The organism is Gaetbulibacter sp. M235 (assembly GCF_043876835.1).
Taxonomy (GTDB): Bacteria; Bacteroidota; Bacteroidia; order Flavobacteriales; family Flavobacteriaceae; genus Yeosuana.
Genome location: NZ_JBAWJZ010000006.1, coordinates 173,015 through 258,969 on the forward strand (window position 1 = coordinate 173,015; position 85,955 = coordinate 258,969).

Annotated in this window: 79 protein-coding genes, 3 tRNA genes and 1 other RNA gene (1 of these 83 cut by a window edge); 38 read left to right on the plus strand and 45 right to left on the minus strand. The window is 32.2% G+C overall.

Going from position 1 to position 85,955, the window contains the following annotated elements; translation table 11 throughout:
• From V8G69_RS11435 to rlmD, 5 genes are all read right to left on the minus strand, one after another.
• A protein-coding gene (locus V8G69_RS11435) for a type II toxin-antitoxin system HipA family toxin (RefSeq protein ID WP_394882072.1) crosses the window boundary here: on the minus strand, positions 1 to 725 show its 5' portion. 586 nt of this gene lie to the left of the window's left edge; the window shows 725 of its 1,311 coding nt (coding positions 1-725); it begins with the start codon at positions 723 to 725; the stop codon falls past the left edge of the window.
• The gene (locus V8G69_RS11440; protein ID WP_394882073.1) at positions 719 to 1,066 is read right to left on the minus strand and encodes a helix-turn-helix domain-containing protein; all 348 of its coding nucleotides are present in this window, start codon (positions 1,064 to 1,066) and stop codon (positions 719 to 721) included. The genes V8G69_RS11435 and V8G69_RS11440 overlap by 7 nt, the downstream gene beginning before the upstream one ends.
• A gap of 147 nt (positions 1,067 to 1,213) precedes the next feature.
• Positions 1,214 to 1,945: a DUF6048 family protein gene (locus tag V8G69_RS11445; RefSeq protein ID WP_394882074.1), complete on the minus strand. Its 732-nt coding sequence runs from the start codon at positions 1,943 to 1,945 to the stop codon at positions 1,214 to 1,216.
• Complete coding sequence (locus tag V8G69_RS11450; protein WP_394882075.1) at positions 1,911 to 2,426, minus strand: DUF6452 family protein; 516 nt, start codon at positions 2,424 to 2,426, stop codon at positions 1,911 to 1,913. Before V8G69_RS11450 ends, V8G69_RS11445 begins: the two co-directional genes overlap by 35 nt.
• Positions 2,427 to 2,446: 20 nt before the next feature.
• Positions 2,447 to 3,871 carry a 23S rRNA (uracil(1939)-C(5))-methyltransferase RlmD gene (gene rlmD / locus V8G69_RS11455; RefSeq protein ID WP_394882076.1) on the minus strand — a complete coding sequence of 475 codons (1,425 nt, stop codon included), beginning with the start codon at positions 3,869 to 3,871 and terminating at the stop codon, positions 2,447 to 2,449.
• 257 nt (positions 3,872 to 4,128) lie between these two features.
• On the opposite strand from rlmD, the gene rocD reads away from it, so the two are divergent.
• Positions 4,129 to 5,373 carry an ornithine--oxo-acid transaminase gene (rocD, locus tag V8G69_RS11460; RefSeq protein WP_394882078.1) on the plus strand — a complete coding sequence of 415 codons (1,245 nt, stop codon included), beginning with the start codon at positions 4,129 to 4,131 and terminating at the stop codon, positions 5,371 to 5,373.
• Between the two features lie 62 nt (positions 5,374 to 5,435).
• Here rocD and V8G69_RS11465 read toward each other — a convergent pair whose 3' ends face one another.
• The 4 genes from V8G69_RS11465 to V8G69_RS11480 are packed head-to-tail and all read right to left on the minus strand — an operon-like array spanning position 5,436 to position 6,750.
• Complete coding sequence (locus V8G69_RS11465) at positions 5,436 to 5,768, minus strand: CCC motif membrane protein (protein ID WP_394882079.1); 333 nt, start codon at positions 5,766 to 5,768, stop codon at positions 5,436 to 5,438.
• Positions 5,769 to 5,781: 13 nt separating this feature from the next.
• Positions 5,782 to 6,063 (minus strand): DUF2752 domain-containing protein, encoded by a 282-nt coding sequence (locus V8G69_RS11470; RefSeq protein ID WP_394882080.1) that lies wholly within the window; start codon positions 6,061 to 6,063, stop codon positions 5,782 to 5,784.
• A 14-nt stretch (positions 6,064 to 6,077) separates the two neighbouring features.
• Positions 6,078 to 6,485: a DUF2752 domain-containing protein gene (locus tag V8G69_RS11475; RefSeq protein ID WP_394882081.1), complete on the minus strand. Its 408-nt coding sequence runs from the start codon at positions 6,483 to 6,485 to the stop codon at positions 6,078 to 6,080.
• Complete coding sequence (locus V8G69_RS11480) at positions 6,475 to 6,750, minus strand: CD225/dispanin family protein (RefSeq protein WP_394882082.1); 276 nt, start codon at positions 6,748 to 6,750, stop codon at positions 6,475 to 6,477. The genes V8G69_RS11475 and V8G69_RS11480 overlap by 11 nt, the downstream gene beginning before the upstream one ends.
• 154 nt (positions 6,751 to 6,904) lie before the next feature.
• Here V8G69_RS11480 and V8G69_RS11485 point away from each other — a divergent pair, with 154 nt between their 5' ends.
• Positions 6,905 to 7,096, plus strand: coding sequence for a hypothetical protein (locus tag V8G69_RS11485; RefSeq protein ID WP_394882083.1), 192 nt, complete (start codon positions 6,905 to 6,907; stop codon positions 7,094 to 7,096).
• On the plus strand, positions 7,096 to 7,662 hold the full coding sequence (locus V8G69_RS11490; RefSeq protein WP_394882084.1) for a Smr/MutS family protein: 567 nt from the start codon (positions 7,096 to 7,098) through the stop codon (positions 7,660 to 7,662). Before V8G69_RS11485 ends, V8G69_RS11490 begins: the two co-directional genes overlap by 1 nt.
• Here V8G69_RS11490 and V8G69_RS11495 read toward each other — a convergent pair.
• On the minus strand, positions 7,659 to 8,570 hold the full coding sequence (locus tag V8G69_RS11495) for a hypothetical protein (protein WP_394882085.1): 912 nt from the start codon (positions 8,568 to 8,570) through the stop codon (positions 7,659 to 7,661). The genes V8G69_RS11490 and V8G69_RS11495 overlap by 4 nt on opposite strands.
• A 98-nt stretch (positions 8,571 to 8,668) precedes the next feature.
• Between V8G69_RS11495 and V8G69_RS11500 the strand changes: the two genes are divergently transcribed.
• Positions 8,669 to 9,820 (plus strand): cysteine desulfurase family protein, encoded by a 1,152-nt coding sequence (locus V8G69_RS11500; RefSeq protein WP_394882086.1) that lies wholly within the window; start codon positions 8,669 to 8,671, stop codon positions 9,818 to 9,820.
• Between the two features lie 26 nt (positions 9,821 to 9,846).
• Here the strand turns inward: V8G69_RS11500 and V8G69_RS11505 are convergent, their stop codons facing one another.
• The 5 genes from V8G69_RS11505 to V8G69_RS11525 all read right to left on the minus strand — a co-directional run bounded on the left by V8G69_RS11505 (position 9,847) and on the right by V8G69_RS11525 (position 18,932).
• Entirely contained in the window at positions 9,847 to 11,526 is a 1,680-nt protein-coding gene (locus V8G69_RS11505) for a tetratricopeptide repeat protein (RefSeq protein ID WP_394882087.1), read from the minus strand.
• A 108-nt stretch (positions 11,527 to 11,634) separates the two neighbouring features.
• Positions 11,635 to 13,536 (minus strand): beta-N-acetylhexosaminidase, encoded by a 1,902-nt coding sequence (locus V8G69_RS11510; protein ID WP_394882089.1) that lies wholly within the window; start codon positions 13,534 to 13,536, stop codon positions 11,635 to 11,637.
• A gap of 2 nt (positions 13,537 to 13,538) precedes the next feature.
• Positions 13,539 to 14,714: an endonuclease/exonuclease/phosphatase family protein gene (locus V8G69_RS11515; RefSeq protein WP_394882090.1), complete on the minus strand. Its 1,176-nt coding sequence runs from the start codon at positions 14,712 to 14,714 to the stop codon at positions 13,539 to 13,541.
• 57 nt (positions 14,715 to 14,771) lie between these two features.
• Positions 14,772 to 17,192, minus strand: a complete 2,421-nt coding sequence (locus tag V8G69_RS11520; RefSeq protein WP_394882163.1) for a carboxypeptidase-like regulatory domain-containing protein — start codon at positions 17,190 to 17,192, stop codon at positions 14,772 to 14,774.
• Positions 17,193 to 17,246: 54 nt separating this feature from the next.
• On the minus strand, positions 17,247 to 18,932 hold the full coding sequence (locus V8G69_RS11525; RefSeq protein WP_394882092.1) for a M23 family metallopeptidase: 1,686 nt from the start codon (positions 18,930 to 18,932) through the stop codon (positions 17,247 to 17,249).
• A 222-nt stretch (positions 18,933 to 19,154) separates the two neighbouring features.
• Here V8G69_RS11525 and V8G69_RS11530 point away from each other — a divergent pair, with 222 nt between their 5' ends.
• From V8G69_RS11530 to rny, 4 genes are all read left to right on the plus strand, one after another.
• Positions 19,155 to 19,445 (plus strand): hypothetical protein, encoded by a 291-nt coding sequence (locus tag V8G69_RS11530; protein ID WP_394882093.1) that lies wholly within the window; start codon positions 19,155 to 19,157, stop codon positions 19,443 to 19,445.
• Positions 19,446 to 19,459: 14 nt separating this feature from the next.
• Complete coding sequence (locus tag V8G69_RS11535) at positions 19,460 to 19,753, plus strand: cell division protein ZapA (protein WP_394882094.1); 294 nt, start codon at positions 19,460 to 19,462, stop codon at positions 19,751 to 19,753.
• 54 nt (positions 19,754 to 19,807) lie between these two features.
• A non-coding RNA gene (gene ssrS, locus V8G69_RS11540) (6S RNA) lies at positions 19,808 to 19,914 on the plus strand.
• Between the two features lie 55 nt (positions 19,915 to 19,969).
• On the plus strand, positions 19,970 to 21,544 hold the full coding sequence (gene rny / locus V8G69_RS11545; protein ID WP_394882095.1) for a ribonuclease Y: 1,575 nt from the start codon (positions 19,970 to 19,972) through the stop codon (positions 21,542 to 21,544).
• 30 nt (positions 21,545 to 21,574) lie between these two features.
• On the opposite strand, the gene V8G69_RS11550 is transcribed toward rny, so the two are convergent.
• From V8G69_RS11550 to V8G69_RS11560, 3 genes are all read right to left on the minus strand, one after another.
• Complete coding sequence (locus V8G69_RS11550; protein ID WP_394882096.1) at positions 21,575 to 22,705, minus strand: PAS domain-containing protein; 1,131 nt, start codon at positions 22,703 to 22,705, stop codon at positions 21,575 to 21,577.
• A gap of 106 nt (positions 22,706 to 22,811) precedes the next feature.
• The gene (xerD, locus tag V8G69_RS11555) at positions 22,812 to 23,708 is read right to left on the minus strand and encodes a site-specific tyrosine recombinase XerD (protein ID WP_394882097.1); all 897 of its coding nucleotides are present in this window, start codon (positions 23,706 to 23,708) and stop codon (positions 22,812 to 22,814) included.
• 66 nt (positions 23,709 to 23,774) lie between these two features.
• Positions 23,775 to 24,110, minus strand: coding sequence for a TM2 domain-containing protein (locus V8G69_RS11560; protein WP_394882098.1), 336 nt, complete (start codon positions 24,108 to 24,110; stop codon positions 23,775 to 23,777).
• A gap of 49 nt (positions 24,111 to 24,159) precedes the next feature.
• On the opposite strand from V8G69_RS11560, the gene V8G69_RS11565 reads away from it, so the two are divergent.
• The 5 genes from V8G69_RS11565 (at position 24,160) to aroQ (ending at position 27,941) form a co-directional block, all read left to right on the plus strand.
• Entirely contained in the window at positions 24,160 to 25,038 is an 879-nt protein-coding gene (locus V8G69_RS11565; protein WP_394882099.1) for a hypothetical protein, read from the plus strand.
• 435 nt (positions 25,039 to 25,473) lie between these two features.
• Positions 25,474 to 25,974, plus strand: coding sequence for an outer membrane beta-barrel protein (locus V8G69_RS11570; protein WP_394882100.1), 501 nt, complete (start codon positions 25,474 to 25,476; stop codon positions 25,972 to 25,974).
• Between the two features lie 388 nt (positions 25,975 to 26,362).
• Entirely contained in the window at positions 26,363 to 26,671 is a 309-nt protein-coding gene (locus V8G69_RS11575; protein ID WP_394882101.1) for a hypothetical protein, read from the plus strand.
• 176 nt (positions 26,672 to 26,847) lie between these two features.
• A complete protein-coding gene (locus tag V8G69_RS11580) occupies positions 26,848 to 27,447 on the plus strand; it encodes a porin family protein (RefSeq protein WP_394882102.1) in 600 nt (199 codons plus the stop codon).
• Between the two features lie 77 nt (positions 27,448 to 27,524).
• On the plus strand, positions 27,525 to 27,941 hold the full coding sequence (gene aroQ / locus V8G69_RS11585) for a type II 3-dehydroquinate dehydratase (RefSeq protein ID WP_394882104.1): 417 nt from the start codon (positions 27,525 to 27,527) through the stop codon (positions 27,939 to 27,941).
• A gap of 82 nt (positions 27,942 to 28,023) precedes the next feature.
• Here the strand turns inward: aroQ and lpdA are convergent, their stop codons facing one another.
• Positions 28,024 to 29,400, minus strand: coding sequence for a dihydrolipoyl dehydrogenase (gene lpdA / locus V8G69_RS11590; RefSeq protein ID WP_394882105.1), 1,377 nt, complete (start codon positions 29,398 to 29,400; stop codon positions 28,024 to 28,026).
• A 116-nt stretch (positions 29,401 to 29,516) separates the two neighbouring features.
• On the opposite strand from lpdA, the gene V8G69_RS11595 reads away from it, so the two are divergent.
• On the plus strand, positions 29,517 to 30,800 hold the full coding sequence (locus tag V8G69_RS11595; protein WP_394882106.1) for an NAD(P)/FAD-dependent oxidoreductase: 1,284 nt from the start codon (positions 29,517 to 29,519) through the stop codon (positions 30,798 to 30,800).
• Between the two features lie 95 nt (positions 30,801 to 30,895).
• A complete protein-coding gene (locus tag V8G69_RS11600; RefSeq protein WP_394882107.1) occupies positions 30,896 to 31,828 on the plus strand; it encodes a nuclear transport factor 2 family protein in 933 nt (310 codons plus the stop codon).
• A 56-nt stretch (positions 31,829 to 31,884) separates the two neighbouring features.
• Here the strand turns inward: V8G69_RS11600 and V8G69_RS11605 are convergent, their stop codons facing one another.
• Genes V8G69_RS11605 through msrB (V8G69_RS11615) form a run of 3 tightly spaced genes read right to left on the minus strand, consistent with a single transcriptional unit; the run spans position 31,885 to position 33,305 of the window.
• Positions 31,885 to 32,439: a DUF1572 family protein gene (locus tag V8G69_RS11605; RefSeq protein ID WP_394882108.1), complete on the minus strand. Its 555-nt coding sequence runs from the start codon at positions 32,437 to 32,439 to the stop codon at positions 31,885 to 31,887.
• Positions 32,429 to 32,830: a peptide-methionine (R)-S-oxide reductase MsrB gene (msrB, locus tag V8G69_RS11610; RefSeq protein WP_394882109.1), complete on the minus strand. Its 402-nt coding sequence runs from the start codon at positions 32,828 to 32,830 to the stop codon at positions 32,429 to 32,431. The genes V8G69_RS11605 and msrB (V8G69_RS11610) overlap by 11 nt, the downstream gene beginning before the upstream one ends.
• Entirely contained in the window at positions 32,823 to 33,305 is a 483-nt protein-coding gene (msrB, locus tag V8G69_RS11615; protein WP_394882110.1) for a peptide-methionine (R)-S-oxide reductase MsrB, read from the minus strand. Before msrB (V8G69_RS11615) ends, msrB (V8G69_RS11610) begins: the two co-directional genes overlap by 8 nt.
• Before the next feature lie 160 nt (positions 33,306 to 33,465).
• Between msrB (V8G69_RS11615) and V8G69_RS11620 the strand changes: the two genes are divergently transcribed.
• Together V8G69_RS11620 and V8G69_RS11625 are read left to right on the plus strand one after the other, a co-directional pair.
• Positions 33,466 to 34,287 (plus strand): M48 family metallopeptidase, encoded by an 822-nt coding sequence (locus V8G69_RS11620; protein WP_394882111.1) that lies wholly within the window; start codon positions 33,466 to 33,468, stop codon positions 34,285 to 34,287.
• 62 nt (positions 34,288 to 34,349) lie between these two features.
• Complete coding sequence (locus V8G69_RS11625; RefSeq protein ID WP_394882112.1) at positions 34,350 to 35,648, plus strand: MFS transporter; 1,299 nt, start codon at positions 34,350 to 34,352, stop codon at positions 35,646 to 35,648.
• A 45-nt stretch (positions 35,649 to 35,693) separates the two neighbouring features.
• Here V8G69_RS11625 and V8G69_RS11630 read toward each other — a convergent pair whose 3' ends face one another.
• The 5 genes from V8G69_RS11630 to V8G69_RS11650 all read right to left on the minus strand — a co-directional run bounded on the left by V8G69_RS11630 (position 35,694) and on the right by V8G69_RS11650 (position 41,404).
• Positions 35,694 to 36,428, minus strand: a complete 735-nt coding sequence (locus V8G69_RS11630) for a head GIN domain-containing protein (RefSeq protein ID WP_394882113.1) — start codon at positions 36,426 to 36,428, stop codon at positions 35,694 to 35,696.
• Positions 36,429 to 36,544: 116 nt separating this feature from the next.
• On the minus strand, positions 36,545 to 37,630 hold the full coding sequence (locus V8G69_RS11635) for a hypothetical protein (protein WP_394882114.1): 1,086 nt from the start codon (positions 37,628 to 37,630) through the stop codon (positions 36,545 to 36,547).
• Positions 37,608 to 38,171, minus strand: coding sequence for a hypothetical protein (locus V8G69_RS11640; RefSeq protein ID WP_394882116.1), 564 nt, complete (start codon positions 38,169 to 38,171; stop codon positions 37,608 to 37,610). Before V8G69_RS11640 ends, V8G69_RS11635 begins: the two co-directional genes overlap by 23 nt.
• A gap of 10 nt (positions 38,172 to 38,181) precedes the next feature.
• Positions 38,182 to 38,736, minus strand: coding sequence for an RNA polymerase sigma factor (locus V8G69_RS11645; RefSeq protein WP_394882117.1), 555 nt, complete (start codon positions 38,734 to 38,736; stop codon positions 38,182 to 38,184).
• 118 nt (positions 38,737 to 38,854) lie between these two features.
• Positions 38,855 to 41,404, minus strand: coding sequence for an ATP-dependent Clp protease ATP-binding subunit (locus tag V8G69_RS11650; protein ID WP_394882118.1), 2,550 nt, complete (start codon positions 41,402 to 41,404; stop codon positions 38,855 to 38,857).
• A gap of 262 nt (positions 41,405 to 41,666) precedes the next feature.
• On the opposite strand from V8G69_RS11650, the gene gyrA reads away from it, so the two are divergent.
• Together gyrA and V8G69_RS11660 are read left to right on the plus strand one after the other, a co-directional pair.
• Positions 41,667 to 44,231 carry a DNA gyrase subunit A gene (gene gyrA, locus V8G69_RS11655; protein ID WP_394882119.1) on the plus strand — a complete coding sequence of 855 codons (2,565 nt, stop codon included), beginning with the start codon at positions 41,667 to 41,669 and terminating at the stop codon, positions 44,229 to 44,231.
• 28 nt (positions 44,232 to 44,259) lie between these two features.
• Positions 44,260 to 45,516, plus strand: a complete 1,257-nt coding sequence (locus V8G69_RS11660) for a tetratricopeptide repeat protein (RefSeq protein WP_394882120.1) — start codon at positions 44,260 to 44,262, stop codon at positions 45,514 to 45,516.
• Between the two features lie 46 nt (positions 45,517 to 45,562).
• Here V8G69_RS11660 and V8G69_RS11665 read toward each other — a convergent pair whose 3' ends face one another.
• Together V8G69_RS11665 and V8G69_RS11670 are read right to left on the minus strand one after the other, a co-directional pair.
• Entirely contained in the window at positions 45,563 to 46,312 is a 750-nt protein-coding gene (locus tag V8G69_RS11665) for an NlpC/P60 family protein (protein ID WP_394882121.1), read from the minus strand.
• 10 nt (positions 46,313 to 46,322) lie between these two features.
• Positions 46,323 to 47,501 (minus strand): acetyl-CoA C-acyltransferase, encoded by a 1,179-nt coding sequence (locus tag V8G69_RS11670; protein ID WP_394882122.1) that lies wholly within the window; start codon positions 47,499 to 47,501, stop codon positions 46,323 to 46,325.
• Between the two features lie 126 nt (positions 47,502 to 47,627).
• Between V8G69_RS11670 and V8G69_RS11675 the strand changes: the two genes are divergently transcribed.
• The 19 genes from V8G69_RS11675 to V8G69_RS11765 all read left to right on the plus strand — a co-directional run bounded on the left by V8G69_RS11675 (position 47,628) and on the right by V8G69_RS11765 (position 70,634).
• Positions 47,628 to 49,676 (plus strand): HD family phosphohydrolase, encoded by a 2,049-nt coding sequence (locus tag V8G69_RS11675; RefSeq protein ID WP_394882123.1) that lies wholly within the window; start codon positions 47,628 to 47,630, stop codon positions 49,674 to 49,676.
• Between the two features lie 93 nt (positions 49,677 to 49,769).
• Positions 49,770 to 49,853: transfer RNA gene (locus V8G69_RS11680), tRNA-Ser, on the plus strand.
• Between the two features lie 21 nt (positions 49,854 to 49,874).
• Positions 49,875 to 49,949, plus strand: a tRNA-Pro gene (locus tag V8G69_RS11685).
• A gap of 15 nt (positions 49,950 to 49,964) precedes the next feature.
• A tRNA-Arg gene (locus tag V8G69_RS11690) sits at positions 49,965 to 50,038 on the plus strand.
• A gap of 332 nt (positions 50,039 to 50,370) precedes the next feature.
• The gene (nirB, locus tag V8G69_RS11695; RefSeq protein WP_394882124.1) at positions 50,371 to 52,887 is read left to right on the plus strand and encodes a nitrite reductase large subunit NirB; all 2,517 of its coding nucleotides are present in this window, start codon (positions 50,371 to 50,373) and stop codon (positions 52,885 to 52,887) included.
• A gap of 232 nt (positions 52,888 to 53,119) precedes the next feature.
• Entirely contained in the window at positions 53,120 to 53,497 is a 378-nt protein-coding gene (gene nirD / locus V8G69_RS11700) for a nitrite reductase small subunit NirD (RefSeq protein WP_394882125.1), read from the plus strand.
• A gap of 11 nt (positions 53,498 to 53,508) precedes the next feature.
• On the plus strand, positions 53,509 to 54,099 hold the full coding sequence (locus V8G69_RS11705) for a DUF4202 domain-containing protein (protein WP_394882126.1): 591 nt from the start codon (positions 53,509 to 53,511) through the stop codon (positions 54,097 to 54,099).
• A gap of 7 nt (positions 54,100 to 54,106) precedes the next feature.
• Complete coding sequence (locus V8G69_RS11710; protein ID WP_394882127.1) at positions 54,107 to 55,939, plus strand: ATP-binding protein; 1,833 nt, start codon at positions 54,107 to 54,109, stop codon at positions 55,937 to 55,939.
• A gap of 34 nt (positions 55,940 to 55,973) precedes the next feature.
• Positions 55,974 to 56,633: a response regulator gene (locus V8G69_RS11715; protein ID WP_394882128.1), complete on the plus strand. Its 660-nt coding sequence runs from the start codon at positions 55,974 to 55,976 to the stop codon at positions 56,631 to 56,633.
• Between the two features lie 36 nt (positions 56,634 to 56,669).
• A complete protein-coding gene (locus V8G69_RS11720) occupies positions 56,670 to 57,065 on the plus strand; it encodes a hypothetical protein (protein ID WP_394882129.1) in 396 nt (131 codons plus the stop codon).
• A gap of 186 nt (positions 57,066 to 57,251) precedes the next feature.
• Entirely contained in the window at positions 57,252 to 58,685 is a 1,434-nt protein-coding gene (locus tag V8G69_RS11725) for an MFS transporter (RefSeq protein ID WP_394882130.1), read from the plus strand.
• A gap of 113 nt (positions 58,686 to 58,798) precedes the next feature.
• On the plus strand, positions 58,799 to 62,323 hold the full coding sequence (locus V8G69_RS11730; protein WP_394882131.1) for a molybdopterin-dependent oxidoreductase: 3,525 nt from the start codon (positions 58,799 to 58,801) through the stop codon (positions 62,321 to 62,323).
• An 88-nt stretch (positions 62,324 to 62,411) separates the two neighbouring features.
• Positions 62,412 to 63,842, plus strand: a complete 1,431-nt coding sequence (locus V8G69_RS11735) for a rubredoxin (protein ID WP_394882132.1) — start codon at positions 62,412 to 62,414, stop codon at positions 63,840 to 63,842.
• Between the two features lie 239 nt (positions 63,843 to 64,081).
• On the plus strand, positions 64,082 to 64,834 hold the full coding sequence (locus V8G69_RS11740) for a Crp/Fnr family transcriptional regulator (RefSeq protein ID WP_394882133.1): 753 nt from the start codon (positions 64,082 to 64,084) through the stop codon (positions 64,832 to 64,834).
• Between the two features lie 275 nt (positions 64,835 to 65,109).
• Positions 65,110 to 66,486 carry a CmpA/NrtA family ABC transporter substrate-binding protein gene (locus tag V8G69_RS11745; protein WP_394882134.1) on the plus strand — a complete coding sequence of 459 codons (1,377 nt, stop codon included), beginning with the start codon at positions 65,110 to 65,112 and terminating at the stop codon, positions 66,484 to 66,486.
• Between the two features lie 26 nt (positions 66,487 to 66,512).
• Entirely contained in the window at positions 66,513 to 67,622 is a 1,110-nt protein-coding gene (locus V8G69_RS11750; protein WP_394882135.1) for an ABC transporter permease, read from the plus strand.
• A 20-nt stretch (positions 67,623 to 67,642) separates the two neighbouring features.
• Positions 67,643 to 68,488 (plus strand): ABC transporter ATP-binding protein, encoded by an 846-nt coding sequence (locus V8G69_RS11755; RefSeq protein ID WP_394882136.1) that lies wholly within the window; start codon positions 67,643 to 67,645, stop codon positions 68,486 to 68,488.
• A gap of 15 nt (positions 68,489 to 68,503) precedes the next feature.
• Complete coding sequence (locus V8G69_RS11760) at positions 68,504 to 69,337, plus strand: ABC transporter ATP-binding protein (protein ID WP_394882137.1); 834 nt, start codon at positions 68,504 to 68,506, stop codon at positions 69,335 to 69,337.
• A gap of 37 nt (positions 69,338 to 69,374) precedes the next feature.
• The gene (locus V8G69_RS11765; protein ID WP_394882139.1) at positions 69,375 to 70,634 is read left to right on the plus strand and encodes an alginate export family protein; all 1,260 of its coding nucleotides are present in this window, start codon (positions 69,375 to 69,377) and stop codon (positions 70,632 to 70,634) included.
• 1,182 nt (positions 70,635 to 71,816) lie between these two features.
• Here the strand turns inward: V8G69_RS11765 and V8G69_RS11770 are convergent.
• The 16 genes from V8G69_RS11770 to V8G69_RS11845 form a co-directional block, all read right to left on the minus strand.
• Positions 71,817 to 72,170: a transposase gene (locus tag V8G69_RS11770; RefSeq protein WP_394882140.1), complete on the minus strand. Its 354-nt coding sequence runs from the start codon at positions 72,168 to 72,170 to the stop codon at positions 71,817 to 71,819.
• A gap of 421 nt (positions 72,171 to 72,591) precedes the next feature.
• Complete coding sequence (locus V8G69_RS11775) at positions 72,592 to 74,550, minus strand: KUP/HAK/KT family potassium transporter (RefSeq protein ID WP_394882141.1); 1,959 nt, start codon at positions 74,548 to 74,550, stop codon at positions 72,592 to 72,594.
• A 9-nt stretch (positions 74,551 to 74,559) separates the two neighbouring features.
• A complete protein-coding gene (locus V8G69_RS11780; protein ID WP_394882142.1) occupies positions 74,560 to 74,898 on the minus strand; it encodes a hypothetical protein in 339 nt (112 codons plus the stop codon).
• A gap of 12 nt (positions 74,899 to 74,910) precedes the next feature.
• Complete coding sequence (locus V8G69_RS11785) at positions 74,911 to 75,060, minus strand: hypothetical protein (protein WP_394882143.1); 150 nt, start codon at positions 75,058 to 75,060, stop codon at positions 74,911 to 74,913.
• A gap of 299 nt (positions 75,061 to 75,359) precedes the next feature.
• Entirely contained in the window at positions 75,360 to 76,037 is a 678-nt protein-coding gene (locus V8G69_RS11790; RefSeq protein WP_394882144.1) for a response regulator, read from the minus strand.
• Positions 76,030 to 77,112: an ATP-binding protein gene (locus V8G69_RS11795; RefSeq protein ID WP_394882146.1), complete on the minus strand. Its 1,083-nt coding sequence runs from the start codon at positions 77,110 to 77,112 to the stop codon at positions 76,030 to 76,032. Before V8G69_RS11795 ends, V8G69_RS11790 begins: the two co-directional genes overlap by 8 nt.
• A 297-nt stretch (positions 77,113 to 77,409) precedes the next feature.
• Complete coding sequence (locus tag V8G69_RS11800; RefSeq protein ID WP_394882147.1) at positions 77,410 to 78,123, minus strand: hypothetical protein; 714 nt, start codon at positions 78,121 to 78,123, stop codon at positions 77,410 to 77,412.
• A 287-nt stretch (positions 78,124 to 78,410) separates the two neighbouring features.
• Positions 78,411 to 79,232, minus strand: a complete 822-nt coding sequence (locus V8G69_RS11805) for a hypothetical protein (protein ID WP_394882148.1) — start codon at positions 79,230 to 79,232, stop codon at positions 78,411 to 78,413.
• Between the two features lie 171 nt (positions 79,233 to 79,403).
• Positions 79,404 to 79,727, minus strand: coding sequence for a hypothetical protein (locus tag V8G69_RS11810; protein WP_394882150.1), 324 nt, complete (start codon positions 79,725 to 79,727; stop codon positions 79,404 to 79,406).
• A 188-nt stretch (positions 79,728 to 79,915) separates the two neighbouring features.
• Positions 79,916 to 80,587, minus strand: coding sequence for a serine protease (locus V8G69_RS11815; RefSeq protein ID WP_394882152.1), 672 nt, complete (start codon positions 80,585 to 80,587; stop codon positions 79,916 to 79,918).
• A gap of 159 nt (positions 80,588 to 80,746) precedes the next feature.
• Complete coding sequence (locus V8G69_RS11820; protein ID WP_394882153.1) at positions 80,747 to 82,192, minus strand: hypothetical protein; 1,446 nt, start codon at positions 82,190 to 82,192, stop codon at positions 80,747 to 80,749.
• Between the two features lie 166 nt (positions 82,193 to 82,358).
• Positions 82,359 to 82,859: an SMI1/KNR4 family protein gene (locus V8G69_RS11825; protein ID WP_394882154.1), complete on the minus strand. Its 501-nt coding sequence runs from the start codon at positions 82,857 to 82,859 to the stop codon at positions 82,359 to 82,361.
• A gap of 252 nt (positions 82,860 to 83,111) precedes the next feature.
• Positions 83,112 to 83,759, minus strand: a complete 648-nt coding sequence (locus V8G69_RS11830; RefSeq protein ID WP_394882155.1) for a porin family protein — start codon at positions 83,757 to 83,759, stop codon at positions 83,112 to 83,114.
• A gap of 176 nt (positions 83,760 to 83,935) precedes the next feature.
• Complete coding sequence (locus V8G69_RS11835; RefSeq protein WP_394882156.1) at positions 83,936 to 84,718, minus strand: nucleotidyltransferase; 783 nt, start codon at positions 84,716 to 84,718, stop codon at positions 83,936 to 83,938.
• On the minus strand, positions 84,711 to 85,232 hold the full coding sequence (locus V8G69_RS11840) for a hypothetical protein (RefSeq protein WP_394882157.1): 522 nt from the start codon (positions 85,230 to 85,232) through the stop codon (positions 84,711 to 84,713). Before V8G69_RS11840 ends, V8G69_RS11835 begins: the two co-directional genes overlap by 8 nt.
• Before the next feature lie 186 nt (positions 85,233 to 85,418).
• Positions 85,419 to 85,841 (minus strand): hypothetical protein, encoded by a 423-nt coding sequence (locus V8G69_RS11845; RefSeq protein ID WP_394882158.1) that lies wholly within the window; start codon positions 85,839 to 85,841, stop codon positions 85,419 to 85,421.
• Positions 85,842 to 85,955: the final 114 nt, after the last annotated feature.

Here is an 85,955-nt window from a genome sequence, read left to right on the forward strand (position 1 = left end):
ATAGCCATGTTGTAATAAGCCATTTCTATACGGCCATAACCTTGGCTCTCGCCAAATTGAGCATCACTGACTCCATCAAGTTTAATAAGCCAGTGCTCAAATCCTTTAGGAGCATTGGTTTGTCCTGAACGTACTTGTCCAGTTTTTTTATTATAAGCAATAATGGCTTTTGGGCGAGCTCCACCAGCAGAAGTTCCAATTTTAAGAATATCCATCATGGCTTGTTGTTCGTCCTCTATAATATTGGTTTCAAACTGTTCTCTTTGGTTTAACATTTTACGAGCAATATCGACAAGACTGTTTAGCTCTACTTCAAAAGTGCGTTTTGAAGGTTTTATTTGGGTGGGTTCAAATTCTAATGCGCCCATACCTCGTGTGCCAATAAAACAAAGTTGTTCTACTGGATTCATGCTGTTTTCTGAACGACCGTTTTGTGATAACCAACTATTTATCAATTGATTCCCATACTTGTCGGGCAAAACATCGGCTAATAAACCTGGTAATCCTTTAAAGGTGTCATAGCCATCTTTTTTTGTGCGTAATTCTGGGAATGAAAAAATTGAGGAGCCAGATTGAATAGGCATTTTAATGGGAGATAAATCAATACCTAAGGTTTTGAATTTCGGATCGTATTCAAAACTTGCATATCCTTTGGTTTCATCCCAAGATACTGCACCAACAATATGTCCCCATATTTTTATAAAAGCTGTTTTAGTACTTACCATGAGCTTTCATTTTTGTTTTCATTTGAATTGCTGCTTGCACGCTGACGCTTTTGTTTTTCCAGTTTAGCCAGTTGGATAGGGCTTAGTTGCGTTTCAATTTTGAATATATCCAGAATAGTTAACAGATTGAGTGCTCTTAATATTTGAATTAATGATGTAAGAGAAATAGCTTCTCCGTTTTCAATTTGACTTAACGTCCATCTATTAATACCTGCGTCTTCCGCAATTTTGGCCTGGGTTTTGTTTTGTTTTAGGCGTTCATGCTTTATATAGGCGCCAATAGATGAGATGATAGCATTATCACTCATTGAAATCCAATTTAAGTTGGTATTTTCCATCATTAAAATATATTTAAACAATTAATGCTTGTTTTTACTAGCGTAAATATACGAAAAATAATTAAATTTAAATATAAAATTGCTGTGTTAGTTGGTAAATACTATCAAAAAGTATAAGAATAATCAATAATATTGGTAAATACCAACAAATTAATTTTTATTCTTCTTGTATAATGGAATTAAATAAGAGATGGAATACCCATAACCAACGCCTATGCCACTGCTGTCGTAGGTTTTGTTAAACCCTGGAATGTAAATATTTTCAAAATTATCAGGAACCGTTTCACTCACTAAACCTTTAAGTTGCGCATTTAATCCTAAATACAGATTATTAAAGAGTTCGACTTTTATTCCTATGATAAGTTCAATCCAAAAAGCAGTTAAATCATTGAATTTTTGAGCCTCTGTAGACGAATATTGTTCACCCCAATATTGGCTGGTATTATAAACAGTAAAGTTATTAATCTGTTGACTAAAAGCAGATGCACCAACACGAAACCCAGAATAAACCATGTTATCCATATCAAGCCAGTTTTTATAAAGATTATAGTCAATACCGGCTTTTAAATAGGAGCCACTAGTGGTCACATCTAAATAATCATTCGTCGTAATTTTTTCTTCAATACCCAATTCTCCAGCAATATATAAGGCTTTTTTAATTCGGTAATCTGCATTGATTTCAAAACCTGTGTACTCGTCATCAGAGAAGGAACGAATAAGTTTTCCAATATCTCCACCAACACGAAGCCCATATTTCAGTTTTATTTTTAAGGAATCATTTACAGTTGAAATAATGCTGTCATTTTGTGCTTGTACTGGAATACAAAGCAGCAAAAACACACTAAGACTAATGAAATAACTTGAAATGCGCTGCTGTTTCATCTTCTACAGATTGATTATCGTTTAATGATTCTTTTGATTGTATCCAGTTGTCCGTATCGCTATTTATGGTAAGGGTTACGTTTTTAAATATCGTTTTATATCCGCAGGCCCTTGATACATATACTTGCTCTGTGACATAATTTATAGTAATAAAATCCTCGTTACCGCCAATAACATTATTTACATTGGTATATTCCTTATGAAGAGAATATTCAGTACTGTTTGAATTTGTTTTTAAAGGGATGGCAATTTCTGAAGTTGTTACAACATTATAATCGGTTAAAGGATTGTCGTTACCCACACCTTGCACTTTTAAGCCAACAACATTTTTTTTGTTTTCTTGGTTTGAAATGTCATAAAACTGAATAATTAAATTAGGTGTAGTTGCTGTACTTTCAGGACAAATATCGTCGGGTTCGCATCCCAAAGAAAGAATGGTTATAATCCCAAAAAGTATTGCCAATATTTTATAATGCTTCATTTACTTTTAAATATTCAATATTAGTTAGATAATTCTGACCGTTTTTCCAAAAGTACAACATTTTCAACATGAAATGTTTGTGGAAACATATCAACAGCCTGCACTTTAGTAACTTTATATATATCACTCATAAGCGCTAAATCTCTCGCTTGGGTAGCACTGTTACAGCTTACATACACTACTTTTTTAGGGGAAATGTTTAATATTTGCTCTACAACGTCCTTGTGCATACCATCACGCGGAGGATCTGTAATAATTACATCTGGCTGCCCGTGATATGCAATAAAACTATCATTAAAAACCTGTTTCATATCTCCTACAAAGAACTCAACGTTATTAATGTTATTTAATTGTGCGTTTTCTTTAGCAGCAACAATAGCATCTGGTACTGCTTCAACACCTATGACTTTTTTTGCTTGTTTTGCTACAAACTGTGCGATGGTACCGGTTCCTGTATATAAATCATAAACCAACTCTTTACCTGTTAATCCGGCAAAGTCTCTAGCAATTTTGTAAAGTTGATAAGCTTGACTTGAATTGGTTTGATAAAAAGATTTAGCATTTATTTTAAACTTTAAGCCTTCCATTTCCTCAAAAATATGATCACTTCCTTTGTATAAAATAACGTCTTGGTCATAAATGGTATCATTGGCTTTGCCATTAATCACATATTGTAATGATGTTATTTGAGGGAAGCTTTCAGCGATAAAATCTAAAAGTAACTCACGGTTCTTTTTATCTTCTTTAAAGAATTGAAACATTACCATAATATCACCAGTACTAGAAGTACGAATCATCATGGTGCGTAAAAATCCGGTTTGATTTCGTGTGCTAAAAAATTCCAAATGGTTTTCAATGGCAAATTTTTTGACACTGTTTCTAATATCGTTTGAAGGGTCTTCCTGTAAGTGACAGGCTTTTAAATCTAAAATTTTATCCCACATACCTGGAATATGAAATCCCAGTGCATTTTTATCTCCTAAATCTTGGTCAGATTGTACTTCTTCAAGAGTTAACCAGCGAGAGTCACTAAATGAAAACTCCATTTTATTTCTATAGAAATATTGTTTTTCTGAACCTAAAATAGGAGTGACTTCTGGCAATTCAATATGCCCGATTCGGGTTAAATTATTAACTACTTCATTTTGTTTGTAGTACAGTTGATGCTCATAAGCCATGTCCTGCCATTTGCAGCCACCACAAACACCAAAATGCTCACATACCGGTTGTGTTCTTTTTTCAGAACGTTTGTGGAAATTCACAGCTTTCCCTTCGTAATAAGCTTTACGCGCTTTAAAAGTTTGGACATCAACTATGTCTCCTGGTACAGCATTTGATAAAAAAATAACCTTTCCATCTGGTGCCTTAGCTATTGTTTTGCCTTTTGCTCCGGCATCAATAATTTCTATATTTGTAAAAATTTGTTTTTTGTTTTTTCTTGACATGCTGCAAAAGTAATTTCTTTTTAGATTTATGAACCAATCAAAATGTTATTTTTTAAGATTTATGTAGGTTTAATTTCATGAATTCAAGCATAAAAGCATATTTAATAAAAACTAAACACAACACTTTCTTTAACACTTAATATTTAGTAACTTGCAAGCCCTAGGGATGATTTCTCTCCCACGCTGCTTTTTCGGGTTCTTCGAAAGAATAAAGGTACAGAAGGAATGGTTATTTTTTCAATTTAATTTAAATTAAAATGGCTGTTTTAGACCAATTAACTTCGCAACAAGCGATTGAATTAGAAAATAAGTATGGTGCCCATAACTATCACCCATTACCTGTTGTATTAACTAGAGGAGAAGGTGTATATGTTTGGGATGTTGATGGAAAAAAGTATTATGATTTTTTATCGGCTTATTCCGCAGTAAACCAAGGGCATTGTCACCCAAAAATTGTTAACGCCTTAGTTAATCAATCCCAAAACTTAACACTTACATCCAGAGCATTTTATAACGATGTATTAGGAAAGTACGAAAAATATGCCTGTGAATATTTTGGTTTTGATAAACTATTACCTATGAATACTGGTGCAGAAGCAGTTGAAACTGCTTTAAAACTATGTAGAAAATGGGCTTATGAAGTAAAAGGGATTGATGAAAATGCAGCTGAAATCATTGTTTGTAAAAATAATTTCCATGGCAGGACGACAACCATCATTTCATTTTCAAATGATCCGGTGGCTCGTAAACATTTTGGGCCTTTCACAAACGGGTTTATTAAAATAGATTACAATAATTTAGAAGCTTTAGAAACAGCTTTAAAAAATAACCCAAATGTTGCAGGGTTTTTGGTAGAGCCTATACAAGGCGAAGCAGGTGTTTATGTTCCAGACGATGGCTATTTAGCTAAAGCCAAGAAATTATGTGAAGCTCATAATGTTTTATTTATTGCAGATGAAGTTCAAACAGGAATTGCACGTACAGGAAAATTATTGGCAGTAGATTACGAGAACGTAAAAGCCGATATCCTTATTTTGGGGAAGGCAATTAGTGGCGGTGTTTATCCGGTTTCAGCAGTTTTGGCTAACGATAATATTATGAATGTTATTAAGCCAGGAAATCACGGAAGCACGTTTGGAGGTAATCCATTAGCTGCTGCTGTTGCCATGGCTGCACTTGAAGTAATAAAAGACGAACAGTTGGCAGAAAACGCTTATAAGCTGGGGAATTTGTTCAGAAGCGAATTGCAGAAATATATTGATACCAGTAATATAGTAAAACTGGTAAGAGGAAAAGGGCTGCTTAATTCCATTCTAATCAATGATGACGAGGAAAGTGATACAGCTTGGAACATTTGTTTAGCTTTACGAGACAATGGTTTACTTGCTAAACCAACACATGGTAATATTATTCGTTTTGCGCCACCATTGGTTATGACCGAAGAACAGCTGTTAGATTGTGTTTCTATTATTATAAAAACATTAAAGCAGTTTGATAGTTAAAATAAATCAATAAAAAATGCGACTTTTTGAAGTCGCATTTTTTAATGGGTAGTGTATGATTATTAAGTTTGTTGCATTTCAAGAAGTTTTTCTCTTAATAAATTTTCATCTTGAAGCGTTTCCCATCCAAAAAAGGAAATTATCCAAACTATAAACAAAATAAATAAAATACTTAAAACAAGTCCGATAATCCCCATTATTTTACCAGCTTTAACATTACCATATCCATTATATTCATCTGGAGAGGCTTTATATAGTTTTGTCGGTTTTGATGATAATACTATGGCTATTACAGAGAATATTAATCCTGGCAGACCATAGCAACAACAGCCTACAATTGAAAGTATTCCCATAACTAGAATTAAAGTTGAGTTTGGTAATGTTTGTTTTTCCATCTTAATTTTGTTTTTAAATAAATTTTAAAATATAACTAACAATAATAATCATAATATTTAGAATAAATAATAACAATAAAATAGTATGACCATTTTTAAATTTAAACTTAATATGCAAAGCTAAAAATACTATCATTATTATGAGTGTAAATATTGCAGGGTACATATAAAAAGCACCTTTAAAATTGCCTTGAGCAATAAGACTGACAGAACGTTGCATTCCACAACCGGGACATTCAACCCCAAACAGAGTTTTGTTTAAACAAGGAAGCATATAGTCATCTATTCCTGACATTATATTATGTAAATTTAAGGAGCTAATATAGTAAAAGGATATATTTTAATGTTTCTTAAAATCCAAAAAGCAATAACAAGAATCAAAATTATATTGGTTGTTTTAGGATTATGTAATAAGTTTTTAAATGATTTTTTGTAATAATTATTTAATAAATAAGCTATTGCATCATAAACTAATACTAAAGCTAATAAAATAATTAAAAAATTATGATTTAAACCTTTTGAAATATTTCCATGAAGTAATTGATGAATAGCTCTTTGACTTCCACATCCAGGACAATATAATCCAGTAAAAGAATAAAAAGGACATTTAGGAAATAAACTATACTCACTCGGATTAAAATTAAAATAAAAAAAAGCAGAGCCAAAAGCGAGTACAGTAAATATTACAAATAATAATATTTTAGTTTTAGTAGCCACTACTAGCTAAGCTACCAAAAATTGCCAAGCCAAAGATTATTATGTAAATGATAATCCCAAGCAATCCTAATCCTACGGAAATTAATCCCCATGTTTTGGCTGTTTTGGATGCTTTTGTTGCTTCATCATAGTTTCCACTTGTATACAGACTATTAACTTTTGCTGCATAAACAATACTTACAATTCCTGTAGGTAAACAACAAAAAATGGTACTAATAATTGCTAGTGCTAAATAACTACTAGGTCTTGATGGTTTAGTTTCCATAAATAAAATTCAATTTTAAATGTTAAAAATATAAATATATATAAATAATTGATTTGTAAGAAATGTATTTTATTTATTATTTTTTATTCTTGAATATGTTTCAAAAATCTATTTTAATGATGTAATTTAGTTTTATCAAAAATCAACTTAAAACATGAAATATTTAAATTATATTTTGATTGTATTGGGCTCAATTGTAGCCATTTATGCTAAAAATGGAACAGAACAAAATGAATATATTTTGATAGGTGGCATTGTGGTTTTAATGATTGGTGTTTATAGAATTTCTAAAACCATTCCAAGCAGAAAAGATGATGATAACGATTTTATTAAAGAAGATGAATAATGGATTTTAAAGTTGGAGATTCTATTTTGGTTATTGATGAAGATCTATCAGGTGTTATTACCAAAATCAAGGGTGATACCATTACTATAGAAACCAAGGACGGTTTTTCACTCGATTTTAATTCCACGGAAATAGTAAAAAACAAATCAACAAAAGATTTTAGAAGTTCGTTATTTTCCCATTCAAGTTTGAATGAGGTTATTTCTGAAAAAGAAAAACCTGTTAGAAAAAACAAACCAGTTGCTAGAGTTAAAGACCGTTATGAGCCAACGATGGAAGTAGATTTGCATATTCATCAATTGGTTAATTCAACTAAAGGAATGACCAATCATGATATGTTGACTTTGCAATTAGATACTGCTAAACGACAATTGGATTTTGCTATTCAGAAACGAATTCAAAAAGTGGTTTTTATTCACGGAGTTGGTGAAGGTGTTTTAAAAATTGAGCTTGATTACCTTTTTGGAAGATATAATAATGTAAAATTTTATGATGCCAATTACCAGAAATATGGTTTAGGCGCTACAGAAGTTTACATTTACCAAAACGTACCACCAAATGATTAAAAAGTTGGTGTTTTAGTTTCAGAAGTTGATAAAGCACTGTTTTCTAATGTTCCAAAATCAAATACGTCCTGATATATATTTGGTAAAGAAATATTGTTAATTACCAATGTAACCACGTAAGTTTTATAAATGGTATGGACTCTGTAAGCAGTAGCTGGAAAGCTGTTTTTTGCATCTGGATTTAGATAATCAGCTCCTGCATCTGGATATGTTACATCATTTCCAGGGTTTTGGTCATGCGAAATAGTCTCTTCATCACGAGTCAATACGCCATCTCCATCATCATCATCATCTAAATAATCGGGTATTCCATCACCATCTGTGTCTTGTGCATCATCAATAATTTTATCGTTATTTGGATCAGGATTTTCATTTTTGGTAAGTATATTATCACCGTCGTCATCTGCGTCTTTATAGTTTGGAATGCCATCGCCATCAGTGTCATCATCTTCTAAATCCCCATTGCCATTAATATCCTCCAATGCTGAAGGAATACCATCATTATCGTCTTCGGTTAAAACTGTTGTAATTACAACATTTCCAGATGTACTTTCTAAATCATTTGTAATATCGATATCGGCTGGTGGTACATCGTTACAAAATAAATCAGAAGGCAATATGCTGTATGTTCTATAATTAAAAGTATTGCTTGTACCGTTAATGGTTCTTGTAATTGTTAAGGTATTATCATCTCCAACATTAAGTAAATCGGCAATAGTTAAAGCAGGAGATGTTATTTGAAGTGATAATGATTCAGCAGGATCCTCTTTTGTTTTAAAGAACACTAAGTTTCCACAGCTTTCAAACGTATCTTCAAAATCAAATTCAACAGTAATGATATCTCCGTCATTACAAGAAAAAGAGGTTAATAAACTTAATATAATTACTATAAAAAATGAGTTACGCATTGGATTTGGATTTTGACAAAAATAATGGAAATGTAATTTATAACGCAGCATATTGATAATAATTTTATTTCAAGTATTTTTGCCATTCAATTCAAGAGATGAAACAAATCTATTTAGATAACGCTGCAACTACTCAAATTCGTGATGAAGTTATAAATGCGATGACAGATGTTATGAAGCATCAATATGGCAATGCGTCTTCAACACACAGTTTTGGAAGGTCTTCAAAAGCACTTATTGAAAAATCAAGAAAAACAATAGCAAGTTATTTAAAAGTGTCTGCTGGCGAAATTTTATTTACTTCTGGAGGCACTGAAGCCGATAATTTGGTATTAAGAAGCGCTGTAAGAGACTTAAAAGTAACCCATGTTATTACTTCTAAAATTGAACATCATGCTGTTTTGCATACTATTGAACAGCTTGAGAAAGAATATAATATTTCAGTAAGTTTTGTAAATATTGATAACAAAGGTGAAATTGATTATGCTCATCTAGAACAATTGTTGCAAAATACAGCAAAGACTTTAGTTAGCTTGATGCATGTTAATAATGAAATTGGAAATATTTTAGATATTAAACGTGTGGCAAATTTGTGCAAAGCAAACAATACTCTATTTCATAGTGATACGGTACAATCTGTTGGTCATTTTGAATTAGACCTACAAGAAACCCCAGTTGACTTTTTAGCTGCCAGTGCCCATAAGTTTCATGGACCAAAAGGAGTAGGTTTTGTTTTTATTAGAAAAAACTCAGGTTTAAAACCTTTGATTTTTGGGGGCGAGCAGGAGCGGGGTTTTCGTGCTGGTACAGAAAGTGTTCATAATATTGTTGGGATAGAAGAAGCCTTAAAACTGGCATATTCCAATATTGATGCAGAACGGAAGTATATTCAAGAATTGAAACGACATTTTATAAAAAGATTAAAAACTGAAATACCAAATGTTAGTTTTAATGGGCATTCTGGCGATTTAGAAAAAAGCACTTATACATTAGTAAATGTATGTTTGCCTGTTTCAGCTGAAAAATCTGCCATGTTGTTATTTCAATTGGACTTAAAAGGCATTGCTTGTTCTAAAGGAAGTGCCTGCCAAAGTGGTAGCATCCAATCATCTCATGTGTTGGCTGAACTGTTAAGTGATGCTGATTTGCAAAAACCTTCAATTCGATTTTCCTTTAGTACGTATAATACCAAAGAAGAGATTGATTATGTAATTGGTGTTTTGGTCTCTCTTATTCAATCTAAAGAATAGAAGTTTTTATAAAACCCTTATTCTAATTATTTAAAAACCTCTCGATTTCCATACTGCGTAACTTCCATAAATTTTGACCTTGCTAACTCAAGCAGGTCTTTTTGATTTGTTAGTTTGTATAATTGCATAAGTTTCCAATTTGCAATGGCACTATTGGGATGTTTTTCAAGCATTTTATGATAACATTCCTCTGCTTTAACAAAATCATTATTTTTAATATAGGCTGCAGCCAGACTTAATAAAGTGGGCCTTGGATAGTAAGGAGGTTCTGAATAGCCTAAATCTTTTTCCATTTTAACTGCTTTAATAAGTGTTGCAATACCTTTGTCATATTCTTTTTTAGCAATTAAAATATTTCCTTTTAATTCAACAGAAGCTACTTTAAGGGTGTTTAAAGAATTAGGGTCTATTCTTTCTTTTTCATTTTCTAATTGAGAATTTCTCCAAAAAAGAGCATCCAATTTATCTAAATTTATGATAGCGGAATCAATATTGTTTTTTTCAAGGGAATGCATACCTGCAGAGAAATAAGAAAAGGCCGTTTTATAATCCATGGCCTCCTTGCCATATAATGAGTCTTTGTCTTCAATAGCTTCAAATTTAGATACAGCCTTTTCCCAAAAGCCAAACCTCATTTCCATTATGGCAGGCGTAATGATACCTTGATAAAAATAAGCACCACGATGCATATCGATTCTGTCTGCAACTGAAACCATATTTTCAAGGCGATGGGCATACTTAAGACCTTCGTTATAACGTCCATCTTGTGCACAGTTAGCTAGAAGATAATTAAGGTTATGGATATAATTCCAATTATCAATTTCAGTAATTTTTTGATTTGACATGTAAGTTGAATCTACCTTCATAGCTTTAATAAACTGATCATGCGCTTTTTTATAATCACCAATTTTATAGTAAATATGACCCGGCATATGAACAATATGACCTGATTCTGGGGCCAAAGAATCTAGGATGTTAGCGCTTTCAAGTGCTTCTTTTGGGCAGCAATTTTCCATTTGATGAATCCAATAATGATGCACTCCATGATTTTTAGGGTTTGTTTTTAGTAAATCTCTTAATAGATATTCACTGTAAATCATGCCCTCTTTCGGATTCATTTCTTCATCATAACCTTCCATATTGAAAAGTGCTAAAAATAGTTTAGCGTCTGTATCATCCGGGTATTTATGTACTATATTTTCTAATTGTTTAATATATCCTTTAGGGTTTTTAGTTTCCTCCATGTCTAAAATACCTTTTGAATACATAGCTTCAAATCCATTGGCCTTTTCCACTAGTTTTTTTAATTTATTGATGGCTAAATCTTTGTCTTTATCAAACTCTTCATTGTTTATAAAGTTTAAAGTGTGGAGAAGCCCCCAATAAGGCATGACGGCCGTTGAATCATTCTTTATGGCTTCTTTAAATGAGCGATAGGCTTCAAGATCCCAAAAGCAATGAAGCTGACTGACACCTTGATTAAAATATTTTTGAGTGATCTCAGAGCTCGTGTTAATTTTTAAGTTTGAAGAACCAATGCCGTTCATAAGCTGTGGTACTGGTAAATTATCCACAAAGTTTACGCCACTTCTGCAGGCCATTACATGATTTATTTCTTTTGAGTCTTTAGCCTGGGAATGATTATGTTGCGCATAACCCGAGTTAATAAAAAAGAAGGTAACACTAATGATTAGTAAATATTTCATATTAAAATGTTATTTAATTGGTTGGTTTAAATGTGAATCAATATACATTATAAATATCCGAATAATTTTTTAATAATTTGGAGAAGCTCATTTCACTTTGATTTTGTGCTATTTACCTGTTCTTTTTTCAAGTTCAGTTCGATGAACTTTTAATTCACGTCCAAGAGCTTTACCATTTTTAACTGTTTGGGTTATTAAACTAAGATCACCTTGTGGTATTTCAAAAGGTTCTGAGTATTTTAAACCAAATTTTGCAGGATATGTATTGTTTATGGTATAATATATTTCTGTATTTGGGACTGAATTTTTCAGTTCGCACATCAGTTTATCACCATCTTTATAAACTCTGATAACTGGGTCTAAAACAGCTCTAGAAATATTGATATTAGCCATATCAAATCTTTCAAATTGATTTTCAACTCTGCCAATAAAGCCATTCCAGTCTTTTCTTTCCTTTGGACTCCAAAATGTTTCAGAAAGCGCTAACGCTCTTGGATAGGTCATATAAAAAGCAAAAGGTATGCTAGGAACTTTCTCTGCCCATAAATTCCCTTGACCGCCTAAAATATATTTAGGATCAACATCTGTAGGAACTGGTTCAAAGCTATAACAGGTTTCCAAATTTAAGCTTGCATAAACTTTATTTTCAACACTATAATCTCCTTGAGTGTAATCTAAATAAGCGTATGTTGATGGTGACATTACGACTTGGTGTCCCATTTTTGCAGCTTCAATGCCACCTTTCATACCTCGCCAGCTCATAACAGCAGCACTTTCTGCAAGACCACCTTCTAGAATTTCGTCCCAGCCCATGAGTTTTTTCCCTTTACTGTTTATTATTTTTTCAACTCGTTTAACAAAATAACTTTGTAGCTCATGAGCATCTTTTATATTATTGTTTTTCATGAATTTTTGAACTAATGTGTCTTCTTCCCAATAACCTTTATAGCATTCATCACCACCCATGTGTATATAATCACCGGGAAATAATTCAGCTATTTCTGTAAATACTTTATCAACAAAATCATAAACTTTTTCATCAGTTGGGTTTAAAGTGTTTTCAATTAACATTTTAAATTTACCATTGCCATACCATTCTGAAAATTTAGCACCTGGACTTACAAATTTTGCTTCTTTTTTCGTTGAAAGTTCTGGGTAAGCAGCTAAAGCAGCCATACTATGACCTGGCATATCAATTTCTGGAACAATGGTTATATTTCTTTCAGAAGCATATTTCACCACATCTTTTATTTGCTCTTGGGTATAAAACCCACCATAAGTAGCTTCTTCGTTTGGTAGCGGATATGGTCTCTCTTTTCCAAAACTTCCATAGCGTTCTACTCTCCATGCTCCAACTTCTGTTAATTTTGGTAAGGATTTAATTTCAACGCGCCATCCTTCATCATCAGTAAGGTGCCAGTGAAATACATTAAGCTTAAATTGAGACATTTTATCGATGTACGCTTTAACTTCATCAACTGTAAAGAAATGTCGGCTAACATCTAGCATAAGACCTCTCCATTTAAATCGTGGATAGTCTACTATTTTACAACCTTTTATTTTTATGCTCTCTAAATTATTATTGGTATTAGATTCAAACTCAACAGGAAATAGTTGTCTTAATGTTTGAAATGCATTAAAAATTCCTTCAGATTGATTAGCTGATAATTTTATTAATGAAGAGTTTACTTCTAATTCATAGCCTTCTGTTCCTAATTCTGACTTGAAATTTTTAAATAATTCAACTAAAATCGTTTTGTTTGATTTTATATGGCTTTCATTCTCATTTAAGGAAATATGAATTCTTTTCCCTGCTAAAAGGTTTATAAAATTTTCAGTATATTTTTTTATCTGAGTTTCAGTTGTTTTAAGCGTTAAACTTACCTGATTGTTCAGTTCAAAAACATCACTAGAAGCATTATAACTTACAGGGACTGGTATAATATTATTTTGGGCTTCACATACTTGAAGTATTATAAGAAAGACTAATGTGATGAATTTTGTTTTCATTTTTAAATATTATTTGAGATTATAAGTTTTCTGTTGGCTATCATTTGATTGTTTGATATTAATTTAGCGAAATAAATACCATTTGCTAAGTTTTCAGTTTTCCAAATCAGTTTCGATTGCCCATTAATAATATCTTCTGAAAAAATAATTTTCCCTAAAGAGTTATAAATTTCAATTTTACAATTTTCTTGTGACGTTTTGAAAGAAAAAGTAGTTTCTGAATGAATAGGATTTGGATAGTTTACTAAATAAACTCGGTTTTTTTTAGAGATGTCATGTGTGCTTAAGTTTGAATCAATTACAAGCTTTAATGCAACTGGTCTGTGATCTGTAATATCTTGGTCATATTCTGTCCATCCGCCAGAGAGATAGTTATCTATTTTAATAGTTTGAATGTCAGAATTTGATAAATAGAACTCATTGAATAGTTCATTTGAAATTAAAATATGATCTAAATGAGAAGGCCATGAAGGATATGACCAATTTGAACTACTGCCTAATGCAATGTCATAATCTGTGAACAAATAGTTTAGGTTATCATCTATAATGCTTTGAAACACATTATTATAAATATTATCTGATAACTCATCATTTAAGTCGCCTAAAAGGATAACATTTTCATTTTGAAGATTATTGTCAATATAGCTCTTTAATAAATTAATGGCTTCATACCTTCTGTATTCTTCATCATCTGTATTAGTTAAATTTAAAATGCCATCGCCACAACATTTTAAATGATTGTTTATTATAGTTATATTTTGATTATGGTAGGTAATATCAATAATCATTGGAGCTCTTGGAAATACGTTCCAATAGTTTGATGTAGTATAAATTCTATAAATATTATTAATTTCAACAACATCGGGTTTATATAAGAAAGCTAATCCATCATAATATGTGGACTCTATATAACCATTATATTCAGCTAGATTAGTAGCCATTTGCTGAAAGGCAATTTGGTTATTTATTTCTTGTATGGCTATAAAATCAACATCTAATGCTTCTACTATTTTGCTAACATCGTCTAGTGTTTGTTGCCCATTTTTTGGAAATGTTTCAAGATTCCATGTCATAATCTCAAATGTATCATCAGTTCCAAACGATAAATCACCAATAATTTGAGCATTTATTAAAGAATAGGAAAGCAGAATACTTATATTTATAAATAGTTTCATCATCAAATTAAGTGATACTAAATATAAGTTTTTAAGAGGACATAAGCTTGCAAAATAAAGCTAAAACTTCATGGTAGTTCTAACATTAAAAACACGAGGTGTTAAGTAATTAGGTATGGCATATTGACGCTTGCTGTAAACATCTCTTACCCAAGTGTTGGTAATGGAGTTTTGTACATCAAACATGTTAAAGATTTCAAATCCAAAAGAGAGTTCTTTAAACGGTTTTTTCCAACCACTTTTAAATTGCTTTTTTTCATCAACAATAACAAACTGCAAGCCAAGATCGGCTCTTTTGTAAGCTGGTAATCTGTTTTGATATTCATAAGGATCAGCATAACTGGGAGAACCTCCAGGCACACCAGTATTGTAAACCAAATTCAAGTACATTTTCATACTTGGAATATTTGGCACATAATCTTGAAATAAGGCTGCAAACTTTAATCTTTGGTCGGTTGGCCTTGATATATATCCTTTGCCATCAATATTTTCTTCAGTCTTTAAATATCCAAAACTAAACCATGATTCTGTTCCAGGAACAAATTCGCCATTTAAGCGCATATCCAATCCGTAGGCGTAGGCCTTAGCATTATTATTTGCACTGTAACGAATACGGACGTTTTCTAAAGTATAAGGATTTACATCTGACAAACTCTTGTAATAAGCTTCAGAAGTTAATTTAAATGGCCTGTCCCACATTTTAAAGCTGTAATCATTTCCTAAAACTATATGAAATGATTGTTGAGCCTTTACTTCTGGTTGAATTGTTCCAGTTCTGTCTCGTAATTCTTTATAAAAAGGAGGTTGGTAATATAAGCCAGCAGCAATTCTAAATAACATATCACGTTCCCAGTATGGTTTAATAGCAAATTGTGCACGAGGACTAAACACAGTTTGGTTTGAAGAAGAAACGTCGTCACCATTTACCGACCAATTATGGACTCTTACACCTGCATTATACCAAACATCGCTTGTTCCAAGTGTAGAACGTTTGCTCCATTGTGCATAGGCTTGAATCCTGTTTATTTGTGCTTTATTGGTAGCTCTCACATTTTGATAAGCAACTAAAGGACCTTGATATGGTGTGTATGGTTGTTCATTAAAGTAATCAATACTTGGTGGATTTATAGAGAAACCAGCTGAATCTATAACTTCCCATTCTACCAAACGGTCACGAATATCTTCATGAGTATATTTTACAGACCATTCAATTTTATTGTCATTAATCTTGTAAGTTCCTTTGTGTTCAACATTTGTAATAAGTGCGTCTAAATCATTTCTTCCATGATTTAATTGTCCGCCAATGCCTTCACTAAATTCAACCTCACCCAAATTTTCATCTCCAATATTAGAATTTACTTGTCCTAAATTGTATTGTGCTAAAATATCAAAGTATTCTTCTTCGGTTGTGTGATATGTTGATGCTATAAGATGTAATGTTAAATCATCATTTGCAAAATAAGTTCCTTTAAAAGCACCGAATAAGGTTTGGTATTGGTCTTTTTCTTGTCCTTCATAATAAACAACCAATGCCAATGGATCGGAAAGTGTTCCAAAATTTGTTTGACGTGTTTGAGGCTGATAATTATACTTGTTTAAAGAGGCATTTCCTAAAAAGCTTAAATGAAACTTATCTGTGAATTTATAAGTCAAGAACGTTTGAATATCTGAAAATAACGGATCGTAATTGGTTTCAGTTTCTTTGGCTTTCACTAAAAGACTATTATCTCTGTAACGCATCCCGACAATCCCAGATAGTTTTGAATCTTTACTTACACCTTCAACAGAAACACTGCCTCCTAAAAGACTTAAATCAGCATTGACTTCAAACTGATACGGATTTTTATAAGTGATATCTAAAACAGACGATAGTTTATCACCATATTTAGCTTGAAATCCGCCAGCTGAAAAATCTACATTCTGAACTAAATCGGTATTAACAAAACTTAATCCTTCTTGTTGACCAGAGCGGATTAAAAAGGGGCGATAAACCTCAATATCATTAACATACACTAAGTTTTCATCAAAATTCCCACCTCTAACTGCGTATTGTGTGCTTAATTCATTGTTGTTACTAACACCGGGTAAGGTCATTAACAAATTTTCAACACCTGCATTGGCACCGGGAATTTTTCTAATGGTTTCAGGATTTAAAGTGATGACTCCTTCAATATCTTTTTGCCTTTTTCCAGATATAATTATGGTTGCAATTTGTTCAACAGATACATTCATAACAGGATTAAACTCAAAGGTTTCTCCATTTTTCAGATTAAAAGTACTTTCAATCTTTTTATAGGAAACATGGGTAAACTCAACTTTAGTATCTTGATTTGCTGGAATTTTTAGGAAGTAAAATCCGTTTTCGTTGGTTGTCGTTCCTGACGTTCCAGCTTTAATATTAACATTTGGAATTGGTGAATTATTGGTATCTAAAATAATTCCTTTTATAGTTGCTGTTTGAGAGTAACCCATAAAAACCATGAATACAAACAACAGATTTACAAATAAAGATTTTGTGTTCAAAAGCAAGAAATTTTATTTTCTGTAAAACATAGATTCAAAAGTAGAACTATTTCCAACATTATCGGTAACTATTACCTTTAAATTGTTTTTAGTATCTGTTACAGCACCATCATTAAAATCATAAGTTAATGTTTTGGTTTTATACTCATATTCCATTAAAATCCATTTTCCGTTTACTGTTGCTCTGTAGTTTGAGATTCCAGAAAGGTCATCATCAATTTTAATTTTTAAATATCTAAAATTACTTAGCCATTGCCCGTTTTGAAAATTAATTGGTGTAATGGTAGGTTTGTTATTATCGGTGGTTAAGGCGTAGGTTCCTAACGTTTTTGTAAATGTAGATAGTGTGTTACCATTTCTTTTGGTACTAGAGTACGATGGATATTTTTTGTAACCTAATAATTCAGCAATGTATAGTTTGTTTTTGTCTTCATCTGAATATTTGCTGACATCAAAACTTATGGTTATACTTTTTTGTAGTGGAATAATATCTTTATTAAGTATAAGCGTATCATTTTTTACCTGAAAATTAACGTATAAATCTTCGTAAAATGTGTTAGGATAAATATCTACCGAAACATTGCCTTCTTTTAAATTGGTGGTTTGGTTGGCATAAATGTAGTAAGGAGAAGTTTCTGGCTGAATTTTTTGAAAAGCATCACTTTTCTTGCCTGTTATGTTTACGGTAACCCAAGTATCATTGTTTTTATAATCGGTAATTCTTATTTTATAAACAGAATTGGTACTGTCTTCAATTTTTATATAGCCATCGTTTAGTACAGATTCAAATAAACTTAGAGGATTATTATCATTAAATAATTTTTGAACGCGTTGTTTTTTTGTTTTAAAAATTTCATAATCGATAAGTCTGTTGATGTGTTTTGATTCATCAAACGAAAACTCTTTAAAATTCATTTCAAAATTTTTATTGCCATTAAAAAAAGTCTGAACATTATAAACACCATTGTTGTTAGCAGCTAAATTTTGCCTATCGGTAGTTCCTATTGCAAAACCAATTTCACCGAAAGCCTCAATATTTTCTGCCATATAATCTCCATTTTGAAGAGGAATTAAACGAAGCTTTTGCTTTGCGTTTGAATTATTAACATACGAACTGTCTCCAATGGCATACGTATACAAATTGCTAACAATTGGTTTAACAGAATCTGCAATATCAATGCCGAAAAGCAAAGGATTTAACGCATGTTCTTCTTTGTCGCGTATTTCAAAATGAAGATGTGGCCCGCCAGAACCACCAGTATTTCCACTATAAGCTACAACGTCTTCTTTAGAAAATTGAAGCTCACCCGCTTTTGGAAATAATTCAATTTCATAGGATTCTTTTTCATACTGTTGTTTTTTTACATAAGCTTCAATCTCCGGATTGAAATGCTGTAAATGTCCGTAAACAGTTGTATATCCATTAGGATGAGTTATATACAGTGCTTTACCGTAACCAAAATGTGATATTTTTATTCTGCTTATAAAGCCGTCGGCAGCAGCTAAAACTTTTAAACCTTCACGCTGTTGAGTTTTAATATCTAAGCCAGAATGAAAATGGTTTGATCTTAATTCGGCAAAATTTCCTGCAAGAATTAAAGGTATTTCCAAAGGGTTACTAAAATAGTCTTGAGGATAGTTGTTTTGGGCAAAACAAATTGAACAAAAAAATAGAAGAGGGACAAGGGTTAATCTCATATAAATGTTTTTATACCAAGTGAGTTTTTTTGATTTATTCCAAAGTAATTTGGTATTGTTGCTAAAATATTAAATAGTATTGAATACCCAAAGAATAAAACAAAAATCAGGCCATTGTATTGATAATGAGTGCTTACTGTTCATTTGAAAATTTTATTAAAAAACAATTGTAATTTATAGCAATGTATGTTAACTTTGTGGAATACCTATTGAAATTTGTAAATGAGTAATATTGAAGATATTGTAGATTCTCTAGAAAATAAAATAAGTAAAATATTACACAAGCTAGAGGTTTTAAAACAAGCTAATTTAAAATTAAAAGATGAATTAGTGGTTTCAGAACAGAATCTTCAAAATCAAAAGTTGCATACTGCATCTTGGGAAGAAAAATATGAAGCTCTTAAAATTGCAAACTCAATATTAGGTAGTGACGAAAACAAAAGAGAAACTAAGCTTAAAATAAACGCATTAATTAGGGATATTGATCATTGTATTGCCCAATTAGCCGATTAGTGTAACATAAATCAATGTCTGAAAAGCTTAAAATAAAGCTGTCAATAGCTAACAGAGTATATCCTTTAACCATTGATGCAAGTCAAGAAGAGGGATTGCGTAAAGCGGCTAAAAACATTGAAGCCATGATTAAACAATTTGAGCAAAGTTATTCTGTTAGAGATAAACAAGATGTATTGGCCATGTGTGCCTTACAGTTTGCATCACAAGTTGAACAGAAAACGATAGATAAAGAAAATGTAAATGAGCATATTGAAGAGAAATTAAAAGCTCTTAATAGTTTATTACAATCTCATTTAATCTCTTAACGTTCTTTAAAATAAATAAAAGTTACTGCCTACATTGGTTATTTTTTTTGATAAACTCAACGTTAATTCTTTAAAAAGGGTGAGTTTAAGTTGTAAAAGCATGCTGCCTTGAGCAGATCCTTGATCAGCTTGTTAGCCCTAAACTTGTTTTTAAGGAGTTTATACAAAAATGTTAGACTGGTGTAGGCTTTTTTTATATTTAACTAATTAATTACAATGGAAAACTCAATTATAATAATTGCAGGAGGAATCTTAGTAGGCATACTATTAGGCTTTATTTTAGCAAAAGTATTAGAAAGGAATAATGCTTCAAAACTCATAAAAGGCGCTAAAAAAAGTGCTGCAGCAATTATTAAAGAAGCAAATAGTGAAGGTGAATCAATTAAAAAAGATAAGATTCTACAAGCTAAAGAAAAATTTATAGAGCTTAAATCAGAACACGAAAAAGTTATTTTATCTCGTGATAAAAAAATGGCTGAAGCTGAAAAACGTACCCGTGATAAAGAATCTCAGGTATCTTCAGAATTGGCCAAAAATAAAAAGCTTAATGAAGATTTAGAGGCAAAATTAAAAGACTACGATCATAGAGTTGATATTCTTGATAAGAAGAAAATTGAAATTGACAGACTGCATAAAAGCCAGGTTGAGCAATTGGAAGTTATTTCTAGTTTATCGGCTGAAGATGCTAAAGCACAATTAATAGAATCACTTAAAGGTGAAGCTAAAAATGATGCTATGGCTTTTGTTCAATCAGCAGTTGAAGAAGCCAAATTAACAGCACAACAAGAAGCTAAGAAAATAATCATTAATACTATTCAACGTATAGGTACTGAAGAAGCTATTGATAATTGCGTGTCTGTATTTAATATAGAATCAGACGATGTTAAGGGACGAATTATTGGTAGAGAAGGTAGAAACATTAGAGCTATTGAAGCTGCAACTGGTGTCGAAATTATTGTAGACGACACACCTGAAGCAATTATTTTATCTTGTTTTGATTCCGTTAGAAGAGAAATTGCTCGTTTGTCATTACATAAATTGGTTACAGACGGAAGAATCCATCCAGCCAGAATTGAAGAAATCGTTCAAAAAACCAAAAAACAAATTGACCAGGAAATCATTGAAGTTGGTAAGCGTACTGTAATTGATTTAGGTATTCATAATTTACATCCAGAATTAATTAAAATGGTTGGAAGAATGAAATACCGTTCTTCTTATGGTCAAAATTTATTGCAACATTCACGTGAAGTTGCTAAACTTTGTGGCGTTATGGCGGCAGAGCTAGGATTAAATCCTAAGCTTGCTAAAAGAGCTGGGTTATTGCATGATATTGGAAAAGTGCCAGATGCCGAAGCAGATATGGAAACTCCACATGCTATTTTAGGTATGCAGTGGGCTGAGAAATACGGAGAAATTCCAGAAGTATGTAATGCCATTGGTGCCCATCATGATGAAATAGAGATGAAGTTTTTGATGTCTCCAATTATTCAGGTTTGCGATGCCATTTCAGGTGCTCGTCCTGGTGCTCGTAGACAAGTATTGGATAGTTATATTCAACGTTTAAAAGATTTAGAAGATATTGCTTTTGGTTTTCAAGGTGTTAAAAAAGCATACGCTATTCAAGCGGGAAGAGAATTACGTGTGATAGTTGAAAGTGATAAAGTTGACGATCAAAAGGCGGCAGATTTATCATTTAGTATTTCACAAAAAGTTCAAACCGATATGACGTATCCGGGTCAGGTAAAAGTTACTGTAATTAGAGAAACTAGAGCAGTAAATATTGCTAAATAACAGTGAAATAAAATCAAAAAAAATCCAGTTTTAATAGACTGGATTTTTTTTGATAGGAAATTTAATAATAAATGTGGTACCAACATTTACCTTGCTTTCTAATTCTATTGTGCCATCAAAAGTTTCTATATGATTTTTTATAAGATACAGGCCTACACCTTCTGAATTTTCATTATAATGAAAGGTTCTATATAATTTAAAAACTTCCTTTCCGTATTTTTCCATATCAATCCCTAAACCATTATCCTGAACTGTTATTATAATTTTATCTTTTTCAATAGTAGAATTAAATATGATATATGGGTCTCTTTGCTGATGTTTGTATTTTATTGCATTTGATAATAAATTCTGAAAGACGCTTTCTAAATATGCTGGGTTAAAATCTATATAAATTGAAGGATCTACCTTATTTATAATTATTGCATTGGATTTATTTATTTCTACTTCTAAAAGAATTAAAGAGTTATTAATGTATTCATATACATTTAAAGTTTGCACCTCGTTAGACTTATTATTCTGAATGGATACTATTTCATTTAAATTATATATGGTTTTAGCTAAAGATTGTGAGACAGTTTTTAAATGGGTTATAAAATCTTCTTTTTCTTCATAAGATTCTGCCTCATCATAAAACTCTAATAAATTTTCAAAATTTGCAGAGTGAGACTTTAAATTATGTGTAACAATATGAGCAAAATTTTCAAGTTTATTATTCTTTTTAATTATTAATTTTAGTGACTTAATCTTTTCAAGTTCATTTTCTTTTTGTTGTGTAATGTCTAGATGAGTACCTATTATTCTTTTTGGTGTGCCTTGTTCATCTCTTTCAATTATTTTGCCTTTATCTAAAACCCATTTATAGGTGTTGTCCTTACATAATATTCGATGTTCATTTTCATAAAATGGAGTTAATCCATTTAGATGATCTTCAAAATCTTTAAAATATTTTTGCTTGTCATCTGGATGCACCCTATCGTTCCAGTCGTTAGGATTAGTTCCAAATTCATCTGTGCTAAAACCTATTATTTTTTTTGATTCGTCAGAATAAAAAACCCGATTTAAATTAGCATCAAAATCCCAAATACCTATGTTTGAATTTTTTAGAGCAAATTGCCATTTTAATTTATCAAAATCAATAGGTTCTTTAATAGCATTGTTCATTTAATTGAAGATTAGAGAGACTTATTACTTTAATTAGTAATGAAAATAATAATAAGTAAATATAATAAATAATCGATAAAATAAACAATAAATCAGATAAACACATTTATTTTCTTGGATGATATTTTTCTACAATTTTTGAGAGGTGACCTTTATCTAAGTGTACATAAATTTCGGTGGTTGTAATACTTTCATGGCCAAGCATCATTTGAATAGATCTCAAATCAGCATTATTTTGTAGTAAATGTGTAGCGAATGAATGCCGGAAAGTATGTGGTGATATGCTTTTTTTTAAACCAATTTTATCTGCTAACTGTTTAATGATAGTAAAAATCATGGCTCTTGTTAGTTGTTTTCCACGTCTGTTTAAAAAAAGGATATCTTCAAAATTGGGTTGAATTTTTATATGGGTCCTTATTTCCTTTACATAAATATGGATATACTTTTGGGTGGTTTTTAAAATAGGAACGAATCTTTGTTTATCACCTTTTCCAGTTACTTTAATAAAACCTTCATCGAAAAACAAATCTGATAATTTTAAGTTTGTTAACTCGCTAACGCGTAGGCCACAACCGTATAAAGTTTCTAATATAGCTCGGTTTCTTTCTCCTTCAGGAGTACTTAAATCAATGGCATTTATTAAATTATCAATTTCAAATTCACTTAAGGTATCAGGCAGTTTTCTGCCTATTTTGGGTGATTCAATCAATTCAAGAGGGTTGGATTCCCGATAGTCTTCAAAAACTAAAAAACTAAAAAAACTACGTAACCCAGAGATGATTCTTGATTGCGTTCTTTCATTAACAACTTTTGCTATTTCATAAATAAATTGCTGAATGGCTTCTGGAGTTATGTTTAATGGGGAAACACTTATGTTATTAGTTTCCAGATAATCAATAAGTTTTTTAACATCAAGAGCATAATTATCAATGGAGTTTTTTGATAAACCTCTTTCGATTTTTAGGTATAATTGATAATCTTTAAGTGCGTTTTGCCATTTCATATCAGTAAAAATAAGCATAAAAAAAACCACCAATTGGTGGTTTTAAATTTTTTTAAGGCTTAATTCTTAAAAATTACCTTGTATCATATTAACTAAATCTATTACCCACCAAACACCAAGTCCTCCTAATGTAAGTATGAAAATGATATTATATAGAGTAGGCTTGTGATAATACCATCTGTGTCCAGCTGCCCAACCTAAAAAGAACCAGAGTATAATTCCTACTGTTAAATCATTTCCAGGAGCAGAAGATGTGATTGGGGTATATTCGGTTTCATTATTTCCAGTTGTAATTTCTGTATTGGCATTAGTATTTGAAGTTCTTTTTACTGGAAAGGAGGCGTAGCTGGTTGAGAATGTTAAAACCACTACTAATAAAGAAAGTAATAATTTAATTTTCATGTGTAATTGGATTAAATTTGTTCATTGCCAAATTACAAAAAATATCAGGATGACAAAAAAATATATAGCCATTTCAATTTTATTAATTAGCTGTTGCTTTAGTTTTTCACAGGAAAATTATGGGTTTATAGGAGTTATTGCCATAAACGATTCTATTTCAAATTCGTATAAAATTGAATTAACCCAAAAGAGTGGAGTAGTTAAGGGATTTTCTGTAACTGACCTAGGTGGAGAACATGAAACACGTTCAAATATTTTTGGAGAATATGATAAAGATAAAAAAGAATTAAGCTTTAGGGAAACAGGCATTGTATATACAAAATCACCTGTGTCCCAGCAAGATTTTTGTTTTATTAATACTACCATAAAAGGATTTGTATTTGGAAAAACTAAAACCATTAAATCCAATTTTGTTGGATTATTTTCAGATAACACACAATGCATTAATGGAAAGCTTTTTATGAATTCAATTGAAAAAGTAGAAAACAGAATTGAAAAGGTTACTAAAAAGATTAATAATTCAAACAAGATACATGATAGTTTAAAGCAGAAAATAAATTTGACTAAAATGATGGATTCTTTGAATATGAACATTTTAAGAAAAAATCAAACCTTAAGCGTGTTTTCAAAATCTGCTACTTTAAAATTGATTGTTTATGATGGCGGAAAATTAGATGGAGACAAAATATCAATAACCTTAAATGATAAACCCTATTTGATGAATTATGAAGCTAAATCAGACAAAAAGATTTTGACTTTAAATTTAAATGGGCTTAAAACATCCATCAAAATTAAAGCACTTAACGAAGGTTCCATAGCTCCAAATACAATAGTGGTTGAACTTCAGGACGGTAACAATACTATTAAAGCATTATCTAATTTAAAAGCAGGAGAAACAACTCGAATAGATATTTTAAAAGAAAATTGAATAATTCTCATATAAATAATTAGATAAAAAATAATTGTTTGTCACCTCGAGCGCAGTCGAGAGGTTATCAAAGTTAATAAATTCATAATGAGGTCTCGACTGCGCTCGACCTGACATGGAAAAGTTAATTATGACAAATTGCGAACATTCAAAAAAAATGATTTTTAAAACCAAACATTTGTCATTTTTATTTCGATTTTGACTACTTTTTGTTTTTTCTTTTAAATCAGGTTTAAAATTTTCTAAAAAAGGAAGCAATTTGCTTCCTTTTTTACATTTTATAAAACATACTATTTGATGGTTGTAATAATTCTTGATAGTAAATGCGTATTATTAAAATTATGAAATTAATAGCGAATTCAAATATATTTGTGGATATCAAAAAAATATTGTTAATTTATTAATAATTTAATTGACTAACTAAACCTTAAAATTATGAAAAAATTATTACTTATTGCCATTGCAGTCTTTGGGTTATCAAGTGTAAATGCTCAAAGTAATTTTAATGCTGGAATTAATCTAGGACTTCCTGTAGGTGATGCAGGAGATGGATGGACCTTTAATGTGACGTTGGATCTTAGTTATCTTTGGGAAGTATCTGAAGGCTTTGATGCTGGTTTAGCAACAGGGTATTCTCATTCTTTTGGAGATTCCATTGACTTGGGGGAATTTGGTACTTTTGATGTAGATGATGTTGGATTTTTACCAATAGCTGCGGCTGGACGATTTAATGTATCCGATAAATTTATTCTTGGTGCTGATTTAGGTTATGCTATAGGTGTTAGTCCGAGTGATATGGAGAGTGGGTTTTATTATGCACCAAGAATTCAGTATGGTGTGAGTGAATCCATAGATATTGTTTTGGCTTATAGAGGTGTGAGTCTTGATGGAGGTTCTTTTGACGTATTAACACTAGGTGTAGAATTTGGATTATAATTTTTAATTTATATTATTAAAAGGGAAGACTAAGCTTCCCTTTTTTTTGTTAAATTCATTTAACGTTTTTGTAAAAAAAAACTTGTTTTATCAGAATTCTCGTATTATGTTTGACTAATAATTAATTGTCAATTAAACCAAATTTATTATAAAAAAAACATTTTTATTAGCTGCATTTGCAGTATTAGGATTATCTCAAGTAAATGCTCAAGAAGCATCAAATGGAGGACAGACTTCTAAAGGAAAATGGTTAATCGAAGCCAACACAGGTTTTACCGCTGGCGGAGAAGTTGGCTATGTTCAGCATACTGCTAATACAGGTTTTGGTCTGTATTCAATTGATGGAGAGACTGCTTGGTCCATTGGTACTGAAGGAGGTTATTTTGTAATGGATGACTTAGCCATTAAAGCTGGTTTGGGTTATTCAGATTTAGATTATACAACGGTCTTTTCTTATAAAGTAGGGGCTAAGTATTATGTGATAAGCAAAATACCTGTTCAAGTTGATTTGAACGGTGCAAGTATTAAAGATTCCAGCGAAAACCCGTTATGGTTAGGATTGCAAGGGGGTTATGCTATCTTTTTGGGTAATAACGTTAGTATTGAACCTGGATTACGTTATAGCTTATCTTTAAATCAAGATTTTTACGATAAAGGAATTTTTGAAGCACGTATTGGTTTTGCATTACATTTCTAAAAAAAGAAACAAAATGATTTTTAAAAACCGAAGTTTTAGCTTCGGTTTTTTTATGGTCATAATTTCATAATAAAAGTAGGAATATACTTAATTATGTATAAGATTTTTCTTATTTTTGTGTATCACTACAATAGTAATGTTAGTGAATTTAAAAATCAATTAAACTAAACTTTTTTATGAAAAAATTATTATTGGCTGCGTTTACAGCATTTGGATTATCATTAACAAATGCACAATCTAATTCTGGGGAATTTACATTGGCACCTCAAATAGGGGTTAATTTTTCTACTTACACAGCATCAGATGTAAGTTATGATGCAAGAACCTCTTTTTCTGGCGGTGTTATAGGTGAATATTATTTAAGTGACCGTTGGAGTTTACGTTCAGGTTTACTATATGACTCAATGGGTGCTAAAGACAGTTATGATAATGTTGATAAATTAAATTATCTAACTATTCCTTTAAATGCAAACTGGCATTTTGGTAGTAATAGAAATTGGTATTTGAATTTTGGACCAGCAATAGCTATCATATTAAGTGCAAAAAGCGATCTTTCTGGAGGTTCAACCATTGATGTTAAAGATTATATTTCAGCTACTGATATAGGTATAGCTTTAGGTATTGGGTATAAGTTTGATATTAATGATAGTTTTCAACTTTGTATAGACTATCAAGGATATGGTGGAATCATCAATATTGATAATAGTAATAACTTACCATACGATATTAGAAACTCAAGAAGCTCATTCAATATAGGTGGAGTTTTTAAGTTGTAAAACATAAATTGAAAAAGCATAAAAAAACCGAAGTTTTAGCTTCGGTTTTTTTATGCTTTTTTTAATACTTTTACGGTATGAAAAAATTAATCATCATTAACGGACCAAATTTAAATTTATTAGGTAAGCGTGAACCTGACATTTATGGCAGTCTTACTTTTACTGAATTTTTAAATAAAATTAAACCTAAATATCCCAATGTTCAATTAGATTATTATCAATCAAACATTGAAGGTGAACTAATTGATAAACTACAAGAAGTTGGGTTTAGTTATGATGGAATTATTTTAAATGCTGCAGCATATACACATACATCAATAGGAATAGGGGATGCTATAAAGGCTATAGAGACCCCGGTTATTGAAGTCCATATTTCAAACACTTTCAGTAGGGAAGAGTTTAGACACCAATCTTATATTTCCCCAAATGCAAAAGGGGTTATTCTTGGTTTTGGATTACAAAGTTATGAGTTAGCTATTCAGAGTTTTTTATAAAAAAGATATACATATTACAAATAAAAAAGACGATTCATTTTTTTGAACCGTCTTTTTTTTATTTTATAGAATATACTATTTTTTATAAATGTATCACTTCTCCATAAGCATCAGCTACAGCTTCCATTACAGCTTCACTCATTGTTGGATGTGGGTGTACTGTTTTTAAAACTTCATGACCAGTAGTTTCAAGTTTTCTACCTAAAACTGCTTCAGCAATCATATCGGTAACACCTGCACCAATCATATGGCAACCTAACCATTCACCATATTTAGCATCAAAAATAACTTTCACAAAGCCATCTTTATTTCCGCCAGCACTAGCTTTTCCAGACGCTGAAAATGGGAATTTTCCAATTTTTACTTCAATACCTTTGTCTTTAGCTTGTTTTTCTGTTAAACCTACGCTTGCAATTTCTGGAGAACAGTAAGTGCAACCAGGAATATTCCCATAATCTAAAGCTTCAACATGATGTCCGGCAATTTTTTCAACACATAAAATACCTTCAGCAGAAGCTACGTGAGCTAATGCTTGACCTGGAGTTACATCTCCTATAGCATAATAACCAGGAATGTTGGTTTCGTAGAATTTGTTGACTAATATTTTGTCTCTATCAACAGCAATACCAACATCTTCTAAACCAATATTTTCGATATTTGTTTTAATTCCAACGGCGCTTAAAATAATATCGGCTTCAAGAACTTCTTCACCTTTACTTGTTTTTACAGTTGCTTTTACACCAGCTCCTGATGTGTCAACTTTAGTAACTTCTGAAGATGTCATGATTTTAATACCTATCTTTTTGAAAGAACGTTCTAATTGTTTAGAAACATCTTCATCTTCAACTGGAACCACATTTGGTAAAAATTCCACTATTGTAACATCAGTTCCCATAGAGTTATAAAAATAGGCGAACTCTACACCAATAGCTCCTGAACCTACTACAATCATTTTCTTAGGTTGCTCTGGTAGTGTCATGGCTTCTCTGTATCCAATCACTTTTTTACCATCTTGAGGTAAATTTGGTAATTGTCTAGATCTTGCACCGGTGGCAACTATTATGTGATCTGCACTATATTCAGTTCCATTAACATCAATCTTTTTACCAGGTTTTAGTTTTCCAAATCCTTCAATAACATCAATTTTGTTCTTTTTCATTAAAAACTGAACGCCTTTACTCATGCCATCTGCAACACCACGACTACGTTTTACTACGGCTTCAAAGTCTTTATCATAATCTTTAACAGATAAGCCATAATCGCCAGCATGTTTCAAATATTCAAAAACTTGAGCAGATTTTAATAATGCTTTTGTTGGAATACAACCCCAATTTAAACAAACTCCACCAAGATTTTCTTTTTCAACAATTGCTGTTTTAAAACCTAATTGCGATGCTCTAATAGCCGTTACATAACCACCAGGACCACTTCCAAGAACAATAATATCGTATTTACTCATGAGAATTATTTAATCATTAAATCAAGGCACGAATTTACGAAACCTAATTTGAATAAAGAATTTAGAGCCTTATAAATTTGAATCTTTTGTTACCTTTACCATGCAAGAATTAGAATATGAACATACCTAGAACTAGTTTTCCCCGAATCGTTATAATTGGTGGTGGTTTTGCAGGAATTTCTTTGGCAAAAAAATTATCAAAGCAGGAAGTACAAGTTGTTTTACTTGACAAAAACAATTATCATACGTTTCAACCATTATTATATCAAGTTTCTACAGGAGGTTTAGAACCAGATTCTATAGCATACCCAATTAGAAAAATACTTAAAAATTTTCCTAATTTCCATTTTAGATTGGCAAATGTGAATGAGATAAAGACTTCAACAAGTGAAGTCATTACAGATATAGGAACCTTAAAATTTGATTATTTAGTAATTGCTTCAGGTTCTCAAACCAATTATTTTGGTAATTCTGAAATAGAAAAAAATAGTATGGCTATGAAAACCATACCTCAATCTCTTAATTTAAGAAGTTTAATTCTTGAAAATTTTGAAGATGCCTTATTGACATCTGATTTGAATGAAAGAAATGCTTTGATGAATTTTGTAATTGTTGGTGCTGGCCCGACAGGTGTTGAACTGGCAGGAGCATTGGCAGAAATTAAAAAAGGTATTTTACCTAAAGATTATCCTGATTTAGATACACGTTCAGTTCAAATTAATTTGATTCAGTCTAGTGATCGCATTCTTAAAGAAATGAGTGAAAATGCATCAAAAAAGGCTGAAGATTTTTTAGAAAAGTTAGGTGTGAATATCTGGAAAAATGTAAGAGTAACCAATTATGATGGTAAAACTGTTACTACAAATTCTGATTTAACTTTTGAAACAGCTACATTTATTTGGGCAGCTGGGGTTAAAGGGGCTACTATTAAAGGAATTGATGATTCTGATTATATTACCAAAGGGAATCGGATTTTGGTAAATGAATTTAATCAAGTTAAAGGCTTTAACAATATTTTTGCTGTTGGAGATGTAGCTTGTATGGAAAATGAAGAATTCCCTAGAGGCTTACCAATGATGGCACAACCGGCTATTCAACAAGGACATCAATTAGGTGACAATATATTAAGATTATTAGAAAATAAAGCTATGAAACCATTTTCTTATAAGGATAAAGGAGCCATGGCTACTATAGGAAGAAATAAAGCTGTGGTTGATTTAAAGCACTTTAAATTTCAAGGTGTTTTTGCGTGGTATGTTTGGATGTTTGTCCATTTATTTTTTTTAATTGGTTTTAGAAATAGAGTCATTGTATTTATTAACTGGGTATATAATTACATTCGTTTTGACAGAGAAGCAAGATTAATTATTAGACCTTTTAAAAAGAAATTGAAGGCTTAGATTTCATTCTATTTTTTAATTTATTACGTTATAACTTACTGGAAGTAAATTATTTTAATTATATTTAAAGATTAACCAACCAAAATTTAATTAAAATGAAAAACCATGTAATTATTTTCATGATGATGTTTTCTGTCGTCATGCATTCACAAACCAAAAAAAACGGAACAATTTACAATGAGCATCCTGCCATTGCAGTAGTAGAAGCTATGCAACAAGCTTTTATAAAAGGTGATACAACAGCATTGGCAAGTTATTTAACGGATGATTTTAAGGCTTTTAATGGAGCGAATAACAATCCTGATACCAAAGGAGCTACAAAACAAAATGTCATCAATCAATCTAAATGGTGGCATAAAAACATTGTCTACACAAGTATTGCCAGACAAAATGGTGCCTACCCAGATGTGTTAGAATATAAAGAAAGCGGAACTTGGGTTCAAACATGGGATTTTTTAAAAGGAGTTCATGATGAAAGTGGTGTAACCATCGATATGCCAATCCATAGACTATTTGTTGTTGATAAAGACAACAAAATAAAAACAATGATTACCTATGATGATGGATGGGTTTGGAGAGAATTTAGAGAAAACCGACAAGGCACAAGAACCAATGGAACTATTTATAATCATCATGATAATATTAATAAAGTGCTTAGAATGACAGCAGCTTTAGCTAATGGAGATGTAGACAAAGGTTTTAGTTATTTTACAGATGACGCTGTATTTACAAATTTAGATATGGCTGATGGAGAAAGCCATACTTTGGCTGAAGAAAAAGAAGGTTTTAAAAGTATGTTGAAAGATTGGACTATAGATAGAATAGATGTTAGAGGTTATCCTGACTATTTAGAGTATGAACTTGGTGGTGCAAAAGTTGTACAATCTTGGTGGACAGCTAGAATGACAAGAAAATCTGATGGTAAAAAAGTAAAAATACCATTAATGTTTATACATAATTTTAACGACGACGGCATGATAACTCGTGAAGCAGGATATTATACAACTGCAGCTATGATGGAAAAGTAAGTCGAAAAAAAAATCAATAAAAAACCTTCAAAAATTTAATTTGAAGGTTTTTTATTTTATAAATCATCAGTGAAATGTTTTCGCATTTTTTCTTTATCAAATTTTTCTTGATTGTATTTTGAAGAGTCTCCTTTAGGAATCGACAACGATTTCCATTCAGTTCCTTTTATAAGTTTTCCTAAAAACACGATTTGCCCAACATGGTAAGCATAATGACATAATTGCCTATTAATGGCTTCGGTAACAGTATGTCCTTCATTTCTAATGTAAATAATGGTGTTTAGGTTATCTGTTGTAAGTTGATTTAAAGTATTGAAAAGACAATCCCAGCCAGTATTCCAACTATCAATCAGTTCTTTTTTTGATGTATAAGAATCCACGAATTCAAAATCACGGTCTCTCCATGGTTTTTCACCATCTTCATTTAAAAAGTTAGTCCATCGACTCAGCATATTTCCAACCAAATGCTTGACAATGATTGAAATTGAGTTTGAATCTTGACTAAATTCTTTTTGTAATTCTTCAAAACGTAATTGCTCAAAAGTCTTATCACCCAAACTTTTGTAATATTTAAATTGCTTGAAAGCACTTTCAAGATAACTATTGTTCATCTTTTTTGAAATCTATACTAACTGAATTCACACAATAACGAGTACCTGTTTTTGTAGGACCATCATTAAAAACATGTCCTAAATGACTTCCACAATTTGAGCAAACAATTTCTGTTCTAATCATGCCATGAGATTTATCAAGGATATAATCTACAGTTCCTTTTATGGATTCATCAAAACTTGGCCATCCACAATGTGCATCAAACTTACTGTCACTTTCAAACAATTTTTGATGACAGGCTGCACATGCATAAGAACCATTTTCAAAATGAAGGTTATACTTCCCAGAATGAGGTCTTTCGGTGCCTCTATTTCTTAAAACCCAATATTGCTCGTCAGAAAGTTGTTTTTTCCATTCTTCCTCTTTTTTTTCAATGTTGTATTTATTCATTTTTAGGTATAAATTTTAGTGCAACTCCATTTATGCAATGTCTTAATCCTGTTGTGTTTTTTGGCCCATCATTAAACACGTGCCCTAAGTGTCCGCCACAAACGGCACAATGTTCTTCTATTCCATAATAATAATCAGAACCACTTGAAAAAGCAACATTGCCTTTTATTTCTTTTTCAAAACTAGGCCAACCTGAACCAGAATCGTATTTGTGTTCACTTAAAAATAAAGGGGTATTACAAGCAGCACAAACATAAGTTCCTTTTTCGTGGTTTTTGTTTAAAGGACTTGAGAAACGGTTTTCCGTACCTTGTTGTCTTAAAACATAATACTGTTCAGCGGTTAATTGTTTTTTCCATTCATCATCAGTTTTAGTAACACTATATTTTTTTATTTCTTCTTGTTTCTTTTTTTGAGCATTACTATTGCAACTAAAACTAATTATTAATAAAGTTAAAATTATAAACTTTTTCATTTTCTTTTACGTTATGATTATGTTTTCTTAATATGTCGAAATTAATTATCAAACATAACATCTATTTAAAAATGTAAATTTTGAAAAATAAAAATAAAATTGTGTAAAAAAATTATAATATCATTTTTGTATTTTTATAAAAAATTTAAAATCAACTCATATGAAATTGAAGATAGTAATAATCACATTAGTTGGAGCAATCATATTAATAGCGTGTGCTACTAATCCATTTACAGGAAAACAAACTATGGCGTTACCAGGAACAGAAAACAGTTCGTTGTTTCCTGCAGCATTTCAGCAATATGACCAATTTTTAAGTGACAATAAAGTTATAAAAGGAACTGCAGATGCAGCTATGGTAACAAGAGTTGGTCAAAAAATTGCAGTAGCGGCAGAAAGGTGGTTAAACGCTAACGGACATGTTGGTTATTTAAATGATTATAAATGGGAGTATAATTTAGTTGATGATAAAACCGTAAATGCTTGGTGTATGCCAGGAGGCAAAATTGTAGTTTATACTGGCATTTTGCCAATTGCGAAAGGTGAAGCTGGACTTGCTGCTATATTAGGTCATGAGGTTGCTCACGCATTAGCCAATCATGGACAACAACGTATGAGTGCAGGAATGCTTCAACAAATTGGTGCAGTAGGCTTAAATGTTGCATTAAAGGATAATAAAAATCTAGGTCTTTTTAATCAAGCTTATGGTATTGGTACTCAAGTAGGAGGCATGTTGCCATTTAGCAGAAGCCATGAAACAGAAGCCGATAGTATTGGGTTGACACTAATGGCAATTGCTGGTTATAATCCAGACGAAGCTGCCGAACTTTGGAAAAGAATGAGCGCTCAAAGTGGGGGACAAGCACCACCGGAATTATTAAGCACTCATCCTTCAAATGATTCAAGAATTGCAAATCTTACAGCATTGGCTCCTAAAGCTAGAGCGGAAGCTAAAAAGTTTGGGGTTACAAGCTTTAAATAATAATTCATTTAAAATATTTGTTTACTTTAGAAGCTGCTGAATAAAAGCAGCTTTTTTTTATTATGAGTAGATTAGAAAAGGGTAGTAAAAAACTCCTTAATGCTTGGGCATTTTACGATTGGGCTAACTCAGTTTATACTTTAACAATTGCATCATCAATTTTTCCGATTTTTTATTCAGCTCTTTTTTTAAGCGAAATAAAAGTTGTTAGTGCTTTTGGATTTAATTTTAAGAGTACAGCATTAATAACTTTTGTAACAGCTTTTACATTTTTGGTGGTAACTTTTACATCTCCAATTCTTTCAGGTATTGCAGACTATGTTGGTAATAAAAAGAATTTCATGAAATTTTTCTGTTATCTAGGAGGAGCAGGTTGTATTGGATTGTATTGGTTTGATTTAAATCATATTTACATTAGCATTTTATTTTATTTCATGGGATTAATAGGCTATTGGGGAAGTTTGGTTTTTTATAATTCTTACTTGCCAGATATAGCTTTTCCTGAACAGCAAGATAGTGTTAGTGCCAAAGGGTTTTCTTTAGGTTATATAGGAAGTGTTATTTTGCTTATTATCAATTTGGTAATGGTTATGAGTCAGGATGATGGAGAATCTAAAATGAAAATGATGCGGTATTCATTTATAACTGTTGGTATATGGTGGATATTATTTAGTCAATATTCCTTTTATTTTTTACCTAAAGGAACATCAGCAGGACATAAAGTAACCAAAGATGTTGTTTTTAATGGAATTAGAGAATTAAGACAAGTTTGGAAACAGCTAAAGAAAAACTTAAGATTGAAAAGGTTTTTATATGCTTTTTTTGTGTTCAGCATGGCAGTTCAAACCATCATGTTAGTAGCAGTATATTTTGGTGAAGAAGAAATTGCCTGGTCTAGTAATAGTGAAAAAACAACTGGTTTGATTATAAGTATTTTAGTTATACAATTGGTTGCTATTGTTGGAGCCGTTTTAACTTCAAGGGCATCAGAAAAATTTGGAAACATTAAAACATTGATTGCTGTAAATTTTGTTTGGATGTTTATGTGTTTCTACGCTTATTTTATGATTACACCTATACAGTTTTACATTGCAGCTTCTTTGGTTGGTTTAGTTATGGGAGGAATTCAATCATTGGCAAGATCAACGTATTCAAAATTTTTGCCAGAAACAGAAGATACTACATCTTATTTTAGTTTTTATGATGTTGCCGAAAAAATAGGAATCGTTATTGGAATGGTCATTTTTGCATTAATAGACCAAATCACCGGCACTATGCGAAATGGTATTCTATTTTTGGTTTTGTTTTTTTTAGGTGGCATTATTTTATTGTTCAGAGTACCAAAAGAACAAACAATTTAAAACAAAAGAGGCACTTAAAAAATGCCTCTTTTGTTTGGTTGTAGTTTATTGTTTTATACTTCCAGAACCTGAAACTTTTGTATCCTCTTTCTTAGGATTTCCTTTGTAAGTGATATCGCCAGAACCAGAAACTTTAGCTTTAAAATTTTCTGAACAAAACACTTTTGCATCTCCTGATCCAGTAATAGATACTTCTGTGTTTTTTGATATTAATTCAAAACCATGTATATCGCCAGAGCCCGATATTTCTGCGTTTAAATTATTGGTATTCCCATTTAATGTAATATCACCAGAACCTGTAATGGAATTTTTTATATAATTTGTGTCTGATTTTAATTTGATGTCCCCAGAACCTGTTAATTGGATTTCTAAATTATCAGAAGTTATCAAGTCTTCATTCCGCAAATCTCCAGAACCTGTTAAGGATATATTAGTAATATCTTTAAAAGGGATAGTTATTTTTATGCCCTTTTTCATGCTGGTTTTTAAGTTGACATTATTTTTTACTTTTACAATTAAGTTATTGTTTTTAACTTCTGTTATAATGTATTCTAACAGATTTTCTTCTCCTTCAATTTTAATGTTTCCTTCTGCACCACTTACAAGAATATAATCAAAAGGACCAGCACATTGTATGCCATCATAATCTGATGTGGTTCTTGTAACTGTAGTTATGTTGCCATTTCCTTTTATCGATTTGCCCCATTGGGCATAAGATGTTGTAACAAAAAGTATGGATGCTATTATGATTACTGTTTGTTTTTTGATTGACACTTTCATATGTGATACTTATTTGTTTTTAATTGTCATATGGTATCGCTTATATTCATTGGTGTTTGTTTGCAACAAACTTGTTTAAATGGCGATTTCATATAATTGAATTTATGGATTGATGATTAATTTTTATTAAAGGTTACATTTCCGTAATCAGAGTTAATTTTAACTAAGTTGGATGAACTACTATTGCCATAATAGCCTGAGTAATAATTATTACTTGTGGTAGTATTTTTTTTAGAAAATTCAAAACCATCCGTGCTTTTTAAAGAACTATATTCTGTACTGATATCGAATTTGAAATTATAATCTGGATGATACCCAATGGTAATACCTAAATAGTCAGACTGTATAGTTATGTTTCCTGCGTTGGCAGTCATTTGATTGATTTTAAGAGAACCGTAATCGCCTTTTATAGTTACGTTTTTATAAACTTCTCCCAAACGGGTGGTTAAATAATCACCATTACCATTAACATTATTAAGTTTCTTAATATTTATTGAACCATAGTCGCAGTTATAATTAACATCTTCAGCTACTTCAATAGTTGATGAAGTGTAATCTGCATTGATATCCAATTTTTTCGTTTTTGATACTGTGAAACCACTATAATCAGCATTAATTTTTCCACTATTTATGTATTCAAAATAACAGTCATTTGTATAATCGAATGATAACATATTGTTTTCTGCCATAAGCTCTTTGGTGGTTATTTTTCCATAATCACAGTTTATGGTAGCTTTTCCTTCAAGCTTATCCAGGTTTATGTTTCCATAATCATTGTTTAAGTCTACACTATTAGTAATTGGAAGTTTTACGATATAATTTATTTCCATATTTATGTTATTGTTTCCGCCCCAATTCCACCAAGATTTTTTGTCATTATTAAAAACTGTTTTTGCATCAACTAAGTTTGAACTAGCATTGAAATTAACATTAATATCATCTAACTTTTTTTGCACTTTTTCTTCATCATTCCCACTAACTTTTATGTTAACTTCAATGGTTATTTTGTTTCCACTATAGGTCATAATATTTAAATTTCCGTAGCTGTTATCAATTTTTAAAAGGGCATTGCTGCTTACAGTATATTCCTTTTTAATTGTTTTTTCTTTATTATATTTTCCCTTTGAAATGTCGCTGGCAAAAATAATAGCTGGTAATAAAAACAGTATTAAAGCTGTTTTATATAGTAATGGAGTTTTCATTGTTATTTTGTTTAAGTTGTTTAACATTTTCAATAGTTTCTAATACATTTTTTAAGATGTTTATTCTTGTTTGAAAGTTTGTAATCATTGCATAAATTACACGCTTATCATCGCCACTTTCGGTTAGGTCAATTTTAAGAGATTCATATTCTTTTTCAAGAATTTTCATTTGTTTTAATGCATCATTAATAAGTACTTCTGTTTCAGGAGTTCGTTCAATATTAAGCTTTGCTAATTCTTCTGAAATTGCAGAAGTAAAGAAGTTTTGAGTTTGTGTCATTTCTGGAGAAACACTTGCTAAATCTTTAATTTCTCCACTAGGTTTTAATAAAGTGATAATACTAAACCAGATTAGTAAAGAAGCTGCAATACTTAGGAAAGGTTTCCAAAAATTTGATTGGCTAGATGCTTTTTGAACAGTTTCAGAATTTTGATTTTTTAATTTTGATAAAAATCGTTCTTGATGCCCAAGACTTGGATTTTCAAAATCAAATTCTGAACGCAATTCTTCAAATAAATTATCAATATTATCTTTTTTCATACGTCTTTTTTTAAAATACTAATTCTAACTTTTGTCTTAAACTATCTTTAGCACGAGATATCATCGTTCTGCAATTAGCACTTGACAGATTTAAAATGTCGCAAATTTCTTCATAATCATATCCTTCAATAAGATGGAGTGTTAAACAGATTTGATAGTTTTCTTTTAGCGTTTTTATAGTTTCTAAAACCTGTTTAGCTTTTAAACTTGTTAATTCTGAGTTATCAAAACCTTCAGAGGGATCTTCAACTTTATAAAGCACATCATCAATAGGAACGTTATTGTATTTACTGTTTTTCTTGTAATGATAAATACTTTTATTAATTACAATTCGTTTTAACCAAGGACCAAATGTTTTGGCATCTTTAAGACTATCCAATTTTGTGAACGCCAACAAAAAGGAGTCCTGCATAATGTCTTCCGCCTCAAAACTATCTTTAACTATTCTTAAAGAGGTGTTGTACATAGTTTTGTAATACCTGTTGTAGACTTCCAATTGCGCCGATTGGTTGCCTGACATACATAATTCTATAAGATGTTCAATATTTAGCTTGGTTAGCGACATTAAATCAAATTGTTACTATAAAGATTATCAAAACATAAATTTGTTACACTTTTTTGAAAAAAAAATTCCCACATTAATTTTAATGTAGGAATTCAAAATATTTTGAGACTTTTAATTATTAAGATTCAGCGGGCTTTTCAGCTTTTTCAATTTTAATATTAAGCTCTTGAGAGGCTTCATCTAAATCAATAATTATATTATCACCATTTTGAACGTGTGAAGTTATAATCTCTTCAGCTAAAGCGTCTTCAATATATTTCTGAATAGCTCGTTTTAATGGTCTAGCACCATATTGTTTGTCAAAACCTTTATCGGCTATATAATCTTTAGCTTTTTTACTTAATTTTAAATTATAACCTAAATCTTTAATTCTTAAAAGAAGTTTTTCAAGTTCAATATCAATGATTTTGTTTATATCTTCTTTTTCTAGATTATTAAACATAACAACATCATCAATTCTGTTTAAAAACTCTGGAGCGAACGATTTTTTTAGTGCATTTTCAATAATGCCTTTAGTGTTTTCATCTTCTTGCGCTTTTTGAGATGCAGTTCCAAAACCAATACCTGTACCAAAATCTTTAAGTTTTCGAGCACCAATATTTGATGTCATAATGATAATAGTGTTTCTAAAATCAATTTTCCTTCCTAAACTATCGGTTAAATAACCATCGTCAAGTACTTGAAGCAACATGTTAAATACGTCTGGATGCGCTTTTTCAATTTCATCAAGTAGGATAACTGCATATGGTTTGCGTCTTACTTTTTCGGTAAGTTGACCACCTTCTTCATAACCCACATATCCTGGAGGTGCACCTACTAATCTTGAGATAGCGAATTTTTCCATGTATTCGCTCATATCAATTCTAACAAGAGCATCTTCACTATCAAAAAGTTCTCTTGATAATACTTTTGCTAATTGTGTTTTACCAACTCCTGTTTGTCCTAAAAATATAAAGGAGCCAATGGGTTTGTTTGGGTCTTTTAATCCAGCTCTGTTACGTTGAATTGCTTTTACAACCTTTGCAACGGCTTCATCCTGACCAATTACTTTTCCTTTGATAAGTTTTGGTAACTCTGCAAGTTTATTGATTTCTGTTTGAGCAATTCTATTTACAGGAATGCCAGTCATCATAGAAACCACATCTGCAACATTGTCTTCGGTTACAATTTCACGATGTTGCTTAGTGTCTTCTTCCCATTTATCTTGAGCAGTTTGAAGTTCTTTTTCAATGCGCTTTTCATCATCTCTTAACTTGGCCGCTTCTTCATACTTTTGCTTTTTAACAACTAAATTTTTAATTTCCTTAACTTCTTCCAGTTGTTTTTCTAACTCTAGAATTTGTTTTGGAACTTCAATATTAGTGATGTGCACACGAGAACCTGCTTCATCTAAAGCATCAATTGCTTTGTCTGGTAAAAAGCGTTCTGTCATATAGCGATTTGTTAATTTTACACATGCTTCAATAGCTTCTGGTGTATAATCAACATTATGGTGGTCTTCGTATTTTGCCTTAATGTTGTTAAGGATTTCAATAGTTTCTTCAACAGTAGTTGGCTCTACAATTACTTTTTGGAAACGACGCTCTAAAGCTCCATCTTTTTCAATGTATTGTCTGTACTCATCAAGGGTTGTAGCTCCTATACATTGAATTTCACCACGTGCTAAAGCTGGTTTAAACATGTTTGAAGCGTCTAAGCTTCCTGTTGCTCCACCAGCACCTACAATGGTATGAATTTCGTCAATGAATAATATAACATCATCATTTTTTTCAAGTTCATTCATAACAGCTTTCATGCGTTCTTCAAACTGCCCACGGTATTTTGTGCCAGCAACCAAACTTGCTAAATCTAAAGTAACTACACGCTTATTAAAAAGAATTCTGGATACTTTTCTTTTAATAATTCTGAGTGCTAACCCTTCAGCGATGGCAGATTTACCAACACCTGGTTCACCAATTAACAGCGGATTGTTCTTTTTACGTCTGCTTAAAATTTGTGATACTCGTTGAATTTCTTTTTCACGACCTACAACTGGGTCAAGTTTGCCTTCTTCAGCCAAAACTGTTAAATCTCTACCAAAATTATCTAAAACAGGAGTTTTAGATTTTTTATTGGTTTTGTTTGCAGGAGCATTAAAAAGATTATCTTTTGTTGTATCATCATCATGACTTGAATCGTCATCTTGAAATGATTCGGACTTGGGTTCTATATAGTTATTATCGTTAGTAATCATAAATTTAAATTGTTCTTTTACGTTGTCATAATCAACTTTTAGCTTATTTAAAAGCTTGGTAGTAGGGTCATTTTCATTTCTTAAAATACACAATAATAAATGAGCAGTATTTATTGATGTACTTTGAAATAATTTTGCTTCTAAAAATGTTGTTTTTAAAGCACGTTCTGCTTGTCTTGTTAGATGTAAATTCTTTTTTTGATTTGAAGTTACTGATGTACTTGGGTTGGCAGGACTTAATATTTCAACTTTTCTCCTTAAATGATTTAAATCTATTTCCAAGGCATTTAAAATATCAATAGCTTTCCCATTTCCATCACGTAAAAGACCAAGCATTAAGTGTTCAGTACCAATAAAATCATGGCCTAAGCGCAATGCTTCTTCCTTGCTATAAGCAATTACATCTTTTACTCTAGGTGAAAAATTATCGTCCATAATTAAGTTCCTTTCTGCATTAAAAGTAATAAAACAATTTAGTAAAGACAAAAACTATACCTTAAATTGTCTGTAAGTTGCTAATAGACAAAAAAAACTTTATAAAATCAAAATAAATGAGGGCATATTTATCAACGAAAATTATTATGTAAATTGTTAATAAAAAAACACTAAAAAACTAGCTTAAAAGTCCTGTCATTACTCACGAAATAATTATCTTAGCACGTTTGAAATATTCAAAAAAATAACTAATTAATTATATATGGCTGAAGGAGAAAAACTTATTCCAATTAACATAGAAGATGAAATGAAATCGGCTTACATTGATTATTCAATGTCAGTCATTGTGTCACGTGCTTTACCTGATGTAAGAGATGGTTTAAAGCCAGTTCATAGACGTGTTCTTTTTGGAATGTATGAATTAGGTGTTAGAGCTAATACAGCACACAAAAAATCAGCAAGAATAGTAGGTGAAGTTTTGGGTAAATACCATCCACATGGAGATACATCTGTTTATGATGCCATGGTTCGTATGGCTCAAGAATGGAGTTTAAGATATATGCTTGTTGATGGGCAAGGTAACTTTGGATCTGTAGATGGAGATAGTCCAGCGGCAATGCGTTATACAGAAGCGCGTATGCGTAAAATATCTGAAGACATGTTGGCCGATATTGACAAAGAAACTGTAGACCACCAATTAAATTTTGATGATACTTTAAATGAACCAACCGTTTTACCAACTCGTATTCCTGGACTTTTAGTAAATGGTGCATCAGGTATTGCTGTTGGTATGGCAACCAATATGCCTCCTCATAATCTATCAGAAGTGGTTGATGGTATTGTAGCTTATGTTGATAATAATGATATTGAAATAGACGAATTAATAAAGCATGTAAAAGCACCAGATTTTCCAACTGGTGGAACTATTTATGGTTACGATGGTGTAAAAGAAGCTTTTAAAACTGGTCGAGGACGTATTATTATGCGTGGTAAAGCCAATATTGAAGAAGTGAATGGTCGTGAATGTATTATTGTTACTGAAATACCTTATCAAGTCAATAAGGCAGATATGATTAAGAAAACTGCTGATTTGGTAAATGAGAAAAAACTTGACGGCATTGCAACCATACGTGATGAATCCGATAGAAACGGAATGCGAATTGTTTATGTGTTGAAACGTGATGCTATTCCAAACATCGTTTTAAACAAATTATACAAATTCACTCAACTACAATCTTCATTTAGTGTAAATAACATAGCACTAGTAAAAGGTCGTCCTCAATTATTGAATCTAAAAGACATGATTCATTATTTTGTTGAGCATAGACACGAGGTTGTTGTTAGAAGAACTACTTACGAATTAAGAAAAGCGCAAGAAAGAGCACATATTTTAGAAGGTTTAATCATAGCTTCAGATAATATAGATGAAGTTATTGCATTAATTAGAGCATCATCAAATGCTGATGAGGCTCGTGAAAAGTTAATGGCACGTTTTGAATTATCTGAAATTCAGGCAAAAGCCATTGTTGAAATGCGTTTGCGTCAACTTACAGGTTTAGAACAAGATAAACTAAGAAGTGAGTATGAAGAGTTAATGAAAACCATTGAAGACTTAAAAGATATTCTTGATAAAAAAGAACGTCGAATGGAAATCATTAAGCAAGAACTTATCGAAGTAAAAGCTAAATATGGTGACGAACGTCGTTCAATTATAGAATATTCCGGTGGTGATTTTAGTATCGAAGACATGATTCCTGATGAAAAAGTAGTGATTACTATTTCTCATGCAGGTTATATAAAACGCACTTCACTTTCTGAATATAAAACTCAAAATAGAGGTGGAGTTGGTCAAAAAGCGTCAACAACAAGAAATGAAGACTTTTTAGAGCATTTATTTGTAGGAACAAATCATCAATATATGTTGTTCTTTACTCAAAAGGGTAAATGTTTCTGGATGCGTGTTTATGAAATTCCAGAAGGAAGTAAAACCTCAAAGGGTAGAGCTATTCAAAATTTGATAAACATAGAGCAAGACGATACTGTTAAAGCGTTTATATGTACTCAAGATTTAAAAGACGAAGATTATATAAACAGCCATTATGTAATTATGGCAACTAAAAACGGTCAAGTTAAAAAGACTTTATTAGAACAATATTCAAGACCGAGAACTAATGGTATCAATGCTATTACCATTAAAGAAGATGATATTTTATTAGAAGCAAGATTAACTACGGGAGAAAGTCAAGTAATGCTAGCATTAAAATCTGGTAAAGCAGTCAGATTTGAAGAAGCAAAAACGAGACCAATGGGAAGAAGTGCTTCAGGAGTTAGAGGTATTACCCTAGCAAGCTCAACTGATGAAGTAATTGGAATGATTACTATTGAAAATCCACAAGAAGAATCTGTTTTAGTAGTTTCTGAAAACGGGTATGGGAAACGTACTTACATAGATGATCCAGAAGATGGTGAACCAGTTTATAGAATTACAAACCGTGGAGGAAAAGGAGTTAAAACTATATCAATAACTGATAAAACCGGAAATTTAGTTGCAATAAAAAGTGTGACAGACAATGATGATTTAATGATTATTAATAAATCTGGAATTGCAATTCGTATGTCAGTTAAAGATTTAAGATTGATGGGAAGAGCAACTCAAGGCGTAAAATTAATAAATCTTAGAAATGGCGATTCTATTGCTGCAGTTGCAAAAGTAATGCCCGACGATGAGGTAGAGGAAACAAGTGAAAACCCCGCTGAATCTATTGAAAACAGAGAAGAGTTGACAGATGGCACAACTCTTGATAATAACCCAGAAGATAACAATTAATACATTAACAAATTTAAAATTATTTAAAATGAAAAATCAAGTTATAATAGCTTTTGCATTTTTGATAAGCACATTTTCGTTTGCTCAGAAAAAAGAATTAAAGGCTGTTGAAAAAGCTATTAAAAGCAATAATTATTCTGAAGCAAAGGCTGGTTTAACTCAAGTAGAGTCAATGTTATCAGGTTTAGATGCTAAAACTAAATCTCAATATTATTTACTTAATGCGCAAGCACTTTATGCTAATGGTGCTGGTTCAAATGTTGATATTGATAAAGCTTTAGAAAGTTTATCAAATGTAACTGAAGGTTACCCAGAAGAAACAGCTCAATTAAAGCAAGATATGATAAATAATTTTCTAACAAAAGGAAATGCAGCTTATGAAAAAAATGAATTTGGAATAGCTTCAAATGACTTTGAACGTGCTTATAGAGTTTCTACTAAAGATACCGTTTATCTATATTATGCGGCCGCTACAGCTGTTAACCTTCAAGATTATGATAGAGCTTTAGGTTTATATAAAGAACTTAAAAATTTAGGCTATACAGGTATAGAACAACAATATTATGCTACTAGTGTTGAAACTCAAAAAGAAGAATTTTTTCAAAATAAATCAATGCGTGATTTATCTGTAAAGGCAAAAACTCACATTAAGCCAGAGGATCGTAAATCTGAATCTAAAAAAGCTGAGATTATAAAAAATATTGCTCTTATTTATGTTACTAAAGAGGATAACGATAATGCATTAACGGCTATGAAAGAAGCTAGAGCAGAAAGTCCAGATGATATTAATTTGTTACTTTCAGAAGCTAATGTTTACTATAAAATGGGAAATGTTGAAGAGTTTAAAAGCTTATTGCAACTAGCAACCACTAAAGACCCAAAGAATCCTGAATTACAATATAATTTAGGTGTAATTGCTTCAGAATCTGAACATCCAGAAGAAGCAATGGAATACTATAAAAAAGCGATTGAACTAGATCCAAAATACGTAAATGCTTATATAAATATGGCTGCTTTAATTTTAAACAAAGAGCAAGCGTTAATTGAGGAAATGAATGGATTAGGAACTTCAAAAAAGGATGATTTACGTTATGATGAGTTAAGAGAAATGCGTCAACAAATATATAAGGATGCCATACCTTACTTGACTGACGCTTTCAAAATAGATAATCAAAATGTTAGTGCTGCAAAAACATTAATGAATATTTATAGTGTTTTAGGAGAAACAGCCAAATACAATGAAATGAAAGAAAAAGTTGATGTACTTGAAGCTACAGGAAACTAATAAAATCATATTTAAATATAAAAAAAGCCGCGATTAGCGGCTTTTTTTATATCACTTTTTTAATAACCCTAAGTTTATGGGTATGCATTTTCAGATCAACATTATAGATCCCTGAATGGTCTAAACGATCAATTCTAACTTTTCCGTGAACATGAATAATGTAATTATCTTGCATGATAAGGCCAACATGAACAATTTGTCCTTCATTATTATCAAAAAAAGCCAAATCTCCAGGTTCACTTTCTTCAATAAAACTTAAAGCTTCACCTTGTGTTGCTTGTTGATGAGCATCACGTAAAAGATTATATCCATTAAGTTTATAAACCATTTGTGTAAATCCTGAACAGTCAATACCAAAAGGACTTTTGCCGCCCCAAAGATGAGGACAGTTTAAATATAAAAAGGCTGTTTGGATTATATTGCTTTTTGGGTTTTTCCCTTCAATAATATTACCATCGTGATAATGATTTAAAATTGATAATCCATTTAATGAAGAACCTAGTAATATTGGTTTCAATTGTTGATTTTCATCTTCAATAAATTCAACTAAATCAATTGCCAATTTTGGTGTTGAATTATTTAGCTCTTTATATTGATTTTCATCAATCTCTTTATATTGTTTGTTATCTATCCAGCCTTCATAAGAGTCAAATGCAAGCCTAATTTTACTCCACTTTTTTTGTCTTTCAAGAATTTTAAAAAAGTCACCATATAATAATTGAGAAACCAACTCACTTTTATCAGAGGATTCAAATCTTAAAGGAACAATGCTTAAATGACAAATTCCGTATTGCATTCAATAAAAATTAATTACGTTCAATAACTATTGCTGAGGCTCCACCACCACCATTACAAATAGCTGCCGCACCAATTTTACCATTGTTTTGTTCTAAAACGTTTAATAATGTTACTATAATTCTTGCACCAGAACAACCTAGCGGATGACCAAGTGATACAGCGCCACCGTTTACATTTACATTACTATCATTTAAACCCAGAATTTTCATATTGGCTAAACCAACAACAGAAAACGCTTCATTAAATTCAAAATAATCTACATCACTTATTTCAACCCCAGCTTTTTCTAAAGCTTTTGGTAATGCTTTAGCAGGAGCTGTTGTAAACCATTCTGGCTCATGAGCTGCATCTGCATATCCTTTTATGGTTGCAAGTGGCTTAACACCTAATTCAATGGCTTTATCCTTGCTCATTAAAACCAATGCTGCAGCACCATCATTTATAGTAGACGCATTTGCAGCTGTAACCGTTCCTTCTTTTGTAAATGCAGGTCTAAGTTCAGGTATCTTATCAATATTAACATTTGTATATTCTTCATCTTTGCCAACTAATACTGGTTCTCCCCGACGTTGTGGAACTTCTACAGGAACAATTTCGTTATTGAATTTACCTGAATTCCAAGCAGCTTCAGAGCGTTTGTATGACTGAATAGCAAAGGCATCTTGGTCTTCTCTTGAGAAATTGTATTCAGTTGCACAAGCATCTGCACAAACTCCCATAGCATTTTGGTCATAAGCATCAACCAATCCATCTTTCTGCAAACCATCAATTAATGTAGTTGGGCCAAATTTAGTACCAGTTCTACTATATAAATAATGAGGAATTAAACTCATGTTTTCCATCCCACCAGCAACAATAATATCAGCATCACCCATTGCAATAGATTGAGCTGCTAGCATAACAGATTTCATACCAGAGGCACAAACCTTATTAATTGTTGTGCAGGGAACAGTATTTGGTATTCCAGCATAAATAGCAGCTTGTCTTGCAGGTGCTTGTCCAACTCCGGCTTGAACCACATTACCCATAAAAACTTCTTGAACAAGTTCTGGATTTAAGTTTATTTTTTTTAATGCACCTTTAATAGCTGTAGCACCTAATTTAGAGGCTGGTATAGTTGATAAAGATCCTAAAAAGCTTCCAATTGGAGTTCTTACTGCTGATACAATAACCACTTCTTTACTCATTTTTTTAACGTTTAATTAGCTTGAGGCGAAAATAATCAATTTTTAGTAGAAATTAGAACGATTACTGTATTATAAAAAATCAAAAAAGCGTATATTTTATTACATTTGAAAACCTTTATAATTATAATGTCAGACTTCATAAACAAATTATATAGAAATCATTCTTTGATATACAAGGGATTGTTATTTATATGTACAACTTTTTTAATAGTGTATTTGTTCCCTAAAACGGGAAAATTTAAATATAATTTTGAAAAGGGAAAACCATGGCAATCAGAAAACTTATACGCACCTTTTAATTTTGCCATTAAAAAGTCAAATGAAGAAATTGAAGCTGAAAAGAAAACAATTTCAGAGCATTCTACGCTCTTTTTTAATGTAGATGTTTCAATTGAAAATGAAATTAAAAATTTATATAAAGATCAATTTAAAAATACTTTTTCAGATTCTTTACCTAGATTAGAAAGCAATATTTTGTTTAAAACAGGCGAAAAAATTATTGATGAATTGTATTTTTTTGGTGTTTTAAGTGAAAATTACAACTTTCCAGATAATAAAACTGTTGCCATTTTAGAAGATAGAATTGAAAAGCACACTACGAAATATGCTAATTTAATTCATCAAGAACAGGTTTCATCAATAATCAATAAAGTTTTGGTTGAACAGAAACGGGGAGATTACAAAACAGAATTTACTGCCTTATTTTTTGATTTAATCCAACCTAATTTATCGTATGATAAATCATTTACAGAAAAAGTATTAAAAGAAGATTTAGATAAAATTGCTTATTCAAGAGGAAGTATTGAAAAGGAAACTTTAATTATTTCTAAAGGTGAAATTATTGAAGGGGATAAATATCAAATTTTAGAATCTTTAAAATCTGAATACGAATCGCAGGTTTGGAGTGCTTCAAATTATAATTGGATACTTTTTGCCTACACATTATTAGTATCACTAGCGCTTTTAATGTTGCTTTTGTTTCTAAGAAAATATAGGATTGATGTGTTTGAAAACAACACAAAAGTTACCTTCATTTTCTTCAATATTTTACTCATGGTTTTTATTACAACCTTTGTTGTAAATTATAATTCTAAATACATTTATGTTGTACCCATTTGTATTTTACCATTAGTTTTTAAAGCCTTTTTTGATGCAAGATTAGGTATGTTTGCTCATGTAATAACAGTATTGTTATTAGGTTCTATTGTTCCGAATAGTTATGAGTATATGTTTCTTCAAATCATCGCGGGAATTGTAACTATTTTAACGGTTTCAGAGCTATATAAACGAGCAAATTTGTTTATTTCAGTAGGTCAAATTACCTTAATATATATTATTGCGTATTTTGCCTTTTTTGTCATTCATGAAGGTAGTATAGATACTATAAAATGGGAAACTTTTATATGGTTTATTTTGTGTGGACTTGCAACATTGTTTGTGCAACCGCTTATTTATATATATGAAAAACTATTTGGATTGGTGTCAGATGTATCACTTTTAGAACTATCAGACACCAACTCAAAGTTACTTAAAGAGTTATCTAATAAAGCTCCAGGAACTTTTCATCACTCATTAAATGTAGCTAATTTGGCAGAATCCTGTGCAAATGAAGTTGGTGCCAATGCAATGTTAATTAGAGTTGGTGCTTTGTACCATGATATTGGGAAGATGAAAAACCCAACATATTTTATTGAAAACCAATCAACAGGTATTAATCCACACGACGAGTTATCTTCAAAAGAAAGTGCCCGCATTATTATAGAACATGTAATTGCAGGAATTGAAATTGCTAAAAAATATAATTTACCAGATAGAGTTATTGATTTTATTAGAACTCATCATGGAACTTCTATGGTTTATTATTTTTATATAAAAGAAAAGGAACTTGAACAAGGCGCAGATAAGTCTGACTTTAGTTACCCGGGACCAAAACCATTTAGTAAAGAAACAGCAATTTTAATGATGTGTGATAGTGTTGAAGCTGCTTCAAAAAGCTTGAAAGAACCTACGTCAACAAAAATTGATGCATTTGTTGAAAATATCATAAATAAACAAATAGATGAAGGTCAATTCTTAAATGCAAACATCACTTTTAAAGAAATTCAATCAATAAAAAAAGTGCTAAAACACAAGCTAGCAAATATTTACCATTTGCGAATTGAATACCCTGAATAATTTTTTTAAAAAATCAATTAAATAGTTGTGTTCTTAAAGATGATACATTACATTTGCATCCGCAATTTTATTGCATAAGTTCATTATAAATTAGGAGAGGTGCCAGAGTGGTAATGGAGCAGATTGCTAATCTGTCGACGGGTAACTGTCGCCAGGGTTCGAGTCCCTGTCTCTCCGCAAATAAAATGATAATCAATTCGGGGTGTAGCGTAGCCCGGTTATCGCGCCTGCTTTGGGAGCAGGAGGTCGCAGGTTCGAATCCTGCCACCCCGACATTATAGAGTTACTGGTCGCGTAGCTCAGCTGGATAGAGCATCTGCCTTCTAAGCAGACGGTCACAGGTTCGAATCCTGTCGCGATCACAAAAAGCTTCACTTAAATAGTGAAGCTTTTTTGTTTTTATCTTCTCTCATTTATTGAAATAGATTTTTTTTAAGTTGATACATGGTAGGTAGCTTTAATAACCATCAAAAAGAGAGTTTTCCTTTGAAAAATAGGATGTAACAAAACAGTAAAGACATAGAGCTATTATTTTTATACGGCTTAATTGTGAATGTCTATTTTGATTATTAATCAATTTAAACTGTTCCTATTTTAGAAATCGATAATAATATATCATAACATATAAATTTCTTTAATTACGTAATAAAAATTAAGTAATAATACTTATATTTGTTTTTTTAATTACGTAGTTATGCAAAAAATAATAGTTGTAGGTAATGGTATGGTAGGGTATAAATTCTGTGAGAAGTTTATATCTAAACCTAATAGAGAAAAATTTCAAATAACTGTTTTTGGGGAAGAGGTAAGACCCGCTTACGATCGGGTGCATTTAAGTGAATTCTTCGAAAATCAAGATGCCAATGCTTTAGAAATGGCACCAAGATCCTGGTATGAAGAGAACGGTATTGAATTGGTTACAAATGAACGTATTACCGATATCCATCGCGCTTCAAAAAAGGTTACCACTACCAAAGACTTTCATTATAAGTATGACTACTTGGTTTTAGCAACTGGTTCAGCTCCTTTTGTGCCTAACATAGTGGGGGTAGAAAAGAAAGGGGTGTTTGTCTATCGCACAATTGAAGATTTAGAAGACATGTTGGCTTATGCTGATAAGATAAAAGGCGAAAGAAAAGAAACTATTAAAGCTGCGGTTTTAGGTGGTGGCCTTTTAGGGTTGGAAGCGGCAAAAGCTGTTAAAGATATGGGGTTTGAACCTCATGTTGTGGAGTTTGCTCCCAAATTAATGCCAAGACAATTGGATACCAGAGGTAGTAAAGTGCTTCAGGAAAAAATAGAATCATTGGGTATTCATGTGCATTTATCTAAAGTGACCGATAAAATTTTAGGTGAAGATACTATAACGGGTATGGAGTTTGGTGAATATGATAAGATAGATGTGGAAATGCTGGTCATTTCTGCAGGGATAAGACCCCGTGATGAATTAGGAAAAACGTGCAATTTAAAAATGGGGGTACGAGGAGGTATTGTTGTGAATAACAAAATGCAAACATCGGATTCCGAAATTTATGCCATTGGTGAAGTGGCTTTGTTGAACAATATGATTTATGGCTTAGTGGCGCCAGGGTATGATATGGCTGAAGTTGCAGTCAATCAAATATTGGGAAACAAAGAGGTTGTCATGGAGCAAGATATAGATATGTCTACCAAATTAAAGTTGATTGGAGTGGATGTGGCCAGTTATGGTGAGCCGTTTATGCCTGTTGAAAAAGGATATTCCATCATTTATGAAAACAAAACCAAAAATCTATATAAGCGCATCAATATAAGTCATGATGGAAAAAAACTATTAGGAGGGATCCTGATAGGTGATGCCTCTGATTACAATATGTTCCATCAAATCTATTTAAATGGATTACCAATACCTGAAGATGCCGAAGAATTGATTATTGGAGCTAGAGGAGAAGGCGGGTCATCGTTTGGTAGTGTTATGGATATTCCGGATGCTGCCCAAGTTTGTTCTTGTGAAAGTATTTCCAAAGGCGCTATTTGCAGTTCTATTACTGAAGGCGGTTGTAATACTTTGGCCGATGTGGTTGCCAAAACCAAAGCAACAACAGGATGTGGAGGCTGTAAACCTATGGTGGTAGATTTGGTTAATGAAACGCTTAAATCATTAGGAAAAGAAGTTAAAGAAATTCTTTGTGAGCATTTTAGTTTTAATAGACAGGAACTTTATGATCTTATTAAAATCAATGAGGTTAAAGATTACGAAGAAGCGCTTAATTTATTTGGAGAAGGTCATGGTTGTGAGGTTTGTAAACCAGCATTGGCATCCATTTTTGCTACGATCACTATGGAAACGGCAAACAAACAATATACCATTCAAGATACTAACGACCGCTTTTTGGCAAACATTCAACGTAATGGGACCTATTCTGTAGTGCCACGAGTTCCTGGTGGGGAAATTACACCCGATAAGTTGATTGTGTTAGGTCAAGTTGCCAAAAAATATGATTTATATACAAAAATCACGGGAGGGCAACGTATTGATTTGTTCGGTGCACAATTGCACGAATTACCTCTTATTTGGAAAGAATTGATAGACGCTGGATTTGAAAGTGGACATGCTTACGGGAAATCACTTCGTACCGTTAAAAGTTGTGTAGGTTCTACTTGGTGTCGTTACGGTATGCATGAAAGTGTAACGTTTGCCATAGAAATTGAAAATAGATATAAAGGCTTACGCTCACCTCATAAATTAAAAGGTGGTGTGTCTGGGTGTATTCGTGAATGTGCCGAAGCCAGAGGAAAAGATTTTGGATTGATAGCCGTTGATGGCGGCTGGAATTTGTATGTCTGTGGAAACGGTGGAGCAACGCCAAAACATGCCGTTCTTTTTGCAGAACAATTGGATGACAAAACTGCCATTAAATACTTAGACCGGTTTTTGATGTATTACTTGCGAACTGCCGGGCCATTGGTAAGAACTGCACCGTGGTTGGAAAAGTTGGAAGGTGGTATTGAGTATTTAAAGAAAGTTGTTATTGAAGATTCCTTGGGAATTGCGGAAGAACTTGAAAAGGAGATGGAAGGTCTTGTTAATAAATACGAGTGTGAGTGGAAACAAGCTATAGAAGATCCTAAAATGAAGAAACGTTTCAAGCATTTTGTGAATTCAGATGATACCGATGATAATTTGGTGTTTGTGCCCATGCGCGACATGAAAATGCCAAAGGCTTGGTAGGTGTTTAGTGAGTCATTACGAGAAGGGACGACGAAGTAATCTCTTCAATCTAAAAGAGATTGCCGCAGCAAATAAAAATTTGCATCGCAATGACGTAAATATTAAAGGAAGTGGTTGCGTTAGGGATTGAAGCGGAAAGCCCGCAGCGAGGTACGAGCGAGGACTTGTAGCGAAAAGCCCAACCCGAAGGGGAACGCCCCAATAAAGAATTGAATTAAATAAAATTTTAGATATGCAAGATATTTTAAATCAATACGATACTGTAAATGAGGCCAATGTTAAAACTTGGTTTGAAGTTGGCACGGTAAGCGATTTTCCTGAAAACAGTGGTGCTTGTATAAAATACAAAACCAAGCAAATAGCGGTTTATAATTTTACTAGAATGTCTAAGTGGTATGCATGTCAAAATCTGTGTCCCCATAAAATGGAAATGGTTTTATCCCTTGGGATGATTGGAGATAAAGCGGGCATTCCTAAAGTGGCCTGCCCCATGCATAAAAAAAACTTTTCTTTGGAAGATGGTTCCAATTTGGCGGGAGAAGATTTAAAAATAGCGGTGTATCCTGTTAAAATTGAAAACGGAAATGTGTATATTGGCTTTGCAGATTAATTATACACATTATGGAACCCACAAAATTTGAAATAGCTATTGCGCTTATTGACAAAAAGAATTCAGAAGACATTAACACATACCACAGCCACGGGTTAGATTTTCCAAAGGAGTTATTGTACTCCCAGCGAATGTCCCAAAAACTGTTGCAGTTTAAACCAAATGCATCAAGGGCCCTTCAAATTGCATCAAGAGCACAACACATTTGCCGTTGGAAAATAGCCAGAGATGAATATCCCATGGACAAAGTGGGGTATTTAAGATGGCGGGAAACACTAAAAAAAATGCATGCAGAAATAACTGCGGAAATCTTAAAAGACGTGGGATATGATGACGAATTTATTGATAGGGTTTCTTTTTTAATCAATAAGAAACTAATAAAAAAGAACGAGGAAAGCCAAACCATAGAAGATGTTATTTGTTTGGTCTTTTTAGATTATTATTTTGAAGAATTTGCAGCCAAACATGAGGATAAAAAGGTTATTGATATCCTTCAAAAAACTTGGAAAAAAATGTCTGAAGAAGGACATGTAGAAGCTTTAAGAATTAAATTTTCAGATAAAAGTTTAGCATTGATAAAAGAAGCTATTTCTAAAGAGTAAATATAAAATGACTAAAAACGGTAATTCTTTAGATCAACGGACATTTAAAAAATTAAGCCGTTTATATATTATTGCATTGAGCACTATTGCCCTTTCGGTAATTATAAGCCAAATCCTTATTAGAAAACACCTCAAAGATCAAGAAGGAGATTCTACGGTTATCAATGTGGCAGGTAGACAAAGGATGCTTAGCCAAAAACTTACCAAGGAAATCGTGTCGCTTTCTACAGAAGAAGACCTGGAAAAAAGAATTCAACTTAAAGACAAGCTTAAACAAACCCTTAAGTTATGGGAAATGTCACACCATGCCCTTCAAAATGGAAGTGACAGCCTTGGTTTGCCAGGTCATAACAGTATAGCGGTTATCAATATGTTTAATAAGATCAACCCGTCTTTTAATATTATTGAGAAAGCTTCAAAAGCTATTATTGAAAAAATTGAAAATGTCCCCTCACTTCCAGTTGAAACCTTTCTTGATGATATTGAAAAAGTAAAACAAAACGAAGGGTCATTTTTAAAGGCCATGGATCAAATTGTGAATCAATATGATTCTGAGGCCAATGAAAAAGTTAATTGGTTGCGTAGGCTGGAATTGTTGCTCATGGCTTTTACGTTGCTTATTTTGTTGGTAGAATTCCTGTTCATTTTTTGGCCAACAGCTAAAACCGTAAAAAACACACTTAAGGAGTTATTAATAGCTGAAAGAAAAGCAAAAAAAATGGCGTTTGACGCGGATGTCTTGAGTGAGGCCAAAGAGAAGTCTGTTAAAGAGTTGCGAGCGTTGAGCAATGCCATGGACGAAACCCTTTTATTTGCGCGTATTACTTCCAGCGGAACAATTGTTCATATGGGAAATAAGTTCTCAAGACTTTTTAAGTTCAATAAATTTAATAACGTTGCAAATTTTGCAGATGTATTATCGGCCAATGAGAACGATCAATTGTTTATAGAAAGCTTAATTACTAAGTATAAAAAAACGGGTTGGCAAGGCGAGGTAAAAGCAACCACGAAAGACCAAGTTGAGGTTTGGTTGGAAATGGCAATAATCCCTTTTAACCCTACTGATGATAAGTCCGAATTATTGATTATAGCTTCTGATATTACAAAAAGAAAAGAAGCGCAACTGGAAATTGAACGACTCACCAAAGCCAATTTTGAGGAGAAAATGAACCAGCAAAAAAACATTTCCAGTAAGATAATTGAAAACCAAGAAAATGAACAGAACCGAATAGCTAAAGATGTTCATGATGGTATTGGGCAAATGTTGACTGGTCTTAAATATAATTTGGAAAGTATAGATGTCAAGGATAAAGACAAAACGGTTTTAAAAATTGAACACCTAAAAGAGTTAACGTCCAATATTATTAAAGGTGTTAGAATGGCTACCTTTAATTTAACACCTCCAGAATTGACCGATCATGGTATTGTTCCAGCCATAACAAAGCTTACCAATGAATTATCAAAGCTTACAGGTAAAAACATTGTGTTTTATAATAAAACCGATTTTAACCAAAGATTGGATTCCCTTTCTGAAATCAATATTTACAGAATTACCCAAGAGGCCATAAACAATGCGATAAAATATGCTGATTCCACACATATCATAGTTACACTTTCCTGTAGTGAAAAATTGCTAAGTGTTGTTATTGACGACAATGGAAAAGGATTTGACCCAGAAAAAATTGAATATAAAAAAAATGGCGATGGAGGTATGGGCTTGACCTTTATGAAAGAGCGTATAAAATATATTAATGGCAGGCTTTTCCTTAACTCAGAACCTAATAAAGGAACAAGGGTAACGTTAAACATTCCCATTGAAAAGTTAAGTAGTATTACGTAAAAATCATTATTTTTGTACTTATAATTTGATAAAAATGGATATTATAAATGTTATTTTGGCAGATGATCATGTGCTTGTAAGAGACGGCATTAAAGCGCTTTTAGAAGACCAAGAAGGAATTAGGGTGATAGATGAGGCTTCAAATGGCAAAGAAGCTATTGAAGTCATTAAAAAAAATAAGCCAGATTTATTGATAGTTGATATAAGAATGCCAGAGTTGAATGGTATTGAGGTTGTTAGGGAAATTAACAAAAGTCACAAAGACATTAAAACTTTAGTGCTTTCTATGCATGATTCCGAAGAGTATGTGGTTCAGTCCATTGAAGCTGGTGCCGATGGGTATTTGCTAAAAGGAGCCAGTAAAGAGGAGTTTTTAAAAGCAATACACACAGTTGCTTCTGGTGGAAAGTATTTTTCGGGGGATATATCTTCCATTATCATGAATAATTTTGTGAATGGAAATAAAAAAAGCACACAAAATAAAGAAACGGTAGAAGACCCATTCAATCTTACCAAAAGGGAAAAGCAGATACTTGAGCTTGTCCTGCAATTAAAAAACAATAAGGATATTGCTGAAGAATTGGAAATAAGTAGAAGAACAGCAGAAGTACATCGTTTCAATCTTATGAAAAAGCTGGATGTCAAAAATCTTATGGAATTAAGTAATAAAGCAAAGGAGTATCGGTTGGTTTAAATAGTTGAGGAATTAAGATTTAGTAGATACATATTAATGGAACTTTTTATTGGTATTTTCGGATTATTAATTGCTTTAGCTACTTTTTACTATAGTTTTTTTAAAAAGTCAGATGATGAACTAAATCATTTGAAAGCAATATTTAGAGCAACACAAACGCTTTCTATATCTGTTCAAGAAAGCATTGAAGAATATGCTAATAAATCGGATTCATGGGATAAACTAATGTTTTCAGACGTGACTTTTAGAGATTATTTGATTCACATGAAAGATTCATATAAAGAAAATCTTTCAGAGGGAGTTTATACTAAATTATCTACAATGAAATTTAGTAAAGCTAATATTCAATCCATGACTAATAGTATTGAACAGCAATTTTCAGAGTTGCAAAAGATTAAAGCGGGGATAAAGATTAAACTAAATCAACTTTAATGGTTTCATATTTAATTTAGTTTTACTATTTCATATAATTTCTCTATAATTTATTGTTTTTTTAACAGATTCTTAAAAACAGATTTTGATAATTATCAAATACATATTAATTTTTTAATACGTAATTTTTAATGTTTAAATTAAGTAATTATACTTATTTTTGTGAGTATAAAATATTTTTTTGACATGAAAAATTCTGTATCAGTTAAAGCAGCCACACTTAATTTGTTAGATTTCAAGAGCGTTCCTGTGCGTACGTTCTGGATAACTTCCATATCATTCTTTATGTGCTTTTTTGCATGGTTTGGCATAATTCCTTTTATGCCAGATGTGGTTAAAGATTTAGGTTTAACACCGGATCAAAAATGGAATTCCATTATTTTAGCTGTTTCTGGAACTGTGTTTGCCCGATTGCTTATTGGTAAATTATGTGATAAATATGGTCCCAGAACTTGCTATACATGGCTTTTGGTTTTAGGGGCCATCCCAGTCATATTATGTGGTTTTGTGCAAACGCCTCTCCAATTTCTTATTTGTAGATTACTTATTGGTTTTATTGGAGCGTCTTTCGTGATAACGCAAGTGCATACATCACTGATGTTTGCTCCAAATGTTGTTGGTACCGCAAATGCAACGTCTGCTGGTTGGGGAAATTTAGGAGGCGGCGCAAATCGTTTGGGGATGCCTTTTATTGCGGCGTTGGTCATTGGTTTGGGCGTTGCCCAATCTGATGCTTGGAGATATTCCATCATAATTGCGGGTGTTATTTGTTTGTTAATGGGTGTTGTATATTATTTTTTTACCCAAGATACGCCTGAAGGTAATTTTAAGGATTTAAGAGCTTCAGGAGAAAAAGTAAGCACCAAGAAAGATCAAGTCGGATTTTTAGAAGTGATTAAAGATTATAGAATATGGATTCTGTTCTTGGTCTATGCGGCTTGTTTTGGTATTGAACTTACGGTTTATGGTACTATGGACGATTATCTTCAAAATACATTTCATTTAGAAAGATTAACGGCAGGAAACATTGTGTTGTCGTTTGCATTGATGAATATTTTCGCAAGAACATTGGGAGGCTATTTTGGGGATAAGTTTGGTAAATTAAAAGGATTACGTGGCAGGGTGCTATTTTTGTCATTTATACTTGCGCTTCAGGGAATCATGCTGGTTACTTTTTCAGGAATTACCAGTATCATATTAGGGATCTTGTTTTTGATTTTATTTAGTTTGTCGGTTCAAATGGCCGAGGGAGCAACATTTTCGGTAGTGCCTTTTATCAATAAAAAAGCTATTGGGTCAGTCTCAGGTATTGTTGGTGCAGGTGGTAATGTAGGAGCATTTTTTGCAGCTTTATTGCTTAAATCTAAATCTGCAATTGCTGAAAAAGCTGCTATTGTGGCCAATCAAGGACTAGGAGTAGATGTAATAAAAGCAGCCCAATCAACAGCCTCTTCCCAGGCGGTTTCAAGTGGCTATTTGTTGATTGGATGTATGGTAATGGTAACGGCAATTTTAGCACTGGCTATACGTTTTTCTACAGAAAATGAAGACGTTATGGTTGAAAATAAAAATGTATATTTAGATGACCTTGTTCCCATTAAAATAAAAACTAAAGGATAATAATTACTAATTCATAAGTTTCTGGTAGGTTTTTTAACGTATTCAGAATAATGTAGTTCATCTATTGTTTGTCGTTATTTTTTTTCTTAATTAGTGTAAAATTCAGTGGTATAATGATTCAAAATGAGGTAAAAACGACTTGTTCGTATTGTGGTGTAGGATGCGGGATTATTATTAAGAAGGATATTAATAATAAGGTTTTGGTTGAAGGAGATAAAGACCATCCCGTCAACAAAGGTATGTTGTGCTCTAAAGGAATGAATTTACATTATGTTGTGAATGATGTTTCCGATAGAATCTTATATCCAGAAATGCGTTGGAGCAGATCGCATCCACGTGAACGAGTTGGTTGGGATGATGCATTAGAGAGAGCAAGTAGTGTTTTTAAATCAATTATTAAAAAGCATGGGCCAGATAGTGTTGGTTTTTATGTGTCTGGTCAATGCTTAACCGAAGAATATTATATCGCAAATAAACTTGCAAAAGGATTTTTGGGCACTAACAATATTGATACCAACTCGCGCTTATGTATGAGCTCCGCGGTAGTGGGATACAAAAAGACCTTTGGAGAAGATAGTGTACCCGTCTCATATGAAGATATTGAATTGGCTGACAGTTTTCTTATTACGGGAGCAAATCCGGCATGGTGTCACCCCATATTGTTTAGAAGACTTGAAAAGCATAAAGAACAAAACCCGGATGTAAAAATCATAGTAGTAGATCCACGTAAAACAGATACGGCAAACTTTGCAGATTTGCATTTGCAATTGATCCCTGGAACCGATGTCATTCTTTATAACGCGATTGGAAGGCGTATTTTTGAGCGTGGTTTGGCGGATGAAAATTTTATAAAAAATCATACAGAAGACTTTAATAAATATAAAGAGCAAATATTTTCTAAATCCATAAAGGAAGCTTCAAAATTATGTGGGGTTTCAGAAGATGACATACGGAAAGCGGCTACTATCATTGGGTTGTCAAAAGGGTTTATAAGTATGTGGGCCATGGGGCTTAACCAGAGTGCCATAGGAACCAATAAAAATTTTGCGTTGTTAAATTTGTCACTTTTAACTGGGCATATCGGTAAACCGGGTTCTGGGCCATTTTCACTTACAGGACAGCCTAATGCTATGGGTGGTCGTGAAGTAGGAGGCATGGCAAATTTATTAGCAGTTCATAAAGACCTTTTTAATGAAGAACACCGTCGTGAAGTAGCACAGTTTTGGGGTGTTGATAAAATTTCAGATAAGGCCGGATATACGGCCACGGAAATGTTTAGTGCCCTTGAAAAAGGAAAACTTAAGGCTGTTTGGATTATTTGTACTAATCCGTTGGTGAGTATGCCAAACACCCACAGTATAGAAAAAGCAATGAAAAATGCCAAATTTGTGGTGGTTCAGGATATTTCATTTAAATCAGATACTGTAGAGTATGCAGATTTAGTGCTTCCTGCTGCAGGATGGTTGGAGAAAGAAGGAACAATGACTAATTCAGAACGTAGAATTTCCTATTTACCGAAAGAAATAAACCCTCCAGGTGAAGCAAAAGCAGATGTGGAAATACTTTGTGAGTTTGCTCAAAAAATGGGTTTTAGAGGGTTCAATTACAATAGTACTGAAGAAATTTATAGTGAATATTGTTCCATGACCAAAGGAACCAATATGGACATTTCATTTTTAAATTATGATAGGCTAAAAAATGAAGGAACATTTCAATGGCCAGTTCCAGAATACAGACATTCTGGAACACCAAGGCTTTTTGAAGACAAAAAATTTTATACACCATCACAAAAGGCGGTTTTTAATGTGCCAAGTCATATAGATAATCGGTCTATAAAACCTAGTATGGATTTCCCTTTGATTTTAACAACGGGACGAGTAAGGGACCAATGGCATACCATGACCAAAACAGGAAAGGTGTCTCGATTAAAAACACATTATCCAAAGCCTGTTTTGGAAATAAACCCAATTGATGCCTTTTTGTGCAAAATAAAAAATGGTGATATTGCTGAAATAAAAAGTATCCATGGCACAGTACGGGTAAGGGCAAATGTGACAGAAAACATAAGAAAAGGTGTTGTTTTCTTACCAATGCATTGGGGCAAACAATTGCAAAGCGATTTAAATCGAGCCAACAATTTAACACATACCATGGTTGACCCCCAATCAAAAGAACCGGATTTTAAATTTACCGCCGTTTCAGTCTCAAAGTACAAAAAACCATTTGAGAAAATCATCATAGTAGGTGCTGGGGCAGCCGCTTTTAGGTTTGTTCAAAATTATAAGGAATTTAATGAAGAGGATGAAATCCATGTGTTTTCAAAAGAGCCCAATCTTTTTTATAATAGGGTTTTATTGCCAGAATATGTTACAGAAGAGCTAACGTGGGAACAACTTTTAAAAATTAAGGAAAAAGAGCTAAAAAAACTAAATATCAAAATCCACCCTGAAAGTTTTATAACAAAAATTGATTCAGAAAACAAAACAATCACTGATAATATTGGTGATGATTATGCCTTTGATAAACTTATATTGGCAACAGGAAGTAGGCCCTTTATTCCTAAAGACGTGAATATTGATCTGCCTGGAAGGTTTACCATGCGAAATAAAAGTGATGCGGATAGGTTTAAGGCGTATTTGGATAACACAAATTTACCGCCAGAACAACAGCACGTTGTTATTGTTGGTGGTGGATTGTTAGGGTTGGAATTAGCAGCTGCCTTAAAACATAAAGATGTAAAAATAACCATAGTGCAGCGCGCATCAAGACTTATGGAACGACAATTGGACAAAGTGTCCAGTAAGTTGTTGGCCCTTGATGTTCAAGAGCGAGGTATTCAAATTTATTTTGATAATGAAGTAAGTACCGTTTTTGATGATGCTGATACTGGCGAGCTTAATATCAATTTAAAAAGTGGAAAACTCATTACGGCCAATGCTATAGTGTATGCCATTGGAACCGTGCCAAATATAGAAATAGCTAAGGAAAATCGCATTATTTGCAGTCGTGGTGTAAAGGTAAATCAGCATTTACAATCATCACACCCAGATATTTTTGCCATTGGTGAAATTGCAGAGTTCAATAACCAGTTGTTCGGGATAACATCTGCAGCTGAAGAGCAGGCAAACATTTTGGCCAACTTTATAGCAGGAGATGTAAGTTGTGCCTACAATGGTTCAGTATTAATGAACATTTTAAAGTTTAATGACCTTAATTTATGCAGCATTGGAGAAATCGACGTACCTGAAAATGACGATAGTTATCAGGAAGTGATATTCACGGATATTTCTAAGCGGTATTATAAAAAATGTATTGTTAAAGACGATTTGTTGGTAGGAGCTGTTTTAATGGGAGATAAAAATGAATTTGCCGAATTTAAAACCATGATTGAGAGCAAAATTGAAATGGCAGATAAACGTAATACCTTATTGCGTGGTGCTTCTAATGATAAGCCCGTTATTGGTAAATTGGTTTGTTCTTGTAGTCAAGTTGGAGCAGGCAATATTAAGGAAGCTATTGAAAATGGTTGTGACAATTTTACTGAGCTTTGTAATAAAACGGGTGCTGGCTTGGGTTGTGGTAGTTGTAAAACAGAAGTTCGTGAAATACTCAATAACACAAACGTATTGGTATCATGAAATGCCCATTAACAAATTTTGCAAGACATTCGAAATGTTCAAAAAGAGCTTTCCATCTGACTATTGAAAAACAAATAAATTTAAACAGATGAAAGATCTTAATAGAATTATAGTCAATGGCGGTGTGTTATCACCAGGAGAATTGAAATACATTTGTGAAGTGGCTGAAGGTTTAGGATTAAAAACCATTTCCTTTGGTTCTAGACAGGATATTTTGTTTCCTAAGGTAATTGACCAAAAAAAGCTGAGAGAACTTGATAATCTTCAAATTGTAGAGTCAAATACGGTTGGCTATGAGAATATTGTGTCATCCTATGTTTCAGCAGATATTTTTCCAAGCACTTCTTGGCTTACCAGTGATAGGTATTTATATATATTGGAACAGTTTAGAAAACAACTTAAATTAAAAGTCAATATCACAGATCCAAAACAACGGTTAGTGCCTTTATTTACAGGACACTTAAACTTCATTGCTTCAGAATATGAAGATTATTGGTATTTATATGTTAGGCTTCCGGAATGGGAAAAAACCCAAATGTATCCAGCACTTATCTACAGCTGGGATTTAGATAGAGTGTCCATGGCTATCGAGGCTATTTTAAAGGAAGATCCAGAAACCATTGAGATGATTTTTGAGTTGGTAACAGATACTATAGAAACGAATAACAGAACAATAGATAAACCACTTGAAGTGCCGTTTTATCCATTTCCGTATTATGAAGGCATGAACCGTATTGGTGCGGATAAATATTGGTTAGGACTTTATTGGCGCAACAATAAGTACGATCTGTCTTTTTTAAAGGCAATGTGCGATTTGTGTTCAGAAAGTAAAATAGGTAAAATATCAATCACGCCATGGAAATCGTTTATAGTGAAAGGAATTCCAATGAAGTCAAAATTACTTTGGGAAAAATTTTTAGGCAAGCACGGTATCAATGTACGCCACTCTATGTTGGAGCTTAATTGGCATTTGCCAGTTGCCAATAAAGAAGCTATCAAATTAAAAAAATTCTTGGTAACTAATTTTGACAAGAATGATATTAGTACCTATGGATTAACGTTTGGGATCACGGATTATACTAGAGAGGGTTATTATTTTACATCCATTGTTATTGAAAAAAATACACTGCCAAAAGGTTTAACCGATTTTAAAATTCGTGATACCTATAATTTGTTGTATGCCAAAAATTTCGACCCAAATACACGAGACTACATCATACATGTTCAAGATGTTGATAAAATGGAATTGCCAGGTTTGCTAATGGAATTGAGCCAATTGTATTTTGAGGAATTAGGAACAGAACGAGAAGACTTAAGTAGTTCTAAGGTGGTAATTGACACCATTGAAGAAGAAGTTTACCAATGTAAAGAGTGTTTAACTATTTATAATGAAATTTATGGTGATATAACCCAAAATATTGAACCTAACACTTCTTTTGAAAGTCTTCCTGATGATTATATCTGTTCACTTTGTGAAGCTCCAAAAAGCAGCTTTAAAAAGAAGATACTTGTTAAGTAGGGTGCTAAATATTTTCAATCACATCACTCAACCCCTTTTAATTAATTTATAGTTTGCCAATTTCATGGACTATCATTTAATTGAAATCACTCGATGTAGATTTGAGTAATAACATTTTTTAAGAATTCTCTTTTATAGATTGACTTTTTATTTAAAAAATAAGTAGTTTTGGTATAAAATTAAGTAATATTACTTATATTTATCTAATTAAAAAATTACAATCACAAATTTTAAATAAAATGTTGGCAGTTAAAACATTTCATGATAAATCAAAAAAGACACCTATTTATGGGATGTCATGTGGTGTTTGTGAGAATTACAACTGCTTAATTAAACGAAATTTGAAGCCCGAAATTACATCAAGTTTTTTAGACAAAAAGACCGAAATTAAATGTAAAAAGGGTCAACAGTTTATTATTGAAGGAGCTCCTGTTAATGGCCTTTTCTTTGTGTTAAGAGGTAAAGTGAAAGTCTTTAGAACTGGTATTAATGGTAGAGAGCAAATAGTGCGCTTCGCAAAGTCAGGAGAGATCATTGGTCACCGTGGATTTGGTACAGAGGAATATTATTCCATAGGCGCTATTGCATTAGAGGATACGGTATTATGCTACTTTTCAAAAGATGTGCTTCAAGACATGTTGTTAAAGTATCCCGAACTTACCTATGATTTGATGCTGTTTTATGCCAATGAACTTAATAGGAGTGAATCTAAAGTAAAGTCTTTGTCCCAAATGACTGTAAGGGAACGAGTTGTTGACACCTTATTGTATATTAATAGAAAGTTCAATCAAAAAAATAATTATTTGGATTTAATTCTGAGCAGAAAGGAATATGCTGATTTTGCAGGTACAACCGAGGAGCAGGTAATCCGTGTGTTTTCGTTGTTAAAAAAGGAAAAACTGATTGTAGCCAATGGCAAAAGAATTGGAATTTTAAATGAAAGATTACTTAAACAGGAAATTGAAGAGCACCATTATTTCTTAGGGAGTTGATGATTCTTTATAAGTTATATATTTTCAGGAACCACCGCTTTAGGTGGTTTTTTTATGGAAAATTGTTTTGATTACGTACTCTTTAATTATATGATAAGTAATATCTACATGACTGTTTATCAATTACTTATGTTTAAAATATGCTTTTTAGCATGTTTTTTTGTGGTATAAAAAGATGTTTTTACATGTAGTTAATCATGGATTATTTTTTGAACTACTTATATATTTGCTACAAATAAGTATTAATACTTAGAATTAATTTAAAAACATTCAATATGAGATCATTGATTACAAAAGCATCATTATTTTTCTCTCTTTCAGCATTGCTATTTTCTTGCGGAGGAAAGACTGAAAAAAAAGAGGCTGCGGCCGATAAGGCTGTAGCCGAAACTAAATTAGCTATTGAAAAACCGCAGTTAACGTTTGGATTTATCAAATTAACAGACATGGCACCATTGGCCATAGCAAAAGAAAAAGGTTTTTTTGAAGATGAAGGATTGTTTGTTTCTGTAGAAGCACAATCTAACTGGAAAAACGTTTTAGACCGTGTTATTGACGGACAATTAGATGGTTCGCACATGTTGGCAGGTCAGCCAATTGCTGCAGGTGCTGGTTTTGGTAGACAAGCCGAATTGGTCACCGCCTTTTCAATGGATTTAAACGGAAATAGTATTACCGTATCTAATGACGTTTGGTCAAAAATGAAAGCGAATGTACCAAAAGATGCTGATGGCAAACCAATTCATCCCATTAAAGCTGACGCTTTAAAACCTGTAATTACTGAATATAAAAATGCTGGTAAACCATTTAAAATGGGAATGGTATTTCCTGTGTCTACACATAATTACGAAATAAGATATTGGTTAGCAGCAGCAGGAATCAACCCAGGAATGTACACTGCCGATAATGTTCAAGGTCAAATTGATGCGCAAGTGTTATTATCTGTAACACCTCCACCACAAATGCCAGCAACCCTTGAAGCAGGAACTATTTATGGATACTGTGTGGGAGAACCATGGAACCAACAAGCTGTATTTAAAGGTATAGGTGTTCCTGTGGTTACCAACTATGAAATTTGGAAAAACAACCCAGAGAAAGTATTTGTAATGACCAAAAAGTTTATTGAGCAATATCCAAATACAGCTGTGGCTGTTACAAAAGCGTTGATTAGAGCTGGAAAATGGTTAGATGAGCCAGGAAACAGGGCAGAGGCTGTTAAAATACTATCAATGTCTCAATACGTTGGTACAGATGAAGCCGTTTTGGCAAATTCCATGACAGGTACGTTTGAGTTTGAAAAAGGTGATAAACGTGACTTGCCAGATTTCAACGTATTCTACAAGTACAATGCAACCTATCCGTTCTATTCTGATGGTATTTGGTTTTTGACCCAAATGCGCAGATGGGGACAAATTCCAGAAGCTAAACCGGCTGATTGGTATGAAAAGACCATTAAAAACATTTATCGTCCAGATATCTGGAAAAAAGCGGCTGATATGTTGGTTAAGGAAGGCAAAATCCCAGCTAGTGATGTTCCAAAAACAGATGGCTATAAACCGGCAACAGTTGACTTTATAGATGGTACAAAGTACGATGCTAAAGACCCAATTGGTTATATCAACAGTTTCAAAATAGGAAACAAGGATAAATAACAAATAATATTCAAATTTCAAAAAAAATGAAGCAAAGCATGACATTAGGTAAAGTAACCAAGTTTATGGGTTTAACAGGATTTTTAGGAACAGTAAAAAACGTGTTCACTGGGAAGCTTGAGAAAGAAGACTTTAAAAACTTCTTACGAAAAGTGATAGTGCCTCTTGCTTCCATTTTTTTATTCTTCGGCTTATGGCACATAGGTTCAAAAAGGCTTTACAATATTGAAGCTGATCATAGAATAAACAAAGCTTTGGTAGAGCAAGGTCCGGCAGAGGCAGAGAAGGTAAGAGCTTGTATTGCTTCGGGAGATATTTCTTGTCAGCCAAACACCTTGCCATCTCCTGCGCAAGTTTGGGAATCGTACAAAACCTTGCTCGCAGATCATTACACTATTAGAGCAGATAAACAAGCCTTTAAAGAAAAAACAGAGGCACTTAATGCAAAGCGTATAGCCAATGGAGAAGCTCCTATTGTTTATACGGGTAGACCATCATTTGTAGATCAAATACTTACAAGTTTAAAAACGGTTTTTGCAGGATTTTTGTTGGCACTTTTTATCGCTGTTCCTGTTGGAATTGTTATTGGATTGAGCAAAACGTTGAGAAGTTCGGTAAACTGGATTATACAAATTTTTAAGCCTGTATCTCCTGTTGTTTGGTTGTTATTGGTTTTCATGATTGTTAAAACGCTTAACAAAGACTCTAGTGGGGATAGTTCTTTTATCATTTCGTTTATAAGCGTAGGGCTTTGCTCTATGTGGGCTACTTTGGTCAATACGGCTATGGGGGTGTCCTCGGTAGATAAAGATTACATCAATGTGGCGAAAGTTTTAAAACTTGGTCCAATTCAAAAGGTGTTCAAAGTGATATTGCCATCGTCTTTGCCATTGATTTTTACAGGGTTGAGAATTACATTATCTGTAGCGTGGATGGTTTTGATTGCCATAGAATTATTGGCACAAAGTCCGGGCTTAGGGTCTTTTGTTTGGGAAGAATTTCAAAATGGAGCTGTGGATTCTAACTCAAAAATCATTGTTGCCATGTTTGTTATTGGTCTCATAGGATTTTTGCTTGACAGAATTATGCTGACCATTCAAAAGATGATATCATTCAGCAAAAACGATGGAATATAATCTATAAAAACACTTGAGTCATGGCCTATCTAGAATTAAAAAATATCTACAAAACTTACGGACAAGGAGAGACAGCTACACAGGTGCTTTCCAATATCAATCTAACCATTGAAGAAGGTGAGTTTGTTGCTATTGTTGGATTTACGGGAAGTGGAAAAACCACACTGGTTAATCTTATAAACGGATTGTTGGAACCAACTAAAGGCGAGGTTTTGTTTAAAGGAGAACCTGTTGTTGGGACAAGCCATGAGCGTGGGGTTATTTTTCAGAATTATTCATTGCTCCCATGGTTAACGGTGGGGCAAAACATATATATGGCTGTAAAAGAAGCGTTTCCGAAGAAAATAAAATCAGAATTACATGCCATTGTTGCCGACTATGTGGAAATGGTAAACTTAACACCTGCCATAAATAAACGCCCAAAGGAATTGTCCGGAGGTATGCGTCAACGTGTTGCTGTAGCCAGAGCCTTGGCAATGAAACCTGAAATGATCATTATGGATGAACCTTTAGGGGCGCTTGATGCTTTAACACGAGGCAATTTACAAGACGAAATATTAAACATTTGGGGAAAAGATAAACGCACTGCATTATTGATTACCAATGATGTGGATGAGGGCATCTATATGGCAGACAGAATTATTCCGTTGCGCCCAGGGCCTAAAGCCACTTTGGGACCAGAATTCAAGATTGATATTGAACGCCCAAGGGATAAAACAGCGTTGAATGACAATCCTAACTTTAAAAAGACACGTAACGCTATCATTGAATTTTTGATGGATATTGGCAATGAGCGTAAATCTGAAGTACAAAAAGAATACGTTTTGCCAGATTTAAGCCCGAAAAGCTTTGCAGGTCAATTTTAACATAAAAACAAAAGGATGAGCAGTACAATTATAGATCAAAAAAACAGGCATTTCGATATAGAAAACGGTATTATGTACCCTTCCAATGTAATGTTGGACTTGTCTAAACTTAAAAAAGTGTACCCAACACCCAAAGGTGATTATGTCGTGTTAGAAGATTTAAATCTTCAAATCATGAAAGAAGAGTTTGTGACTATTATTGGACACTCTGGTTGCGGAAAAACCACCATGTTGTCCATGATAGCTGGATTAAACCCAATTTCTGGTGGAAATATAGCCGTTTTAGGACATCATATTAAAGGACCTGGACCAGATAGAGGTGTTATTTTTCAATCACCTAGTTTAATGCCATGGATGACATCACTTCAAAATGTAATGTTAGGAGTCAATCAAGTATTTCCACATGCTACCAAAGCGCAACGAACAGATATAGCTAAGTATTATCTTCAAAAAGTAGGTCTTGAAGATGCCTTTAATAAAAAGGCTAATGAGCTTTCTCAAGGCATGCAACAACGTGTTGGTATAGCCAGAGCGTTTGCCATAAAACCAAAAGTATTGCTGTTGGATGAACCTTTTGGAATGTTGGATTCATTAACACGGGGAGAACTTCAAGATATTCTAATTGAAATTTGGAACAAAGAAAAAATTACAGCTGTTATGATTACTCATGATGTGGATGAAGCTATCTTTTTAGCAGACCGTGTTGTGATGATGACCAGTGGCCCCAGAGCTAAAATAGGAGATATATTGGACATTAATTTTGAAAGGCCACGAACTAGAAAGGCAGTTTTAGAACATGACGATTATTATAAATATAGAAAGCATCTTATAGACTTTTTAGAACATTAAATACTTAAAACAAATCAATAAAACTTAAAACAAAAAAATGAAAAAACAATACGTAATACTAGGACTGTTATTAGGATGTTTGCAATTTGTGCAAGCACAATTTACATTAGACGGGGAATTCCGTCCAAGAACAGAATATCGCCATGGTTATGGTAATATTATTGCCGATGGAGCCGATGCAGGCTTTGGAACTTCAACAAGGATAAGACTTAATACGGGATACACTACAGAAGGATATAAACTTTATATAAGCCTACAAGATGTTATGACTTGGGGAGAAAATAGGCAATTATTGCCCACCGATTCCAATAATTCCTTTTCTGTTTTTGAAGCTTGGGCCGATGTAGATTTAGGTAGCGGATGGTCTACAAAATTAGGTAGACAAACTATTGATTATGATGATCAACGTATCTTTGGTTCTGTAGGATGGACGCAACAAGCTCGTAATCACGATGCAGCACTTATAAAGTACAAAAAAGAGAAATTCATGCTTGATTTTGGTTTGGCTTTTAATCAAGATAAAGCAGATCTTTCAGGGTTTTCTTCTGTAGGAACCGATTATAATACTGCTGGGTTTTTTTCATACAAAGCCATGGAATATGTGTATTTAAAACAACAATGGGAAAGTTTTGGTGCTAGTTTCTTAGCATTGAACACTACATTCCAAGACTTAGCTTCAGGGGTTTCTACGGGCACTGTAAGTAGTTTGTTAACGGTTGGGTCTCATTTAAGTTATAAAAAAGGAGGTTTTGGTATTGAAGGAAATATATTTGTTCAAACAGGTGAAAGACAAAATGAAGTTGATGTGAAAGGGGCCTATTTAGCTGGTTTGGATTTAAGTTTAAAAGCGTCCAGTAAAGTAGGTTTTGGCTTAGGCGCAGAAATCACCAGTGGCAAAAAAGATAATTCGGCAGCGTTTTTCCCATTGTATGGTACAAACCACAAATTCAATGGGTTTATGGATTATTTTTATGTAGGCAACCATGCTAATTCAGTAGGATTGGTTGATATCCATGCTAGTGCTAATTTTAAATTATCTGAAAAATCTGGGCTGTTATTAAAAGTATTGAATTTTAGTGGTGAACAAAAACTACCAAGCGGTGATAAATCTTTAGGAACAGAAGTAGATTTAGTATTTAACACTAAATTAAAAGGAGCTGGTCTTGCCATAGGATATTCTCAAATGTTTGCCAACGATGGTATGTATGAGTTAAAAGGAACAACAAAAGATGAGGCTGCCAATGGTCAAAATTGGGCTTGGGCGATGTTAACTATTAAACCTAAATTTTTGAATTAAATTTTAATCTGTTTTTTGTTTAGACAGTTAAAGTTAATTTTTATTGTTAATGCAAAATTAGTCATTTAGTTTAATTTTAAAAATCCCATGAAAATGGGATTTTTTTTAAATATAATTACAAAATTTCAAAACAGTTTTATCGTTTGATTCTAAAATAACTAAATCAAGTGTACTTTTATAAACTGTTTAATATCGTGTTTTGCATTTTTACAAATTTTTTATTTATCAAGTAATAGTTAAAATATTATCTATGATTTATTTAACATAAACCCTTAACAAGAACAATTAATATAATTTTATATTTATATGGCAACTTATTTTTATATTTAAAAAATGTCAATGTCTAAAAAACATGTAGTTGTATGTTCGCTTAATTTTTTTGTTTCAGCTTTAATGTGGTTGACATTACTTTACACGTTTATTGATACGGTTCCTAGTAAGCAATAATTAAAACAAGGATTTAAAAGACAGATTATATAAAATTATCTTTTGGTTTAAAGTTTCTGATTGGAGAGTTTAAAAAACTAAAATCTTTATCATGAAATCTCTTCAATTAAAATTTTTTAATTTCAATTGAAGTCAATAGATGTAGGTAGTGAATATGAGTTTCTAGAAAATAAAGAAATTTTGCACCTATGTTTACCCTAGCTATTTTTATGAAAAATAGAAGGGCTTCAATATCTTGAAACCCTTTTTATTACTTGTAGCGAGAGCGGGGCACGATCCCGCGACCTCCGGGTTATGAATTCTGCCAAAAAAAATTTTTAAGCACAAACTTGATTTCAAAAACCCATAAAAATTATAAAAACGTATGCAAAAACGTATGCAGTTTTAACCCTTCTGATTATTAAAATTATTTAATGCAATTTAACAAAAATAAATTTAAAAGTTAGAATAGTTTAAAGGAGATCTATTTTAGTAAATAATATAATTATTTAAATTTTTCTTAATATAAAACTTTGAAATATTTTAATTTACTATAAGTTTAATAGGTTCTGAATACCGTCTGATTACTTTGTCATTTTTGTACATAATGTTTAAAATTATGTAGCCTTATTTCAGGACGGGTCAAACGCTTATCAGCCCTATTTTTATACTTATAGTAAGCATTGCGTTTATGTCCAAAACAATTGGTTATAGTAGTTAAAGAAGCAAATCCCTTAGCTTTTTCTTTGGCTATGATCAGGGCTTTGTACTTAGCTTTTTTTTTAGTTCAGCAACAGATTTATAGCCTAGGTCTTCAGCAGCTACTTCCAGGTACGAATCCAATACCAGGGCATCCAGATCCTTTTTTAAGAGTAGTTTTTTAAGTTGTTCAATCTCTTTTTGAAGTTCTTTAATTCGAGTTATCTCGTCTTTCGTTTCCACTTTTACTCTGGTGTTGATAAGGTCTTTACGATTGTACTTCCTGATCCATTCATTAATGGTAGTAGGAGCAATGCCATAGAGTTTACCTAATTGGTTCTTGTTTAGTTTGCTCGTTGTGATTTCTTCTAAAATTTTCAGTTTGAAAGGTTCTGAATACCGTCTGATCACTTTGTCATTTTTGTACATAATGTTTGAAATTATGTAGCCTTATTTCAGGACGGGTCAAAATGTTGTGTAACGGTCTTGTATATGAAAAGTTGCGGATTTTAAGCACTTACTTTTCGGATTATAACTGACCTTAAATATATAAATTTCACTTTGATTAAGCACTGAAACCGCTATTTTTTATATACGTCTTAAGTTTGTTATTCATTAAATTAGATAATAATCAGAAAGAACAAAAGAGAGGATTAAGGTTAGTATATACGGCTGTTGTGCGTTCGTACTTTTCGTTTCTTTTGTCAGCCAGGGTTGGAAAAGCCATACTCTTTTGCAAGTTTTGGCTTTTTGCGTTGGCTTGTGCGACTTGCAAATGTGTATGGTTTGTGTAGAATTTTTTGAAATTGAAATAAATTCCAAAATACTCAATTTATTTATCTTCTCGCTTCAGTGTAATTTCATCAGCAGGATGATAAAGTAAGGGAGAATATTCAAGTTCGACATCGCTTTTATCAAGCCCAAAATAGCGTTCATCACTTATGCTTAATCGTTTGAAAAAGAAATAGGAATTAAGTAATAAGCCTTGGTGCATAGAAAACTCATTTTCAACCGAAAGGAATCTTTCAATTACAACAAATTTAAAATCTGGTTGATTGTTGTATTTGGTCGAACCGTCAGGACGAATATGTAAGTTTAATTCTTTATTAATAACCAAATCTTTAACAATTTTCTTAAAATACAGTTCGGTTCTTGGTTGAATACGAAAACCAACATTAATATTGACCTTAATAATGGTGTCATCCACCAATTCCGACACGTCATAAGAAAGTGTATGAGGTTCATCCGTACGGTTTAAATGGACAAACCAATACACATCGGCACGTTTGGGTTTTTTTGCTAAAATGGATTTAATGATTTTTTGTTCTACTTGGTGTCTAAAATCGGCTTTCGTAAGATAAATTAAATGTGTGGCATATTTTGGTATATTTTCATCAGCACTTAATTCTTGCAGGATTTTTACGTATTTTCCTATATCCACAAATTTGGTAAGCCTATTTCTGATTTTTCTTCCATAATATACTGAATACATTACAAAAATAAATCCTAAAGCAATAATTAAAGTGATATAACCACCTTCTGAAAACTTGTTTGCATTGGCAAAGAAAAAAGTGGTTTCTACAGTTGCAAAAAACAAGATTAAGGGATAAACAAAAAATTCGTTCCACTTTAAACGGAAACGCAAATAATACGAAAGCAAATAGGTAGTAACTAGCATTGTAATTGTGATTGCCAATCCGTAAGCGGCTTCCATTTTTGTAGAATCATCAAAATGAAGTACCATAAAAACACAACCAATCCACAGTAACAAATTAATTGTTGGTATATAAATCTGACCTTTTACTTCCGAGGGCTGGCGGACTGCCACACGTGGCCAGAAGTTCAAACTCATTGCTTCACTAATCAAGGTGTAACTGCCACTTATCATAGCTTGGGATGCAATAATGGTAGCAAAAGTGGCGATGATTATTCCTGCTATTAAAAACCAACTCGGCATAATTTCATAAAACGGATTTCTTCCATCAAGAGTAGCATTTTCACCCAAGTTTATAATCCAAGCAGCTTGCCCCATATAATTGAGCAACAAAGCGGTTTTTACACCAGCCCAAGTAATTCGGATGTTTTTTATACCGCAATGCCCCAAATCGGCATACAAAGCTTCAGCACCAGTAGTGGCAAGAAATACGCCACCGAGCAATGCAAATCCGCCCGGATAATTAACCAAAAAATCAAAAGCATAAACAGGATTAAGTGCTTTGAATATTTGCGGATGTTGTATAATTTGTGAAATACCCAAAGTGGAAAGCATTGTGAACCAGATTAGCATAGCTGGTCCAAATGTTCCACCTACTTTGTGTGTGCCAAATCGCTGAAAGAAAAACAAGGCTGATAAAATGGCTATGACGATAGGAACTGTCGGTAGGCTTTCCAAAGCCTTAATATTGGTAATTCCCTCGACAGCCGAAGACACCGATATAGGTGGCGTAATCATACCATCGGCAAGCATTGTAGCAGCACCAATCATTGTAGGAAAAATTAAAAATTTACCATAGCGTCTTACCAGAGCGTACAATGAAAAAATACCACCTTCACCGTGGTTATCGGCTCGTAATGTTAAAACGATATATTTTAAGGTGGTCAAAAAAGTTATTGTCCAAAACACGCAGGAAATACCACCGTAAACCAATGTTTCTGTTATGGCTTTTTCACCTACAATGGCTTTGAGTACATAAAGTGGACTTGTACCTATATCACCATAAATAATGCCCAATGCTACCAAAAGCGTTCCGAGTGTAACCTTGTCGTTTATTCCGTTTTTATGTCCAGTCATTTTTGTCTGCTATTTGATTTGCTCCTGTAATTCGGTTAAATGTTGGTTTAAATTGATAAGTGTACTGATGATTTTTTCCTTGTCAGTAAATGAAAGTTTTAGGTTGTTGTAAACATCCAAAGTATTTTTTACAGCTTTTTTGTAAACCATTACATTTTCTGCCATTGTTTGTTTAGTTTCAGAGCCAATGAACCATTTCAAGCCTTTTTTTATGTTGTCATTGCATTGGAAAATCTGTTGAACACCCTTGTCTTGGTCATACAAACGGGAAAATTCAACAGTATCAAAACATATTTTTGCAATAGTATCGGCTATAGGTTTAGTAATTTGTATTTCACTTTTTTTCATTCAATCTTTATTTTAGAAATAGAAATATTTGAAGTAGATGAAAACGACTATTCCAAGAATTACCATAACAATTGATGGCACAATTAAATGTTCGATTTCTTTGTGCCAATCCTGAATAGATTCGTAAGTTTTGCTGTCACCTTCATCGTAGAAAAATCCCATTTTACTTATTAAGTTTTGTTATTACAAAGTTCGGGTGAAAGGAATATATAAATCATCAAGTTTATAGACAGAAGTATAAAAATTTTATAAAGATGAGAGTTGTAAAAAACAGTGTTTTACTTTTTCTTAAAGACATCCATAACCGACATAATAAAAAGAAAGAGTATCACAGCTATTAGTAAAATTGCACCTACAGTATGCATAATTATTATAAATTTTATTCAATAGCAAAATAACGGCAATAGCTATAAGTAAAAGATAAAATTTTTTGCAGGGAGGTAAAGATTGTATAAGGAAGTTTATTGAAAACGATAACCAACACCGCTTTCAGTAATGAAGTGTTGCGGATTGTTAGGGTTGTTTTCTGTTTTTTTACGAAGCGTACCCACAAAAACCCGTAGATATTGGGTTTCGGTTTGGTAGCCAACGCCCCAAATTTCTTTTAGAATATATTGATGTGTCAATACTTTGCCTTCATTTTTGGCAAACAATGCCAACAAGTTATACTCGGTGGAAGTGAGTTTTATTATTTCGTTGTTTTTCTTAACAATTCGAGCAATAAGGTCTATTTCAATATCACCACAAATGACTGTCGAGATATTTTCAGTATTTTGACTTCGCTTTATTGCAGAACGGATACGTGCCAATAGTTCACCTGTACGGAAAGGCTTGGTTAAATAGTCGGTTGCTCCATTGTCTAACGCTGTAACAATATCAGTTTCGCTGTCTTGTACCGAAAGTATAATAACAGGTTTGTTATACCATTCTTTAAGTTCCTGCAAAATTTTGTGTCCACTTTTGTCAGGCAAACCAATGTCGAGCAAAATCAAATCAGGTGGATGACTGGCAGATAAAATCAAGCCTTCTTTTCCCGTACTTGCCTGAACGACTTTATAATCGTTACTTTCTAAATTGATTTGAAGCAATTTACGAATTTGAGGCTCGTCATCTATTATAAGTATTTCTGCCTTATTCATTTTTTAAATTATTGATATACGATGTTTCCGCAGGGATTTCAATGGTGAATTTTGCACCACCTTGTAACAAATTTCCCAAGTGAACCTTTCCGTTCATCGCTTCTGTAAAACCTTTTACTATGGAAAGCCCTAATCCTGTTCCACCTGTTGCGGTGTTGTTTAATCGGTAAAATTTATTGAAAACCAAATTTATTTCGTTTTCGGGAAACCCTTTGCCATTGTCTGAAATTTGAATGATACAATGCGTTTCGCTGTGGCTTAACTCAATGGTTATCGTTGAATTTTCAGGTGTATGTTGCAAAGCGTTATGAATGATGTTTTGTAGAATTTGTTCTACCAAACCACTATCAAATTTAAACAAAGGCAAATTTTCGTTAGGCGTAAACTCAATTATATTATTGTTGGTTTCATCTTTTTCATCCTTAATTGCCGTAAAAACAAGTTCATTCAAATCGCACCAGTCATTTTTTGGTTGAATAAATCCCGCCTCTAATCTACTCATATTGAGTAAGTTTTTAACTTGTCTGTTTAAGCGAAACCCTGCAATTTCAATTTCGGAAAACAGTTCTTCTCGGTTGTGGTCAGAAAGTTTTGTGTGTCTGTCCTTGATTGTATCAATGGCTCCAATGATGGTTGAAATGGGCGTTCTCAACTCGTGCGAAAGTGAGTTGAGCAAAGTATTGTAAAGTTTTATGCTCTTTTCTTTGTTTTCTTTATCTTTTTCTTTTTGTTGAAAGTCCTTGATTTTAAACGTTAATACGGCATTAATTAAAGCAATGACAAAATACATCAAAAACATTAGGGTATCTTCTATATTGTCAATATGAAACGTGAAAACAGGAGGGATGAACAAAAAATTCCATATCAAGGCACTTAACAATGCTGAAAGCAGTACAGGAAAAATGTCAAACAAAATTGCGTTGAGCGAAACAGCTAACAATAAAATTAAGGCTACAGCTTGATATCCAACAAATTCAACGGAATAAAAACAAACAATAGTAGTAACTGCAATAAATAGAATACTTATTACATATTGGTTTATTTTACTGTAATTTCTAGTTTTAAGAATGTCCAATATTTTTATTACAAAGTTATAGTTTTAGGTATAAAGATTTTGTAAAAATGTCAGTCATTTGAGTATTGGCAAGATTGGCTCTTTTGGTTTTTTTAGCGTTGGATTGTGTGTCGGCAAAATACCAAATGTGCCAATGAGCGCAGGGTTTCAGGTATGACGCACAACGGTCTCGGCTATGAGTAGTTGCGTGGGTTAGAGGTTAACTTTGCAAGTACACACCAAACTGAAAATCCGCGAGGATTTTCAGAAGTAGGAGAGAACAAGCAATTACTTATAGCCATTGTTGTGCAACGTTTTTTATATTAATAAACTTCGTTCAAATTTATCTAAATTCGGTTTTAGAGATTCCAACGATTTTTTTCCTAAATCAATAATTTCCAACCAATTTTTGTCATTTAAAATAGCTCTATTGTCATAGTCATCATTATTTGGTGATTCGTATTCGGAAAGCAATTTGTGCCAATCTGAAATTATCTCATATTCAGCTTTTGTTACAAATTCCGATTCGATATGCTTTTTATATCCATCTGATAAATCCAAATCGTCAAAGTAAGAACACATAAATTCTATGAATGAATAATATGGATTCGTGTTTTTTGAGTCGAGCCAAGTTTTTTTCTGATATTCTAAATTGGTTAAATCTTTAATCATTAGAATCCAATTCCTTCTCCACGTTTCTTTGTCCATTTTTATATTCTCAATCTCAATATTTTTAGGGACTTTTTTTCTTGGAAGAAATCCCCAAAGTTTGTTGTCAGGTGTTTTACTTTTATATCTGAATTTTATGTATGGTCTTGCTCCATCTGTAGGTGCAAACTCCTCTTTTAAATATCCTCTTTCTTCTCTCGTTAATTCTCTTACGCTACCATTTTCTTCAACGTGAACATACTCAAATTCCGAATCTGGTTTTATCTCAATGAGAAATTCCGTTTCCGATTTTTCAATTACATTTTGAGATTGTCTGTCATTCAAACTTTCTGTTGTTTTCTTAAAAAATCCGAATATTTTCATCTTTGGTCAAATGTTGCACAACGTTTGGTATATGGAAAGTTGCGTGTTTGTGTGCGAGGATTTTCCGAAGGAAAATCAGAAGCTAGCAAACAAAGCAACTAACATTGGTTTAGCTAAAACTAGCAATTTTTTATATACTTTGTTGTGCCTCGTTTTTATTATTAGTATATGCATTCATTTCTTACTTTCACGCCTTTTGCTTCTAATTTCTTTTTCATTTCCAACCAAGTTTTGTCTCTTAATGTTCCTGCTGGATAAAGTTTATTTCTAAAATCATTTGTTATAACTCACATACAGTTTGGTTGTTTTCCTTGGCTCTCAAAAACTACTTCTTTTATATCAGAATAATTGTAAATTATTTCTTTCCAAATGAAATTATGATTCCGAATAATTAAAAAGTCTTTTGTTAGTCCAAAGTAGTGCATTAACCAAGAATGCAATACAAACCAAAAAGTACCAAAAAGGAAAAAGAATATTAAACCTCCTAATTTTAGACTTGTTCCTTTAATAATTATCGGAAAAGCAAAAACTCCAATTAGAACCCAAAGTGAAATTCCCCTCAAACTTGTGAACTGATTTCCTTTAAATATTTCTGTGTTTTCAAATCGAAGTTTGCTACTATTAACTTTCTTTGGTGTATTTATTTTAAATTCTTGCTTGTTGATAATGACTTGTTCGAGAAACGATTTCACTTCGTAACTATTTGAATACATATCATCGAACAAAATTTTATCTCTACCATCATTAAATAAAATTGCAGTTCCCTCCATTGGAAAGTTTATTATAAAGCGAAAAGGCATTTTTCCTGTTAGTATTACATCTTTGATACTGTTTAGTCTAAACGTCTCATTTCCAATTTTTAAATTATTTCGGTCAATAGTAATTTTCGGTGAATTTTTCCAATATGAATAGACCATCCAAATCGCTAAAAGACAAATTAGACAGCCAAAAATTGGCATGATAATACGTTTGGTCTCCGCTTGTTGATTTGGTTCATTTTCTAAACCAATGAAAATCATAAATGAACCTAAAGCAAATAAAAAAAGAAATCCAAATGCTAATGTTGCATAGAATTTTAATGGGTGTCTTTGTGTTTCAATTATATTCATTAAGTTTTTTTCAAATGAGGCACAACGGTTTGGCTATGATTCCGTTGCGGAGAAAAATCAGAGATTTTTCGGAGTAGGAATCGAGCCAAGTTAAAGGTAATGATTTTTGGTTTAGCATGTTGCGAGCAATGGATTATAGCCGTTGTTGTGGTGCGTTTTTTTTATTTTATTTCACTCCGTTGGAAGTCGAAAAGGTTCCCATTTGTCTTTTACTGATTTTCTATCTGCGCCAAAGTCCAATGGCATTTCATACAAGTCGTTAACAGTTGGGTCAAGTTCTGTCGCTTGCTTTAGAGAAATCAGTTTTGCATTCTTGTCCGTGTGGTCATCTTGTCCACACATAAATTGCCAATCTCCGTTTGCATCGTGAGACACAAAAAGAATAGTTCTTTCGCCTTTCAATATGTGGTCGCAGGTAAAACAAGCTTTGTTTTCAGGGTCTTTAAATTTGAATACAGTTTTTTTATTTTGTCCAAAAAGGTTGAATATGCTCATTGAGATGATAGTCGTTATTAAAAGTTGCTGTTTCATTTAATGCACCACAACGGTTACGTATAAGAATAGTGCGTAGTTTGAGTGCGAGGATTTTCCGAAGGAAAATCAGATGCAAGCAAACAAGCACTAACTTTTTGATTTAGGAATAAACTTACGCATTATTTTTATACAATGTTGGCAATAGTATTTTATATTTCCTTCCCATTTGGATTTGATTTGATTAATTCAATAGCGTTATCTATTGTGTATGCAATCACAATTCCAGTATTAGCCTTTAATTTAATTTGTGTTGGTTTATTGTTTAAATAAGTTTCTTGTAATTCAAAGCGATAGGATGAAATTATACCACAAACATTAAAAACATTGCTATTTCCTTCTTTGAACACTACAGGACCTCCAGAAAATCCAGGGTTATTATGTCCGTCAATTAGCATATATTTTGCAGGTGGTTCCATAAATATAGCTGACAAAATTCCTTTTTTTACCAACGGGAAAGGAAACTCTCTATTTAAAGAACCAACTTCAGATTTTAATCCATAAGGGAAACCCAGAAAATATAAATCCTGACCGTAAGCAATTCCGCCAAATTTTGTGGGTAATGGTAAGTCTTTATTTAATAATATATCTGTTGCAAATACAGAGACGTCAGAATATTTTGAATGTCCTGTTAATTTTACTTGAACTTTTTGCCATTTTTTCTTATAAAACAATTCTACAATTTCTCCGTTTTTTAGATTTTCAATTACGTGTTTTGCAGTCACAAAATACTGTTTACCTTCAAAGTCTATAGTAAAACAAGTGCCAGTTCCATTTTTATATTTGATGTGATATGTTCTTGCTATTACGTTTGCTGTTATCATTTATTAAATTTCAGGTTAGGTTACCAATATTATTGCCAACGTTGTTGTATATGGTTTGTTGCGTTGTTTAAGCACCTAATTTAGCAAATAAAAACCGAATAGAAAATCCGCGAGGATTTTCGTAAGTAGGCTAGAACTAGCAATAAATTATATACGGTGTTACCACCAGTTTTTTACTGTTTCTATAAATTCCGACTTTTTATGTTTTCTCAAACTATTGTCATTAATTATTTCAAAAATGGCATTTTCAAAATCTAAATAAATTTTCTTTTCTGAAAAGTTCCAACTTTTTCTTTTATGTTTCCAATTGTAATTATAAAGACCTTTATATTTCTTCATAATTTCAAACCGTTCGTTTTTGTGTTGTTTTTCTATTGAAATTAATTCTTCTTCTCTTTTTTTAGATTCATTTTCTTGAATTGATTCAATTTGGTTTTCCTTTAAAGTTAAAGCACTTTTTAATTTTAACTTTTTCTCTTCTATAGAGTTTAATTCTTCTTTGAAGCTTTTTTTATTTTTTTTAAGAAAAGACTTTAATTGTGATTTTATTTCCTTTTTTGTATTTGATTTTTTTTCTAATAGTATTCCTACGTTATTTTTTAGTTCAATTATTTCTTCTTTAGTTTTCTTTAATTTTTCTGAAGGATTTACAATTAAACGATACTTTTGATTTTTAGAAATTTGTTCAAATTCAGTTTTAGACTTGAAATGAAGTATAGTTGGAAAAAATGTAGCTTCACTTTCTTTTTCTATTAAAGCACATTTAGAAAATGAAGACGAGCTAACTTCATTTGGCTTTATGTATTTATAATCTGAATAATTTTCAATTTTGCAATTTTCTAATTCGTTTATTCTCGTTAAAATATTCTGTTTGTTTTGAAGTTCCTCTTTTAGTTTTTTTATATTTTCCTTAATCTCTAAATACTCTTTTTTTTGAGCTAAATTAAAATCATTTAAAGTGCTAGAATAGAAGTAATTCTTATTAATAATTATTTTAATTGTTTCTTTAAACTCCTCTAATAATTCTTTTACTTCTCTAATTTTACCTTTTAAATTAGAAACTTTGTAACCAAGATTTCTTAAATCATATTCAATGTCTTTAAGTTCTTCTTTGGCTTGTTTTAACTCTAAACTATCTTCAGGTTCATAGTACATTAAACTTCTATGACTTTCTTCTAAATATCTTAATTGAGTCTTTACTTGGCTACTTATACTAAAGTTGTCTTTAAAGTCATTGGCATTAATTAGCCAAATCATTTTACCATAAAATTTTTCTCGAATTTTGATAGTTGTGCTTGAAATAGATGAATTTTGTAATTCTAAAACTAAGTTATTAGGTGTTTTGATGTCAGCAATATGTTTTTCAAAATCCTTTTCGATTATTACTTCTTGCCAGTCATCTGGAAATTCGTTTTTCCATTCACGATGCCATTCAGTTTCTCCATCGTTCCAAGAATCACAATTCTGAATTTCTATATGTCTCCAATGGTGTATATTTATTTCGCCACAATAAGCTCGAACACTCTGTCTGCATAATTGACAAAATCCCAATTTTCCTTTTTCGGGTGAAATCCGTTTATTATTTTCATCGATTGCTTTTAACAAAGTTCGAGGTTTTTTTCAAATTGGTGGTAACGGTTTTGGCTATGGTTTCGTTGCGTGAAAATCCGCGAGGATTTTCCGCCGTAAACCGAAGATAGCAAATTTGCGAGGACTTTCCGAAAGGAAAGTCAGAAGCAATGAACTATAGCCGGTGTTGTGTACAGTTTTTTTATTCAATTTCGTTTATTGTATCCAAAAAGTATTCGGTCAGATTTTTATATTCTATTTCTCCTGGAATCCAACTTGCAAATTTCCAATATTTCCATTTGTCATTTTTGTCAGTTGGCGGTATTAAAAGAAACCATTGCTCTTCTTGCTTTCCAGCAACAATTATACTTTTATTTAATTCTTTTCCAATATCTTCTGTTTGTTTTTGACTCCAAATTTTAATCATATCTGGGTCAAAATTTTTCAAATATTCAATTTGATTTATTTTCTCAAAACTTGGCTCAACTGCATCATTATAAGTCGGATATCCATTTGCTATTTTTAGAAATTCTTTGTAGTCGGCAGGTAATTTAATTGCAAGCCTTAATTCAGTTTCTTCAATTTCTTTTTCTGTTGCGGGAAGATTTCCAATCCATTTATTTTTGATTTGCTCGGAAGTGAAATAATTATTGTCATTTGTAGTCAATGACTTTTGGAATAGGTCAGTCAGTATTTTTTTCATTTCACTTGTTTGATTTGAAGTCAATTTTGTCAAATCCTTTGAGTTTCCACAAGACAACAAAAGAAATAGGATTCCAAACGTAAATTTGTTAATTGCTGTCATTTCTCAAATTGTACACAACGTTTATGTATAAGGAAAGTTGCGTGTTTGTGAGCGAGGATTTTCCGAAGGAAAATCAGATGCTAGCAAACGAGCAACTAACTTTGGTTTAGCTAAAACTAGCAATTTTTTTTATACGGTGTTAGCAAAAGTTTATAATCCTATTAGCATACCAATATTTCCACTTAAATTTTGATTAGCTCTCCAACCAGTACCAGATTTTAATTCGGAATCAATTGGACTCATTCCATATTGTCCTCCCAAATCAAGAGTAATTTTTAAATTTTTTTTCAATTTATAAATAGCTCCAATTCCACCAGAAAACCCTGAATCATATGGCTTGAATTCATCTTTATTATTTTTAATATCTTTTTCACCCATTGTACTATTTACCTTGATAAGTTCTTGTCTAGCAGACATTAGTCTACTTCCATATATACCAAAATTTAAATAACCTTGTAAATTTCCTTTTCCTAGTCTCCATTCAGCCATAAGAGGCATTACTAAGTAGTTTAATTTTTGTGTTAAAAGCCCTCTTTCAAAAGAACCGACTTCAATCAAAATCCCTTTTCCTTCATATTTTAGCTTTGATTTCAGAGCCCAATTTCTGGAAAAGTTTAATTTACCTGTAATTCCAAATGATATTCTTTTTATATCAGAACCTTTTACATATTTAGCCTCAATATATCGAAAATCGCTAATATTTAATCCTATCTCAGGACCTATTTCAAATTTTGAATTTTGAGCAACAATATTAAAAAAGGAAATAAAAAATATTAGCTGCAATATTATTTTTGTCATTCAATTTGAGTTTGTTTTTAATTTTTGCTAACGTTGATGTATATGGAAAGTTGCGTGTTTGTGAGCGAGGATTTTCCGAAGGAAAATCAGAAGCTAGCAAACGAGCAACTAACATTGGTTTAGCTAAAACTAGCAATTTTTTATATACGGTGTTACCAGCCGTAGTTTTTTTCTTTTTACCATATAATATTACTCCAATATTGTTGTCCTATTGCTAATTTTGCTTTAGAAATAATTGCGTTTTTTTCTGTCGAGTTAAGTAAGTCTGACAAAATATTAGTTGAGTTTGCTGGGTCAACAATTCGGCTAGAAAGTGGATTACTTGTATCCTTACTTAATTCTTGTAAAATAAACCAAAAATTGTCTCCAAGTTTGGAATAGTCTTTTGATTTTCCTGATAAAATATTGATGGTTAAATATTCTAAATAAACAGAAGAAAAATCAAGTCCATTAAGTTCTCTCCATATTTTTAAAAGTTTTATTTCATTTAATCTACCTGAACCAGAAACATCATTAATATGCTTTTGGATATTCGTTTGTCTCCAGGAATCTATTTTTGAAACATAAATCCAATGGTCGTTTGTGTTTCCTGAATGCTTTCGAGCAGGTGTAATATCCACTTCCAAAGTTCCAATTTCAATCCTAAAAGAAACGTTTTGTTTTCTAACAGGGTTATATCTTGCTTTTAGATGTGAATGCAACGAATCGTATATACTTTTTAATCCTCCACTATTTGAATTGCAACTACTTGATAGTGAAATTAGATAGTCAACGTCAGAAGCTAATGATATTGCTGTGCCTTTGGCTCTAGAGCCAGAATTGATGATTGAAATGTAGCAGGAAGAAGCCCAAGATTCAAGACTAGATTTTAGTGTTGAAATATTTGAATTATAACTTTCTAAATTTCTTGGTGCATACTTATCTAAAATTGTTTGTAAATACATATTAATTTCAGTCAAAACTTGTGGTTATTAATGAATTCAAAATATCGTTAAGTAATCGTCCTTTAAAGTTCACAACCACTGTGTTTGATTTATTCGCAATCTCTGACATCTTATCGTGAGGAATTGAACCAGCTTTTGCGAAAATGATAACTGCAGTATTGTGATTTCGTCTTGCTAAAAAAATATGGTCTATCTGATTACTGCTTGTTTCCCAGTCGACAATTAAAAGAGTGTGGTCTTTTGCTTTATCAATGTTATCTAAAGTAATATGAATTACATTTCCTTTTTTAAATATGTCTGTATCAGTTATACATTCTTTCAACGAAGAATATGCTTCAGCACTTCCAATAATAGCAACTTTTCTGCGCCAAACAGCTTTTCCAATTCTAAATACTAAAGGTGAAATTCCAAGTACAATACATACTATTCTGTATATAATTCCAATTGTTGCAAAAACAACTGTAAGTCCACCAACAATTATAAATATTGGGTGATTAAAAAAATCGACTATTTGTTGGATAATATTCATTGTTTGTTAGTTTTTTGGTTGTTGTTCGTTGTTTTTTTCTATGGCTGGTAACGGTATTTTATAAGATTTGTGCGACTGAGAAATCGGAGATTTTTCGGATGTAGCAAATCGTTAGTTGAATGTTTGTCGGTTCATTATTTAGTTTAAATGTAAGCATAAATTTTATGAGGTGTTGTACGCAGGCTTTTATTCAGGTTTATATTCAAATATTATTTTCGGATTTACAGATTCCGATTCTTTTTTTTGTCTAAAAATCTTTAATTTCTCATTATACTTAATTGTTAAAGTATCAAAACTTTTCCACTCAAAACTTATGTCTGTCGTTTTAATATTTGCTAAACTCGCAGAAAAAATCAGTTCAGAATTTTCAATTTCTGTCGGGTAATTACAATCAGATGCAGTAATCTGGATTGAATTATTAGCTGTTGCGTTTCCATTCAGTTCATACATTGCAACTTTTCGTAATCCTTCATAATCACATTCCTGTTTGATAAGCAATTCAATTGGTTTTTCGAACAAGCCAAAATTGGTGAACCAAATTCCGAATCCGATAATTGTAATTATTCCTCCCAATAAAATCAGGATTGTGGTTTTTCTTTTATTTTTCATTGGATTTTTTGTTCCTCAATTTTTTTCTGCTTGCGTACAACGGTTATGTATAAGAATAGTGCGTAGTTTGAGTGCGAGGATTTTCCGAAGGAAAATCAGATGCAAGCAAACAAG

Bases quoted from the DNA above. Each gene is read 5' to 3' on its own strand.
- V8G69_RS11440 (WP_394882073.1), bottom strand. From the start codon at position 1,066: ATGATGGAAAATACCAACTTAAATTGGATTTCAATGAGTGATAATGCT.
- V8G69_RS11445 (WP_394882074.1), bottom strand. From the start codon at position 1,945: ATGAAACAGCAGCGCATTTCAAGTTATTTCATTAGTCTTAGTGTGTTT.
- V8G69_RS11450 (WP_394882075.1), bottom strand. From the start codon at position 2,426: ATGAAGCATTATAAAATATTGGCAATACTTTTTGGGATTATAACCATT.
- rlmD (WP_394882076.1), bottom strand. From the start codon at position 3,871: ATGTCAAGAAAAAACAAAAAACAAATTTTTACAAATATAGAAATTATT.
- rocD (WP_394882078.1), top strand. From the start codon at position 4,129: ATGGCTGTTTTAGACCAATTAACTTCGCAACAAGCGATTGAATTAGAA.
- V8G69_RS11465 (WP_394882079.1), bottom strand. From the start codon at position 5,768: ATGGAAAAACAAACATTACCAAACTCAACTTTAATTCTAGTTATGGGA.
- V8G69_RS11470 (WP_394882080.1), bottom strand. From the start codon at position 6,063: ATGTCAGGAATAGATGACTATATGCTTCCTTGTTTAAACAAAACTCTG.
- V8G69_RS11480 (WP_394882082.1), bottom strand. From the start codon at position 6,750: ATGGAAACTAAACCATCAAGACCTAGTAGTTATTTAGCACTAGCAATT.
- V8G69_RS11485 (WP_394882083.1), top strand. From the start codon at position 6,905: ATGAAATATTTAAATTATATTTTGATTGTATTGGGCTCAATTGTAGCC.
- V8G69_RS11490 (WP_394882084.1), top strand. From the start codon at position 7,096: ATGGATTTTAAAGTTGGAGATTCTATTTTGGTTATTGATGAAGATCTA.
- V8G69_RS11495 (WP_394882085.1), bottom strand. From the start codon at position 8,570: ATGCGTAACTCATTTTTTATAGTAATTATATTAAGTTTATTAACCTCT.
- V8G69_RS11500 (WP_394882086.1), top strand. From the start codon at position 8,669: ATGAAACAAATCTATTTAGATAACGCTGCAACTACTCAAATTCGTGAT.
- V8G69_RS11505 (WP_394882087.1), bottom strand. From the start codon at position 11,526: ATGAAATATTTACTAATCATTAGTGTTACCTTCTTTTTTATTAACTCG.
- V8G69_RS11510 (WP_394882089.1), bottom strand. From the start codon at position 13,536: ATGAAAACAAAATTCATCACATTAGTCTTTCTTATAATACTTCAAGTA.
- V8G69_RS11515 (WP_394882090.1), bottom strand. From the start codon at position 14,714: ATGATGAAACTATTTATAAATATAAGTATTCTGCTTTCCTATTCTTTA.
- V8G69_RS11520 (WP_394882163.1), bottom strand. From the start codon at position 17,192: ATGGTTTTTATGGGTTACTCTCAAACAGCAACTATAAAAGGAATTATT.
- V8G69_RS11525 (WP_394882092.1), bottom strand. From the start codon at position 18,932: ATGAGATTAACCCTTGTCCCTCTTCTATTTTTTTGTTCAATTTGTTTT.
- V8G69_RS11530 (WP_394882093.1), top strand. From the start codon at position 19,155: ATGAGTAATATTGAAGATATTGTAGATTCTCTAGAAAATAAAATAAGT.
- V8G69_RS11535 (WP_394882094.1), top strand. From the start codon at position 19,460: ATGTCTGAAAAGCTTAAAATAAAGCTGTCAATAGCTAACAGAGTATAT.
- rny (WP_394882095.1), top strand. From the start codon at position 19,970: ATGGAAAACTCAATTATAATAATTGCAGGAGGAATCTTAGTAGGCATA.
- V8G69_RS11550 (WP_394882096.1), bottom strand. From the start codon at position 22,705: ATGAACAATGCTATTAAAGAACCTATTGATTTTGATAAATTAAAATGG.
- xerD (WP_394882097.1), bottom strand. From the start codon at position 23,708: ATGAAATGGCAAAACGCACTTAAAGATTATCAATTATACCTAAAAATC.
- V8G69_RS11560 (WP_394882098.1), bottom strand. From the start codon at position 24,110: ATGAAAATTAAATTATTACTTTCTTTATTAGTAGTGGTTTTAACATTC.
- V8G69_RS11565 (WP_394882099.1), top strand. From the start codon at position 24,160: ATGACAAAAAAATATATAGCCATTTCAATTTTATTAATTAGCTGTTGC.
- V8G69_RS11570 (WP_394882100.1), top strand. From the start codon at position 25,474: ATGAAAAAATTATTACTTATTGCCATTGCAGTCTTTGGGTTATCAAGT.
- V8G69_RS11575 (WP_394882101.1), top strand. From the start codon at position 26,363: ATGGATGACTTAGCCATTAAAGCTGGTTTGGGTTATTCAGATTTAGAT.
- V8G69_RS11580 (WP_394882102.1), top strand. From the start codon at position 26,848: ATGAAAAAATTATTATTGGCTGCGTTTACAGCATTTGGATTATCATTA.
- aroQ (WP_394882104.1), top strand. From the start codon at position 27,525: ATGAAAAAATTAATCATCATTAACGGACCAAATTTAAATTTATTAGGT.
- lpdA (WP_394882105.1), bottom strand. From the start codon at position 29,400: ATGAGTAAATACGATATTATTGTTCTTGGAAGTGGTCCTGGTGGTTAT.
- V8G69_RS11595 (WP_394882106.1), top strand. From the start codon at position 29,517: ATGAACATACCTAGAACTAGTTTTCCCCGAATCGTTATAATTGGTGGT.
- V8G69_RS11600 (WP_394882107.1), top strand. From the start codon at position 30,896: ATGAAAAACCATGTAATTATTTTCATGATGATGTTTTCTGTCGTCATG.
- V8G69_RS11605 (WP_394882108.1), bottom strand. From the start codon at position 32,439: ATGAACAATAGTTATCTTGAAAGTGCTTTCAAGCAATTTAAATATTAC.
- msrB (WP_394882109.1), bottom strand. From the start codon at position 32,830: ATGAATAAATACAACATTGAAAAAAAAGAGGAAGAATGGAAAAAACAA.
- msrB (WP_394882110.1), bottom strand. From the start codon at position 33,305: ATGAAAAAGTTTATAATTTTAACTTTATTAATAATTAGTTTTAGTTGC.
- V8G69_RS11620 (WP_394882111.1), top strand. From the start codon at position 33,466: ATGAAATTGAAGATAGTAATAATCACATTAGTTGGAGCAATCATATTA.
- V8G69_RS11625 (WP_394882112.1), top strand. From the start codon at position 34,350: ATGAGTAGATTAGAAAAGGGTAGTAAAAAACTCCTTAATGCTTGGGCA.
- V8G69_RS11630 (WP_394882113.1), bottom strand. From the start codon at position 36,428: ATGAAAGTGTCAATCAAAAAACAAACAGTAATCATAATAGCATCCATA.
- V8G69_RS11635 (WP_394882114.1), bottom strand. From the start codon at position 37,630: ATGAAAACTCCATTACTATATAAAACAGCTTTAATACTGTTTTTATTA.
- V8G69_RS11640 (WP_394882116.1), bottom strand. From the start codon at position 38,171: ATGAAAAAAGATAATATTGATAATTTATTTGAAGAATTGCGTTCAGAA.
- V8G69_RS11645 (WP_394882117.1), bottom strand. From the start codon at position 38,736: ATGTCGCTAACCAAGCTAAATATTGAACATCTTATAGAATTATGTATG.
- V8G69_RS11650 (WP_394882118.1), bottom strand. From the start codon at position 41,404: ATGGACGATAATTTTTCACCTAGAGTAAAAGATGTAATTGCTTATAGC.
- gyrA (WP_394882119.1), top strand. From the start codon at position 41,667: ATGGCTGAAGGAGAAAAACTTATTCCAATTAACATAGAAGATGAAATG.
- V8G69_RS11660 (WP_394882120.1), top strand. From the start codon at position 44,260: ATGAAAAATCAAGTTATAATAGCTTTTGCATTTTTGATAAGCACATTT.
- V8G69_RS11665 (WP_394882121.1), bottom strand. From the start codon at position 46,312: ATGCAATACGGAATTTGTCATTTAAGCATTGTTCCTTTAAGATTTGAA.
- V8G69_RS11670 (WP_394882122.1), bottom strand. From the start codon at position 47,501: ATGAGTAAAGAAGTGGTTATTGTATCAGCAGTAAGAACTCCAATTGGA.
- V8G69_RS11675 (WP_394882123.1), top strand. From the start codon at position 47,628: ATGTCAGACTTCATAAACAAATTATATAGAAATCATTCTTTGATATAC.
- nirB (WP_394882124.1), top strand. From the start codon at position 50,371: ATGCAAAAAATAATAGTTGTAGGTAATGGTATGGTAGGGTATAAATTC.
- nirD (WP_394882125.1), top strand. From the start codon at position 53,120: ATGCAAGATATTTTAAATCAATACGATACTGTAAATGAGGCCAATGTT.
- V8G69_RS11705 (WP_394882126.1), top strand. From the start codon at position 53,509: ATGGAACCCACAAAATTTGAAATAGCTATTGCGCTTATTGACAAAAAG.
- V8G69_RS11710 (WP_394882127.1), top strand. From the start codon at position 54,107: ATGACTAAAAACGGTAATTCTTTAGATCAACGGACATTTAAAAAATTA.
- V8G69_RS11715 (WP_394882128.1), top strand. From the start codon at position 55,974: ATGGATATTATAAATGTTATTTTGGCAGATGATCATGTGCTTGTAAGA.
- V8G69_RS11720 (WP_394882129.1), top strand. From the start codon at position 56,670: ATGGAACTTTTTATTGGTATTTTCGGATTATTAATTGCTTTAGCTACT.
- V8G69_RS11725 (WP_394882130.1), top strand. From the start codon at position 57,252: ATGAAAAATTCTGTATCAGTTAAAGCAGCCACACTTAATTTGTTAGAT.
- V8G69_RS11730 (WP_394882131.1), top strand. From the start codon at position 58,799: ATGATTCAAAATGAGGTAAAAACGACTTGTTCGTATTGTGGTGTAGGA.
- V8G69_RS11735 (WP_394882132.1), top strand. From the start codon at position 62,412: ATGAAAGATCTTAATAGAATTATAGTCAATGGCGGTGTGTTATCACCA.
- V8G69_RS11740 (WP_394882133.1), top strand. From the start codon at position 64,082: ATGTTGGCAGTTAAAACATTTCATGATAAATCAAAAAAGACACCTATT.
- V8G69_RS11745 (WP_394882134.1), top strand. From the start codon at position 65,110: ATGAGATCATTGATTACAAAAGCATCATTATTTTTCTCTCTTTCAGCA.
- V8G69_RS11750 (WP_394882135.1), top strand. From the start codon at position 66,513: ATGAAGCAAAGCATGACATTAGGTAAAGTAACCAAGTTTATGGGTTTA.
- V8G69_RS11755 (WP_394882136.1), top strand. From the start codon at position 67,643: ATGGCCTATCTAGAATTAAAAAATATCTACAAAACTTACGGACAAGGA.
- V8G69_RS11760 (WP_394882137.1), top strand. From the start codon at position 68,504: ATGAGCAGTACAATTATAGATCAAAAAAACAGGCATTTCGATATAGAA.
- V8G69_RS11765 (WP_394882139.1), top strand. From the start codon at position 69,375: ATGAAAAAACAATACGTAATACTAGGACTGTTATTAGGATGTTTGCAA.
- V8G69_RS11775 (WP_394882141.1), bottom strand. From the start codon at position 74,550: ATGACTGGACATAAAAACGGAATAAACGACAAGGTTACACTCGGAACG.
- V8G69_RS11780 (WP_394882142.1), bottom strand. From the start codon at position 74,898: ATGAAAAAAAGTGAAATACAAATTACTAAACCTATAGCCGATACTATT.
- V8G69_RS11785 (WP_394882143.1), bottom strand. From the start codon at position 75,060: ATGGGATTTTTCTACGATGAAGGTGACAGCAAAACTTACGAATCTATT.
- V8G69_RS11790 (WP_394882144.1), bottom strand. From the start codon at position 76,037: ATGAATAAGGCAGAAATACTTATAATAGATGACGAGCCTCAAATTCGT.
- V8G69_RS11800 (WP_394882147.1), bottom strand. From the start codon at position 78,123: ATGAAAATATTCGGATTTTTTAAGAAAACAACAGAAAGTTTGAATGAC.
- V8G69_RS11805 (WP_394882148.1), bottom strand. From the start codon at position 79,232: ATGAATATAATTGAAACACAAAGACACCCATTAAAATTCTATGCAACA.
- V8G69_RS11810 (WP_394882150.1), bottom strand. From the start codon at position 79,727: ATGAGCATATTCAACCTTTTTGGACAAAATAAAAAAACTGTATTCAAA.
- V8G69_RS11815 (WP_394882152.1), bottom strand. From the start codon at position 80,587: ATGATAACAGCAAACGTAATAGCAAGAACATATCACATCAAATATAAA.
- V8G69_RS11825 (WP_394882154.1), bottom strand. From the start codon at position 82,859: ATGAAAAAAATACTGACTGACCTATTCCAAAAGTCATTGACTACAAAT.
- V8G69_RS11830 (WP_394882155.1), bottom strand. From the start codon at position 83,759: ATGACAAAAATAATATTGCAGCTAATATTTTTTATTTCCTTTTTTAAT.
- V8G69_RS11840 (WP_394882157.1), bottom strand. From the start codon at position 85,232: ATGAATATTATCCAACAAATAGTCGATTTTTTTAATCACCCAATATTT.
- V8G69_RS11845 (WP_394882158.1), bottom strand. From the start codon at position 85,841: ATGAAAAATAAAAGAAAAACCACAATCCTGATTTTATTGGGAGGAATA.